Source organism: Tamaricihabitans halophyticus, assembly GCF_004340875.1.
GTDB lineage: Bacteria > Actinomycetota > Actinomycetes > Mycobacteriales > Pseudonocardiaceae > Tamaricihabitans > Tamaricihabitans halophyticus.
The window spans coordinates 113,685-229,027 of the sequence record NZ_SLXQ01000009.1; the positions used below are offsets into that span (position 1 = coordinate 113,685).

A 115,343-nucleotide genomic window follows, 5' to 3' on the forward strand; every position below is an offset into this window, starting at 1 on the left:
GGCGAAGCAAGTACCGCGGCCAAACTCGCCGAGCTGTGCGGAAATCTGCCGCTGGCGCTACGCATCGTCGCCACCCGTACGGCCATGCGACCGCATTGGCCATTGAGCACCTGGGTCGAACTGCTCGCCGATGAGCACCGCAGGCTGGACGAGCTGCGCACCTCGGATATCGACCTGCGCGCCAGCTTCCTGGTGAGCATCGAACAGCTCCGTGGCGATACGGAACCGAGCAGCCAGGATGCCGCCGAACTGTTCGCCTCGCTCGGACTGCTCGGTGTCGGCTCCTACACCGCGCCGTTCGCCGCGTCGCTGATCGGCTGGCCGGCCGAGCGCACCGCGGTCGCGCTGGAAAACCTGGTCGACGCGCAGCTGCTGTACAGCACCGCCCCTGGCACCTACCGGATGTATGACCTGATCAGCCTGCTCGCCAAGGAACAGGCGGGACGGCTGCCCGAAACGGCGCGGGTGGAGGCGCTGTATGCCGCCTGCCGGTGGTACGCGGGCGCGGCTCGGCAGACCAACCGTGCGGTGAACGGAACGCTTGCCCCACGCGGGCATCCGAGCCAGCACCACTCGGTGGACGAGCTGAACACCTTGCGGTTCGCGGACAAACAGCAGGCACGGCGCTGGCTGGATACCGAGTTCAGCAACATCATCCCGCTGTTCCGGCAGGCAACCGATGCCGATGTGCCGGGGATAGCCGAACTACTCGTCATCCTGCTGCACTCGGCAGCCTGGTACTTCAACACGCTGCGCCGATGGAGCGAACGCTATGAGTTGGCCGGCCTTGCCATCGAACTCGGCCAGCGGACCGGAAACCGGCTCGCCGAAGGACTCGGACTGGCCGCGATCGCCACGGTGCACGCGCAGCAGAACGACTTCGAGTTGGCCAACCGGTTCAGCAGGCAGGCGTTGGAACTGCTGGACGACCCCCGCAGTTTCGAGCACCAGTCGGTGCACCTGAACCTGGCCGTGATCACGGTGTTCTCCGCCTCGCTCGAGCAGGCGAGCGAGCACTGTAATCGGGTCGTCGACGCGGCCCGGCGCTACGGTTTCCCGGAAATCGAGATCAGCGCGCTGAGCAACCTTGGCCGCATCCGCACCTTGCAACAGCACCCGCATGAGGCGATCGCGATACTCAACGAGGTGCTCAGGATGAGCCGGGCGCTGGACTATCACCAGGGCACCGCGAACGCGCTGAACTCGCTGATGGAGGTGCACGCTCAACTCGGTGACCACCTCGAAGTGGTGCGCTACTCGGCCGAGGCGCTGGAAACGCACCGCAAGTTGAACAGTCCGTTCGACACGGCGGACTGCCTGGTGACACTGTCGGCCGCGCTGCACCGGCTGGGCGATACCCGGCAGGCACAGTCGGCCTTCGAGCAAGCACGGGAACACCTCGCCGAGATCACCACTCGGGAGCAAGTCCAGCTGAAGGTGTTGTTGGACCAGTTCATCGAGGTGGAACTGCCCGATTTCGGTCGGGCCTGACCGGCAACTGGTGCTCAGCCACGTCGGGAATGGCCGGACATCCTGCGCCGCAACGCGCCGGCCCTGACCCGCTTCGCGGATTCCGCCCGGTGCACCGCCTCGGGGTGGTATTTGGCGAGCAACACGACCCCGGTTACCGCGATCGCACCGGCAACTACCAGCGCGCTGACCGTAGCCCGCCCCGCGCCGGCGATCTCGCCGAGTGCCCACGCGCTGAGCCCCGTGGCCACGATCGGGTTCAGCACCGTCTGGCAGGCGACGACCACATCAGGCGGACCGCTCGCGTAGGCGAGCTGGATGAACCACGAACCAGCGAGGAACACGATGACCAGCCCCAGCGCGGACGTCAGCGGAAAGTCCTCAAAACCGCGCTGCTGCACGGCGTAGGCGACATCTCGTACCTGGATGGAGACCAGCCCGTAGGCCCCGCCAGCGCCGACCGCGAGCGCGACACAGCGAGCCAGCCCGCTGTGCAACGCACCAACCAGACCAAGCCCGAGTACCCCAACCAGCACCAGCTGGCTCAGCAGGAACACATCCGCCCTGGCGATCGCATGGGTGTCCGCGGCACCCGCGGCCAACACCACGAACACGGCCACCGCGAGGGTGCTCGCCACGATCGCACCCGCGGCCACCACACCGAGCCCACTGCCGCGCGCCCGCGCGTGCAGCACCGCAACCAACGGCAACGCGAGTACGACGAGCGGCGAGACCACCGATACGGGCGCCATCGCGAGCGCGAGGATCTGCAGCACGGCGCAGGAGGCCAGCACCAGGAACCCGAGGCGCCAGGAACGATTCTTGATCAACTTAGGTAAGCCGCGCAGACCGAGCTCACTGCCTTCGGTCTCCGTGCGGACGGCCGTGTACTGCAGCCGAGCGCCTACGGCGCTACAGACCGCGCCCAGTACCGCGCAAGCGATTGCCAGCAGCATCATTCGCGGCTCCCAGCCACCACCAGCTCCCTCCGCCCACGCCGCACACTACGGGTCGTGGCTGGCCAACGACCCGTCAGGCCCCCCACGCGCCCCTCAGCATTCCGGCAAGCGGCGGTTGACGCCATCTCAGGACCAGGTACGTATTCAGCGCAACGCGCGCCCCAGCACATTCGTTCCCCCAGTACCCGACTGTAATCGGGTCATCCGATCGAATGACATACTTGACGCGACACACCGTCCACTGTGTCCTGCCCGCGGGCTGCCCGGTGCCCGAACCGTCGGCAGCCCCGTATAGCGTGTGCCAACGTAGCGGCGACGTAGCGCGCTGGTAGCGGCGCCGGCAGGCGAACCGATACAGTGGAGGTAGCGGAACCACACGCGCGCCGGGACCGTCCCACCGGCCAGTTCCTTCGGTCCGAAGACTTGCCGACTCAGGTGAACGAGCCGCGGAGGGAGCACTGTGGATTTCCGAGTCCTCGGCCCACTCGAGGTGTGGCACGCCGGCACGGTGACGCCGGTGACCGCACCCATGCAGCGCGCGCTGCTCGCGACGCTGGTGCTGCGAGCTGGGGACATCGTCTCGGTGGACGCGATCATCGACCAGTTGTGGGGCCCGGAACCGCCCGATTCCGCGCATGTCACGGTGCGCAACTACGTCCAGCGACTACGTAAGGTCCTGCCCGAGCAAGTACTCGAAACGACCCCACCCGGCTACCGGCTACGGGTCAACCGCGACACGATTGACGCCAACCGGTTCACCGACCTGGCGAGCCAAGCACGCGAAGTCGCCGCCGCGAATCCGGTCGCCGCCGCGAAACTGTTCGGGCAGGCCCTCGCGCTCTGGCGCGGTACCCCCCTCTCCGATCTCGGTGACGCGCCGATCCAGCTGATGCAGGCTCCTCGGCTCGAGGAGCTGTACCTGAACACCTTGGAAGAAAGCATCGAGGTACGGCTGCGGCTCGGCTGGCACGCCCAACTTGTCGCCGAATTGACCGAGCTCACCGGGTTGTACCCACTGCGGGAGCGCCTGTGTAAACAGCTGATGGTCGCGCTGTACCGGTGTCGACGGTCCGCGGAGGCGCTCAACTGCTATCGCCGGATCCGCTCCCGGTTGGTCGCCGAGCTGGGCATCGAGCCGGGCAGCGAGTTGCGTCAGCTCGAACAGTCGATCCTGCGCGAAGACCTGACGCTCTCGGTTCCCTTCGTACGCATCGCCACCGACCAGCCGGGGCGAGCGCCAGCACCGGACGAGCTGCCGGCACCGATCGGCACCTTCCTCGGGCGCGGCACGGAACTCGCCGAACTGCGCGAGCGGTTCAGCACCCCGAATCCCGCCGGCCCGCCGGTCTGCATGATCTACGGACCGGGTGGCGTCGGTAAATCAACGGTCGCGGTGCAACTGGCGCACGAGCTCAAGGCGAGCTACCCGGACGGCGTGCTCTACGTCGATCTGCACGGTTCCACCACCGGCAAGGCACCCGTGGAGGCCGCGGAGGTACTGCGCACCCTGCTGAATGAGCTCGGCGCCCCCGAAACGACCGGTGACGTGCTCGCCGCGCGTGCCTACCGAGCCCGGCTGCAGGGCCGCAAGGTACTGGTGATCCTGGACAACGCGGGGACCTCATCGCAGGTGATCCCGGCTATCCCGGACGATCCTGGCTGCGCGGTGATCGTGACAAGCAGGCACCCGATCGTCGGCCCGGACGGCGCCACGCACATCCATCTGGACGTGCTGCCCCCCGAGCAAGCCGTGGCCCTGCTCGGCCGCATCGTCGGGCAGCGCAGGGTCACCGCGGAGCAACACGCGGCCAGCCGCCTCGCCGCGCTGTGCGGGCATCTGCCGCTGGCCCTGCGGATCATCGCGACAAGGGCGGCGACCCGGCCACACTGGCCGCTACAGACCTGGGTCGACCTGCTCGACGACGAGCGCGGTCGGTTGGACGAGCTCAGCACCCCTGATCTGGATATCCGCGCGAGCATCCTGGTCAGCATCGACGAGTTGACGCAGAGCACGAGGCAGGACGATCGGCGGGCGCTCGAGTTGTTCATCGCACTCGGCGAGGTGGCGGTCGATGCCTACACGCCGTCCATGGCCGCGGCGCTGACCGGCTGGTCTGAGGCGGCCGCCACCGCGGGCCTGGAACAGCTCGTGGACGCCCAGTTGCTCTACAGCCCGAGGCCGGCCAAGTACGCGATGTACGACCTGGTTGGCGTGCTCGCCAGGGAACGCGCGCAGGAACAGCCCACCGAGCACGGTCTGGGCCGCGCGCGGTTGGCCGCCGAGTGGTATCTCGCCGCCGCGCATGACGCGCACCGCACGCTCACCGGTACCGGTCTGCCGATCCGGGTGCACATCCCACCAAACCGAACGACTGGATTTCCGGATCGCAGTTCCGCGCTGCACTGGCTGGACAATGAACTCGAGGGGATCATCGCGGTCGGTACCCGGCTGGCCGCCACCCGACAACGGTGCGCGCCGCTGCTCACCGCCATGCTGCGGATGCTCGCGGTGTACTTCAACACCACCATGCAGTGGGCCCAGCGCAGCGCGCTGAGCAGGCTGGTCCTCGACACCGCGCGGCAGGAGGACGACCGGTACGGCCAAGGCGTCGCGCTGATGAATCTCGGAGTGGTCGCCAGCCAGCGCGACCAGCTCGCCGAGGCGGATCGCTATTACCAGCACTCGCTTGCCGAGCTGGCGGAATCGCGGTCGGATTACGAGTATGCCCGCCTGCTGCAGAACCTCACCGCGCTGCACTCGATCCTTGGCCAGCCGCAGCGCGGCGAGCAGTACGCCGCGGACGCGCTGCACGCGGCGCGCGAGCACGGTTACCGCGATCTCGAGTCGGGCGCGCTGAACAACCTCGCGATCATCCACTTGCGCCGCCAGGAACCGGAGCGGGCGCGCGGGTTACTCGATGAGAGTGTGCGGGTGGCCAAGGCGATCGGCTCGCATTATCAGCTTTCCACCGCGCTGAACTCGCTCACCCAGGTCTACGGCGCCGTCGGTGATCACGAGCAGGCGCTGCGGTGTGCCCAGGAAGCCCTGCGTACCAACGAAGGTGTGGGAAACACCCGGCAGGCCATCGAATGCTTGATCAACCTCGCGAACACGCTGCGCAAGCTGGGCAGGCTGGACGAGGCGCGGCAGCGCTACGAGCAGGCGCGCGAACGGCTCGCGGAGATCGGCACCAGGGAACAGATCCAGCTGAACATCATGATGGATCACCTGCTCCGCGACGACCAACCCAGCGCGGCATAGGGCTGTACACCCGCACACCGCCGCGGAACCACGTAGGCTGCTGCGCTGTGAACGGGAACATCGCAGACACCGAAGCGGCGGCAACCGAAGCCGCCGCGGTCATCGCCGAGCGCACTGGCGTCCCCAGCCACGACCTTGCCGTAGTACTCGGCTCCGGGTGGCGACCGGCCGCTGATGAGCTGGGTACGCCGGACACGGAGATCCCGGTCGGCGAACTACCTGGGTTCATCGCGCCAACCGTCGCCGGTCATGGCGGCACCGTGCGCTCGCTGACCGTCGCTGGCAACCGGGTACTCGTCCTGCTTGGCCGGACGCACTACTACGAGCGGCATGGCGTGGCCCCGGTGGTACACGGGGTGCGGACCGCGGCCGCGGCCGGCTGCCGGACAGTGCTACTCACCAACGCGGCTGGTGGGCTGCGCGAGGGCATGACCGTTGGCCAGCCGGTACTGATCAGCGATCACCTGAACCTGACGGCCACGTCCCCACTGGTCGGTGCCCGGTTCACCGACCTCACCGACCTGTACTCGGCACGGCTGCGGGCGATCGCGACGGAGATCGAGCCGGGCCTGACCGAGGGCGTCTACGCCGGCTTGCCGGGGCCGCATTTCGAAACGCCGGCGGAGATCCGGATGCTGCGCGCCATGGGAGCCGATCTGGTTGGCATGTCCACCGTGCTGGAGGCGATCGCCGCGCGCGCCGAAGGAGTCGAGGTCTTCGGGCTGTCCCTGGTTACCAATCTGGCCGCGGGGATCACCGGCGCGGCGCTCGATCATCACGAAGTGCTCGCCGCGGGTAACGCGGCGGCGAGCAAGCTCGGCTCGCTGCTGCGCTCGGTGGTGGAGCGGGCGTGACACTCTCGCCCGAGCTCAGGGATTCGGCGATGCGCTGGATCGCCGACGATGTTGACCCTGCCGACCGAACGGAGTTGCAGCGGCTGCTCGCCGAGGCGATGGCCGGGCACGCCGACCGGGCCGACGAACTCGCCGAGCGGATGTCGGGGATGCCGACGTTCGGCACGGCGGGGATTCGCGGCCCGTTGCGCGCGGGGCCGAACGGGATGAACCGCGCGGTCGTGATCCGGACGAGCGCGGGAGTGGGCGCCTGGCTGCGCGCGGAAGGCAAAGCCGGCGCCATCGTGGTGATCGGCAGGGATGCCCGGCACGGTTCGGAAGCATTCTGTGTGGACACCGCCGAGGTGCTTGCCGCGGCGGGTTTCGACGTTCGGGTGCTGCCACGCCCGCTACCGACACCCGTGGTTGGCTACGCGGTACGTGCCCTTGGCGCGGCGGCCGGCATCCAGATCACCGCATCGCACAACCCGCCGAGCGACAATGGGTACAAGCTGTTCGACGCGGCGGGCACGCAGATCGCGCCGCCGGTCGACGCTCGGATCGAGGCGGCGATCGCGGGTACCGTCGCCGCGGTTTCCGTGCCGAGATCGAATACCTACCGGGCGCTCGACGATGAGCTCGTGCGGGGTTATCTCGACCGGTTGGCCACGCTGCCCCGGAACTCGGCCCGCGAACTGCGGGTGGCCGCCACCGCGTTACATGGGGTTGGCGCCAAGCCGCTGCTGGATGCCTTGCGCGGCGCGGGTTTCACCGATGTCCGACTGGTTGCCGAGCAGTCCGAACCGGACCCGGACTTCCCCACCGTTGCCTTCCCTAATCCGGAGGAACCCGGTGCGACGGACCAGCTGCTCGCGCTCGCGGCGGAGACCGAGGCGGACCTGGCGATCGCACTGGATCCGGACGCGGATCGCTGCGCGCTTGGCATACCGGACGGCGCCGGCGGCTGGCGGATGCTGCATGGCGACGAGTCCGGCGCGCTGCTCGCCGAGTACATCTTGTCCACTTTAGATAATGATCGGCATCCCGATCCGTTGGTGGCTACCACGATCGCATCGTCGTCCCAATTGGAATCGATCGCGGCCAGGTATGACGCGCGTTGCGCGCTGACCTTCACCGGATTCAAATGGCTGGTCCGCAGTGGGGACGGCGCGGCAACGGGCTTGGTCTTCGCCTACGAGGAGGCCCTCGGCCTGTGTGTCGATCCGGACTGGGTCAGGGACAAGGACGGTATCTCCGCGGCGGTGCTCGCCTGCGACCTTGCCGCGGCGCGCAAGGCAACCGGCAGCGATCTGCGGGCCGCGCTCGATGAGCTCGCGCTCGCCGACGGGGTCTACCTGACCGGAGCGCTTTCGCCGAGGTTCGACGAGCTCGCCATGATTGGCGAGCTGATGGCGCGGTTGCGCGCCAGCCCACCGGACGCGCTCGCCGGCGTACCAGTGCGGACCGAGGACCTGCTCCCGGAAACCGACGCGCTGCGGTTGGCGGGTACCGGTGTTCGCGCGCTGCTCCGGCCGTCCGGGACAGAGCCGAAACTGAAGGCATACCTTGAGGTTGTCCAGCCGGTGGGCGCCGCGACCGAGCTGGCCGCGGCACGGGAAACGGCGGCGAGCAGGCTCACCAAGCTTCGCGCCGAGATCGCCGCCCTCCTCGACCACCGCAATCTTTGAGGATCCTGCTGTCACGGAGCGTGCTGACGGGCGACAAAACTTCACGTGGACTTCACACTTTGGTCGGGCAATGGTAGAAACTTTTCGTTGCTAACTAACCGAGGTGGGTCGCATGGCGAAGTCGTCCGTCCGCAGGTATCTCCCGGCCACCCTGTTGGCGACACTGTTGACCACGACACTGCTCGCTCCTTCCGGCACGGCGGTGGCGAACCCGGACGGCGAGTACGCCGTCACCGGACTCACCGAGCCGGTCGAGCTGCGCGTGGACAACTGGGGCGTGCCGCATATCTACGCGAACAACAACGAGGACCTGTTCCTCGCGCAGGGATTCAACGCGGCACGAGACCGGTTGTTCCAGATCGACCTCTGGCACCGGCGTGGGCTTGGCCTGCTTTCCGAAGCCTTCGGACCGAAGTACCTCGAACAGGACCGGGCAGCCCGGATGTTCCGCTATCGCGGCGATATGCAGGAAGAGTGGCGTAGCTACGGACCCGAGGCCAAGCAGATCGCCACCCAGTTCGCGAACGGCGTGAATGCCTACCTCGACTGGCTGGACGACAACCCGGAAGCGCTCCCCGAGGAATTCCGCAAGCTCGACTACCGGCCGAGTCGCTGGCAGCCCGAGGACATCGTGCAGATCCGCAGTCACGGGTTGACCAGGAACGTCAGCGATGAGGTCGACCGCGCGCGGATCGCCTGCGCCGCGGGGCTGGAGGCCGACCGGGTGCGCCAGAAACTGGAGCCGGCACACCAGACGACGATCCCGGACGGCCTGGATCCCTGCGGTATCCCGGACGACGTACTGGATACCTACGATCTGGCCACCCAGGACGTGGAGTTCTCCGAACAAGAGGGCGACATCGTCGCGGTGCCAACCGATGCGGCCGGCTTCGAAGGCAGCAACAACTGGACGATCAGCGGCGAGCGCACGGAAACCAGCCGCCCGATCCTCGCCAATGATCCGCACCGTAGTCACGCCGCGCCCTCGCTGCGCTACATCACCCATCTTTCCGCGCCAGAGATGGACCTCATCGGCGCGGGCGAGCCAGCGCTCCCGGGTGTCTCAATGGGACACAACGGCACGGTCGGCTTCGGTTTGACGATCTTCTCAACCGACCAGGACGACCTCTACGTCTACGAACTGGATCCCAACGATCCGACGCGCTACCGCTACGGCGACGGTTGGGAAACCATGCGCACGGCCGAGGAAGAAGTACCGATCGCAGGGCAGGAACCGGAAACCGTCGCCATGTCGTTCACCAGGCATGGCCCGGTGGTTCGGGTGGACGAGGAGAACAACCGCGCCTACGCCGTGCGCACGATGTGGCTCGAGCCGGGTACCGCGCCGTACTTCGGCAGCGTGCGATTCAACGATGTCAGCAATTTCGACGAGTTCGTCGAAGCGATGTACAACTGGGGGACGCCAAGCGAGAACCAGGTGTACGCCGACGTCGACGGCAATATCGGCTGGGCACCGGGTGGGGTCACGCCGAAACGCGCCAACTATGACGGGCTACTGCCAGTGCCGGGCGACGGCAGGTACGAATGGAACGGATTCTATTTCGGCGACGAGATGCCGCGCAGCTACAACCCGGACGCCGGCTACGTCGCCACGGCCAACGAGATGAACCTGCCACCCGAGTTCCAGGACAAGAACCTCGGCTTCGAATGGGCCAACCCTTACCGGTTCCAGCGGATCAGCGAGGTGTTGGACGCCAACGACAACAGCTCGGTCACCGATTCCGCCGAACTGCAGAACGATCAGCTCTCCATTCCGGCACGGCGCATCCTCGCGCTACTCGACGAGGCCGGCATTGCCGAACGGGGCGGCGATTCCCGTGCCGCCAAGGCGGCGACGATGCTGCGGGGTTGGGACGCGGTGGAATCCGCTGACTCCGCGCAGGCGGCGCTCTTCGAAGTCTGGCGGGTGCGCCAGTTGGAGCCAGCCTTCGTCAAGGCGACCGCTCCCAAGGCAGCCGAACTGATCGAACGACCGGATACCTCCTCGCTACTGGACGCGCTGGAAAACCCGGATGACTGGTTCGGCAACGGCGGCGAGGCGAAGCGCGATGCACTGTTGCGGACTACCTTGGCCGCCGGCTACGCGGAAACCGTCAAACTGCTCGGCCCGGACCCCAGCAAGTGGCAGTGGGGCGATCTGCAGTACTCCCAGTTCGAACACCCGATGACGGAAATCCTGGACGAGGACGAGCAGCAACGGTTCAACGTCGGCCCACTGCCGCGCGGTGGCTCCGAACACACCGCGAACGCGTCAAGCTTCGACACCGAAACGTTCAAGCACACCTCGGGCGCCTCGTTCCGGATGGTGCTGGACGTCGGCGAATGGGACAACTCCATCGCGGTGAACACGCCCGGCCAGTCGGGAAACCCGAACGATCCGAACTATCGCGATCTCGCCGAAACCTGGCAACGGGGTGAGTACTTCCCGCTCTCCTACAGTCGTGCGGAGGTCGAGCAGAACACCAAGCAACTGCTCATGCTGCGGCCCCGGTAAATCAGGCTGCGGTAAATCAGACTCCGGTAAATCAGGCTGCGGTAGATCAGGTTGCGCGTAGCCGATCGTATCGGCATGGTCTACAGACGTGGCCAAGTTGTTGATCGTGCACCACACGCCATCGCCAAATGTGCAGGCAATGTTCGAGGCGGTGGTCCGCGGTGCCACTACCGACGAGATCGAAGGTGTGGACGTCATCCGCCAGCCGGCGCTTGCCGCCTCCGCGGCCGATGTGCTCGCCGCGGACGGCTTCATCCTCGGCACGCCGGCGAATCTGGGCATGATGTCCGGAGCGCTGAAGATGTTCTTCGACGAGATCTACTACCCGTGCCTCGATGCGACCCAGGGCTGTCCGTACGCGCTGTACGTGCACGGGGCGAGCGATACCTCCGGCACGGTCCGCGGGGTGGAGAGCATTGTCACCGGACTCGGCTGGGACAAGGCGGCTAACGCGCTGACCGTCACCGGCGAGCCGGACAAGGCGGATCTGGACGCCTGCTGGGAACTCGGTGCCGCGGTGGCCGCCAACCTGATGCCGGATTAGTCCGCCGGCCCACCAGCGCCATACCCCGCGTGGTCAGGCGCGCCAGCCGGCGAGCTGCGCGCGTAGCGCGTGCTCGAAACTGTCCTTCGAGTTCAGTTGGGCTGGCACCACGTTGCTGAGTTCCAGCGCGACCAAGCCGTGCAACAACGCCCAGTAGGCGAGCGCGATGGCCTCCGGGCTCGGCCCGGCGAGCGCGCCGGTCCTGGTGCCCTCCCGCACGATGTCCAGTAGCGGGGTGATCGCCGCGGCCGCTTCCTGGTTGGCTTGCTCGTCCGGCTCGAACTCGGGGACCGGTTTGCCGAACATGATCGCGTACTGGTTCTGATTGGCCAGCGCCTGCTCCCGATAGGCCAGGCCGAGCTGAACCAGATCAGCCGGCGCGTCACCGCTGCGCGCTACCGCGCCGAGCTGCCTGCCGAATCGCCGGAACGCGTCTACGTAGAGCTCTCGGACGAGCTGTGCCTTGCCGCCGAACAGCGAGTAGACGGCGGTGGTCGAGGTGTTCACGTCGGTAGCGAGCTTGCGCAGGCTCAGCGCTCGCGGCCCCTGCTCGGAAAGCAACTCGCCCGCGCGGTCGAGCAGCCGCCCGCGCAGCGCGTCGTCGTGGGTCTTCGGCCGTGGCATCCGGACAGGGTAACCCGCGACGCTGTTTTCAAACGCACGGTGGCCGCCTATAGCATGGGGACCCATGCACGCACACGTCATCGTCGCGACCACGACCGACTCCGAGGAGGCCGCCGGCACGCTCGCCGCCGGCGCGATCGAAGCGCGGCTGGGGGCGTGTGCCCAGATAGTCGGGCCGATCACCAGCGTCTTCCGCTGGGAATCCGCCGTGCAGACCGAACAGGAATGGCGAGTGGAGATCAAGACCGCCGCGGACCGGCTGACCGAGCTGACCGAACACCTCCGGGCACGGCATAACTACGACGTGCCGGAAATTATCGCGACCCCCATCGTGGGCGGCAGCGCCGACTACCTGTCCTGGGTCGTCGACGAGACCCGCGCGTGATCACCGACGCGCTCGGCTGGCTCGCCGATCTGCCCTTCCCGCTGGTGCTGCTGGTCGCTGGCCTCGCCTCGACGGTGGAATCCGGTCTCGGCATCGGCATGATCTTTCCCGGCGAGACTGGTGTGCTGATCCTGGCCACCACGGCGACCGGTGTCCCGCGCTTCGTGGCCCTGGTGCTGGTCGTCGCGATCGGTGCCTGCCTCGGCGACCACGTCGGCTACGTCCTTGGCCGGCGCTATGGCCTGCGGCTGCGCGAGACCCGTCTGGTGCGCAAACTCGGCGTCGACCGCTGGGATCGCGCGATGGCCGCGCTACACCGATACGGCGCCTCCGCGGTCGTGGTAACCAGGCTGATTCCCGTGGTACGGACCTTGGCGCCCGCCGCGGCCGGTGTCTCCACACTCGCTTACCGGCGATTCCTGCCCGCATCACTGGCCGCCGGGCTGCTCTGGGCCGGCACCTACGTCGGGGTGGGCGCCTTCGCGGGGGCCTCGGTCCGCCAACTCGAAGCGTGGCTCGGCAGGGCCGGTTGGCTGGTGCTCGGTGCGCTGCTGCTCGCCGGGCTGGCCATCTGGTGGTACCGGCGGCGCAGGACTGTTCAGTCCGCGCGCTCCCGATCCGCGAACTGCTCGCCGAAATCCACCACCCGGTTGCCCAGCTGATCGCTCAACCGCGTCGCGGCCGAGCCGGCCTTGTCGCAGACCGTGCGGGCGAAATCGCCGGCAAGGTTCGCGGTCACCTCGGCGGCGTTCGCCGCATGCTCACCAGCCGTGCTGGCGAACTCGGCGATCCGCTCACCAGCCTCATCGGCTAGCCCGGCCGCCCTGCCGGTGAGCTGGGCGAGGCGGTCCTCGGTAGCCAACCGCAGCTCATCGGCCTTGCGAGCGGCGTCGGCGCGCGCTCGCGCCAATGCGTCCCACATCCCGTCGACGTTCATTCGCGCCCCACCTCAATTGGTCACCGGAGAAAAGTAACCGATACCCGCAGTACCGCGATAGTATGCGGACTCCGCGAGCTGGACGGCAATGGGGTGGTCACGATCAGGCTGGATACAGCTGCCCAGGACGGCCGGCGTACTCGCTGGGCCGCCCATCGGCAGCGGCGGATGCGGGAGCTGGTGGACGCGGGGTTGGCCGCGATCCGCGAGCGGGGCGCCGACGTCGGCGTGGCCGAGGTAGCCGCCAGGGTGGGCACCAGCAAGGCTGGGGTCTACCGGTACTTCGACAGCAAGGCAGCCCTGCACGTGGCGGTGTGTCAGCGGGTCGGCGACACCGTCGCCGACCGAGTCAGCGGCGCGATGGCGCGGGAACGCACGGCGCGCCGGAAACTGTCCGCCGCGGTCGACGAGTACCTGCGGTTGATCGAGTCCGACCCTCGGGTATACCGGTTCGTCACGCGTCAGCCGGTCCCGGACCGCGCGATCGGCGCTGACCCGCTTGCCGAGGCAAGCGCGCTACTCGGTGAGCGAATCGCGGTGCAGCTCAGCGAACTATTTCGGAGCTTGGCCCCACCGGCGGCCGCGCGGCCCTGGGGGCACGGGCTGGTCGGGATGGTGCGCGCGGCCGCGGATCAATGGCTCGCCGATGAGCCGCGCATCCCACGCGCCGAACTGGCCGAATACCTCACCGAACTCGCCTGGTCCGGCCTTCGACCAAAGGTGTCGCGAAAATAGCAGGTCAGCGCTGGCCAGTTTACTCAGCTAACACAACGGGGAGCCCAGGATAAGGGGGCTAGCCCTACCCAGGGTCGGGGGTCCCCCGGCTACTGCTGCCGCCGACGACCCCGAAGACTGGTGGTTATGACAACCGATACCGACACGGCCGAGGCACCCACGACCGATCGAGGTAGCTCTCAACCAAGCGATTTCGCCGTACTGTCCCGCCGGATCTCCGCCGCGGGGCTGCTCGGCCGCCGGCCCGGCTACTACATCCTGCGTTTTGGCCTCGTCGGCCTCGCCTATCTCGGCGGGCTGGCCGGCTTCCTCGCGCTCGGCGACTCCTGGTGGCAGCTGCTGCTCGCGGCCGGTTTCGCGGTGTTGTTCGGCCAGGTCGCGCTGCTTGCCCACGATCTCGCGCACCGCCAGGTGTTTCGCGGGCGCAAGGCGACCGAACCGGTCGGCATGCTGGTCGGCAACCTCGGGATCGGCCTGAGCTACGGCTGGTGGATGGACAAGCACACCCGCCATCACGCCAACCCGAACCACGAGGAACTCGATCCGGACGTCTCACCCGAAATACTCGTGTGGTCCACCGAGCAGGCCCACGGCGCCCGTGGCATCACGCGCTGGATCGGCCGCTGGGAAGCCTTCCTGTTCTTCCCACTGCTTACCCTCGAAGGGCTGAACCTGCACGTGTCCAGCCTGCGCGCGCTGGCCAACCCCAAGCTGAAGCGGCGGTGGCTGGAGGGCCTGCTGCTGACCGCGCATCTCGCCGGCTACGTGGCGGCGCTGTTCCTCGTGCTGTCGCCAGGAAAAGCGGTGCTGTTCCTGGTCATCCACCAAGCACTCTGGGGTGTCTACATGGGAGCGATTTTCGCACCCAACCACAAGGGCATGCCGACGCTGACCGGGAACAAGCGGCCGGACTTCCTGCGCCGCCAGGTGCTCACCTCGCGAAACGTGCGCGGTGGCTTCTGCACCGATATCGCACTGGGCGGGTTGAACTACCAGATCGAGCACCATCTGTTCCCGAGTATGCCGACGCCGAATCTCCGAAAGGCGCAACCGATCGTGCGGGACTACTGCGCCGAACTCGGCGTCTCCTACACCGAGACCTCGCTGTTCGAGTCCTACCGGCAGGCACTCAGTCATATGCATGCCGTCGGCGCTCCACTGCGCGCCGAGGCCCGCGCCAACAAGGCTTAGAACCCTGGTCTGCCAACGCAAACCGGCGTGCTGCAGAATCTCTCGCAACGAACGCAAAGGAGCGAGAAGTGGCAGCCGACCAGTACCCAACCGCGCAACCCGACGGCGAGTCCCTTGTGGACGCCCGGCATGAGCCGAGGACCTGCCTCGAGGTATGGAGCTGGTCGGCTGCCGCGCGCGCGGCCGAGGATGAGGACACCGAACTCGAGCCACATATCCTGCGCGGCAGGGAATAGCCAGAACCCACTATACCGTGCCGTACTGGCGATCCCCCGCGTCACCCAGCCCGGGGACGATGAACCCGGAGTCGTTCAGCCGCTCGTCCACGCTCGCCGTCACCAACCGCACCGGAAGGCCGAATCCTCGTAGGTACTCGATGCCTTCCGGGGCGGCGAGCGCGCAGATCGCGGTCACGTCGGTCGCACCGCGCTCGGTGAGCAACCGGATCGTGTGCGCCATCGAACCGCCGGTGGCGAGCATCGGGTCGAGTACGAACACCGGTCGCCCGCTCAGGTTGGCCGGCAACGACTCCATATACGGCGTCGGCTGCAGGGTCTGCTCATCGCGGACCATCCCGACAAAGCCCATCTGCGCGTCCGGGATGAGCTTGTGCGCCTGGTCAGCCATGCCGAGCCCAGCCCGCAACACCGGTACCAGCAACGGCGGATTCGCCAGCCAGTAGCCGTCGGTCCGGGCGACCGGGGTGTGAATCCGCTCAGTGCGCACCGGAGCTTCCCGCAGCGCCTCGTAAATGAGCATGACGGTCAGCTCGTGCAGCGCCGCCCGAAACGCCGCGCTGTCCGTGGTAGCGGCACGCATCGTGGTCAGTCTGGCCTTGGCCAGCGGGTGAGCTATGGCAAGCACGTCCATGGCGGACACGGTAGCTCGGCGAGGGCCGCCCATGGCGCCGACCCGCTCAGCCGGTACTCGGGCCGTCCAGCAGATAGTTGACGGCCTGATCCCGCGCTTGCTGGTCATTGAGCCAGGCGGTGTGCCCCGCGCCGGCCCAGCGAACCAGTTCGGCATCCGGCAACTGCCGGTAGACATTCTCCGACCAATGCCGCGGGGTAGCCACGTCATGCGCTCCGGACAGGACCAAGGTGGTGGGGAAGTTCTCGGGCACCGACCAGGAATGCGACTGCCACGACGTCGGATAGGGCCACCCGAGGCAGCCAGAAGCGATATTCCAGAACTCGGAGTACCCGCGCAGCGTCGGGGCCTGCTCGGCGGCCCGCTTGCCTTCCGCGGGCAGGTCGGTGCTCGCCGAGTCATCGAGGGGCACGCTCTGGCAAGCAATCGTCCGGTAGGAGTTGTACCGCTCGCCGAACATGAACGGTGCCGCGCTGACCAGCTTGGTGGCATCACCATCGTCGACCGCGGTGCGCAAGGCCCGCGCCAGCTCGGGATGATTACGCCCCACCCCGAGCCCGCTGTTGATGGCCAGCGCGACTTCCTCCGCGGTGACCGGCCGCGGCTCGCCAGCCGGCTCGGTCTCGCCCGCTTGCGGCCCGTCCACCACCGCGGTGAGCCGGCCGGCATCGGCAGCCGCGTACAGGTCCGTGATCACCTTGGACACCTGCCGGCCGGACAACGCACAGGTCTGCTCCCCGGCACACCAGGTGGCGAACTGGTACACGCCGTTCTCCGCTGCCGCCGCGCCATCCCGGACAAGCTGCCGCCACGGCAACGAGCGGTCCACGGCGCCATCCAGCACCAGCGCGCGCAGCCGGTTCGGGAACCGCTCGGCGTAGTCCTGCGCCAACATCGTGCCGTAGGAAATGCCAAGGAAACTGATCTGCTCCTCGCCGAGCGCGGCGCGCACCGCGTCCAGATCACGGGCCACGCTGCCGGTATCCAGGTGCCGTACCAGGTCACCGCTTTGCGCCCGGCAGGACTCCGCGTAGGCCCGGTTGTTCTCGGCGAGCTTCCTGGTCCCGGCCGCGGTATCGGGGAAACGGGACTGCCCAGGGTCGTGTGGCGGATTCGCACAGCGCACCTGCGTGCTGCCGGCCACCCCACGCGGGTCAACCCCGATGATGTCGAACCGTTCCCGCAACCGTTCGGGAAAGTACATCCCGGTAGCGTTCGGCTCGGTCAGGATCCCCGCGGCCGAACCGCCGGGGCCACCAGGGTTGAACAGCAGCGCGCCGATTCGCCGTTCCGGATCGGTCGCCGGCAGTTTCGCTACGCGCAAGTCGATCGAGCCAGCCGCCTGTGGGTTCCGCCAGTCGATCGGCACGCGCACGGTGCCGCACCGTGCGCCCTGACCAGCCGGCGCGTCCTGGCAGTCCCGCCATTCGATCCCGGCCGCCGCTGGTTCGGCTGTGTCCTGCTGCTGGAACGCGAAGGCCGATACCGCGGCCACGGTCAGCCCCAGTCCAACCACCAGTGCGATCGCGATCCTGCGCACCACTGGCCCTCCTCTGCTTCCCCACCGCGTCCGAAAGGATAAGCGGTGCGCGGGCACGCCGCGCGCGAACCTGGACAATCCGTGCCGGGCCGGATGGCCGGCGCGCTAGGCTGCCCCCGTGACTGATCAGCCCGAGTTGCCCGATCCCCAGCAGTTGCGCGCCTCCGACGCGGACCGCGAGCGGGTGGCGCAGTTCCTGCACGCCGCAATGGCCGAGGGCCGGTTGACCATGGCCGAACTGGATGAGCGTCTACAGTCCGTATACGCCGCGAAAACCCACGGCGAGCTGGTCCCCATCACGGGTGACCTGCCGGGTGGGCAGCTTGCGGTGCCGCAGCCGAAGGTCCCAGCCGTGGCCGACCCCGCGACCAACCTGCCGCAGCGCGTCGGTGGTACGCCCACCTCGAGCACCGCGATCGCGGTGATGTCCGGGGCCGATCGCCGGGGCCGCTGGGTGGTGCCCAAGACCTTCAACGCCTTCGCGCTGATGGGCGGCGTGCAGATCGACCTCACCGAGGCCATGCTGAGCGAACCGGAGGTCACCATCCAGGCCACCGCGGTGATGGGCGCGGTGGAGATCATCGTGCCCGAGGACATCACGGTGCGGGTCAACGGCTTCGGGTTCATGGGCGCCTACGAGGACAACACCTCCGCGCAGGCACCGGAGGGCAGCCCGATCGTGCGGTTCACCGGTCTCGCGCTGATGGGCGGAGTCGAGGTACGCCATATGACGAAAAAGGAAAAGCGCAAGAAGCAGAAAGAGCTGGACGAGTAGCCCCACGGCACTGGCCGGCTCCGCATAGACTCGGGCGCATGGCTGCCCCATCTACCGCCCGTTCCGGCGCCGGCTTACCCGCCGAGCTCACCGAAGCGACCAGGGATGACACCGCGCTGCGCCGGTTCCTGCACGGACTGCCCGGCGTCGACCAGGTCGGCGTCGAACAGCGCGCCAGCGGGCTCGGCACCCGCAGCATCAAGAAGGCCGCGAAACTCTGGGCCATTGACACGGCGATCAACATGGTCGATCTGACCACACTGGAGGGCGCGGACACCGAGGGCAAGGTCCGTGCGCTGTGCGCGAAGGCACGGCGGCCCGATCCGGAGCGCCCGGACACCCCACAGGTCGCCACGGTCTGCGTGTACCCGGACCTCGCCGAGGTCGCGGTCGACGCGCTTGCCGGCAGCGGCATCGGTGTGGCCAGCGTGGCCACCGCGTTTCCCGCCGGCAGGGCGAACAGGGCGGTCAAGCTCGCGGACACCGAACTTGCCGTCTCCGCTGGTGCGTCCGAAGTGGATATGGTGATCGACAGGGGCGCGTTCCTCACCGGTCAGTACATGCGGGTTTTCGAGGAGATCCAGGCGGTCAAGGCGGCCTGCGGATCGGCGCATCTGAAGGTAATCCTGGAAACCGGGGAGCTGGCCACCTATGACAACGTGCGCAGGGCCTCCTGGCTCGCGCTACTCGCCGGTGGGGATTTCATCAAGACCTCGACCGGCAAGGTGTCCCCCGCGGCCACCCTGCCGGTGACTCACGTGATGCTGCAGGCAGTCCGCGACTGGTACACGGCGACCGGCGAGTTGCGCGGGGTCAAACCCGCGGGCGGTATCCGCGTCACGAAGGACGCGATCCGTTACCTGGTCACGGTACACGAGGTCGCCGGTCCGCAGTGGCTGACCGGTGAGCTGTTCCGGTTCGGCGCGTCCAGCCTGCTCAACGATCTCGTGTTGCAACGCCGCACACAGCTCGACGGTTACTACAGCGGTCCCGACTACGTAACGGTGGATTGATGAGTTCCTCCCCTACCGAAAACCCGTGGGAGTACGCCCCGGCGCCGGAATCGCGGGATATCGCGAACCTCAAGCCCAGCTACCGGATGTTCGTTGACGGCGAGTTCGTCGAGGGCAACGGCGCGGGGCTGAAGACGATCAACCCGGCAACCGAGGAAGTGCTCGCCGAGGTGAGCACCGCGGATTCCTCCGATGTGGACACCGCGGTACGCGCGGCCCGGCGCGCGCAGGAGAAGGTCTGGCGCAAGATGCCGGGCACCGAGCGGGCGAAGTACATCTTCCGGATCGCCAGGATGATCGCCGAGCGCTCCCGCGAGCTTGCCGTACTCGAATCGCTGGACAACGGCAAACCGATCAAGGAGTCACGGGACTCCGATATCCCCACGGCCGCCGCGCATTTCTTCTACCACGCGGGCTGGGCGGACAAACTGGACTACGCCGGACTCGGCCCGGATCCTCGCCCACTCGGGGTAGCAGGGCAGATCATCCCGTGGAATTTCCCGCTGCTCATGGCCGCGTGGAAGATCGCGCCGGCGCTGGCCTGCGGGAACACCGTCGTGCTCAAGCCAGCGGAGACGACGCCGCTTACCGCGCTGGTGCTGGCGGAGATCTGCCAGCAGGCCGAACTACCCCCTGGCGTACTGAACATCCTGCCCGGCGACGGCACGGTGGGCAGCGAACTCGTCGCGCACGGCGGGCTGGACAAGGTCGCGTTCACCGGATCAACCGAGGTTGGCAAGCTCATCCAGCGCACGCTCGCTGGTACCGGGCGCCGGCTCACCCTGGAACTCGGTGGCAAGGCGGCGAACGTGGTCTTCGACGACGCGCCCATCGATCAAGCGGTAGAGGGCATCGTCAACGGGATCTTCTTCAACCAGGGGCATGTCTGCTGCGCCGGATCCAGGTTGCTGGTGCAGGAATCGGTCGCCGAGGAAGTGCTCCACAAACTGCGGGCGCGCATCGCCACCCTGCGACTCGGCGATCCGCTTGACAAGAACACCGACATCGGCGCGATCAACTCTGCCGAGCAGCTGGCCAAGATCCGCGAGCTGACCGCCGCCGGCGATACCGAAGGCGCAAGCAGGTGGACCAGCCCGTGCCCGCTGCCGGACAAGGGTTTCTTCTTCGCGCCCACGGTTTTCGCCGATGTCCAGCAGTCAATGCGGATCGCCCGCGAAGAGATCTTCGGCCCGGTGCTCTCGGTGCTGACCTTCCGTACCCCGGACGAAGCGGTGACCAAGGCGAACAACACGCCCTACGGGTTGTCAGCGGGTATCTGGACGGACAAGGGTTCCCGAATTCTGTGGCTGGCCAACCGGATGCGCGCGGGCGTGGTGTGGGCGAACACCTTCAACCGCTTCGATCCGACCGCACCGTTTGGTGGTTACCAGGAATCCGGGTTCGGCCGCGAGGGCGGCAGGGCTGGCTTGGAGGCATACCTCGATGACTGATCGCATCGCTGTGGCGAAAACGTACAAGTTGTATCTCGGCGGTGCGTTCCCGCGTTCCGAATCCGGCCGCACCTATGAGGTCACCGACGCTAGGGGCAAGTTCCTCGCGAACGCCGCGCAGGCTTCCCGCAAGGATGTCCGGGACGCGGTCGCGGCCGCCCGCAAGGCGTTCCCCGGCTGGTCCGGGGCGACCGCGTACAACCGGGGCCAGGTTCTGTACCGGGTGGCCGAAATGTTGCAGGGCCGGCGCGAGCAGTTCGTCGCCGAGGTCGCCGCGAGTGAGGGTCTGCCGGCCAAACGGGCACAGTCCACGGTAGACACCGCGATCGACAGGTGGGTCTGGTACGCGGGGTGGACCGACAAGATCGCGACCGTGCTCGGGTCGACCAACCCGGTCGCCGGACCCTACTTCTGTTTCACCGTGCCGGAACCGACCGGGGTGGTCGGTGTACTCGCGCCGCAGCAGTCCGCGCTGCTCGGCCTGGTAAGCGTGCTCGCGCCGGTACTCGCCGGCGGGAACACCGCGGTGGTACTGGCCAGCCAGGACCGCCCACTGCCGGCCGTCACGCTGTCCGAAGTGCTCGCCACCTCGGACCTGCCCGGCGGGGTGGCCAACATCCTGACCGGGCGCACCGGCGAGCTGGCACCGTGGCTGGCCACCCATGCCGATGTGAACGCGCTCGACCTGTGCGGCTCGCCCGAATCGCAACGCGCTGACCTGGAACGGGGCGCGGCGAATACGGTGAAACGGGTACTACCCGCGCCGGCGGGCGAACCCGAATGGACAAACCCGCCGGACATTCGGCGGCTACGCGGCTATCTTGAAGCCAAGACCGTGTGGCATCCGATGGGTACCTGAGCTCACCCCGCCGGGTAGCCGGTAACCGCCACCGGTCGTCGTTGGGGCACACTACACCGCGTAAGCTGCGGGCGTTTGCGAACCATGACCGGGAGGTCAGATGGCTGCCGACATCGTCCCGATCGAACTCGGCCTGCCGCAGGGTGACATGGTCACCCTCTGGGCACCGCGTTGGCGGGAGGACGGTGAGGAGTGGGAAGCATTCCTCGGTGACGAGGACGCGCTGTACGGGTTCGCCGATGCGGCGCAGCTCGCGGCGTACGTGCGGACCGCCGAGGAACACGACCTCGTCGATCACCCCTCCTGGCATGTGGTGCCCGCGTTAACCGTGCCCGAGCTGATGCCGGACTCGGACCACCAGTTCGACCTGGTTGGCGTACCCGAGCTGGTCGCCGATGAGCCGGACACCTGGACGCTCGGCGAGCTCGCCGAGATCGTCGCCATCACCCGCTCGCTCGCCGACGTCTGTGAACTGGAGACGGTGACCGAGATCCTGGACTCCGCCGAGGGTTTCGGGCTACTCGATCAGGGCAAACTGCCGTTCACCGGCCGGGAGGGACAGCGGCTGTGGACGAAGCTCGCCGAGGTCGTCGCGGAGCGCTGGGACGAACTGCTCGACGAGATCGACCAGATGGTCGCCACGCCCGATATCGACGAGACCGAGTTCGACAAGGCCAGTGAGGAACTGGCCGCCTTTACCGCCGAGGCGGCCGAAGGCGACGACGAGGACTCCGCTGACGACGACCTTGACCCGCTGGAAGACACCAAGGACGGCGCGGCCAAAGGCGATACCGACAGCGCGGAAGCTGACGCCGATGGCGCTACGGATGACTCCGGCGCAGACGCTGCCGCTGACGAGAATTCAGCTGGCGAGGATTCAGCTGACGAGGAGCCGGTCGGCTTCTGGGGCGGCGTAGGGATCGACCCGATCAAGGTGATCACCAGCGGTGAGGAGTACTACACGCTGCGCTGCTACCTGGATGATCAGCCGATCTTCCTCGGCTCCGCGGGTTCGATCGACGCCTTCCGCTCGGCGAAAGCGCTTGCCAGGTATCTCGCCGAGCCTGGCGCCGGAACCGACAACGATCTCGCCGAGCTGTCCACATGGGACGAGGTGTTGAGCAGTGCGACCGCGGGCGAGCTGAGCATCGAGGTCGACGCGGACAACACCTACGTGCTGCAGGGCATCGACGAGGACATCGCGGAGGGTCCGGATTCGATGGATCCGACTCAGCTTGACCTCGCGGTCGAGCTGCTGACCGATGCGGCGGACTGGGCGGACGAGGACGGGGTGCGCACCGCGCTGCGCAGCTCGGAGCCGCTTGGCTGGCTGGTGTCGTTCGTCGTCCGGCCGGACCCGCTGCGGCTCGCGCCGAGTGCGCCATTCACCGCGGAGCGGGACGCCTGGCGAACCCTGGTCGACGATTTCGAGCGCCGCCTCCGCACACACTGAGCCCACCCAAACCCATTCCGCCCACCCAGACCAATTCCGCGTTTAGCAGGCTCACTGTTGACCCCGGACTACGTTTAGCAGGCTCACCGTTGAGTCCTGGACGCGTTCAGCGGGCTGACCGTGGTACCGAGCGCCCGCAAGTAATTCGCGTTCAGCGGGCTAAACGTTGATCCACAAGCGCGTTCAGCGGGCTGAACGTTGAATTCTGGACGCGTTTAGCGGGCTAACCGTTGATTTGGGGAGATGGCTGTGACCAGCGAGATTTCTGATGCGCCTGCGGACGCGGCCGTCCCGAAAGTTGGCCGCGTCAGCAGGCGCACCGTGCACCCCGTACCCGCAAGCGGGTCAGGCTCTGCTCAGCGTCGCGGTCCAGCTCGGGCCCCGGGCTACCCCGATTCGGGTAAATACACCCGTTCGGCGTGACAGGCAACGCTGACTGTGTCTAAACCTAAGGCATGCCACTCAGCGGCTAGTGCGCACCCCTACGCAATAGCCGCTGACCTGCACAATTACGCAGACTCGCCAGCCTCACTCAGTATTCTGGCGTAGCCGGGCTTGATCACGTCATTGATCAGCGCCAGCCGCTCATCAAAACCAAGGAACGCGGACTTCATCGCGTTCACGGTGAACCAGCGCAGGTCCGCCCAGCCGTAGCCGAAGTCCCGAACCAGCGCGGCCAGTTCACTGGAAACCGTACAACCACTCATCAACCGGTTGTCGGTGTTCACCGTGACCCGGAAGCGCAGCCGCGCAAGTAGCCCGATCGGATGAGATTCAATGGACTTGGCCGCCCCGGTCTGCACGTTGGACGACGGGCACATCTCCAGCGGCACCCTGCGGTCGCGAACGTAGCTCGCCAGGCGACCGAGTTGCACCGAACCGTCCTCGGCGACCTTGATGTCATCGATGATCCGCACGCCATGGCCAAGCCGCTCGGCGCCACAGTGCTGAATCGCCTCCCAAATGGACGGCAGACCGAAGGCTTCGCCCGCATGGATGGTGAAATGCGCGTTGCTCTGCCGCAGGTACTCGAAGGCATCCAGGTTGCGGGTGGGCGGGAAACCAGCCTCGGGGCCAGCGATATCGAAACCAACCACGCCAACATCTCGATAACGAACCGCTAACTCTGCGATCTCCATCGAGCGCGCGTTCTGCCGCATCGCGCACAGCAACGTGCCGACCCGGATCCGCGTACCCGCCCGCGCGGCGCGTTGCGCACCCTGCTCGAAACCCCGCTGCACCGCTTGCACCACGGCATCCAGGTCCAGCCCGCGCTCGCAGAACAACTCGGGGGCATACCGCACCTCCGCGTAGACCACCCCGTCCGCGGCGAGGTCCTCGGCGCATTCGGCCGCTACCCTGGTCAACGCTTCGGCGGTCTGCATGACACCGCAGGTATGCGCGAACGTCGTCAGATAGTCCTCGAGCGAACCGGAACTGGCGGTACGCGTGAACCACTCGCCCAGCTCGGCTGGATCGGTGCTGGGAAGCTCGGTATAGCCGCAGTCCTTGGCAAGTTCGATGATCGTCGCCGGGCGCAGCCCACCGTCGAGATGGTCGTGCAGCAGGACTTTGGGCGCTCGGCGGATGCTCTCGAGCGTCGGTTCCTCGTGGGATAGCTCAAGGAGTGGTTTAGGGCTCATGGATACACGTTACCGGTAGTATCCCACCCACTCCGGTAGCGCCACGAACATCAATTTCACGCTCCGCACCAGGGGATTCGCCTACACGGCCCAATGTTGATCAGGGATGGCGCAACGTAAATCGACGGGGGCGTTACTGGCGGCAGAGCGCAACTGGTTAGGCTGCGGCAAGTCTCCTCTTCCCCAGGACGAAGGCGCTGTGTCGTGAATCAAAACAACAACCACGTGATGGGCTTCGACCGGATGCGAAATATGCTCGTTCGAGCCGCGGAAATCCGGGAGAGCGAACAGCAACAGATCTTCGACACGCTCGATGACATCCACGCGAAGCTCTCGCCGCTCGAGTCGATCGGCGCGGTACGCAAGCGGCTGTCCGAGCTGCCGGACCGCACCGAGGTCAGTGTGCTCGCCGAACGGCTGGACGAGGCCATGGCGAAGCTCGAGGCGCAGGAAAACGCGCTGACCGCCGTCTCGCACGCCGTCGAGGCGATCGTGGACAAGCTGGCCAAGCCGTTCGCTCAGCTGGATGGCCGGCTGGACGGTGTCGCGGGCAAGTTCGAGGGTGTCGCCGGCCGGATGGACGGCCTCGAAGACAAGCTGCAGAGCATCCACCGCCGGTTGGACGAGCTGGATCTGCACCTGGACAAGCAGGACGGCCGGCTGGAAACACTGCCGAGTGCGGTACACGGGCCGGTGCGCGAGCGGATCGAGGTCGCCGAGACCGGACTGCGCTCCCGGATCGACGACGTCGAGGAGAACAACCAGAACCAGCTGGACACCGCGAAGGCAGCGCTCAGCTCGGAACTGCGCGCTACCAAGGACGCGCTGGACAGCACCAGCAAGCTGGACGCGATCACCGACCGGCTGGACAAGGTCACCGCTCGGCTGGACGAGATGGGCACTCGCCTGGACACCGTCGAGTCGAACGTCGGTTCGCAGATCGGCGAGCTGTCCGGTTCGGTGGACAAGGGCCTGTCCAAGGTGGAAAGCACGGTTGCCAACCGGCCGGACACCGACGCGGTCACCTCGCTGGTACAGAAGAGCAACGAGGAGTCCGAGCGCCGGATCGGCGAGCACCTGGACGAGGCGATGGCGACCTTCGGCGAACTGATGTTCGGCAGCGTCTCGCCAGGGCCCTCGCAGCCGGCCCCACCGCCGATGCCGCGCCAGGCCGCGCGGCGCACCAGGAGCAACTCGAACAAGTCGAAGAGCGGCGCCAAGTCCCGGTCCACGAGTGACTCGGACAGCGAGGACAGCAGCTCGGACAACTCCTGAATGCCCCTCGCCCGAAAGGGTGAGAACAGCGCCTGAATTCGACGGCCGCGGGATGCTCCACACGTGGGGCGCATCCCGCGGCCGTCTACTTTTCAGACCACGGTCAGGCCGCTAAACGCGGTCTCCGGCCTGCATATCGGGCGCTGCATCGGCGACCGGCACGGAGCCTCGGACGGCTTCCAGCACCGTCATAGTGTGTGCCGCCGCGGTATCCCTGATCTCCAGCCCACCGTTCAACGCGGCGATCGCCGGCTTGATGGTGTCCTTGCTGTCGGTGTGCAGTTCCAGCAGCGGCTGGCCAGCGGCCACCCGCTCACCCGGCTTGGCCAGACAGCGGATGCCAGCCGCGTGCTGCACCGCGTCATCCTTGCGCGACCGGCCGGCACCGAGCCGCCAAGCCGCCTGACCAACCGCGTAAGCGTCCAATGTGGCGACCACGCCATCTCGATTGGCGTTGACCACATGCACATGTTTTGCCGCCGGCAAGCCACCTTCCGGATTGCCGCCCTGCGCGGAGATCATCTGGCACCAGGTTTCGTACGCCCGCCCGGAAGCGAGCACCTCTCCTGGGTCCACATCGGATATTCCGGCAAGCGCGAGCATCTCCCTGGCAAGCAGCACGGTCAGCTCGACGACATCGCGCGGACCGCCGCCGCGCAACACCTCGATCGCCTCGACGACCTCGAGCGCGTTCCCGATCGTCCGGCCGAGCGGAACGGACATATCGGTAAGCAGCGCCGTGGTGTGCATGCCATGTGCGCCACCGATTTCCACGAGGGAGTTCGCCAGCGCGCGGGCATGCTGCTGCGATTTCATGAACGCGCCGGAGCCGACCTTGACGTCGAAGACCATCGCCGGGGTGCCCTCGGCGATCTTCTTGCTCATGATCGAGCTCGCGATCAACGGGATCGACTCGACGGTTCCGGTCACATCGCGCAAGGCATACAGCTTGCGGTCCGCCGGAGCCAGCCCCTCGGTTGGCGCGCACACCACCGCGCCAACGGTGTTCAGCTGCCGCATGATCTCGTCCACGGACAGCTGAGCACGCCACCCAGGAATAGATTCCAGCTTGTCCAGGGTGCCGCCGGTGTGCCCGAGCCCTCGGCCGGACAGCTGCGGAACTGCGGCACCACAGCTTGCCACCAGCGGCGCCAGCGGGAGAGTGATCTTGTCCCCGACCCCGCCGGTGGAGTGCTTGTCGACGATTGGCCGGTCGACCTTCAGCTCGAGGCGCTGCCCGGAGGCCACCATCGCGCTGGTCCATCTGGCGATCTCGGCGGCATCCATCCCGCGCAACAACACGGCCATCGCGAGCGCCGACATCTGCTCATCGGCGACAACACCGCGCGTATAGGCATCGATTACCCAGTCGATCTGCTCTTCGTTCAGCCGATGGCCGTCTCGCTTGGCCCTGATGACGTCCACAACGGACATCGGTTCGACGGCGGCTGACCCATTCTTCACCTAGTCACTCCCGGAAGCAGGCAGGTGTGTCGGACCGAATGCGTCGGGCAACACCGCGCTCATCGGTCGCGCTCCCCCCGGTGTGTCCAGCAGACAATCCGGCCCACCCAGCTCGTACAGGATCTGCCGGCAACGGCCACAGGGCATCAGTAGCTCCCCAGCGGCACTCCGGCAGGCCACCGCGACGAACCGGCCGCCACCGGTCAGCCGCGATTGGCCGGCCATCGTGCACTCGGCGCACAACCCGAGACCGTACGAGGCATTTTCTACGTTGCACCCAACCACAACGCTGCCGTCGGCGCACAAGGCGGCTGCCCCAACGCGCAACATTGAATACGGAGCGTAAGAATACTCGGTTGCCGCCTGCGCGGCCGCACGCAGGGCAGGCCAATCGATCACCGGCTCGCTCATCCATCGACTCCGCGCTGATAGGTGGATCCGATCGACTTCGGTGGTCGCAATCGCTGTGCGGCGGCGGCAAGCACGACGAGCGTCACGGCGTGCGCGGTGTACGGCGTGAGGTCGCTGGAGAGCTCATCGACCGACCAGTACACGTAGTAGAGCAGCAGCGCCGATCCGGCACCGACGGCGGCGGCAATCCAGCGCCGGCGCACCAGCTGCACCACGACAATGACACCAAGCAGCAGCACCGCACCGTAGAGCAGCGCCAGGATCGCCGATCCGCCAGCGGAAAGCTGCAAACCGTCCGCGTAACCAAACAGCGCGGCACCGCCGAGCAACCCACCTGGACGCCAGTTCCCGAAGATCATCGCCGCGAGTCCAATGTAGCCGCGACCGCCGGTCTGGTCCTCGAGGTAGTCGGCGCCACCTGGCAGCAGCACCAGCGCGGCACCACCCATCCCCGCGAAACCGCCGGAAATCAACAGCGCCAGGTACTTGTGCAGGTACACCCGCACACCAAGGGATTCGGCCGCGGTTGGGTTCTCCCCACAGGAGCGCAGCCGCAAGCCGAATCGGGTCCGCCAGAGCGCGACGTAGCTGATCGGCACGAGCAGCAGCGCCAGCATGGCAAGTGGGGAAACCCCGGTCACCAGTCCACGCAACAGCCCCGCCACATCCGAAAGCACCACCCGCTGGGCGTTTTCCAGATCGCCGAGCCAGTCCGCGAGCCAGGTAGCCGAGTAGGTGTCGAACTTCTCCACCGGCGGCGACTGCCGCGGATTACCGGAAAGCGGTTCGAAGACCAGCTTCGCGAGGTACTTGGCGATACCGAGCCCAAGCAGGTTGATCGCCACACCGGACACGATGTGGTTCACCCCGAAGGTCACCGTGGCCACCGCGTGCAGCAGACCGCCGAGCGCGCCGAACACGGCCGCGGCGAGCAGTCCGGCCCACGGCCCGCCGTAGTAGGCGCCCCAGGCCGCGCCCCAGGTACCGAGGATCATCATGCCCTCGAGCCCAATGTTGATCACGCCGGCACGTTCGGCCCACAGCCCGCCCAACGCGGCGAGCAGGATCGGCAGTGCCAACCGTAGGCCGTTCTGCGCGGTGGTCGAGGAGGTCAGCTCGGTAACACCGGTCAGATACGAGGCGGTGGCCAGCACGCCAAGGGCCACCACGGCCCAGAGCACGCCGACCAGCCAGCCGGGTAGCCGGCGGCGTCCACCGTTGCCGTTCGGCGCCGCGCCCTTTGCCGGGCCCGCGCTTTCCAGTGTCGTACTCACAGCGTGCCCCCTTCCCGTACGCTCGCCGGCTCAGTGGCAAGCGCGCGGCCTACCCTGCGCTGTTCGGCGGCCAGCTCGGCGCGGCGTACGATCTCGTAAGCCACGACCACCGAGAGGACGATCGTGCCCTGCATGATCGTGGTGATCTCCTTCGGAATCCCGATGTTGTCCAGCGATACCGCGGATTTGTCCAGCCATGCCCAGAGCAGCGCGCCGAAGGCGATACCCGCGGGATGGTTCCGGCCGAGCAGGGCGACCGCGATCCCGGTGAAGCCATAGCCCGTGGTGGAGTTGATCCCGTAGGCGTAGTCCCTGCCGAGCAGTTCCGGCATGGCAACCAGACCGGCCACCGCGCCGGAGACCAGCAGGGTGATCACGGTCATCTTCTTGGCGCTCACGCCACCCGCGGCCGCCGCGGTCGGGGAAAGCCCGCTTGCCCGCAGCTCGAAGCCGAACCTGGTTCGGGTGAGCAGGAACCAGTAGCCGAAGCCGAGTAGCCCGGCGATCACCACGAAACCAAAGATGGTGCCAGCGGCGCCGAATGAGATACCGGGAATCTGCCCGGAAGCCGGGATCGGCTCGGTGCTCACCGAGTTTCCTTGCTGCACACCGAACTGGTCCACGCTGACCAGGTAGGCGACCAACCCACCCGCGATCGAGTTGAGCATGATCGTGGAGATCACCTCGTGCACGCCACGGGTGACCTTCAGTACGGCAGGGATCGTCGCGTACGCGGCGCCGGCGAGCGCGGCCACCACGATGATCACGAAGGCATGCAGCACCGGCGGCAGGTTCAGCGCGCCACCAACGATCGCCGCCACGATCGCGGCGAACCGGTACTGGCCCTCCACGCCGATGTTGAACAGGTTCATCTGGAACCCGATCGCGACCGCGAGCCCAACCAGGTAGTAGACGGTGGCACTGTTGATCGTGTCCACCGCGGTGGTGCCTTCGAAAAGCTGACCGGCCATCGCGCCCATCGCGGCGAACGGATTCGCCCCGGAGATCACCAGCGCGATCGAGCACAGCAAGATGGCGAAAGCAATCGCCAGCACCGGCGGCAGCAGCCTGGTGCGCAGTACGCTCATCAGCGCTTCCCCCCTTGTGTGTCATCGTCGGCCGCGTGCTCATCGGTCGCGGTGTCAGCAGCCTCGCCGGTGTCGGCCGCGTCGTCGGTGTCGTTCTCGGTCGCGGCGCCGGCTGCCGGTTCGACCGCGTCGTGGATCTCGCTCACCCCGGTCATCGCCTCGCCAAGCTCGCTCGGCGTCACCGTCGACGGGTCCGCCTCACTGACCAGCCGGCCACGCAGCATCACTCGGATGCTGTCGGAAAGCCCGATCAGCTCGTCCAGATCCGCCGAGACCAGCAGCACTGCAAGGCCTTGCCGCCGCGCCGCCCTGAGCTGTTCCCAGATCAGGGCCTGGGCGCCGACGTCCACGCCTCGGGTGGGATGCGCGGCGACCAGCAGTGCCGGATTGCCGGACAGCTCCCTGCCCACGATGAACTTCTGTTGATTGCCACCGGAAAGCGATGCCGCGGCGACGTCCACGTTCGGCGTCCGCACGTCGTAGTCCTCGACGATCTCCACGGCGCTCGACCGCGCGGCCTCCCGATCGATCAACTGTCCTTTCGCGATCGGCGGTCGGCTCTGCTGACCGAGGATCCGGTTTGTCCACAACGACTCGGTGAGCAACAGGCCATACCGGGAGCGGTCCTCGGGGATGTAGCCGATCCCCGCTTCCCTGCGCTGCCGGGTGTTCGCGTGCCCGAGGTCGACCAGTTCGCCATCCGCGCCGCTGAGCTCGATGCGGCCCGCGCTCGCCTTGCGCAGACCCATGATCGTCTCGACCAGTTCGGTCTGCCCGTTGCCTTCCACCCCGGCGATGCCAAGCACTTCACCGGCATGCACGGTAAACGAGATATCGTCGAGCACCCTGCGCTCGGAACCGTCGTCCGCGGCAAGGCTCAACCCACTCAACCGCAGGACGGCCGTGCTGGTCACGGTGGATTCCCTGGTTTCCGGGTTCGGCAGCTGGCTGCCGACCATCAGCTCGGCCAGCTCCCGCGAGCTGATCCGCTTGGGATCGGCCGTGCCCACCGTGGTCCCCCTGCGCAGCACGGTCACCGAATCTGCGATCTCCCGCACCTCGTCTAACTTGTGCGAGATGAAGATGAAGGTGTATCCCTGCGCCTGCATCCGCCGCACGGTCTCGAAGAGGTCATCGACTTCCTGGGGGACGAGTACCGCGGTTGGCTCGTCCAGGATCACGATCCGCGCGCCCCGGTAGAGCACCTTGACGATCTCCACCCGCTGCCGGTCGGCGACGCCGAGGCGCTCGAGTGGAATGTCCGGGTTGACCCGCAGTCCACTACTTTCGGCCAACTCGGCGATCCGCTTGCGGGCCGCCGACCCGATGCCGTGCAACGACTCCGCGCCGAGCAGCACGTTCTCCCGAACGGTCAAATTGTCCGCGAGCATGAAGTGCTGGTGCACCATGCCGATACCCGCGCGGATGGCGTCCTGCGGCCCCCGGAACTGCACGCGTTCGCCGGCCACCTCGATGGTTCCCTCATCCGGCGGCTGCATGCCGTACAGGATCTTCATCAGGGTGGATTTGCCCGCACCGTTTTCCCCGCAGACCGCGTGCACCTCGCCTTCGCGCACGGTCAGATTCACGTCGTCGTTCGCGACGACACCGGGAAACCGCTTGGTTATCCCGGAAAGCACCACGGCGGCAGGCGTGTCCTGCACACCGTCTGGTGTGGATTCACTCATCGAAATTGCTGCCCCTTTTGCGGACGGATCTCAGCGAGGCCGGAGACTGCTCCGGCAGCAAACGTGCACGGGCCTGGGAGTGAAGCGCCCTCCCAGGCCCGTATTGGGTTGCGGTAGCCCACCAGCACGGCGCGCCCGACCTATTCGGGCTTGTCCGATACCTTGATATCGCCCTCGATGATCGCCTGCTTGTAGCCGTCCAGCTGCTCGGTGATGTCGTCGACCTTGCCGCCCGAGGTCGAGTAGCCGACGCCGTTCACCGCGAGGTCGAAGCGTTCCGGCAGCGAATCGAGGTCATCGGCGGCCATCGCCTTGATGAAGTCGAATACCGCGACATCGACCTCCTTGATCATCGAGGTCATGATCACATCTTTGGTATCGGCCAGTGTCTTGTCCTTGTACTGGTCCGAATCCACCCCGATGGCCAAGGCGTCCTTGGACTTGGCCGCCTGGAACACGCCCTTGCCGGAAGCGCCGGCCGCGTGGAACAACACATCGGCCCCGCTGTTCAACTGCCCGGCGGCCTTCACGTTGCCCTTGTTCGGGTCGTTGAAGCCGGACAGGTCCCCCGCGGGGGTCAGGTAATCGCGCTCGATCTCGATATCCGGGGCCGCGGCCTTGGCGCCCTGGATGAAACCGGCTTCGAACTTCTGGATCAGCGGAGTGTTCACACCGCCGACGAAACCGACGTGGCAGTTCTCACTCTTGTACGCGGCGGCTACCCCGGCCAGGAAGGAGCCCTGTTCCTCGGCGAAGACAAGCGAGGTGACGTTATCGCCGTCCAGGGACTCGTCCACGATCGCGAACTGGGTGTCCGGGAATTGCGGCGCGACCTTCTTGACCGATTCGGCGTAGGCGAAGCCAACCGCGATCACCGGGTTGAAGCCGTCCGTGGCCATCTGCCGCAGCCGGCTCATCTTCGCGTCTTCCGATTCGGTCGCCGCCGCGGTGGTTTCCTTGCTGTCGGCTACCCCGAGTTCCTCTTCCGCGCGATCCACCCCGGCGGCAGCCGCGTCATTGAACGAGGCGTCGCCGCGCCCGCCGACGTCGAAGGCGAGCCCGACCTTCAGATCGCTGGCATCGACATCACCGCCGTCGTTTTCCTCAGTATTCGACTCGCTCCCCTGCGGTGCGGCCGGCGGATCGGCCAGCTCGCACGGCTGCCCCTGGCCACCGCCCGAGGCATTGTCTCCGCCATCACCGGTGTCCTTCGCGCAGCCAGCCAGTGCAAGCACTCCGACGAAGCTGATCGCGGCCAATCTGGACGCGAAGGCGCCACGACTACGACGCACAGCGTCTCTCCTCCCCGCTCATGTACAAGCAGCCAGTGCCCCGCGGTTCGCGCTTGGGCAGTATCGACTCGATCGGGGCACAGTACCTTTCAGCAGGAAGAACGACAGGTATTCGGCCAACCACGTGACCTAATTGTTGACCCGGGTACGGCAGGTGCTCCGCAATTGTCGGGATACGCCACGAACCGTACCCAGTGGCTGCCGCACCGTGACCGAGGTCACCCGTCGGATAATTCGGACACCGCTGGGCATGTCTGGTCGATCACACGAGCAGGTACGCGTTGGGTGAGCGCCGCCGGACGCGACTAGCATCCGGTAAGTCAGGCTCGACGTCCTCGCCGGTGGCTCACCTGATGGTGTCCTATGCGGACGCTCGCACCGGAGGGGCGCGGGCGATCAGTCCATCACTGACGTTGGAGGCCGTCTACCGATGTCCACTACGGCCAGTCCCGCGACCGGGACGGGTGCGGCACAGGGGGCTCGAAGGTCTCGCCGTCGCGGTACCTTTTACAAGGGTGATCCGGGCATGTGGTCCTGGGTCGCGCACCGCATCACCGGCGTGTTGACCTTCTTCTTCCTCTTCGCGCACGTTCTCGATACCGCGTTGGTTCGGGTGTCCCCGAATGCCTACGACGAAGTGATCGCGACCTACAAGACACCACTGGTGAACCTGATCGAGGTCGGGCTGGTCGGCGCGGTGCTCTACCACGCGCTGAACGGAATCCGCGTGATGCTCGTGGACTTCTGGGCAAAGGGTCCGAAGTATCAGCGCCCGATGCTCTGGGTGATCCTCGGCGTCTGGGTGCTGGTGATGATCCCGGGCACCTACTACATGCTCGAGCGCACCGTCACGGAAATGTTCGGGGGCTGACCATGGCTACTTCATCGACGACCCCGTCCGGAGCCGCGGACGCGCTTGCCCTCGACAAGCCCCGCGCGCCGAAACGGCCAGCAGCCCGCCGGAGCAACTTCGAGCTCTACAGCTGGTTGTTCATGCGGATCTCCGGCGCGCTACTGGTGGTCCTGGTACTTGGCCACCTGTTCATCATGAACATCCTGGACGGCGGCGTGCACCGGATCAACTTCGCCTTCGTCGCCGGTCGGTGGGCTTCGCCCTTCTGGCAGTTCTGGGACCTTTCCATGCTCTGGCTCGCGCAGATCCACGGCGGCAACGGCGTGCGGACGATCATCAATGACTACGCCCGCAAGGAAACCACGCGATTCTGGCTGAAGATCGTGCTCTACATCTCGATGGTGCTCATCCTCGCCGTGGGGACGTTCGTGATCTTCACCTTCGACCCGAACATTCCGGCCACCTGACGGCCGACCACCACAGACCGGGCAGGAGAAGCGGCAAATGCAGTTCCACAAGTACGACGTGGTGATCGTCGGCGCGGGCGGTGCCGGCATGCGCGCGGCGATCGAGTCCGGCCAGCGCGCCAGGACCGCCGTGCTGACCAAGCTCTACCCCACCCGCTCGCACACCGGTGCCGCGCAGGGCGGGATGTGCGCGGCACTGGCCAATGTCGAAGACGACAACTGGGAGTGGCACACCTTCGACACGGTCAAGGGCGGTGACTACCTCGTCGACCAGGACGCCGCGGAGATCATGGCGAAGGAGGCCATCGACGCGGTACTCGACCTCGAGCGGATGGGGTTGCCGTTCAACCGGACCCCAGAGGGCAAGATCGATCAGCGCCGGTTCGGCGGGCACACCAGGGACCACGGCAAGGCCGCGGTACGCAGGGCCTGCTACGCGGCCGACCGCACCGGCCACATGATCCTGCAGACGCTCTATCAGAACTGCATCAAGCACGAGGTGGAGTTCTTCAATGAGTACTACGTGCTGGATATCAACCTGAGCACCGGCCCGGACGGCAACCAGGTCGCGACCGGGGTGGTCGCCTACGAGCTGGCGACCGGCGAACTGCACGTGTTCCAGGCGAAATCCATCGTGTTCGCCACCGGTGGCGCCGGCAAGATCTTCAAGACCACCTCGAACGCGCACACCCTCACTGGGGACGGGCTCGGCATCATCTTCCGCAAGGGGCTGCCCCTCGAGGACATGGAGTTCTTCCAGTTCCACCCGACCGGCCTCGCCGGGCTCGGCATCCTCATTTCCGAGGCCGTGCGTGGGGAAGGCGGCATCCTGCGCAACGCGGACGGCGAGCGATTCATGGAACGCTACGCGCCGACCATCAAGGACCTCGCGCCACGCGATATCGTCGCCCGCTCGATGGTGCAGGAAGTGCTCCAGGGCAGGGGTGCCGGTCCGGACAAGGACTACGTGCTGCTCGATGTCACGCACCTCGGCGAGGAAGTGCTGGAGAGCAAGCTGCCGGACATTACCGAGTTCTCCCGTACCTATCTCGGCGTTGACCCGGTGCACGAACCGGTGCCGGTGTACCCGACCTGTCACTACGTGATGGGTGGGATCCCCACCAATGTGCACGGCGAAGTGCTGCGGGACAACGAGAACGTGATTCCCGGGCTGTACGCGGCAGGGGAATGCGCCTGCGTCTCGGTGCACGGCTCGAACCGGCTCGGCACCAACTCGCTGCTGGACATCAACGTGTTCGGGCGGCGAGCCGGGATCGCCGCCGCGGAGTACGCGAGCAACCACGAGTTCGTCGAGTTGCCCGATGAGCCAACCAAGCTCGTATCCGACCAGCTCGAGCTGCTGCTCTCGGAGCACGGTCAGGAGCGGGTGGCTGATATCCGCACCGAGCTGCAGCAGACCATGGACGCCAACGCTTCGGTGTACCGCACCGAGGACACCCTCAAGCAGGCGCTGACCGACGTGCAGGCGCTCAAGCAGCGCTATGAGCGGATCACCGTGCAGGACAAGGGAAAGCGGTTCAACACCGACTTGCTCGAGGCCGTCGAGCTCGGCTTCCTGCTCGAACTTGCGGAGATCCTGGTCGTCGGGGCGCTCGCGCGTAAGGAGTCGCGGGGTGGGCACGCGCGGGAGGACTACCCGAACCGCGATGACGTGAATTTCATGCGGCACACCATGGCCTACAAGCACGGCGGGGAAGGCATGCAGGCCGATATCCAGCTGGACTACAAGCCGGTGACCTTCACCAGGTACGAGCCGATGGAGCGCAAGTACTGATGACCGAGCTGGGGACGGCCAACTGGACCGCACGTGGCCGGACCGCACAGGCCTGGGCCGCCACCGTCGCCGAGGGAGCGAGATGAGTACCGCAGTTTCCGATAACGACACGTCCTCCGGTCCGCAACAGGCCGGCCCGAAGCCGCCGCCGGTGCCGGAGGGTTCGCGCACCGTCACGCTGAAGATCCAGCGGTTCAACCCGGAGTTCGACGAGGAACCGCGCTGGGAGAGCTACGACGTGCCGGCGCTGTCCACCGACCGGCTGCTGAACCTGCTGCACTACGTGAAGTGGTACCTGGACGGCACGCTGGCCTTCCGCCGCTCCTGCGCGCACGGTGTCTGCGGTTCGGACGCGATGCAGATCAACGGCGTGAACCGGCTGGCGTGCAAGGTTCTGATGAAGGACATGCTCGCGCCACAGGGCAAACCGACGGTGATCACCATCGCACCGATCAAGGGTCTGCCGGTGCAGAAGGATCTCTATGTCGATATGGAGCCCTTCTTCGAGGCGTTCAAGGCGATCAAGCCGTACCTGATCACCTACGGCAACGAGCCGTCCAAGGAGCGCATCCAGTCCCCAGCGGACCGGGAACGCTTTGACGACACGACAAAGTGCATCCTGTGCGCCTGCTGCACCACGTCCTGCCCGGTTTACTGGGCCGACGGGTCGTACTTCGGGCCCGCGGCGATCGTGAACGCGCACCGGTTCATCTTTGACTCGCGTGATCAGGGCGCGGAGGAACGGCTGGACATCCTGAACGACGCGGAAGGCGTATGGCGCTGCCGCACGACGTTCAACTGCACGGATGCCTGCCCGCGTGGGATTCAGGTCACCAAGGCGATCCAGGAGGTGAAACGCGCGCTGCTGTTCAAGCGCGTGTGAGCCACCCGGTGGACACCGGACGTGAGATGGGTAACTTCCGGCACGTGAAGTATCCCGTATCGCGGTGATGGGCGTTGTAACGTCGACCACGGTCCCGCGCGCCCAGCATCAAGGAGGATCCGTGGTCAACGCCGTCGTGTTCACCGAGCCAAACGCCGAGCCGGAAATTCACGATCTCCAACTCCCCGAGCTCGGACCGGCCGATGTGCGTATCCGTATCGCGGCCGCCGGCGTATGCCATTCCGACCTGTCGATGGTGAACGGCACGCTTGGCCCGGAGTTTCCGGTTGTTCCCGGGCATGAGGCATCCGGCACGGTCACCGAGGTCGGCTCCGCCGTGCGCCGAGTCACCGTCGGCCAGCGGGTAGTGCTCAACTGGGCACCTGCCTGCCGTTCCTGCTGGTTCTGTCTCAACCGGCAACCGTGGCTCTGCCGGACCGCGGAGGGTGTCGCCAGCGTCCAACGTGGACATTTGGCCGACGGCACCGAGGCGCACGCGGCCGTGGGGGTCGGCGCCTTCGCCGAAGAGGTGGTGCTGCCCGAGCAGTACGCGGTGCCACTGCCGGACGGGGTGCCACTTGATCTGGCCGCGTTGCTTGGCTGTGCGGTACTGACCGGGATCGGCGCCGTGCGCAATACCGCGCGGGTGCGTAGCGGTGAGTCGGTTGTGGTCATTGGGCTCGGCGGGATCGGTCTTTCCGCGGTTATCGGCGCACGGCTCGCCGGTGCGGGCCCGATTATCGCCGTGGATCTCGCACCAGAAAAGGAAGAGCCGGCCAGGTTGGCCGGCGCGACGCATTTCCTGCGCGGTGATGCCAAGGTCGCCAAGGAGATTCGCGGTTACACCGGCCGGCGCGGCGCGGATCACGCCTTCGAATGCGTTGGCGCGCCTGCCACGATCCGACAGGCGTGGGACAGCGTTCGGCGTGGCGGACAGTGCACCGTGGTCGGCGTCGGCGGCAAGGATCAGCGGGTCGAATTCAGCCCGCTGGAGCTCTTTCACTTCGCCAGGACGCTGACCAGCTCGGTGTATGGCGACTGCGATCCGGATCGGGATATCCCGATGCTGGCCGAACAGGTGGTGCTCGGCAGGTTGGATCTGGCCGGTCTGGTCAGCAGCCGGATCGGTCTGGACGGGGTGGCGGACGCCTTCACGCGGATGCGATCCGGCCAAGGCGTCCGCTCCCTGATCGAGCTGTCCGGGGCGTAACCCGGCGGTCGCTATGTCCAGAACACGGCGAGTCCGACGTTCAGCACGACAAGGGCGCCGAGCGTCGGGGTGAACCAGCGCGGCGCGGCCGGTGCGCGCACCTTGGCGACGGCGAGACCGGCGATCGCTACCACGACCAGGATCTTGATACCGAGCTTCATATGGTCGTACTCGGCGTCGGTGGCCGGCGCGAGCAACATCAGGGCCATCCCGGTAATCAGCTGTAGTCCGGCACCGTGCAGCCAGCCCTTGTTGACCGGCGCCGCCGAGCCGGCCTTGAGCTGGACGAAGACCATGCCGAAAAGCATGCCCATGCCGAGCAGGTGCAGGAATACGAGTAGCAGGCGAACGAACTCCATTGGCTGAGCCTCCTGGTAGTGGTGGGAACGCGTCAGTCAGAACCATCCTGGTGCGCCGCCGAACGCGTGCGCCTGCTTGCCGCGAAACCACGCCAGCCGAGCACACCGATGGCCGTGCCGAGAATCAGCGAGACCACCGCGAGTAGGGCATGCACCAGGAAGTAGGTCGTGGGATTGCCCGCCGCGTCCCACGACCGATCGCCGCCCCACAGATTGACCAGGAAATTCGGCCAGATCACCCATGACCACACTGCGAAAAGCAGGAGAAACACGGAGGCGCGGCGAGAAAGGATCACGCTCCGCAGTATCCCCCGACCAATCGGACGCGAGACACACGCCCCCGGGTGAGCAAAATTACCCGCAGTATCTAGTTAGTCTGCCAGCGTGCCTTCCGCCACTCGCCGCAGCGCCGCGTTGCTGGTCAGCGTGCTGACCGCGGCCCTGCTCAGCCCACTGCTCGCGACACCGGCCGGCGCCCAGCAGGGCGAAACTGGCTGCCCGAACCAGGCGCAGCCGCCGCCACCAGTGAGTACTTCGGAAAAGCCGGCGCCCGGCCAGCCGAGCCCGAAACCATTGCCGGTGCCGGACGACCCGGCCGGCGGCCCACGGATGGCCGAATGCGGAGCGGTACTGCCCGAGGGCGCGCCACCGCTGCCCGACCAGCTGACCCCGCGGTCGTGGGTGCTCACCGACCTGGACAGCGGCGAGGTGCTGGCCGCGTACAACCCGCATGCCCGGCATCGCCCGGCATCGCTGATCAAGGTACTGACCGCGCTGGTGGCCGCCGAGGAGCTCGATCCGAAGCAAGAAGTACGCGCCACCCAGGAGGACGCGAACCAGGAAGGCACCAGCGTCGGGTTGGTGCCCAACAACAAGTACACGGTCGACCAGCTGTTCAAATCGCTGCTGATGTACTCGGGCAACGATGTGGCGCATGCGCTTGCCCGCGAACTCGGCGGTATTCCCACGGCATTGCGGAAGATGAACGACCGGGCGGCCGAACTCGGCGCGCGGGACACCCGCGCGGCCACCCCATCTGGTTTGGACGGACCGGGAATGTCCACTTCGGCGTATGACATGAGCTTGCTGATGCGCGCGGCCATGGATACTCCAGAATTCGTCGAAGCGGTAGGCACACCGCGGATGGACTTCCCTGGCAAGCCGGGCGAGCCAAGCTACGAGGTGTACAACGACAACAAGCTGCTCGGCAGCTACGCGGGATTTCTCGGTGGCAAGACTGGTTTCACCGATGACGCCCGGCATACCTACACGGGAGCCGCGGAGCGCGACGGCACGCGGATCGCGGTGACGATGCTGCGCGGCGAGCAGCAGCCAGTGCGCATGTCGGATCAGGCCGCGCTACTGCTCGACTACGGATTCGGGCTGGCGAACCAGCAGGCCGAACCGGTTGGCGAGCTGGTCGACCCGAAACCAGAGCCCAGCCCGGACGTGACCCCTGCGGCCGCACAGGATGCCGAGACCAGCGCGCAATCGGCCCAGCAGGACGAATCGCCGTTCGGCAACGCCGGTGGGCCGATCATCGCGCTCGCCGTGGTGGCGGTGGCGATCTACGGCCTGTTGTGGTTGCGCCGCAAGTCCAGAAACACCGGCCAGTAGCGGCTTTCAGCGGCGCCGGCGGCGCAGGCGCACCGCGGCGATCGCACTGAGCGCGCCGGCACCGAAGAACCCGGCGGCCACCGGCGCGCTCGGTCCCCTTGGCACCCGCACCACCGGCTGGATCACCGCCGGGGGTGGCACGGGTACCGTCCTGACCAGATTCTCGCTGGCCGTCGCCGTCCACGCGGTGATGAACAGGACGAACTGCGAGACCAGGTTCGCGAATACCATCACACCGATGATCGGCCCGAACAGTGCACCAGTCGGCGAGGAGGTCACGCTCGCCAGGTAGATCGTGCCAACCTGCTTGAGCACTTCGAAGCCGATCGCCGCGGCGATCGCGCCCTTGACCGCGCTGCGCGCGCTCATCCGCTTGCGGGGCAGCCTGGCAATGACCCAGAGGAACACCAGGCAGCTCGCAACCAGCGAGAGCAGCACGGTCAGCACGCTGAGCAGGAATCGCGCGAAGGCTCCGTCCAGCCCGACGAGTCGCAGCAGCGTCCGTCCCAGCCCGCCGCCCGCGGCACTCAGTCCAAACGAGAGGACCATCGCGGCGCCAAGCCCGACCAGCGCGAGCAGGTCGTTCAACTTGGTGCGCAGGAACGGCAGCTCCTGCTTGTCCTGACCCCATTGCGCGGTCAGCGCGTCCCGCAGGTTGCCGATCCAGTTCAACCCGGAGTAGAGCGCGGTCAGCAGGCCGAGCACACCGACCGTGCCCGCGGAATCGAGCGCGGTGTCCACGACTTCGTTGATCGTGGCGCCGATATTGCCGGGCACCGCCTCGGTGATTGCTTCCTGTACCCGGACGAGTAGTTCCTCGTTGCCGGCCAGGATGAACGCGCCGACCGCGAAGGACACCATCAGTACCGGGAACAGGGAAAGCACGCTGAAGTAGGTGATCGCCGCGGCATAGTGCGTACCGTGCCGCTCGCTGAACGCCGATCCGGCGCGCACCAGGTGATCGAGCCACGGGTATCTGGTCCTTGCTCTGTCCAACTTGGACGGAGTTGGGGTTTCCTCGGCCGGCTTGGTGCCCTCGCTTGTCGCAGCCACCGCTGGACGTTAACCAGCCGCGCGGCTACCCGCAACGCGAGACACGCCGACCGCTGACCCAGCCAGCAGTTAGTGACATTTTAACTGTTCATGTAACAATCCTCTGCGAAGGGCTACTGACCGAGGACGAGGTACAAGAGCACAGCGGTTTCGGCGCAAAGCGCCTGGAGAGCGAGAACGAGTGGGACCGCGGCTTCCAAGGCGGCGGAGCGTCGATGGTGCAGTTAGTCATCGGTGCCTCCCCGCCCGGTAGGTCGCCGAGGATGGGGCGATCCCCGCATGCACGATCGGCGTCACTCTGCACGACGGTCCGCCACCCAACTTCCTGATGCTGACCGTCATGCGGTCCAAAGAGGGCAGTAAGCCGTGCGATGGAGCGAAGGCGCTGGCGGAGATCGCCTACGACCGGCTGCCGGACGCCTGAGCTAACGGCGGTTATCCAGCCGGCAGGAAACCGATCCGGTCGTAGACGGTCCGCAGCGTTTTGCTTGCCACTTCGCGGGCCCGCTCGGCGCCGGTGGCAAGGATCTTGTCCAGCTCCGCCCTGTCGTCCAGGTACCCGTCGACCTGCTGCTGGAACGGGACCACGAAATCGACAAGGACCTCGGCGAGGTCCTTCTTCAAGTCGCCATAACCCTTACCGGCGTACGCGGTGGTCAGCTCCTCGACAGCCCGCCCGGACAGCGCGGAGTAGATCACCAGCAGGTTGGACACTCCCGGCTTGCTCTCCGGGTCGTAGACGATCTCGCGGCCGGTATCGGTCACCGCCGACCTGATCTTCTTGGCCGAACGCTTCGGGTCCTCGCGCAGCTCGATGACCCCGCCAGGCACCGACTTGCTCATCTTCGCGGTTGGATCCTGCAGATCGAAGATCTTCGCGGTGTCCTTGACGATGAACGGCTCCGGCGCCCGCAATGTTTTGCCGTACCGGGAGTTGAACCGCTGCGCCAGGTTGCGGGTCAGCTCCAGGTGCTGCCGCTGGTCCTCGCCCACCGGTACCTGATCGGCCTGGTAGATCAGGATGTCCGCGGCCTGCAGTACCGGGTAGGTGAACAACCCGACGCTGACGTGATCCTCACTCTGCCTGGCGGATTTGTCCTTGAACTGGGTCATCCGCCCCGCCTCGCCGAACCCCGCGAGGCATTCCAGCACCCAGGACAGCTGGGTGTGCTCCGGCACGTGGCTCTGCACGAACAGCGCGGTGCGCGCCGGGTCGATCCCGAGCGCGAGTAGCTGCGCCGCCGAGGCCCTGGTGCGCTCGCGAAGCACCTTCGGGTCCTGCTCGATGGTGATCGCGTGCAGGTCCACGACACAGTAGAAAGTCTCGTGCGTGTCCTGCAGGCTCACCCACTGCCGCAGCGCGCCCAGATAGTTGCCGAGGTGGAACGAGTCCGCGGTCGGCTGGATTCCGGAGAGCACCCTGGGGCGGCGCGGCGGGGTTTCCTGTTCACTAGACACGCCGCTGATTCTTCCAAAGTGCACGCCACGCGCGCGTCACCAGGGTCAGGACTGCGGCACGGTTGGCGAGATCCGCTCGTAGAGCGTGCCGCGCTGCCTCGCCGGCCGACCGGCGAGCGCCGCCATCTTGGCCAGCTGCTCGACGGTGCGTTGCGAACCGTGCTCCGAACCGGCCATCCGGCTGATCGTCTCCTCCATCAGGGTGCCGCCGAGGTCGTTCGCCCCGCCCTTGAGTACGCCCGCGGTGCCGTCATCGCCGAGTTTCACCCAGGAACACTGGATATTGTCGATCCGGCCATGCAGCGCAAGCCGGGCAAACGCGTGCACCGCGCGGTTGTCCCGCCAGCTCGGCCCGGTCCGCGCCAGCCCGGCAAGGTAGATCGGCGCGCTGCGATGCACGAACGGCAGCGCCACGAACTCGGTGAATCCCGGGGCACCCGCGGCGCGCGCGGTGTCTTGCACGGCGGCCAGGGTGCGGAAATGCCCGAGCCAGTGGCCAGGGTGGTCCACATGCCCGTACATCATCGTGGAGGAGGATCGGATCCCCAGCCGGTGCGCGGTGGAGACCACGTCAACCCAGGTGGCCGCGGGCAGCTTGCCCTTGGTCAGCACCCAGCGGACATCATCGTCCAGGATCTCGGCCGCGGTACCCGGAATCGAGTCCAGCCCGGCGTCGCGTAGTTCGGTGAGCCATTCGGCCACGCTCACCCCTGCCTTGGCGGCGGCGCTGACCACTTCCATCGGAGAGAAGGCGTGTACGTGCATACCGGGCAATCTGGCCTTGATCGCCCGCACGATGTCCGCGTAGTAGGTCACCGGCAACTTGGGGTCGATGCCGCCCTGCATGCAGACCTCGGTGGCGCCGACGTCCCATGCCTCGCCGGCGCGCGTGGCCACCTCGTCGATCGAGAGCCGGAAGGCGTCGGCATCGCGCTCGCGCTGCGCGAAGGCGCAGAACCGGCAGCCGACGTAGCACACGTTGGAGAAGTTGATGTTCCGGTTGACCACGTAGGTGACGTCCGAGCCGCTGACCTCCGCGCGTAGCTGGTCGGCGAGCTCGGTCAGCTCGTCGAGCGCCGCGCCGTCCGCGGTGATCAGTGCCATGGCGGCATCGGTGTGCCGCTCGTCCAGCAACGCCGCCGGGTCCTCGGCCGCTAGGCGCAGGCCCGCATGCACGTCACCGGCCAGCCGTTCGGGGGCACCGCGCGCCGGCAGCTGGGCACGTAGCTCGACCCAGTCGCCGTACACGGTGTCGAAATCGCCGCGCCGGTCCGTGGTGCGACCGGACGAGTCGATCTCGGTGTGCAGGTCCACCCGCCCGCCGGAATCGGCCCCGCCGTCCGGTTCCTGCCAGGGCAGCCCGGCCGGCGCGGCGCCCGGTGCGGCAAGGCCGTCCGGGGCGGCCAGCGCGCGGACATGCTCGGATACCCGCGCGTCCAGCCACTGGGTTGCCGAACGCACGAAGCGCGGATACGCGGTCAACCGTTCGCGCAGTTCGAAGCCGGCTTGTTCGGTCCAGTTCCGCAGTTCCTCGATCTGCGGCCATGGCCGTTCCGGGTTCACATGATCCGGGGTGACCGGGGATACCCCGCCCCAGTCGTCGATGCCCGCGCGCAGCAGCAGCTCGTGTTCCGAGCCGACCAGGTTCGGTGGGGCCTGCACGCTCACCCCTGGCGGCAGCACCAGGCGAGCCACCGCAACCGTGGCGGCGAGATCGTGGATATCCGCGTCCGGGGTGGCGCGCATCGCGGTGTCCGGTTTCGCCCGGAAGTTCTGCACGATCACTTCCTGGATATGCCGGTACTGCTTGGCGAGCCCGCGAATCGCCAGCAGCGAGTCGGCGCGTTCGGCCAGTGTTTCGCCGATGCCGACCAGAATTCCGGTGGTGAACGGGATCCCGACGCGGCCGGCGTCGGTGATCGCCCGCAGGCGTACCGCGGGGTTCTTGTCCGGGCTGCCGTAATGCGGCCCGCCCCGTTCGGACCACAGCCGCTCGGCGGTGGTTTCTAACATCATCCCCATGCTCGGCGCGACTGGGCGGAGCCGGGTCAACTCTTCCCAGGACAGCACGCCCGGGTTGAGGTGCGGCAGCAGTCCGGTTTCCTCGAGCACGTCGATCGCGCAGGCGCGGACGTAGTCGACGGTGGTGTCGAAGCCGCGCTCGGTGAGCCATTCGCGCGCGGCCGGCCAGCGCTCCTCCGGTCGGTCGCCCAGAGTGAACAGTGCTTCCTTGCACCCCATCGCGGCGCCGGACCTGGCGATTTCCAGCACTTCGTCGCGTTCCAGGAAGGCGGCGTCGACCTTGCCCGGCACGGTGGCGAAGGTGCAGTAATGGCAGCGATCCCGACACAGCCTGGTGAGCGGGATGAACACATTGCTCGCGTAGGTGACGATGCCGTCCTGGCCTTCGGCAGCCTGGTGCGCGCCGCGTACGCGCGCCGCGATGTCGAGCAACTCGTCGAGCCACGCACCGCGCGCGTGCAGCAGTACGGCCGCCTCGGTCTGGTCGAGCGTGACACCGTCGCGGGCTCGCCGCAGCGCTCGGCGCATGGCCGAATCGGTCGGACGAGGTTCCGGCGGCGTCAGGGAAAGATCGAAAACCACGTCGTCCAGGCTATGGCGCCAACCGGTGCCCGACCAGAGGCAAATTCACCACCGCCGCCCCAGGAACCCACCAGAATCAACAGTTAGCCCGCTAAACGCGACCCGAAATCAACAGTTAGCCCGCTAAACGGACTCGGAAATCAACGGTTAGCCCGCTGAACGCGTTTTTTCAGCGCGCGGGAGGGAGCGCGGGGTGCTGGTGCGCGCCCTAGGCGGGGGTGCGGTCCTGGGGTTTACTCGCCGGTTCGGCCTGCCGGGGGATCGCGGGGATCTCCTGGGTGTGCGCGGCCGCTTCCTGCGCGCGTACGCGCTGTCGAGCCAGTGCCGTACGCCGCTGGCGAAGCAGGCCGAGCGCCAAGCCGCCGAGCCCGACGGCAACCGCGATGAGGCCAACCGGCCCGAAGACGGCGAGCGCGGAACCGCCCGTGGTTTCCGTTTCCTGCGCGCTCACCCGAATACTTGCCGAGGCGGGCGCCGCGCCGAGCACAAACAGCACCGGCACCACGGACAGCACCAGCGCGCCACGGCGCCAGACGGATCGCGCAGCTGAACGGGTACGGGCAGCTGCTCGGTAGAGCACGGAAACGCCTCCTGCGCGGATGGATCTCGTCGTCGCTCCATTCGGGCGACCTTGCTGCTACCCCGACGACCGCGAAACCTACCGAGCGTGCCAGCCGGCACTGCAACCGGGTGCCCGTACCCGCCATACTTGGCTGGTCAGCACCCTGATGAAGCAGGACAACAACGAATGGCACAGGACAAGTACGCCACCGAGGCACCATTGGCCACCGTTGCCGAGGCGTTCACCGAGATGGCCAACCGGATGGTCTACGCGACGCTGGCCACCGTGGACGGCAATGGCCGACCGCGCTCACGCATGGTGCACTCCCTCTGGCAGTGGAACGGCGAGCAGCTCACCGGCTGGGTGGGCAGCATGGTCACCCCGATGAAGCGCGCCCATCTGGCCCGCAACCCCTACGTATCCTGCAATTTCTGGGACGGCGCCGAGGTCTACGACACCTGCGTCGCGGAATGCCGCGCCGAACTACTGCTGGACGAGGAGAGTAAACGCGCGGGCTGGGAGCTGTTCAAGAACACGCCGGAGCCACTTGGCTACGACCCCGGCGCCGTGCACCCGGACTGGCAGGACGGACCGAGTTCGCCAGCCTGGGGCGTACTACGCCTCGAGCCCTGGTTCCTCCGGGTCTTTCCCGGCGAGTTCGCCCGCACCGGAAACGGCCGCATCCTGCAGTGGCGCGAACCGGCTTCCTGACCGGAGCCAACGCGGGGGACTAAGGTTGCGGCCATGCCTCGCCCGAGTGTGGAAGCCGAACGACGGGAGCAGATCCTGAGTTCGGCCTGCCGGGTGATCGCGGACAAGGGGTTTCGCGCGCTGCGCATCGCCGACGTGGCCGAGCGGACCCGGGTTTCGCCCGGCATTATCCACTACTACTTCGCGAACAAGCGAGAACTGGTCAAAGCGGCTTTCGAACACAACTTCGCGGATTCGCTACGGCGCAGGGCGGCCATCCTGGATTCCGACCAGGACGCGCTGACGAAACTGCGCGCGCTCGTGGAGGACTATCTGCCGGATGGCGCGGAAACCGTCCGGGCCTGGCATGTCTGGGCAACGCTCTGGGTGGAAGGGCTGCACGACCCCGAGTTACAGGAGCTCAACGAGCGTGCCTATGGCGAGTGGCGCAGGCTGGTGACCAGCATCGTGCGGGCGGGGCAAGCGGACGGCCAGATCGCCGATACCGATCCGGTCGAAGTGGCCAATGTGCTGGTTGGCCTGTTGGACGGGTTGGCCATGCAGGTGCTGCTCGGTTCCCGGAACATGGCGCTGGATCAGATGCGCGACACCTGCCATGCGTTCCTCGACCGCATTGTGCCGTTCACCGACCGCGTGCCGTGACCACTCAGCTCACATCGAGCAGCGTTTTGCCTACGGTCGCCCGCGATTCGATCGCCGCATGCGCATCGGCGGCCCGCTCGAGCGGGAATCGCTGACCGATCACCGGACGCAGCCGCCCCTGCGCCGCCTCGGCAAGCGCGTACTCCGTGCACGCCCGCAGGTCCTGCTGAGTTGGTTGTGCCCGCGGCATCCGCACGCCTCGTGCCTCGGCGCGCTCCTCGGGGATATCCGCCCAACTCCCGCTGGCCAGCCCGAAGCTGACCATCCGGCCGCCACTGTCAAGTAGCTCGAATGCCTCGCTGGCGAGCTGACCACCGACTCCGTCGAAGACCACGTCGACCCCGCCGACGGCCGAGCGCACCCGCCGCGACCAGTTCGGCTCCCGGTAGTCGACCACGACCTCCGCCCCCAAGTCGGCGGCCAGCTCAGCCTTGTGGGCGCCCCCGGCCGCCGCCACCACCCGAGCTCCGGTGGCGACCCCCAGTTGCACCAGCAGACTGCCCACGCCCCCCGCGGCCGCCTCGACCAGCACGCGGTCCCCCTGCCGTAGTTCGGCGAGCCGCGTCAGCATGGTCGCGGTACGGCCATCGGCGAGCAACGCGAGCGCGCTGTCCAGTGCCAACCCCGCTGGCACCGGAAACAGCGCGTCCGCCCGAACCGCCGCCCGCTCGGCGTATCCCCCTGACCCACCGGTGCTACCCACCACGGTCGCGCCGAGCAGTTCGCTCGATACCCCCGCACCGAGCGAACTGACCACCCCGGCTACCCCGTTGCCAGGAATGGTTGGCGGTGCCAGCCGCGACGGACCTTCCCCGCCCGCCCGCAACTGGGTTTCCACGAACGTGATGTTCGCGTGCGCCACCTCGACCATGACCTCGCCGGAGGCAAGTACCGGCTCGGCAGCCGCTGCTGGCACCAGTACTTCCGGTCCGCCGAAAGCCGTCAGCCAAACCGCACGCATCGCGCTCCTCCGGTCACCCGTCCTGCCGTGAGATCAGCGTGCAACCTCGAGTTTGGTCGAGGTCAACGGATGTGATCCGAAGCACCAGGAAGCGATAATTGACTGGCGCGTCAGTTATTTATTACGGTTGGCTGGCAATCGGACCGGTCCGCGCCGTCGCGGATAGCAGGAGAGGCCAGCCGCATGAACTTGCCCACCGAACTGGTGGAACTTTCCGCCGAGCAGCACAGCGTCCTCGAGCTGTGCCAGAGCTTCGCCAGCGAACAGATCCGGCCGATCGCCCGCGCCGTCGATGAAGCCGATACCGAGGTGTGCTGGGATATCTGGCATCGCGCGGCCGAGGTCGGGCTCACCTCGTTCATGCTTCCCGAGGAGCACGGTGGTGGCGGGTTCACCGATGTGTTCACCCAATGCCTGGTACAGGAAGAGCTCTGCGCGGGCGATGTGGCGATCGGCAACCTGCTGACCGCGAACGGGTTTTTCGCGCATCCGGTCCTCGAGCTCGGCACCGCCGAGCAACGCGAGCGCTACCTGCGCCCGCTCACCAGCAACAAGCCGCCGATGACCGCGCTCGCGGTGACCGAACCGGACGTCGGTTCGGATGCCGCCGGGATCACCACCCGCGCCACCAGCAACGGCGACGGCTACCTGCTTTCCGGCCGCAAGGCATGGATTTCCAACGCGGGCGCCGCCGAGCACTACATCATCTTCGCGACGGTCGATCCCGCCAAGCGCTCGCGCGGGGTCACCGCGTTCGTGGTGCACAAGGACGCGCCCGGGTTCAGCGTTTCCGCGCCGTGGCGCAAGATGGGCCAGCGCGCGCTGATCAACGCGGAACTGACGCTCGACGACGTTCCTGTGTCCACAACGGACATGCTCGGCACGGAGGGCGCCGGATTCGCTGGTCTCATGCAGACTTTCGACCGCTCGCGCACGATCCTGGCGGCCGCGGCGACCGGCCTTGCCAGGGCGGCGACCGAGTACGCGGCGGACTACGCGGCGCAGCGCACCCAGTTCGGCAAACCGATCAACCAGCACCAGGCTGTGGCCTTCCGACTTGCGGAAATGGCAACCAGGGTCGAGTCGGCGAGGTTGCTTACCTGGCGCGCAGCGCGCCGGATCGACGCCGGTCTACCAGCAAGCAGGGAGTCCGCGATGGCCAAACTGGTGGCTTCGGAGACGGCGATGTTCGCGACCTGGGCGGCGGTGCAAACACTTGGCGGCTGGGGCTACTCACGGGAGTTCCTTGCGGAGAAGTGGATGCGCGATGCCAAGCTCGAGGAAATCGAGGAAGGCACCTCGGATATGCAGCGCTTGATCATCTCCCGCGATCTCGTCAACGGGCGCTGAACTGGTTCGGGCCAGCCGGATCAGTCGACAGGCCCCTCGAACGCGAGGAAGATCTCCGCACACCGATCCACGAGATGGCTACGGTCCACGTCGAGTTCGCCGCGCAGCCAGGCGGTTAGCGTCTGCGCGAGGCCGCCGACCAGGAACTGCGCGTTCACCCGGAGCGCCGTGCTGTCGCCGATCCCATAGAAATCCCGCGCGTGCCCGCGCAGTAGGGCGGCGAACCAGTCAGCCGATTCGATCCGCCGCGCGGCGAGCACGGCGCTCCCCGGCGCGACCGCGAACAGCAGCTGACCGCGGCGCGGATCCTCAGCGATCGTGCGGATCAACACGTCCAGTCCAGCGCGCACCCGCGCGTGCGCCTCGGCGGGGGCGGCGGCCACCGCGCGCTGGGTCCGGGCCGCGAGGTCAGTGACCACCTCGTCGTATACCGCACTGGCCAGCACCGTCCGGTCGGCGAAGCTCTCGTAGAAGTACCGGGCGGCCAGTCCGGCGCGTTTGCAGACGCCCCGGACGGTCAGATTTGCCTCACCACCCTCGGCCGCGAGCAGGTCGAGCCCCGCTTCGAGTAGTTGCGCGCGCCGCCGTGCCTGCCGCTGATCACCCGCGAGGCCGTGGTAGGCGCGCAATGGCGGGTCGGCCGGTGCCGAGCTGTTCATCCGCCCATCTTGACATCACCGTGTCGCGCGCGGTTCCATATCTGCGAACGCTCGTTAGCAGATATCGTGGAAGGGGCGCCCGGATGTCGACCGCCACAGATTCCAATGACGAGCTGGCCCGATCCAACGACAAACCGGCCCAGCCCAACGACAAACCGGCCCGGCTCAACGACAAACCGGCAGGGTCCAGGCGCGAGCTGGAACGCGCGATAGTCGGAGCGAGCCTCGCGGCTGGCACGGCGAACGTGATCATGCAGCTGGCCCTACCCGGCGTTGGGTACGGCGTGGTGGAAAGCACCGTGGAAAGCGGCCAGCTGTTCCGCCACCCGAAGAAGCGCACGCGCACCACGTTGACCTACCTCGCGGTCGCGAGCATGGGCACCGACGCGGAGCGCACCGCCTACCGCAAGGCGGTGAACACCTCGCACGCCCAGGTGCGCTCCGGCGAGCACAGTCCGGTGCGCTACAACGCGTTCGACCCGAAGCTCCAGCTGTGGGTGGCCGCCTGTCTTTACCGCGGTGTGGAGGACACCTACCGAGCGTTCATCGGCCCCCTTGACCCGGAGACCACCGAGCGGCTGTACCAGGAAAGCGCCAAACTGGGCACCACGCTTCAAGTGCCCGCCGATATGTGGCCGGCCAACCGGGCCGAGTTCGAGCGGTACTGGCAGTCCGCATTGGACGAAGTGCATATCGATGACACGGTCCGCGCGTACCTCATCGACGTGATGAAACTGCGGTTCATGCCCCGCCACCGGCAGCTGGCCTTCGGCAGGCTGAGCACGTTCCTCACCACGGGCTTTCTCCCGCAACGATTCCGCGAGGAAATGCGCCTGCCATGGCGCGAGCGCGACCAGCGGCTGTTCGACGCCTTCACCACGGTCGTCCGGGTAATTGTCCGCCTACTGCCCACGCCGCTTCGCCAGTACCCCTACAACGCGTACCTCAACGATCTGCGTAAGCGCATCAAGCAGGGTCGGCGGCTGGTCTGAACCGCCGGAAGGCGCGGTCAGCCGTGCGCCCGATAATCCGCCGCATACCAGTCGTCACCCACTGGCTCCCCTGCCATGTTCCAGCTCCACGATTCGGTGGGCGTGATCCGCAGATACGTGCCCGGCCCGACCATCCCCACCCGCTCGAACGGCTGCTCGGCACGGCCGTAGATACGCAGACCGCGAACGATGAACGGGTCGAAGGAGACCATATCGTCGAACAGCAGCGCGACCTTTTCGTTGCCCGCGGCAATATTGCGGAACTTTCGAGTGCGCACCACGGTGGTTCCACCGCCCACCCAGAAGTAGGTGCCGTCGAATTCCGCGGCTACCGGCACCACGTCCGGCTGCCCTGTCGCCGCAACCGTCGCCAGCCTCGCCAACGGTTGCGAGCGCAGGTAGGTCAATTCCGCTTCGGTGAACGCCATGGGCACCGCCCTTTCCGGTCAAGTGGCCCCGAATGCCACAAACTCGACGTCGATACCGACTTGACCTCGACATTGGTTGAGGTATGAGCATAGCCACATGACATCGCTACACACCGCGACACGCGCCTACGCGACCAGCCGTGCCTCGGCGGGGTTGTCTCGACTGATGCGAGAATCGCCCTTTGTGTCACTCACCCCACGGATACCCGAAGAGCCCGCCGAGCAACTGCTCGCGGAGCTGAACCCATTGCCAACCGAGATCTCCGCCCGGCTGGGCGCGCAGCTGACCTTCCTGATCGAGGTCGACAAGCTGAAGTCGGTACTGCGCCAGTCTCCACTCGCGACCGCCGCGCGCAGAGAAAACGACGCCGAGCATTCCTGGCACCTCGCCATGATGGTGCCGCTGCTCGCCGAGTACGCCGACGAGCCGATCGACGTCGGCCACACCACGCTACTCGTTGTCGTGCACGACCTGATCGAGATCTATGCCGGCGATACACCGCTGTATGACGATGCCAGCCGAGGCAGCCAGCAGGAACGCGAACTCGCGGCTGCGGAGCGGCTGTTCGCATTGCTGCCAACCGATCAAGCGACATGGTTGCGGCGCTCGTGGGACGAGTTCGAGGCACAGCGCACGCCGGAGGCACGGTTTGCCAAGGCGTTGGATCGCCTCCAGCCGCTGTTGCTGAACTGGCTGGCCAAGGGCGGCACCTGGCATACCCCCGGGGTGACGGCGGATACCGTGCGGACGCGTACCGCCGGCATTGGCGCCGCGTCGGCGCCGCTGGGTGAGCTGGCCGAAACACTGATCACCGCGGCCGAGGAAGCTGGATGGGTTCGGCGCGGCAAGCCCTGATCATCGGCGGTACGGGCATGCTCGCCGGGTGCACCGAGCGGCTGGCCGAGCAGGGTTGGCGGGTGGCGTTGCCGAGTAGGCGGCCACGCGAACGGCAGTCGCCTGGCGTGGTCGCGGTACGGGCGGAATGGTCGGCGCCGGAACTGTTCGCCGAGCGGGTAGCCGACGCGCTCAGCGGGCCGGTCGAGTTGTTGGTCTCCTGGGTGCACACCCCGTGGCGGGAACCCGTACTACGCGCCTGCGAGCGGTTGCTCACCGAGGCGGCACCGACGGTTGAGGTGTGGGCAAGCGCGTCGGCCGACCCGGTACGGAACCGACCAGAGCCGGTGCTGGCGCGGCGAGGATGCCATCAGGTGCTGCTCGGCTTCCACCGCATGAACGGGCGAAGCCGGTGGTTGACCAACGCGGAGATCAGCGAAGGCGTGTACCTGGCGTGCCTGGCCGCCATCGCCGGCGAGGAACCGCGAGTGCACGCAGTGGGGCAACTGCGCCCGTGGAGCGCGCGGCCCTGACCGCCCGCGGGACAGTTTCCGTACGGTGTGCTGTCATCACACCGTACGGTCGGCCGCTCGCGATGGAGGTGGAATGTCCGGCAGCACGCTGCTCGCCTGGACGCTGGTCGCGCTACTCGGCGTGATAACGCCCGGCATCGACACCTTCCTGGTGTTGCGGCACACCCTGCTCAGCGGCCGCAGGGCGGGGATGGCCACCGTTGGCGGCATCGGGCTCGGCTGCGCGGTGTGGGCGACCGCGAGCCTCGCCGGGCTAACCGCGCTACTGGTCGCCTCGCGGACGGCATACGACGTCGTCCGGATCGCCGGCGCCGCCTACCTGGTTTGGCTCGGCGGCATCGCGATCTGGAAGTCGCTGCCGCGCAACCAGGCTCCCGCGAGCGGTGACGCTGAACTCACGGTCCTCACCCCGATGCGGCCGATGGTCGCCTTTCGCACCGGCATGGTGACCAACCTGCTGAACCCGAAGGTTGGCGTGTTCTACATCAGCATCCTGCCCCAGTTCATGCCGACCGGAGCCGGAGCAACCCTGTGGGGCATGCTGCTCGTCACCATCCACATCACCGCGACCTTCGCGTGGCTCCCGCTGGTGATCTGGACAGCCAGCAAAGCCAAGCGGTGGTTCCTGCGCCAACGAGTGCGCGCGTGGCTCGATCGGACCACGGCCGCCGTGCTCATCGGCGTCGGCGTCAAACTGGCGGCCAACACCCGGTGAATCGCACCCTTCGGCCGACAACCGACATCCGTTGAACCGCATTTCTTAGGGATCTTGCGGTCGGGCCGCTTCGCCACTACCAGCGCGTGCACGCAACCACCTCCTGTGCCGACTCTGCGCTGATGCGGGCTGCGATCTCACGGCCAGTCGAAGGTCGCCGTCACTGGCGCGTGGTCGGACCAGCGCTTGTCATAGCTTTCCGCCCGCTCCACGACCACCGAGGTGCACTGCTCCGCGATGCCCTGCGTCGCGCAAACCAGATCGATCCGCCAGCCCGTGTCGTTGTCGAAGGCCTTCCCGCGGTAGGACCACCAGGAGTACGGCCCAGGACCTTCCGGATCGAGGCTGCGCTGCACATCGACATAACCAGCCTCGTCGAACACCCTGCCGAGCCAGGCCCGCTCCTCCGGCAGAAACCCTGCGCTCTTCCGGTTGCCGCGCCAGTTCTTCAGATCGATCTCCTGGTGCGCGATGTTCCAGTCACCGCACACCAGCACCTCACGCCCATCGGCCGCGGCTTTGCCGCGCAGTTCACCGAGATAGGGCAGAAAAGCGGCCATGAACCGCTCCTTTTCCTCCTGCCGCTCCGTACCAACCTCGCCACTCGGCAGGTACAGACTCGCCACGGTCAAGCCAGCAAGGTCAATCTGCACGTAGCGCCCGGAGTCCGCGAACTCCGGCGTATTGAAGCCAATCTGCACCGACTCGGGCTGCTGCCTGCTCAGCACCGCCACGCCATTGCGTCCCTTGTCCGCGCAGGGCACCCAGGTCGCGTGCCAATCACCGGGTTCACGCACCTCGGCGGGTAGCTGTCCGGGCTCGGCCCGAACCTCCTGCAGGCACACCACATCGGCCGAGGTTTCGGCGAGCCACTCCAGGTAACCCTTCTTGGCGGCGGCACGCAGGCCATTCACGTTCACGGTAGACACGGTCAGCACGGTGGCCGAGGGTACTTGGCAGCACCGACGATCTTGGCGGCGCAGCCTCGAACCGCACATACCGCACGTATTCGGGGCACACTGATAGACCATGCGGCGACTCACCGTCCTCGGCAGCGGCGCGGCCTGGCCCGAAGCCGGCGGCGCGACCAGTGGATACCTGTTGGAGTACGACGGGTTCCGCGCGGTACTCGACCTCGGTTACGGCACGCTGAGCCGGCTACTGCAACGCTGCCCGGACGGTCACCTGGACGCGGTCTTCCTCACCCACGAGCACCCCGATCACTGCGCGGACATCAGCGGTTTACTGCGGCTGCGGCACTACCGAGGTATCACCGAGGAGCTGCCCGTCTATGGCACCGCGGGAACGTTCGAGCAGATCCGGCACGCGGATCCGGCGACCGCGCGCGCGGCGAACTGGGTGCCCCATGAACTACCGCAGTACAGCCGGATCGGCCCGTTCGAGTTGGAGTCCATGTCGCTGCCGCACCATGTGCCGAACGCGGGAATTCGCCTGATCGCGCCCGGGCTCGTTGTCGCCTACACGGGTGATACCGGGCCCGACCCCGCGCTGGAGATCCTTGGCGCGCACGCCGATCTGTACCTGATGGACGCCACACACGAGCAGCCTCACCCTGCCGATGGCCCGCAGCTGGTGCTCACCGCCCGGCAGGCAGCGATCTGGGCGGCAAGGGCACGAGCACACCGGCTGCTGCTCACCCACTTCTGGCCCGGTACCGATCGAGGCAGGGCCATCCGGCAAGCCCAGGAACACTTTCCCGGCGACGTTCGCGCCGCCACCGACGGGCTGGTCATCGACCTTGACCAGCGCAGATATCGCGTTTAGCGGGCTAATCGCGAATTTCAGCCGCGCGGCAAACCAGGGGCGGACCGAGCACGGCTGATCAGCGGCAGTTGCTGCCGGAGACCGCGTCCAGGAACTCCTCGGAAGCCCAGCGCTCATCGTCGAGCTTGCGGAAGCCGCCCTGCGTCTCGCCGCTCGCGGCCACTTCCTCGCCCTCCGGCAGCTGATCCACCACCGGCGCGGCGAGCTCGGGCCCGGAACGCACATTCAGCATGTCCGCCGTCACCGTGAACCGGCATTCCGCGCTGGATGCCTGCTCACTGTCGCCACCGAAGCGATCACCTCCGAACGCGGTGAGCAATACGACTCCGATCAACAAGCCAAGAACGATCAACGCTCGTTTCGGTATGCCAGCCAACTCGCACGCTCCCGGTAACGGATACAACGCACTCGGTAGGATTCTGCCGCATTTTGTCGAGCTTGCGAAGCGCCCGTCCCCAACTGCCGGCCGGGCTAGCCTTCCCGGGTGACGGCCATCGCGGCTCAGTCCAGACCAGCACCGGCCCGGAGCACCGCGGAAAGCCGCTCCGCGTTCGGATCACTGATCACGTAAGTCTTACCCGACTGGGTGGCGACCTCGACCGAGGGCCCCGCCTCGTGTACGAAGGCGCGCTTCGCGCCGCCCGTACCGTACACCCGCCGATACCCGGTACCACCGACCTCGGCCACCGAGTTGATCTCACCGAGCCGCACGTCAACGATCTCGCTCAACGCAATCACCTTCCGGAACACCGGAGGCACCGCGATAACCAGTCTGTCCGCATCCACCGTGAGCCGACCGCGGAGCAACAACGCGATCAGCGCGAACGCGATCAGCCCGCCGGCCATGATGAGCCCGAACCTGAGATCCCCCGCCACCAGCCAGATCAGCCCGCCGAACAGCACGCCGTGCCCCATGGTGCCGTACAGCGCGGCCCGGCTGCTTCGCTGCACGGGTAGCCCGGATCGGACATACCGAACGTCGCACATCAGCCTGCTCCCACCGGCCGAACCGCCACACGCCGCCAACCTCGGCGATACGATCAGCCTAAGCCAGCCCCGTCCTTGAGCACGGCGGCCAGCCGCTCGGCCGCTGGATCACTGATCGTATAGGTCTTGCCAGCCTCGGTGGTCACCTCGACCGACGGACCCGCTTCATGCACGAACCCAATTCGGCCACCGCCACGGACCCGGTAGCCGGAACCGCCAAAATCGCGGAGCGGGTGCACTTCACCAACCCGCACCGCGACCACCTCGCGCAGCGGGATCGTCTTGCGGAACACCGGCCGTACCGCGAGGACCAGCGCGTCCTCGTCCACCGTGATCCGCCCGCGCACCGCAAGGCAACCGAGTGGAACCACCAGCAACACCACGGTCGCGATGACCGCGTCGACGGTGTCCTCGCCACCGGCGACCCATACCGCCACGGTTATCGCCACACAGAGCGCCAGCATGCCGTACATCGCGATCCGGATGCCCTTCGGCATTCGCAGACCAGCCCGTTCGTACCGGAGGTGAGCAGCCATCGATCCTCCAAAATAAGTCTGGCCGCCAAAACAGATCGGGGCGCCCGTGGCAAACCACGAGCGCCCCGATAAGCCGAAAACTCAGCCGGCCATCTTCTTTTGCAGGTTCTCGTCCAACGTCGCGAGGAAGTCCTCGGTCGTCTGGTACGGCTGGTCCTTGCCGATCAGCAGCGCGAGGTCCTTGGTCATCTTGCCGCTTTCCACGGTCTCGATAACCACCTGCTCCAGATCCTGCGCGAACTGGATCACCGCTGGCGTGTTGTCCTGCTTGCCACGCGCGTCCAGCCCACGAGTCCAAGCGAAAATGGACGCGATCGGGTTGGTCGAGGTCGGCTTGCCCTGCTGGTGCTGCCGGTAGTGCCGGGTGACCGTGCCGTGCGCGGCCTCGGCTTCGACCTTGCCGTCCGGCGTACGCAGCACCGAGGTCATCAGCCCAAGCGAACCGAAGCCCTGCGCCACCGTGTCGGACTGCACGTCACCGTCGTAGTTCTTGCAGGCCCAGACGTAGCCGCCTTCCCACTTCAGCGCGGCGGCAACCATGTCATCGATCAGCCGGTGCTCGTAGCTGATGCCCTGCTTCTCGAAGTCCGCCTTGAACTCCGCGTCGTAGATCTCCTGGAACACGTCCTTGAACATGCCGTCGTAGGCCTTGAGGATCGTGTTCTTGGTGGACATGTACACCGGGAAGCCGCGGTCAAGACCGTAGGAAAGCGAAGCACGCGCGAAGTCCTCAATGGACTTGCGGTAGTTGTACATGGACAGTGCGACGCCGCCACCCTCCGGGTAACGGGCGACCTCCATCTCCATCGGCTGCGAACCGTCCTCCGGCGTGTAGGTCACGGTCAGCGTGCCTGGGCCGGGGACCTTGAAGTCGGTGGCCTTGTACTGGTCACCATGCGCGTGCCGGCCGACGATGATCGGCTTGGTCCAGTGCGGAACGTAGCGCGGGATGTTCGAGATGACGATCGGCTCGCGGAAGATCACGCCACCGAGGATGTTCCGGATGGTCCCGTTCGGGCTCCGCCACATCTTCTTCAGGCCGAACTCCTCGACCCTGTCCTCGTCCGGGGTGATCGTCGCGCACTTCACGCCAACACCGTGCTTGGCGATCGCGTTCGCCGAGTCCACGGTGATCTGGTCGTCGGTGCGGTCCCGCTCCTCGATGCCCAGGTCGTAGTACTCGAGGTTGATGTCCAGGTACGGGTGGATCAACTTGTCTTTGATGAACTGCCAGATGATGCGGGTCATCTCGTCGCCGTCGAGTTCGACAACGGTGCCCTCGACCTTGATTTTGGCCATCTTCGCAGGACGCTCCTCTCGCGGATGCTCGCGTCGATTCGGACCGTATACGCTAACGGTACAAGCGTACTGGTAGACCCGGTAGGCGGGTCGGGGTTACGTCGTCGCGAACATACCCAACGTGTCCGCCACCTGGATTCCGGCGAGCTCCTTGCGCCACAACGAGTAGTACAGCGACTCGGACTCATCGCGCAGCCGAACGTCCGGCGAGCTGGCGATCGGTTCGTGGATCCTGGTCAGCAACTCCTTGGCCGCGGCGTTGAGCACATCGGCCGCGCCGGAACCGTCCCCGAACTGCTCCTTCGGCCGCCACAGGATCTCCTCCGGAAGCCAGCCCGCGAAGGCCTCCCTGAGCAGCTGCTTTTCCCGCGCACCCGGCCGCACCAGCTTGTCCTCTGGCGCGATGGACAGCGCCGTTTCGACCACCGCGCGGTCCAGGAACGGCACTCGCGCCTCAAGACCGAAGGCCATCGTGGTGCGGTCACAGCGCTGCAAATTCAAGTGATGTAACTCACTCACCGAGCGGACGAGCTCGGCGTGTAGCGCGGTCGGTTCGGTGAACGGCGGCTCGTGCAGGTAGGAGTAGCCGGCGAACAACTCGTCCGCGCCCTCTCCGGTGAGCACCGCGTGGACATGACCGACGGTGTAGCGGGCGAGCAGCAGGTTCGGCACCGAGCTGCGGACCAGTGAGGGGTCGTAGTGCTCGATCACGCGCACCGCCTCGGGCAATGCTTCGAGCACATTGGCCTCGGTCAGTTCGATCTCGTGATGCTCGGTACCCAGCCACTCCGCGATCAGCCGAGCGGCGACCAGATCCGAGCTGCCCGCGCTGCCCACCGCGAAGGTCGGCAGCTTGCGGCCGTTGGCGCGCATCCAGCGCGCGGCGATGGCCGCGATGATCGCCGAGTCCAACCCGCCGGAGAGGAAAACGCCGATGCCCGCTTCGCTCATCATGCGCTGTTCCACGCTGGCCACCAGCGTTTCCCGCACCTGGCGGGTGACCCGCTGCCACGGGATGGGGCGCGCGGGCGGTTCCCGCAGCGAAGCCGGCACCGCATCGGCGAATCGCACCAGGCCGGTTTCCGGCGTCCAGTACATCCCCGGCGGGAAACTGCGCACCGCGGGCCGGTCGGCGGGCTCGAACGCGCGCAGCTCGCTCGCGAACAGCACGCCATCGGGCCTTCGCGCCCAGTAAAGCGGCTTTACCCCCAGCCGATCCCGCGCGGCGAGAAAACCACCGTCGGGCAACGCGAATGCCAGCGCGAACATCCCGCGTAGCCGCGGTAGCGCCGCCGGGCCATGCAACCGCAGCAGATGCAGCGCGGCCTCGGTGTCCGAGCCCGTACCAAACTCCACATCGGACAATTGAGCACGCAACTCGGTATGGTTATAGATCTCTCCGTTAGCAACGACAAACGCGGATTCCGCTTGGTCCGCGAGCGGCTGGCGGCCGCCTTCTACATCCATAATGGATAGACGTTGATGCCCCAGCCAGATATTGGAAATCCCCAGCTCACCCGTATCATCAGGACCTCGATGCGCAATACGCGCGAGCATTTTCCGACAGATTTCCGGGTCAATGTTTCCGACAGCGGCGACGATTCCACACACGCGCCGTGTCACCTCCTTATTCCGGAAGCGACATTAGTCGTTCAGTGAATTAACTGAAACGTACGGGTAACCAAGGCAACAAAATCAATTGATCATTTCATCGGTCGTCGGCGACGATCCCATGCCGAACGGCGAGCACCGCGAGCCGCACCCGGTTATCGCAGCCGGTCTTCGTCATCAGGCTCGCCACGTGCGTTTTCACCGTGGTCACCCCCATGTGCAGGTGCGCGCCGATCGCCGCGTTGGACCACCCGGCGGCGAGCAGTTCCCATACCGCCTGCTCCCGATCGGTTACCGAAGGCAGCTCGCCGGGCGCGGCTGCCTTCCGCGCACCCAGGGCCCGTTCGACCACTCGGCGTAACACCGGTGGTGAGAACGGTGACTCACCCCGCGCGGCCCTGTGCAGCGCGTCCAACAGCTCGGCGGGGGCCGCGTCCTTGGCGAGGAAGCCGCAGGCGCCGGCTGCCAGCGCGGCGTAAAGATGGTCGTCGTCATCGAAGGTCGTCAGCACCAGCACCCGGATCGCCGGCTGGTCGGCGCGGATGCGACTGGTCGCGCTGATCCCGTCCAACCTGGGCATCCGTAGGTCCATCACCACGACGTCCGGGGTCGTGCTGGCGGCGAGCTCGATCGCCTCGATCCCGTCCGCCGCCTCGCCGACCACCTCGATATCCGGGGCGGAGTCACACAACATCCGCAGACCGGCCCGCACGAGTTGCTGATCATCGACGAGCAGGACGTTAAGACTCACTGGCCGCGCTCCTGCCGGTTGGTGCCTCGAGCCGCGCGCTCGGCCGGGGCAGCACCGCGAGCAGGCGGAACCCGTGCCCGGTCGGACCTGCCGTCAGGTGTCCACCAATCCGCTCGATCCGCTCGGCCAGCCCGAGCAGCCCATGGCCGCCGGTCACCGGTCCCCCTACCCGAGAGCCGAGCCCGTCATCGCGTACCTCGATGCGCACCTCGCCATTGTCGAACAGGCCGACGTCCAGCTCAGCTCGCGTCACCCCGTCGGCATGTTTGAGGGAGTTGGTCAGCCCCTCCTGGACCACCCGCAGTACGGCGAGCCGGCGCATCGCGTCCAGCCGGTCCAGCTCACCATCGATCGATGCGCGCACCGCCAGCCCTGCCTGCTCGATTCGCCCTACCACCGCGTGTAGCGCGCTCGGCAGATCGCCAGGCTCCAGCAGCGGCGCATCCGGATCTGGATCCACGCTCGCCGGATCCCTGAGCACCGCGACCAGCTCGCGCAGATCGCCAAGTGCCGCGTTGCCCGTTTCGTAGACGTCATCGAGCACCTTGGTCATGGCCTGGTCGGTGCGCCCCACATGCCGGGCGACACCTACCCGCAGCACGATCGAGGCGATGTGATGGGCGACAATATCGTGCAGCTCCCTGGCGATCGCCGTGCGTTCGGCGCCCCGCGCCGCTCGCATCTCGGATTCCCGCAGCCGCTCGATTTCCCTGCGCTGCTCGTCGTACATCCGCATGAGCTTACGAATCGAACGCAAATACACCCCGAGCAACAGCGCGATAACCACCGGGACCAGCCCAGCGAAGAGAAGGTACAGCAGGTTCGGCGCCACATTTTCGAGTATTTCGCCGTTATTGCCGCTTGTGTCCTTTTCGGAGCCGGAGCTGGCCAGTCGGGTAACCGCGCTGAGCCTGGCAACGAGCAGCACGGCCACGCCAACGACCACCTGCCACCCCTTGCGCCGCATAGCCAGTTCGAGCAGCGCGAACATCGCCACGAGCGGCATCGCCGGTTCCACGCTGAGCTGCAGCTGGATGGACAGCGCGAGGATGCCGGCCTGCGCGCAGGTCACCAGCAGTGGCAGTGTTCCGCCGGCAAGGACAAGCAGGCCGGCCGCCGACCCGACCGCCCAGTCCGCGGGGGCCGGTGCGGGACCTGGCCCATAGGCCATCGCCACGGTGCCGAGCGTGTAACCAAGCCCGAGGAACCGCACGGGGACAACGTGAATCCGGCGTTGAAAAACGCGAAAACTCGGCATATCAGAAAGATAAGACATACCAGCCGTCCATTGTGGCATCACCAATCAAGCCGGCCCCAAGTAGGAGGCCATTTTGGACCACTGGCCGGTGACATGGTCCTCGAAACTGAGGCGCATTCAGTGAGTTTCTGAGATCGTAGGGCGTATGGCGACCACCTCCCGGGACATGCTTCGGTTCGTCTCCACAGCCGCACGCCGTCCGACCACTGTCGGCGCGATCGCGCCCAGTTCCGCTGGCCTTTGCGCGCGACTTGCCGCCGTGCTGCCACGAGGTGGCCAGCCAACGGTGGTCGAACTCGGCCCAGGGACCGGCGCCACCAGCGCGGCAATCGAGCAGCAGCTGCCGGCTGGCGGACGGCACCTCGGCGTGGAGTGCGACCCCGGCCTCGCCGCCTACCTACGCCGCTCGCAGCACCGGATGGAGGTCGTGCAGGGCGACGCCGCGGAACTGGGCCAACTGCTCGCCGAGCAGGGCGTGGACAAGGTGGACGTGATCATCAGCGGTCTACCCTGGGCGCTGTTCCCGCTTGAACAGCAGAACCAGATCCTGACACAGATCACCGAGGTACTCCGGCCGGATGGCGTGTTCACCTCGTTCGCCTATCTGCACGCACTGCCCACCGCGCGCGCCAAGCAGTTCCGCGCCAGCCTGCAGGCGCGCTTCGAAGAGGTACTGATCACCTCGCCGGTCTGGCGAAATGCCCCACCGGCACTGACCTACGTCTGCCGGCGCCCCATCACCGACTGAACACAGCCGGCTGGCCGGTCAGCCATCGACCAGTTTGAGCCCGATGACGCCGGTCAGGATCAACCCGAGAAACGCGAGCCTGGCCGGCGAGACGGCCTCGCCGAACCACACCATGCCGGTCAGCGCCACCCCGCCCGCGCCGATGCCGACCCACACCGCGTAAGCCGTGCCCATCGGCAGGATGCGCAGGACCACGGCGAGCAACACCAGGCTACTCGCCGCGACCAGCAAACCGACCGCGCTCGGTAACAACCGGCTGAACCCGTCGCCGAGCTTCAGCGCGGCCGCCCACACCAACTCGAGCAGCGCGGCGACCAGTAACAGCGCCCAAGCCAGCGACGTACTCAAGCGTTTGCCCCACCATCCACGAGCACCGCGGTTCCCGTGATGGTGCGCCCGCCGGGACCGGCCAGATGCGCGACGGTCGCGGCGACATCGTCCGGGTGGCCGTACCTGCCAAGGGCGGTGATCGCCCGCTGCCCCTCGGCAGCCGGACCATTCGCCGGGTTCATGTCGGTATCGGTGGACCCGGGATGCACCACGTTCGCGGTGATCCCGCGGGGCCCGAGGTCTCGCGCCAACCCCTTGGTCATGCCGAGCAAGGCAGCCTTGCTCGTGGCATACAGCGTGATGCCCGGTCCGGTCACCCGCTCCGCGAGGTTGCTGCCGATCGAGATGATCCGTCCGCCCTCGCCTAGGTACTCGGCGGTGGTTTGCGCGGCGAGCAGCGCGGCCCGCACATGGATGGCCAGCATCCGGTCGATCTCGGCGACAGTGAGTTCGCCGAGTGGGCGCTCACCGAAGATGCCCGCGTTGTTCACCAGGATGTCCAGCCGGCCGAACTCGCTCGCCGCCCGGCGCACCGCGGCGACGATCGCCTCGGGTTCCGCACTGTCCGCCTTGATCGCCAGCGCCCGCCGGCCGAGTTCGCCGATCGCCGTAGCCACCTGCCGCGCTGACTGCTCGTCGTTGACGTAGGTGAGCACCACGTCCGCGCCGTCACTTGCCAGTCGGTGCGCGATCGCCGCGCCCATCCCCCTGCTACCGCCGGTTACCAGCGCCACCTTGCCCGAAAGCATTCCGCCTCCTTTTTGTGTTGATCGATACATAATTACTATCGGGACTAGAATGCGTGGTCAAGATGTTTATATATCGAGTGACACAGAATACGGTGAAACGGAGCGAACGATGACCGCACGCGGCCGACCACGCGCCTTCGATCGAGACGAGGTGCTGGACAAGGCCATGCGACTGTTCTGGGAGCGCGGCTACGAGGCCGTCGCGCTCGCGGATATCACCGCGGTCACCGGGATCAACTCACCCAGCCTCTACGCGGCGTACGGCGCAAAGGAGGAGTTGTTCCGCGCCGCGGTGCGGCGCTACAACGAGCAGGGCAGCCCGGTCCAGAACGCGCTCGCCACCCAACCGACCGCCCGGCTAACCATCGAGGTGATGCTGCGAGACAGCGCGCGAACGTACACCGACCCGGCCAATCCGCGTGGCTGCATGGTGGTGCTCGCCGCGACGAACTGCACCCAGGACAATGCCGCGATCCAGGACTTTCTCGCCGATTGCCGGCGCACCGACCGCGATCAGCTGCGCGATCGACTGGCTCGCGGGGTCACCGAAGGCGAGCTCCCGAAGGGCACCGATCCGACCGCGCTCGCGGACTTCTTCCACACCGTGCTCTACGGGCTGTCCATCCGGGCCCGGGATGGCGCGAGCACCGCGGAACTATTGGCCATCGTCGATACCGCACTGGCCGCATGGCCACCGGAAACCGGCTAGCCGGCAGCCCCTGCGCCCAACGATGCGGCCTCCCCCGCGCAAAGGTTGCCAATGGCAGGCATACTCACGGCCAATATGATCCTTCGCCAACCGGGAGGCATCCTTGGCATCGGCCGGCTCAAGGCCGCACCGTCGTCCAAAAGCGACGGATGTAGCAGCGCGGGCGGGAGTGTCTACCGCGACGGTATCCCTGGTGATCAACGGGAAGACCGGCGGAAGGGTGTCCAAGGAGACCGAGCAGCGGGTCCGCGCGGCCGTGGCGGAACTCGGCTACGTGGTCGACCCCGCGGCCCGCAGCCTGGTCACCGGGCGCAGGCACTGTGTCGCGCTGGTTGCCCCCGATGTGGCCAACCCGTTCTTTTCCCAGGTCGCTTCCGGTGTCGCCAGTGCGCTCGGCACCGACTACCGGCTGCTGCTCGCGGTGTCCGGCCCGGAGCGGGACAGCCCCGATCTCGAACAGCTGGTCGCCTTCGGCGTGGACGGCATCCTGCTCGACTTTCCCGGCACCGCGTTTGACACCGAAGGACTGGACTGCCCGCTGGTGCTACTCGACGAGCCGACTGGACCAACGGATCGTTCCCGGGTCTACTTCGACACCCGGCCAGGAAGCCAGCAGTTGGTCGACCGGTTGGTCGACCTTGGACACCGGCAGATCGTCTATATGGACGCCAGCCGCCCGGGCAAATCCTTCGACACCCGGCGCAAGCAGGTGCTCGGCCGCTTGCGCCGCACCCAGGACGGTGTGCTGCATCGGGCCCGTTCGGACCTCGACCTGCGCGCGGCACGGGAATTGGTCACCGAGTCGTGGCCGGACTGGTCCGCGCGCGGGGTGACCGCGATCATCACCGCTACCGATGTACTCGCCTACGGCACCCTCAGCGCCCTGCATGACCTCAACGTTGCGGTTCCCACACAGGTATCCGTAGCCGCCTTCGACGATCTCCCGTTCGCGGAGATCACCGCGCCGGCGCTGAGCACCGTACGGCTTTCCGCCTTCGATCTGGGCGTCGAGTCCGCGCAGATCCTGCGCGAACACGTGGAGGACCGGACACTTCCGCCGCGTACCAGGTCACTGGACACGCGGCTGGTAGAACGTTCCTCGATCGGCCCCGCCGCCGGATGAGTGTAGTTGCAAACTAATGCGTTAAACGTTTAACTTGTTCAGGTGGCCGAACCTCCGCAACCAACCGATGCCACCCTCGGCGTCCTTGGTGACCTGCTCGAAGACATCGTGGTCTGGTTAGATCAGCCACTCCGCACGGGAACCGACAACCCCGTCAGCATCCATCGCAGCCGTGGCGGCAGCGCGGCGAACGTGGCATCCTTCGCGGCCGAGCTGCTGCCGACCTCGTTCATCGGCAGGGTCGGCGCGGACCAGCTTGGCGACAGCCTCGTCGCCCACCTACGCGCGGCCAATGTGGACGTTCGAGCGCAGCGCGGCGGTCGCACCGGGAGCATCGTGGTACTCGTCGACGAACACGGGGAGCGCACCATGTTGCCGGACCGGGGCGCGGCGGCCGAGCTCGCCGAGGTGCCGACCAGCTGGCTGGACGGGATCGCGCTACTGCACGTACCCGCATACGCGTTCGCCGTCGAACCGAGCGCGCGGCACACCAGGCAGCTACTGCACACGGCTGCCGCCAGAGGCATCACGCTGACCATGGACGCTTCATCCACTGGCCTACTCGAGGATCTCGGCACCCGGCGATTCCTCGAGCTGGTTGCCGAGTTGCGCCCAGCCGTGTTGTTCGCCAACGCTTCGGAAGCCGAACTGCTCGGCCTCACCGAGGCCACCCCGCCGCCGGAAACCAGCTACGTGATCAAGAACGGGGCCGCACCAACTACCATTGTGGACAGCAGCGGCAGCCGGCAGATCCCGGTACCACCCGCGCCAATCGCACGCGATACAACCGGCGCTGGCGATGCCTTCGCGGCCGCCTATCTGAGCACCCTGCTGCACGGCGGGAAGCCCGACGAAGCCGCCGAAGCCGGCCATCACCTCGCCGCCCAGGTGTTGCGCACCCCGGGGGCTGGCCGCTCCCGACACGCAGACCATTCGCCATCCCAGGAGGACACGGACCTATGAGCACCGCACCGATCCGGCTCGGCACCGAGGTCGCGGACGCGCTGCGCGACCGAACCCCCGTAGTAGCGCTCGAATCCACCATATTCTCCACCCTTGGCCTGCCAAGCCCGCACAACGAGGAAGCGCTACGGCGCTGCACCGCGACGATCCGCGCGGCCGGTGCCGTGCCGGCGCTCACCGCCGTGCTCGACGGGCAATGGCGGGTCGGCATCGAAGCAGCGGAAACCGAGCGAATTCTCAGTGGTACCGCGAAAATCGCCGAACGCGACCTCGCCGTCGCCGCCGCGCGAGAATGGCCGGTTGGCGTCACCACCGTCTCGGCGACCGTGGCGCTGTGCCGGCTGGCGGGCGTGCAGGTGTTCAGTACCGGCGGGATCGGCGGGGTGCACCGTGGAGTGGAGCTCAGCGCGGACATCTCGGCCGACCTGGACGCGCTGGCCAACAACCCGGTCGTCACCGTCTCCGCGGGCGCCAAGGCGTTCCTCGATCTGCCACGCACGCTGGAATACCTGGAAACCGCGGGAGTTCCGGTACTCGGCTGGCGGCACGACGACTTCCCCGCCTTCTACACCCGCTCGAGCGGGCTACGCGTGCCGCACCGGGTGTCCACAGCCGACGAAGTCGCGCGGGTACTGCGCATGCGCGCAAGGCCGAATACCGGCGTGCTGCTCACCGTCCCGATCCCCGCGGACAACGAGCTGGATCCAGCCGAACTACAGGAAAAGATCGACGCCGCGCTACGTTCCTGCGCCGAGGAAGGCATCCGCGGCGCGGCGATTACCCCCTACGTGCTTGGCAAGCTGGAAGCCGAGACCGACGGCGCGAGCGTACCTGCCAACCTGGCACTCGCCGAGCACAACGCGAGCGTCGCGACCGAGGTGGCCACCTCGCTGGTGAAGCTTGCGGGCGAAGACGGGGATTCGTAGTATGCCAAGGACGTTAAAGGTTTAACTTTCCTGGTGCTCGCGGCTGTGCCGCAGCCACACAGATTGGTCAGGGTATGACCAACATGTTCGACCATCACACCGCCGAGTTCGCGGCCGACCCGTGGGGCGTCTATCGGGACTTGCGCGAGCGGTGCCCAGTAGCGCACTCCACCGCCTACGAGGACGGCTTCTGGGTGCTGTCCCGGTACGCGGATATCCGCCGCTGCGCACTGGATACCGAGACGTTCTCATCCGAGGGCGGCGATCTGCTGATCCCAGCGGAGAATCCGGACAGGCTGCTGCCGGTCCAGGCCGATCCGCCGCTCGCCACGGCGTATCGCAAGGTCATCATGCCGCTGTTCACCGCATCCGCGGTCCGCGCGATGCGCCCGGATATCGAGCGCTATACCGACGAGACGATCGATGAGTTCATCGAACGCGGGGAATGCGATCTGGTCGCCGACCTCGCGCTGGCTGTTCCCGGCAAGGTCACGATGCGACTGGTTGGCTGGCCGGAGACGGACTGGCCGGATGTGGTGCTGCCGATCAGGGACTTCTCCACCTATCCGGCCGACGCGCCGGAGCGCTTGGCCGCGGCCGAGCAACTGGCCGGGATCCGGCAGCGGGCAAGGGACAACATCCGGCAGCGGGCAACCGAACCGGACACCGACGTGGCGAGCATGCTGGTACGCGGCACGGTGCCGCACGGTACCGGCAGTAGAGCACTGACCGAAGACGAAGCCGTGGACATCATGATGATGGTGCTCTTCGGCGGAGTGGACACCACGGTTGCCGCGATCGGCAATATGCTGCTGTACCTGGAAACCGATCCGCGACTGCGGGCAAGGCTGGGCGCCGAACCCGAGCTGATCCCCGGCGCGGTGGACGAACTGCTGCGCTACGAGGCCCCGGTACAGGGTTTTGCCCGATTCGTCCGGGCGGATACGGAAATCGGCGAGCGGGTAGTCGCGACGGGCGACAAGGTCTTCCTCGCCTGGGCCGCGGCAAACCGCGATCCCGCGGTCTTCGACGAACCGGATACGGTGCGCCCGGAACGCTCCCCCAATCCGCATCTCGCCTTTGGTATCGGTGCGCACCGCTGCATCGGCGCCACGCTGGCCAAGGTCGAGCTGGAGGTGGTCCTGCGCAAGGCGCTCGCCAGGCTCGGCGAGTACACCGTGCGACATACCGCGGTGCGGCCGACGCCGAGCTGCGGCACCACCTTCGGCCGGCAGCGGATACCCGCGCGGTTCGTGCCGGGGCCGCGTTCCCGGGCAACTGACAACGTGCGTTAGTAAGGAATCGGGATGTCTGATAACAGCCTGCGCGGGCGTGTCGGCGCGGAAGTGGAGACGGTCGGCATCCGACCGATCCCCGACGAGCAACGCACCATGCGGCCATACCGGATGTTCATCGTCTGGTTGATGGCGGCAAGCTCGGCGACGACGCCACTTGTCGGCGATCTGCTCTACGACTACGGCATGACGAACTTCGTCATCGCGGCGCTGATCGCCTGGCTGATCGCGCTCATCCCCGCTGGGCTCTTCTCCGAGATGGGCCGGCAGACACCGCTGACGGCACTGGTTGTCGCCCGCAGAACCTTCGGCTGGTCCGGCGCTTTCGGCTTCTCCGCGCTGTTCACCGTGGTGAACCTCGGCTGGTTCGGGCTGAACACCGCGGTCGGCGCCTCGATCCTGGCCGCCATCACGGACACCTCGTTCGTACTCTGGTGCATCGTCGTCGGCGGAGTACAGATCGTGCTGGTGGTCTTCGGCATGAAATGGCTGGAACGCTTTTACCGGTACACCACGGCGTTGATGATCATCTGTTACGGCGCACTGGTTGTCTACCTCGCACTGAACTACGAGCTGACTTGGCCGGAGCAACAGGTTCCGATGAACTGGGGCAGCGCGCTCACCATCATCCTCTCGTTCTCCATCCTTTCCTGGACCTACAAACTGTCCACTGTGTCCCGTTTCGCGGTGCCGGTCGAGCGCACCGGCGGCAGCAGGGCAAGCTACTTCCTGTCCCCCGCGGCCGGCGTGATGGTGGCACTGATCGGGATGGGCGTTGTCGGGATCTACTCGAAGGCGGCGACCGGCGAGTGGAACATCGCGCTGCTCGGCCAGGAGATCGAGGGCTGGGGCATCGTGGCGGCGATCGGCGTAGCTGTCGCAGTGGTACAGACCAATGCGATGAACCTCTACCCGGCGATGATCGACCTGCTTGTCGCGCTGAACACCGTGCGGCGGCCGTGGAAATGGGAGCAACCGATCGCCAGCGTGCTGCTCGGCGTCGTCGGCATCACGCTCGCCGTGATCGGCATCCTGGACAACGCGGCCGACTTTCTCGAAGCGTCCGGCAAGGTGATCATTCCGTTCACGTTCATCATGCTTGTCGACTGGATCGCGGTGCAGCGCAGGAAGACACCGAGCGAGGAGTTCTTCCGTGCGCCGCGCGGCTTCGCCGAGCGCTGGCGGCTGGACGCGGTTGGTGCCTGCGCGGTCGGCGTGCTGATCGGTTTCTTCGGCGAACGTTTCCTGCCCGCCTTCAGCTACGAGGTGCTGCCGCTGCCAGTCGTCGCCGGGGTGGTCGCCGCGGCGCTGTTCTGGCTGTTCGCCCTGCCACGCATTCGCGCGGCGCGGGACAACGACAAGGAGCAGGTGGGTGCCAACTAGACCAGTACTGCTGGACTGCGATCCAGGACACGACGACGCGCTGGCGATCATCCTCGCCGCCGCGCACCCCGCGCTGGACCTACGCGCGATCAGTACCGTGGCTGGCAACCAGACGCTGCCGAAAACCACCTTGAACGCCAGGCGTATCTGCACCGTGGCCGGTATCGAGGACGTCCCCATCGTCTCGGGCAGAGCTGCCCCGCTACGCGGGCCGGCGCTGGTGGCCGAGGACGTACACGGTGAGTCCGGCTTGGACGGACCGGCGTTCGGCCCGCCGCAGGTACCACTCACCAGCACGGACGGCATCGGCTATCTGCGGGACATGCTGCGGGCAAGCCAGGCACCGATGACCGTGGTCGCCACCGGACCGCTGACCAATATCGCGGCACTGTTGCTCAGCGCCCCCGATGTGGTCGAGCGGATCGAGGAGATCGTGTTCATGGGCGGGAGCACCGCGGAGGGGAACACCACGCCCTATGCGGAGTTCAACATGATCGCCGACCCGGAAGCCGCGGATATCGTCGTGCACAGCGGCGTTCCGGTGACCATGTGCGGTTTGAACGTCACGCACCAAGCACTTGCCGATGACCGGGTGTGCGCCGAGATCGCCGCGCTGAACAGTCCACTTGCCGGGATCTGCGTGGAACTGCTCGGCTTTTTCGCGAGCACCTACCGGCAGCTGTGGGGTTTTCCGGCACCGCCGGTGCACGATCCGGTCGCGGTTGCCCGCGTCGCCGAACCCGAGCTGGTCAGTTGCGAGCTCAGCAGGGTGGATATCGAACTCACCGGGAGCTACACGCGGGGCGCGACCGTGGTTGATCGGTTCGCGCGTACCGGACGCGAGCCGAACGCGCGGGTGGCCACCCACCTTGATCACGAGCGGTTCTTCGCCGCACTGCTCGACGCGATCCGCGAATTGTCCACACGCGACCCGAACCGGGAAGATCCGCGATAGGAGGCCTAGCAGCGATGACGGCGGTACCGATCATCAACTTGGACCAGCGGCCGGCAACGGTGGCCGCCGAGCTGGACGCGGTGTGCAGGGAGATTGGCTTCTTCCAGATCACCGGGCATGGCGTGGACGCTGAGGTGGCCGATGCCGCCTGGTACACCGCGCGGGCGTTTTTCGACCTGCCCATTGCCGAGCGGATGACCGTCGTGATGCCGGAGCCCGGCTATCCGTTCGGCTACAGCCCCGTTGCCGGCGAATCGCTGAACCAGTCGATGGGCGGCGGCGCGCCCGCGGACCTGAAGGAATCGTTCAACGCGGGGCCGCCGGCCGCCGAGCACGAGTTCGCCGACCCGGAGGAAGCAAGCGCGTACCTACCGACGCCATGGCCGGATGTCGCGCTGCCCGAGCTCCGGCAAACCTGGCAGCGCTACTACACCGAGATGCTGACCCTGGGCGCCCGGCTGATGTCCCTGTTCGCCAGGGGGCTTGGCCTTTCGCCGGACTTCTTCGCGGACAAGATCGACACCTCGCCGAGTTCGCTGCGCGCGCTGAACTATCCGGAACAGGACGCTCCGCCGGCACCGGGGCAGCTGCGTGCCGGCGCGCATACCGACTACGGCACGCTGACCATCCTGCGCCAGGACGACGCTCCCGGCGGTCTGCAGGTGCATACCCGCGATGGCGAATGGGCGGCCGTACCGAGCGTGCCCGGCGCCTTCGTGGTCAACATCGGCGATCTGCTCGCCCGCTGGACGAACGACCGGTGGCGCTCGACGCTGCATCGAGTGGTCAACCCCGAGGTCGAGCCTGGCCGGCCGACCCGGCGGCAGAGCATGCCCTTCTTCCACAACGCGAACTGGTCGGCCACGGTCGAATGCCTGCCTACCTGTCTCGGCCCGGGCGAGGCACCGAACTATCCGCCGGTGCTCGCCGGCCCACACCTGATGAACAAGTTCCGCGCCACGGTCACCTGATTTCGGACGGGCCGCAAGGCACGGCGGAACGGATGGAGGATTCCTGCCGGCGAAGCGGTCCGGTAACCTCTTGCGCGTGAGTTGGGACGCACTGAAGTCACAGGCCTCGGAAACGACCGAAGCGGGGCTGTCATCCGCGCGGGTCGATACGACAACGGCCAGCGTCGCCAGAGTCTACGACCGGTTCCTTAGCGGCAAGGACAACTACGAGGTCGACCGCGCGGTCTACGAGCAGGTCCTGCAGATCGCCCCGCAGGCGCCGCAGATCGCCAGGGACAACCGCGCATGGCTGATCCGGGTGGTTCGGTTTCTCACCAACAACGCCGGGATCAACCAGTTCCTCGACTGCGGCGCGGGCTTGCCGACGGCGGAGAACACCCATGAGGCGGCCCAGCGACTGAACCGCGAGGCGCGGGTGATCTATATGGACAACGATCCCGTTGTCGCCGCGCACGGCAGGGCCCTGCTCGAGGAGAACGATCGCACCCATCTGGTGATGGGCGACCTGACCAAACCGGACGAGATCCTGAGTAACCCGACCGTGCGCAAGCATCTCGATTTCGACCAGCCACTGGCCCTGATGCACTGCGCCACGATGCACCACGTGCCGGACTCGGACGGTCCTCGGGACATCATGAAGACCTATGTCGACGCGCTACCGTCCGGTTCGTATCTCGCGCTCACCCATTTCCATGACCCGGGCGAAGCGGACCCGGAAGGGCACGAGCTCGCCCGCTTCATCGAAGGGGTGTTCGCGAACAGCTCGATGGGCTCCGGTTTCTTCCGCAGCCGGGAGGAGATCGAATCGCTGTTCTGCGGGCTACCCCTGGTGGAGCCCGGCCTGACGAACCTGAACGACTGGTGGCCCGATGGGCCACGGCTTGGCGACGTTCCGCCGGTCGACCGGGTACTGCTCGGCGCTCTCGCCCGCAAGCCCTGACCACGGGGTATCGCCAGCCCTGTCCAATCGGGCGTAGGCTAATCTGTGAACGGTCCTTGAGTTGCGCTCAGCGCGAGCTATGCTGTCGTGTTGACCAGTTTGTTCGTACCGCTGGAGGCCTGAGATGACTGCCAACGAGCCTGCGGGTTGGGGCCCGACAGCGCGTCGTATGGTGCTCGGCGGCCAGCTGCGACGGCTCCGCGAACGCGCGAATATCGGCAGGGCCGAGGCCGGTTTCGAGATCCGCTCGTCCGAATCGAAGATCAGCCGGATCGAGCTCGGCAGGGTGAGCTTCAAGGAACGCGATATCCGCGACCTGCTCACCATGTACGGCGTCGCCGATGAAACCGAGCGCCAGCAGTTCCTCGACCTGATCCGGCAGTCCAACCAGCCCGGCTGGTGGAACGGTTACAGCGACCTGATTCCGACGTGGTTCAACGACTACGTCGGCCTTGAAGAGGCCGCTGCGCGTATCCAGACCTATGAGGTGTTGTTCGTACCTGGCCTGCTGCAGACGGAAGAGTATGCGCGGGCGATCACCGGCTACGGGCTGGTTGGCGCGAGCAACGACGAGCTCGACCGCAGGGTGGCGCTGCGCATCGCGCGGCAGAAACTGCTCGCCGGGCCGAATGCACCGCGGTTGTGGGCGGTGCTGGACGAATCGGTGCTCTATCGGCCGATCGGCGGTCGGAACGTTCTGCGCAACCAGCTCGAGCGGTTGCTGGAGATCACCGACCTGCCACATGTGACGCTACAGATCGTCCCGTTCAAATTCGGTGGTTACACCGCGGAGAGCGCGTTCACCTTGCTGCGCTTTGCCGAAGAGGACCTGCCGGACATCGTGTACATCGAACACCTCAGCGGCAGCCTCTACGTGGACAAGGCGGAAGAGGTCGAGCTGTACAGCCAGACGGCGCACCGCCTCGCGGTGGACGCGGAGACGCCGGATCACAGCCGGCAGTTGCTCCGCAAGACCATCTCCGAACTCTGAACCTTCACCCGCGCTGAACCTCTACCCGCGCTGAGTCCCCACCCCACTCGGAACCACGCAGTTCGCGCGTCCCGCCACACTCCCTAGGACACCCACACGTGTCCTCGCCCGCACCCAATATTCGCGTTCAGCGGGCTGACTGTCGATATTTGCCGGCATTCACGGCCAGACAGAACACCCACAGTTATCACCATTGGAACTTGATCCCACTAATGGATGAGATTTCAATACGCAGAATTACCGTTGGTATCACCCGGATATAGATAACCCGGATGAGTGTGATGTAAGTCATCAACGAGTCCAGTAACGGTGCAGAATTCTCCGTTTATGCCAGGGGTTTGTGTCTTTTCGCAGGTCATCGCTTCCTCGTTAGTAGGCCCGCCGCGCGCCATACGAACAAGCGGATGCGGGTGCGCATGCACGTGCATTTACCGTTGAAGCCACGAGTGTTAGCGTGACGGCACGGTCAAATGCACGTGCAGATGCATGGGGATGACACGGCAAGTGCATCCCACACCGCATCCGGAAGGAGGGCCGTCCGATGGACGAGGTCCGTAACGGAATTCCCGCTCCCCGGCTCCGCGACGCCGTATGGCGCAAGAGCAGTCGCAGTGGCGCCCGCGGCAACTGCGTGGAGATCGCAAACCTGCCCGGCGGAGTCGCAGCCATCCGCAACTCGAGAAACCCGAGCGGCCCGGCACTCGTGTACACCCGCGACCAGCTAGATGGCTTTCTTACCGGCACGAAGCACGGTGAGTCGGAGGAACTTCAGTCGTAAAGCCGTGGTGGAGCCGGTCGACGCCGGCCGGCTCCACGCAATGCGTTTCCCGGGGGAACCGATGCCAAACATGGATATCACCGGCAAGCTCACCGCATTGATCGATGCGGGCTTCCAGTTCGTCCACCCGCGCAATGCGGAGGGCGAGGTCGTCGCGATCGTCGGCATGCGGGTACACCAGGGGGTTGTCGACCTCGTCCGACTACATGGCGCGGACGACGCGATCGCCACTCGAGCACCGGTCGACGAAGAAGACGTGCTCGCCCCGAAGGCGGTGCTCTGGGAGCGCAGCGGCGAGTCCGAGGCTGTTATTGACGCGCTGCTTGAACTGGCCGATCCGGAACCAGAGCCCCCGGCACGTGGCGGCGGGACTCGATACGCGCGTGGCTGCTGGGTCGCCGATGGACGCGGCCGAACGCAGTGGCTGACCGCCACCGCGTAACCCACTGACTGCCCCCGCGCGCCGCGACTACGTGGCGCGCGGGGCGCTCCCATCTCGGGCCTGCTGGCCCGGTCAGCCGGTCCAACCGACGCCGAGGAAAACCAGATCTGGTTGACCACGGGGCACCGGCACCGATAGCACGGTCACCTCGGCGAAATGCCGTTCCAATCGTCGCGTGAAGGCTGTCGCGGCACCGGCGCTCCACACGGCAAGTACCCCGCCGGGGGTGAGCAGCGCACCGAGCCGGCCGAGCCCCCATTCGCCGTACAACTCCGCGTTTCCTTCGTCGACAATCCACTCTGGACCGTTGTCGATGTCGAGGCAGATGGCGTCGAATCGCTTGGTGGTCGTGGCGATCCAGCCAAGCAGATCCGCGACAACAAGCGTGGTACGTGCGTCGGCAAGGGCGTCCCCGTGATACGCACGGAGCGGTCCCCTGTTCCAGCTGACCACCGTTGGCTCCCGTTCCACCACGATGACCTCGCCGACCCGCGCATGGTCGAGCGCGCGTCGCAGGGAGTACCCGACCCCGAGGCCGCCGAGCAACATCGCGCCGCCGGCCGGCATCCGGTCGGCGGCGGCGTCCACAAGCAGACGTTCCGACTCACCGTTGCGGGTATCCATCAGGAAAGTACCGTTCGCGATCACCTCGTGGTGCCCGGCAACCTTGCGCAGCACCAGTTCGCCAGCATGGCCGGCGACGCGTTCGATGACTTCGGGGGAATCCACCGGATCACGGTAGCAATCGGATGCGCACCTGGTGCGTGGCAGCCAGTGGCCCTACCGTGGAGCGTGCACAGCCTTTCGCCCGACGAACGCTCCTTGATTCGGGAGGTGGTCGCGATGCGAGCCGCGGTGGGAAATCACCTGCGCATCCACGGACGCCATGTCGCCGATGGCGAACAACTCGGCGAGATCATCGAAGTGCGTGGCGACGACGGCAGGCCGCCGTATGTCGTGCGGTTCGGGGACGGTCACGAGAGTTTGATCTTCCCCGGTCCGGACTGCGTCGTTGAAGACGGCAGCACCACGGATACTTAACACAACTGAATCGCTGGTCCACAACGGACACTTTTCCGATCCAAGCCACCAACCGCCAAGCGTGCGTGAGATCACGGAAACATCGGGATAATCTCGGCCGACACTCTGGTTGGTGTTCATCGGCGAGCGCACACAACGTCGTGGGGCGAACACCGCCCACCGCGACGCCTACTTGTCACAAGCCGCAAGCCGACCGGAGAGGGAACAGTCGTGCCTGTCGCGCTCATCGCGCTGGCCATCGGTGCATTTGGCATCGGAACCACCGAATTCGTCATGATGGGGGTGTTACCCGAGACCGCCGACGCGTTTGGGGTTTCGATCCCCACCGCTGGCAATTTGATCTCGGCCTACGCCCTGGGGGTGGTGGTCGGCGCGCCAACCCTGACCGTGTTGGCCGCCCGCCTGCCGCGCAAGACCATGTTGCTGGCGATGATGGCGGTGTTCACCGTCGCGAACCTCGGGTTCGCCGCGGTGCCAAACGCTGAGCTGGGGGTCGCGCTGCGATTTCTGGCCGGGCTACCGCATGGCGCGTTCTTCGGCGCGGGTGCGGTGGTGGCCGCCAGCCTGGTCGGCAAGGGCGACCGGGCCAAGGCCGTGTCCATGATGTTCGTCGGGCTGACCCTGGCCAATGTGATTGGCGTACCGCTCGGCACCCTGCTTGCGCAGCAGGTTGGCTGGCGGGCGACCTTCATCGCGGTCGCCGCGATCGGGCTGCTCGCGATGCTCAGCGTCTACCGGCTGATTCCGGACCAGGGAAAACCCGCACCGGGCTCACTGCGGGAGGAGTTCGCTGCCTTCCGCAGGCCACAGGTCTTGCTTGCGCTGGCGATCGTGATGTTCGGCTTCGGCGGCACCTTCGCGTGCCTGAGTTACATCTCCCCGATGCTGACCGATGTCACAGGCTACTCGCCTGGCTCGGTGACCTTGCTACTCGCGCTGGTCGGCGTCGGCATGACGGTGGGCAATCTGCTCGGCGGCTGGCTCGCCGATCGCGCGCTGATGCCGTCGTTGTGCATCGGCATTCTGAGCCTGGCCGCGCTACTCGCCCTGTTCACGGTGACCGGTCAGCATCGGGCGAGCGCTGCCGTGACGATCTTCTGCATCGGTATCGCCGGGTTCATGATCGGCCCGATGATGCAGACCCGGATCATGGACAAGGCCGGCGGCTCGGCCTCCCTGGTGTCCGCCGCGGTGCAGTCCGCGTTCAATATCGCGAACTCGATCGGCGCCTACCTGGGCGGCGTGGTGATCGCCGGTGGCCTCGGTCTCATGTCGCCGAACGTGGTCGGCGCACTGCTCGCCCTGCTCGGTTTGGGTCTAGCCGGCCTGTCCGTGCTACTCGACGTGCGAACCTCCCGCGCCCAACCCGCAGCGGCACACTAACCAGCCCTGCCCCGCCCGAATCAACAGTTAGCCCGCGAAACGCGCCCCAAAATCAACGTTCAGCCCGCTAAACTCAATTACTTGCAGACGCTAAGTTATCAACGGTTAGCCCGCTGAACGCGAGTCGGACCGACAGTGAGCCCGCGAAACGCGGTCCGAAATCAACGTTCAGGGTGCTAAACGCGGTCCGAAATCAACGGTGAGGGTGCTAAACGCGAATTTGGGCGGGGTGGTGGGGGCTAGCCTGGTGGCGCTTTGCTTCGTTGCAGCACCCTGGTCTGGAACTGGTCGAAGGAGATCGCCAGGATGATCAGCACGCCAATCGCGATCCGCAGGTAAAACGAGTTCACCTCGAGCAGGTTGCCGCCGTTGTTCAAGGTGCTGGTGATCATGGCGCCGATCGCCGCGCCAATCGCGCTGCCCTTCGCGCCGAACAAGCTCGCGCCGCCGATCACACAGGCGGCGATCGCGTCCAGCTCGTACGTCTCACCCGCGGTTGGCACCCCGGCATCCAACCTGGATGCCAGCAACATGCCAGCCACCCCGGCAAGCAAACCGGACAACGCGAACACGCTCAGCTGCACCTTGCGCACTGGCACGCCGGAAAGCCGCGCGGACTCCAAATTGGACCCGGTCGCGTAGATATACCTACCCCACACCGTCCGCCGCAGCATCAATCCGATCGCCGCGGTCAACAGCACGGCGATCCAGAACATATTCGGCAGGCCGAGGAAAGTGGCATTCGCGATCGACGAGAACCCCTCGGGAAGCGGCTGGATAGTCTTCGCGTCGGTAATCAGCAACACCAGACCACGGGCGGCACCGAGCATGCCGAGCGTCACGATGAACGCCGGCAGCTTCGCGTACGCGACCAGCGCACCGTTGATCAGGCCCACGGCCAACCCAGTGCCGAGCGCGCCAAGCACCGCGACGGGTATCGGTAGACCGCTGACCATCAGTTCAGCCGCGATCGCGCCGCTCAGCCCGACCACCGAACCGACCGAAAGGTCGATCCCCCTGGTCAGAATTACCAGCAGTTCACCGATCGCGATGATCCCGTACACGGTGAACTGCCGCGACAGATTGCCCATGTTGCCGACGGTCAGAAAGGCCTCGCTGGCCAGCGCGAGCGCGCCGAACAGCACGACGAGTACGACGATCCCGCCACCCTCGCGCCCGACCAGATCACCCCAGCCAACAATCCTCGGCCTACCGAGTCGACTATCGGCACCCGCGGTCACCGGCCGCAGCTTGTCCTCCCGAACGACCAGCCGCGACCAGAATCCACCTTGCTCACTCATGCCCGCTCCCCGCGCCGACAGGAGTTCCGGTACTACTCATCCGCACCAATTGCTCCTCACTGGCTTCGGCAGCGGTGATCGTGCCAACCACCCCAGAGTCGCGCAGCACCACGATCCGGTCGACCAGACCGAGCAACTCAGGCAGATATGACGACACCACGCAGATGGCCATTCCTTGCTTGGCCAGTTCGCCGATCAGCGTGTACATCTCCGCTTTCGCGCCTACGTCGATCCCCTTGGTCGGCTCGTCGAAAAGCAGCACCCGTACATCGCTGACCAACCAGCGGGCCAGCAGTACCTTCTGCTGATTTCCACCAGACAATGTGGACACTTCCTGGTCGAAGGACGCGGCGCGCAGTCGCATCCGGTCCAGTGCCGCGTCCACCACGGCCGCTTCCCTACGGTTACTCAGCCAACCGCCGGTAGCAAAGCTGGACAAGCTGGCCATCGCCGCGTTCTCGCGGATACTCAGATCAGGGAGTAGGCCGAGTTCCTTGCGATCCTCGGAAAGCAACCCGATCCCGGCCCGCACACTCGCGCTCGGATCACCCCTTGGCACCCGCTTTCCCGCGACGGAGACGGTACCCGCGACGGGCCGGTCCGCACCAAAGATCGCGCGCAGCAGCTCACTGCGGCCAGCACCGAGCAAGCCCGCGATTCCCACGATCTCGCCCGCCCGCACGTCGAGGTCGATCGGATAGCGACCCTCGGGCGGACGCAGCCCGCGCACCTCGAGCAGGGGGTGACCGGCGTGCTCGGGTTCCCGCTGGCCGTCCGGGTACAGGTTATGCACGTCCCTGCCGACCATCGCCGCGATCAGCGAGTCCTCAGTGAACTCACGAGCATCGTCGACCTTGCTCAGCTGCCCATCGCGAAGCACCGCGATGCGATCCCCGATCTCGAACATTTCCTCGAGCCGATGGGTCACGTAGAGGATCGCCACACCTTCCGCACGCAGCTGGCCAATCCGCGCCAGCAGCGCGGCGGATTCCTCAGCGGACAGAGCCGTTGTCGGTTCGTCAAAGATCACCACGCGCGCCCTACCGCCGAGCACCTTCGCGATCTCGACCAGCTGACGGTTCGCCGCGCCCAGCTCGGCTACCGGGGTGTCGGTAGGCAGCTCGGCCAACCCGACCCGCTCGAGCATCCGCGAGGCTTCGGCGCGCAGCCGGCCACGTCGAAGCAGCCCGTAGGCGGCGGGCAGCGCGCCCATCAACAGGTTCTCCGCCACGGACAGATCCGGCAGCAGACTCAGCTCCTGATAGACCACGCCGATCCCGGCCTGTCGCGACCGCGCGGGATGCCAACCGTCGCCAACCGGCTCACCGTCCATCAGATACTCGCCGGAATCCCGCCGTACGGCCCCGGTGAGTACCCGGATCAGCGTGGACTTACCGGCACCGTTCTCGCCGGCGAGACAGCAGACCTCGCCAGCCCGGAGATCGAGGTCCACCCCGTCCAGTGCGAGCGTGGCACCGTATCGTTTGGACACCCCACGCAAGCGCACGAGGTCCGCGGTCGCCGGCACGATCAGTTCCCGCCCTCGTCCGCGGTCACCGTCGGCGGATTGAGCAACACCTTGATATCGGGCCTGCGCATGTTCTGCCGATCAGCGAGTACGGCGCCGGGATCCAGTTCGGCCTCGACCTGGCTACCGGACACCGCCTTCGCCGCCTCGACCACACCCTGATAGCCAAAGAAGTAGGGCTTCTGCACAACCAGCGCGTCGATCGGGCCCTGCGCGAGTGCCGCGTTCTCCTGCGGGTCCGAATCGAACGCGACCACCGGCAACTCGTCGGCAAGGCCGTTCTCCTTCACTGCCTGCGCGACCCCGTTGCCAGACATGTTGTTCGCCGCGAACACGCCCACGAGATCATCGACCGCACTGATCTCATCGTTGAGCTGCCCAACGGCGGTCGGAATATCGTTGTTGTTGAACCGTTCCTGGGATATCTGGAAGCTCGGGCAGTTCGCCGCCAGCCCGTTGCGGAACCCGCGTGCCCTGTCCTGGAGCGCCTGCACGCCAGCCACCGCGTTCGCCAGGAACACCTTGCCGTCGCGATGCCCAGCATCGCGCATCAGCCGGCAGAGCCGCTCGGCCGCCTGCTCACCCGCGCGCAGGTTGTCCGTGCCGATGAACCCCTCGGTTTCCGTGGCGACCTTGCCGTCCACGGTGATCACCTTGATCCCCGCGTCCCTGGCTCTGTTGATCACCTCGTCCAGCGCGGTTTGTGAATTGGCCGCGAGCACAATCGCATCTACCCCGCGGGAGATGGAGTTCTCCACCATCCGGACCTGCTCGTCCACATCGGTCTCGGTGGTCGGCCCGAACTTGCCCACCGTGATCCCGAGATCCTGCTCGGCCCGCTGCGCTCCGGCAAGCATGCTCTGCCAGAACGACGAGTCGGTGGCTTTGATGATCACGTCGATCTCGGTCCCGGTGAAAGCCGACGGACCAGCCCGTTCCGGACCGCCAGGACCGCCAAGAGCTCGGCCGATCACCAGGCCAACGACCATCGTCAGCACCACGGCGGCCAGCACGAACGAGGTAGAGAACAGCACTCGCCTGCGCCCAACGGCTCCGCCCGCCGCGACCGGGGCTTCGCTCGACTCCGGTGCGGAAGTATCCGGTTTGCCCGAATTCCGCCCGGCTGACTCGGTTGGTTCCTTCGGTGACATCGACACCTCACTGTGCGGTCCAACTCACTGAAGTGTCGGGAGGCTAGCACCGCAAGCAAGGCTGTGTAAACGATTACTCGGGTCGTCGATACAACGACGGAACCGGACTGGCTGGCGAACTGCCGAGCCAGCCCGGTTCGCCGGGTCGGGGCCCTGTGGTCAGGCGGTATGGTCAGGCAGCGGCGGCGAGCGGCATGGCCATATCCGCGAACGCGCGCAGTTCCCTCGGGATGTCCGGACCAGCCGGCTGGTACATCACCTCGGTCACGCCGGCAGCCCGCATCTCGGCCAACTTCGGCCGCAGCTCTTCCGCGGTACCGGTCAGAGTGAACTCGGGTACGTTCTCCCGTGGCATCACGGCACGTTCAATGTCGTTGACGTACATCGCGTGGCCTTCGTGCGCGACCAGATGCCGCACCCGCTCGTCGGCCCGCATAACGTGTTCCCGCCACTGCGCTCCGCCGGGGATCTGATCCAACGCATCCGGTCCCTGCCACTCGTAGTACAGGTGATACACCATGGACGCGCCGAATCCGGCCGCTTCGTACGCCCGATCACTGATCGGCGACTCGCCCTCATCGAGCACCGTGCCAAAGGTCAACTTGGTCACCCAGTCGAAACCTTCGGGTGGCGCGGCGAGCGCCGAGGCGATCCCGTCGCCGTACTTACGCGCCACGGCAAGCCCCTTCGGCCCCTCGGCCGCGACCACCCACGGCACGGCGATGGGTCGATCGGAGAGCACGTAGTTCGGGTGGCACATCCGGATCACCGAATCGTCCCAGGCTACGTCCTCGCCGCGGAGTAGTGCCTGCACCGCACCGACGTAACTGTCCACATCGGCCCAGCGCATCGGCTTCTTGCCAAGCAGGCAGCTGCCGGTGAATCCCGAGCCAATCCCGACGCCGAAGCGCCCTGGAATCAGATCGACCAGCTGCGCGATGGCGCTCGCGGTGACCAGCGGGTGCCGGATCCGCGGTACGAGCATTCCGGTCGCTAGGTTGATCCGCTCGGTGCGCACCGCGGAAAGTGCCGCGGTGGCCCATACGTCGGCGGTGATCGCTGGCGAATCGTAGAGCCATGCCCGGTGATAACCGAGCTGCTCCGCGAGTTCCACGTGCGCTGGGGTGCTCGGCGCACTGGCGAACGCACAAGAAATGTTGAATGTCATGGACTCGCGCTCCTGTCTTGTGTCGCTAAGCGCCGTGCAGTGCGGAAGCGTCCGGGGCACACTGCTCACGCACTACGCGGCGAAGAATCTTGCCAATCGCCGACCTCGGCAGCGATTCAACGAAACTGACGCCGGTTACCTTTTTCACCGAACCGACGCGCTGTTTCGTCCATTCGATCAGTTCTTCCTCCGTTGCCGCACAGTCCGCGCGCAGTACCACCGCGGCATGCGGCGTCTCACCCCACTTCGGGTGTGGGACTCCGACCACGGCGGACTCCTGGACGGCGGGATGCTCGGCAAGCGCTCGCTCCAGCTCGATCGGCCAGATGTTGAAACCGCCGGAGATTATGGTGTCTTCCTTGCGGTCAGTGAGGTAGAGGAAACCGTCCTCGGCGAGGTAGCCCATATCCCTGGTGCGGTGCCAGCCATCTTCGGTGATCCGCTCCGCGGTGGCAGCCGGATTGCCCCAGATCTCGGACATCTGCCCTGGGGTCCGTCCTGCCACCTCACCGATCTCGCCAACCGGTAGCTGATTACCGGCATCGTCGAGAATCGCGATCTCCGAGTTCGGCGTGGGCCGCCCTGCCGAGCGCAACCACTTCCGTTGTTCCTCGGTGCCATCCACCACATGGTGAACCGGGGCCAGGATGGTTAACGGGAGCGCCTCACTCTGCCCGTAGATCTGGTACATGACGTTGCCCCACAACGCGATCGCCGCACGTAACGTCCCTTCCGAAGCCGGCGCCGTGCCATAAAGGACGGTGTGCAGACTGGACAGATCGCGCGTCGCCGCGTCCGGATGCTGGGTGATCATCTGGATCATCGTGGGTACCACGAGCACGATCGAGGCTCGCTCTCGCTCGATCAGTTCGAGGAAGTGCGCTGGTTCGAACGCGGGCATCACGATGGTTCCCGCACCGGCCGCGACCAGTGGCCAGATGAACAGCCCGGCCGCGTGACTCAACGGTGCGGGGACCAGGTACCTGTCCTGCTCGCCGAACCGCGTCACGATAAGAGCCATCTCGTTGCCCATATCCATCCAGCCACGCACCGTGTGCAGGATTCCCTTGGGCTTACCAGTAGTTCCCGCGGAAAACCGGATGATATGTGGATCATCTTCGCGCAGCGGAACCTGTGGGTCTACAGTAGATGCTCCAGCGAGCGCCTGGTAATAGTCCACCGTGCCCGCCGGCGCATCACCGACGACCAGCACCAACCGCAGCCCTGGAACATCGGAAAGCACCGGCTGCACAGCGGCGAAATGCTTGTCCTGCACGATAAGCGCAGCAGATCCGGTCAGCTCGAGAAGGTACTGGTGCTTGTCCGGAGTGTCGTGCGTGTACAGCGCGCAACGCACATAGTTGCCCAGCGCGAGACCAGCGATCTGCTCCAGACTCTCGAACGCGTTGTCACTCAGTACCGCGACCCGATCGCCCGGCGAGATCCCAGCATCGCGCAAGGTGTTGGTCAACCGGACGGCACGGTCGAACAACTCGCGATACGTCTGAGTTCGCTCACCACTGGCGAACGCGGTGTTCTCGCCATAGAGCCTTACTGCCTTACGCAGCAAAGTTGCCGGGTCCATTGCCGTGGCCCCCGCTCAGGGTCGTCCGCCATGCGGCACGTCAACCGTGGTGGTCTTCAGTACCGCCTTGTCGGTGTCGATGCCCTGCGCCGCGGCGAAGAAGTCCGGCACCGTGCACAGCAGCAGGGTCCGGTTATCAGGGCCGCCGAGTGCGCAGGCGTAGATCCCGTTGCCGGCCGGATCGGTGAGTTCCTCGACAATCTCGCCCTGCGGGGACAGTCGCACGATGCGCTTCTTCGCCCCGTCAGCAATCCAGATGTGGTCCTCGACATCGATCGCGCAGCCGTCCGGAAGCAGGTCCACGCCGGCCATCATCTCCGCGGTTGGACCAACCGGCGGTGGCGTGCCGAACTGCGCGAGCACCCTGCGCTCGGTGAGTTCACCGTTGTCGCCGAAGGTGAACGCGGTCATCCGGCCAGCAAAGGACTCGGCGACAACCAACGTGCTGTCGTCGTTGGTGATCACCATTCCGTTCGGGCACCACATGCCGTCGGCGACGACCGAGACGGTGCCGTCCGGGTCCACTCGGTACACCGAACCGGCACGCGGGTCCTCGCCCTGCGCGATGGCGAATCCGATCGTGCCGATATAGGCGCGGCCGTCCTTGTCCACCACCATGTCATTGATCTCGTAGTCGCAGACACCGGACAGGTCGGCGTGCACGCTCACCGCACCATTCGCCGCACGCTTGAGTAGCTTGCGGTCATGCATCGAAACGACAAGGAGCGAACCATCCGGCAGCCAGCCAAGGCCCGATGGGTTCCCTTCCACCTCCATGATCACCGTGCGGGTACCCGAGGAGTCGTAGGTGCACACCTTGCCCGCGTAGATATCGGAAACCCACCACAAGCCATCCCGCCAGCGGGCACCTTCGAAGTAGTGCCCGCCGCTGGCGAGGGTTTCAACCGTCCTAGTTGTCATCACTGCCGTTCCTTTCGTTGCCGTTACTACGGTGTGCCGAATTCCGAATAACATCTCTGCCGGATGGATCGACGATGCTGCCGTGCAGTTGGCGGTTATGTGCATGCCCCGCGTGATGCAGCCCGAAAGCGACGTCGATCGCGCTCCGCTGACCTTGAATATCCAGACCGCTGTTGATCGCCCGCTTGGCCAACCGGATACCAAAGGTTGGGCGGCGGGCGATCCGCTCAGCAAGGTCAAGCGTTGCCGCCGCCAACTCATCCGGCGGTACAACCTGATTGACCATGCCAATTTCCCTCGCGAGCTGAGCGCTGATCGGCTCACCGGTGAAGAGCATTTCTTTTGCTCGGCGGGCGCCGAGCTCCCAGAGATGGGTGAAGTACTCCGCGCCGTTCATATCGAATGCGCATACCGGGTCCACAAAGGAGGCATCGGAGCTGGCCACGATCAGATCACATGGCCATACCAGCATCAGCCCGCCGGCGATCACCCTGCCCTGTACCTGCGCGATCGTCGGCCGGGGAATATCCCGCCAGCGCAGACACAACCCGGTAAACAGTTCTTCTTCAGTAGCAAGCCAGGATTCGGCTCCTGGCGAGTCGAATCCACCGGACAGCGTGTGGGTATCCACGCCGTCCATCGACCAGTCCGAGTCAAGATCGTGCCCCGCGGAAAAGTCCGGTCCGTCCGCGGCGAGCACGATGACCCGGACGTCGGAATCCCGGAGTGCGCGCTGGTAAGCGTCATCGAGTTCGTGCAGCAGCGCGCGATCCTGCGCATTGCGCTTGTCCGGGCGGGCGAGCACGATCCTCGCCACCGCGGGCGCTGGCCGCTCGTACCTGATGCGCTCGTCGGTCACAGCCGGTACCCCTTCGCGATGATCTCCCGCTGCACCTCACTGGTCCCCGCGTACACTGTGGACACAATGTTGTTGCGCAGATAGCGCTCCATGTTGTACTCGGTGGTATAGCCAGCCGCACCCATCATCTGCATGCCTTCCAGCGTGATGCGTTTGGCCGTTTCGGTGACCTTCAGTTTCGCCATCGAAGCCAGGCTGGGAAGCTGACGTTCCGGGTCGGCGTCTACCCGGCCCGCCACGTCATAGACGAGCAGGCGACAGCACTCCAGCTCGGTCGCCAGATCCGCGATCCGGTGTTTCAACGCCTGAAACGATCCGACCGGCCTGCCGAACTGCTCCCGCTGCCGCACATAGTCCAATGTGTCGTCGAAGGCCCGACGGGCGTTGCCAAGGAACTGCGCCGCGCACGCCAACCGTTCGAAGTTCAGCCCGGCCATCAACTGTTTCCACGCCGCGCCGGCTACGCCGATGACATGGTCGGCCGGCACGAAGGCGTCCGTGAAGTACACCTCGTTGATCTCGCGCCCACCAAGTGTGTCGATGGGGCGGATATCGATTCCCGGCGTGTCGCACGGTACCTCGAGCATGGTGATGCCGTCGTGTTTCACGCCGGAGCTGTCCGTGCGGCACACCAGCAGAATCCGCTCCGCATAGTGCGCGCAGGAAATCCAGGTCTTCTGCCCGTTGATCCGGTAGCCACCGGATTCGGCATGGGCGCGGCAGGCCAGCGAGCCGACGTCCGACCCAGCGTCCGGTTCGGACATCGCAACCGAGGAAACCTCACCCCGGCAGACACTGCCGATGATCTCCCTTCGCTGCCGTTCGGAACCGAACCGCTCGGCCGCCTTGCCCACGATCATCGAGATGGCCAGGCCAAACACCGGAACCTGACCATAAGCGAGCTCTTCGAGCAGTACGCAGGCGTCCGTTACCGAGCCACCCCCGCCGCCGTACTCCTCGGGCAGCGCGACACCACACCACCCGAGCCTGCCCAGCTTCTCGCTGATCTCCTTGCTGTGCGCATGTTTTCCGTCGTCGGTCAGGGCACTCCACTGCTCCCGCGTACCGCATTCCCGCGCCACGAAATCGCGGATCGCCGCGGCGAAATCCTGGCGGTCATCGGCGTCAAGAGCCGTCATCGACATCGCGTTCCTTGTGTCCGCCGCTGGGGCATTACCTGGGACGAGTACTTGGTGTAGTTCGGTCAGCTGACGCTGTAGGCATGATCGATGGTGTAGAGCAACCCTGAGGTGAACGAGGACTCGGCGCTGACCAGATGCAGCGCCACCCTGGCCGCCTCATCCGGTTCGCCCCACCGCCCCTGCTTGGCAACGACATGCGCGTCGAGGTTCATCGCCACACCGTCGGTAAGAGTCTCCTCATGGAAATCGGCGCCCGCTGTCTTGATGAATCCCGGCACCAGCGCGTTCACCCGGATACCCGCCGGCCGCAGTTCGAGTGCCGCCGCGCGGGTAAGCGCCTCCACGCCGGCTTTGCTTGCGCTGTAGGCGCCAAGTCCGGCGATCGCTCGACTCGCGGCAACCGACGAGGTGTTCAGGATCGCCCCGCCACCGCGGGCTTTGATCGCCGGCGCCGCGTACTTGATACCGGCGAACACCCCGCCGAGATTCACGGCCACGGTGCGCTGCCAGGCTTCCTCGCTGAGCTCGGTCAGCGGCGCGCCTCGATCCACACCGGCGTTGTTCACCATGATGTCCAGCCCGCCGTAGGCCTCCTCGGCGAGCTCGACCGCGGCACGCACCTGCGTCGGTTCCCCGACGTCACAGCGCATGGCCGTTGCCGCCGACCCCAGCTCCGTTGCGGTGGCCGTGGCGCGTTTGGTCGAGATATCCGCGACCACGACCTTGGCCCCTGCCGCGACAAAGCAGTGTGCGATCGCCTTACCGATACCGCTTGCGGCACCTGTCACCACAGCGACCTTGCCGTTGAGCTGCTGCGTGTCCACGAACGGAACCTCCGAGAGACCTAGGCCACATCACCGAGACCAGTAAAGAGAACTTAAATCCATCCCGGGATGTATGTCAATGATTCGAACGAGGGACAGACACGATGAAGATCCGTCACGTTGCGCGGTGACACCTCATTGCCGTGGCACCTTTTGAAGGCACCCTGCTATTGGGGGGCACGTCGCGCCACCCCACGGCACGGCAATACCGGTCGGACCTGCCGCGTATCGAAACGGCAGGTCAGCGAAATGAAGACACCTAGGCGGGGGCTTCGAGCAGGGCGCACACCGCTTCATGCAGTACGCGCAGCTGACGCTGTTCCCGGTCCGGATTCGGGTACAACGCACTCTGCGACGCCATCCCACGCATCACATTGACGATGTGATCGCCAATCGCGCGCAACCGCTCGGGCGAGTGCTGCCCATCGTCGAGAGTCTCCATCATCAGCACGCGAATCCGGCGACCAATCTGTTGCTCCGCGGCGACCAGCCGGGTCTTGAGCTCAACATCGATTCGCGCCGCAACCCTCAACTCGGCAGCCGCGGTGAACACATCGTCCTGAAAGGACGCCCACAAGGCTTCGAGTACCGCGAAGAGACCGTCCTCGGCAGACTTCTCGAACGCGGCCAACGTTGACTGCATGAGGTTCTCGTGCAGATGCACCAGAGCCTCAGCGACCATCTCCGCCTTGTTCTTGAAATGGTACTTCTGCGCGCCGCGGGTAAAGCCGGACAACTCGGCGATCCGCGCCGAGGTCGCGCCCTGGTAGCCATAGGAGACGATCGCCTTGACCGTCGCATCCAACACCGCGGACCGGGACGCCGCCCGACGTTCCGCATTTGTTCGGCGCTGGGTGGATTGCACGGTCATTCCAACAAGCCTAGAGCATCCACCGGGGACACAACGGTCATCCCGCCGCCAGGTCTACCCCAACGGGCCACCCTCGATTGTCAACGCCACCACCACGATCAGCAGACCCAGCCCGGCATAGGTCAACGCGTCCACTGGTCGGCTGCGAATCGCCAGCAGCCAAACCCGATCGTCCGAAAGCGCCAACCGGATGACGGCGGCCACCAGCAACGCGATGCCCACCATGCCGGTGCCCTGGCGCCAGTAATAGAGCGCGATCTGCACCAGCCCGATCGCCACCAGGCCCACAACTACCAGGAACGGAGCGTACGGAGCGCTACCCCGTACCCCCCGCTCCCGCCACGACATGGTCACTCAACCTCGCTACGCCGAACTTCGTTCGGAGTGCTGCTCACTCCGCCAAGCTCCGTTCAGGAACAACGCTCACTCCGCCAAGCTCCGTTCAGGAACAATGCTCACTCCGCAAAGCTCCGTTCGGGAACAACGCTCACTCCGCAAAGCTCCGTTCGGGAACAACGCTCACTCCGCCAAGCTCCGTTCGGAAGCCTCAACGACATTGGCCAGCAGCATCGCCCGCGTCATCGGCCCCACCCCGCCAGGCATTGGCGCCAGGAACCCGGCAACTTCGCGCACATCCGGGTGCACATCGCCGACCAAGCCCTGCTCGGTTCGGGTGACCCCGACATCCAACACCGCCGCGCCCGGGCGCACGTCATCCGGCGTCACCAGTCCGGTCTTACCTGCGGCGGCGACCACGATATCGGCGCGCCGCAGCTCCTCGCGCAACTCCCGCGTCCCCGTGTGGCACAACGTCACCGTCGCGTTCTCACTCCGCCTCGTCAACAACAGACCCAGCGGCCGACCCACGGTGACGCCACGGCCAACCACCGCGACCCGCGCGCCCGACAGCGGAACCTCGTACCGGCGCAGCAACTCCACGATCCCGCGCGGTGTGCACGGCAACGGGCCAGGCTCCTGCAAAACCAACCGGCCAAGGCTCACCGGGTGCAACCCGTCGGCGTCCTTGGCCGGTGCGATCCGCTCGAGTACCGCGCCCGAATCGAGGTGATCCGGCAACGGCAACTGAACGATATAGCCCGTGCAGGCCGGATCGGCGTTCAGCTCGTCGATCACCCCGAACAGGTCGTCCTGAGAAATGTCGGCCGGTAGATCCCGGCGAATAGAAGTGATACCGACCTTTGCGCAATCCGCATGCTTACCCTTCACATACGAATGCGAGCCGGGGTCATCCCCGACCAGCACGGTGCCCAGCCCAGGCTGGATACCCCGCGCCACCAACGCCTCCACCCGAGCCCGCAGATCTTCGAAGATCACGTCGCGGGTCTGCTTGCCATCCAGGATCGTCGCCGTCACGCCGCAATTCTGGCAGAAACTGTCCAGCTGGCGCCCACCTGCCGAGAATCCGCAGCAAGCAGAGGTCGAGGCGGGTTTTCACGCGGCAGGAAGGCCAGCTGAACAGGGTGACCGTCACCGTTCGACTACCCACCGAATCACCCCGCTACGGCGGTTGTGCGAACCGGCCACCAGGACGCACCATGCTCTCGCGGGGTCCCCCACACGCTGGGGTAACCCATCGACCGAATGGCGGTGTCAGCTCACTCGGGCGGGACCACGTGTACACCGCGATAGCCGAGAGGGGAAGATGGCGGCGTGGCTCCGACGCAGCTGAATCCGACCGAGCAGGATGCACTGGTCAAGCAGATCGGCCTGACCTTGCTACGCGCCGCCCCGGCCGACTGGCAACAGCTGGTCACGCGCTACCGCGCGGTCGGCCGGTACCAGGAGATGACCGGCGAGATCACCATGACGGACGGCACCGTCCAGGAGTGGGAGGTCTCCCAGGATGTAGCCGGACTGTTCGCGCGACTACGCGCGGGCATGCACCGGGACGGGCGCGGCACCTGGTTCAACGCCCGTTACCAGCTAGACCGGCCATCCAGCTACAACCTGGACTACGACCGCGATGAACCGCAGTGGGCGGCGGAACCACCCGCCCAGGCCTACGCGGACGAGTTGCGCACGTTCCCGCGCACCGAGGAGAACGTGCCGGACTGGCTGATGCGCCGGCTCGCCGGGCTCACTCCCGAGCAGCCCGGCCCGCGCTTCCGAATTGCCCGGATCTTCGACGGAATGGGCGCCGACGGCCGTCCCGTGATCAATCGTGGCGAGCTGGACCAGGAAACCGCGCAAGCGGTGCTGCGTTATTTGGATTCCGCGCCGGTCGTGCTACCCGGCCGCGGGCACGATATCGACCGGCTGGCTCCGGATGCGCCGAACACCGTGCCGGTCGCCTTCCACAGCGACGGCACCTGGATCTGGCCGGCCGCGGTGAACTTCTATCTACGGGAATACGGCGTACCGCCCGAACCGGAACTGCTGCAACACATCAGCGCCGCGCAGTTCACCGTTCCCGAAGTGGCAGAGCAAGCGCAGGCGGCGGCAGCCAGCTACCTCACCCGCAATGCGCCTCCGGCCCAGGCTCCTGCTCCGGCCCAGAATCCGACACCGAGCCCGATGTCCCAGGAACCGCCGCCGCGTGCCGTCGACGAGCCTGGCGACCCCGACGAGCCCGCGCTCGGCTACGCCGATGAACCGGAGCCCACCGACGCACTGCGCGAACCAGCGCCACCAGCGGTCGAGGCGCCCGATCCAGTTCCCGAGCCCGCCGATATCGACCCGCACACCGTGGTCACGCCGGAGATGCCGCCGGAGGCCCCTGGCGTCGGCGTGCCGATGGTCGCCGCGCTGGCAAGTGGCTTTGACACGCACTCCGAGCAGGTGAACGGTTCGCATTCGGGCCAGCAAGAACACCCGGAGGACGACCCGCTGCTGCCACCCCGGCCCCCGGACGCTGAGCTACCGGAGGCCGAAGCGACCTCCGTGGTGCCGATCATCGACGCGCCGATCCCGGACGACGATGCCCCACTGGCAAGCCAGGAACTGGGCAACCAAGAACCGGGCAACCAAGAACTGGGCAACCAGGAGCTGGGCAACCAGGAGCCGCCGGAAGACGACGCCGAGGTCACCCGGATCGATGCGCCGCTGCCGGCGCTGGACGGACCCTCCTATCGAGACGAGCCCCAATATCGGGAGGAGCCCCAATATCGGGACGAACTCCAGTACCGGGACGAACTCCAATTCCGGGACGAGCCCCAGTTCGGCGAGCAAGCCCAGTTCGGCGAGCAGCCCGAAGCCGCGTCCTTCGAGCACGGGCCGCCCCCCGGGTTCGAAACCGGCCCCGCTTTCCAACCGGTGGACAAGTCCCAGCCAGCAGGTCCGGTTCAGCCAGCCGAGACGTTCCAGGCACCAGATCCGTTAGCGGCGCCGCCGGACACGGCGGCCAAGTTGACGCCGCAAGGCTCGCCGGCCGGCGAACCGGCGGATACCCGTGCCCCGCGCTCGCTCGGCGTGGACGAATGCCTTGAGCTGTTGCACGCGACGCTGACCGAACTGGACGTACCACAACAGGCATACCGGATCGGCGAAGCCGGCGAGCAGGCCTGGTGCCTTGAACGAACTGACAGCGGCTGGCGCGTCGGTTGGTACGCCCAGGAACTGGTCAATCCGGCGATGTTCGGGGATGTCCAGGATGCCGCCGCCTTCATGCTCGGCAAGTTGCTGCTGAACGTGTCACAGGCGGACGTGCCCCAGCCGGAGCAGGTTCCACACCAGGATCAGCCGGCCCCCGCGTTCCAGGCACCGGATCCGCCAGCGACACCAGTGCCGCCCGCGCCGGTTCCACCAGACGCAGTTCCACCGGGCCCGGTTCCGCCAGCGCCGTCGCAACCGACACCGGGAGCTGGTTTCACGCCTCCGCCGCCGGCACGGCCCGAGCCCGACGAGGTCCCGCTGTTCACGCATGCGGAGGAACCGCAGCCGCGCCAAGCGCCACCGGCACGACCGGAGCCATCGCCCGTTGCGGCCCAGCCGCCGGCGCAACCGGCACCCCAAGCTCCGGCACCCCAGGCTCCTACCCCTCAACCCCAGGGAATGGGCACCAGGGACCGGATTCGCACCGAGATTCCGCCGGAGATCTCGGCGGCCGCGCTGAACTCGGCAGGTGGTTTCGCGGCAGCGGAGGACTTCGCGGGCGCCACCAGTCAGGCACCAGCGGCCACCCGCACCACCGTGGACGAGCGGGAGGCCCAGCAACCGGCGGTCCCGAAGGCCGCCGCGCCGAGGACGGCGGCCGCCAGCAAGGCCGAGCCGCAGCAAAGCGAGCAGCGTGGTGGCGCGCAGGGCGGCTCCAGCCGCTGGCCGATTCAGCCGATGCCTGGCGAGCCGCCGCTGACCCTGTTCCGTGGCAAGCAGATGATCAATCTGCCGGCCGGCGCGGAGGTTGACCGGTTCGGCGAGCCGGACGGCAATCTGACCTATGCGGACGGGACTCCGTTCGAGCAGCGATCATTGGTACCGGAGTGGGTGAACCGGCGGTATCACGTCTATCGGCTCCGCCGGCCGATGCAGGTGCTCACGGGTACCGCGATCCCATGGTTCGAGCAACCGGGGGGCGGCACCGCGTATCTGCTTCCGCAGTCGGTCGACGAACTGATCGAGGACGGCGCGCTGGTGGAAATCGAACCTGGACCACCGCCGGTAAACAGCTACTAGCCGCGGCTACCCCACCCGCAAGCCGTGGGCAGCGGCGAACGATACGGCCATATCGATGTCGATTCGGGCGCCGGTCAGCACGGCCTGCCGCAAGGCGGTCGCGTCCAGCCGCGCGCCACGGAGGTCGGCGTCGTCCAACCGTGTAGCGGTCAACCGCGCCCCGGTCAGGTCGGTCTGGCGCAGATCCGCTTCCCGCAGGTCGGCCTCGACCAGGTTCGCTTCCCTGAGGCGCAGGCTGGACAGGTCGGCTTTACGCAGCTCGCATCGGCTGAGGCTGACCAGGGTGAGGTCGCAGTCGCGTACCGTCCACGGTCGCATCCGCCGGCCAGTGAACGTGGACCCGAGCAGGCTGCACCCTTCGAAGTGGCTGTTGCCGAGGACCGCGTAATCAAAGGTGCAGGACCGAAACGCGCTCGCGCGATGCCGGGATTCGCCAAGGTCCGCCTTGGTGAAATCGCAGTCTTGGAAGATGACCTGGTTGGTGTGCAGCCCGCGCAGGTCCGCGTCGGTGAAATCGCACTGCTCGAACTGCCAGTGTGCCCAGTGCTCGCCGGTGAATACCGCGTCCCGGTAAGACTCTCCGCGTACCGTCCGCACCTGGGGCTGTTCGTCGACGTCCTCGTTCACCCAACCAAGGCTACGCAGCGCACCGACAGATCAGAGCAGCCAACCCCCACCCCAAAAAACGCGATTAGCAGGCTAACCGTTGATTACTGAGCATTCGCAAGTAACGCGATCAGCCCGCGGAACGCGGTTTTGTGGATTACGGGACGACGACCACCGGGCGACGAGCCTGTCCGGCGAGCGCCTTGGGCACGGTGCCGAGCGAACCGCCGATATGCCGTGACCTGCCAACCACGATGCAGTCCGCCCACTGCTGCGCGGCGACGCTTTCCAGCCCGCTTGCCGGGTCGCCGCGATGGTGCACGAACTCCCATGGCACCGTGCAGTCGGCAAGCAGCTCGGCCGCCGTCTCGCGTAGCTCATCGACGAACGAGGTCGCCGCTTCGGTCGCGGTGATCATGCCCATCGGCGTCCAGTAGGCGGGGTTGGCCAGCGGCTCGATGTACACCAGGATCAGCTTGGCCCGCTCCCGCCGTGCCAACCCGGCCGCCCAGGCGCAGGCGTGTTCGGCGGCCGTGCTCCCATCCATCGCCACCACGATGCTGGACAGCCCGTCCTTGCCGATCTCGTATTCGGTCGGGTCGTCGTTCGCTCCCGGCATCCGTGCATGGTAAGCGCCAAGGTCGGACGAATCGTCGATCCCGCCGAGTTGTAATGCAAGGCTTACCTGGTAGCGGCGAAGCTCAGCGGAAATCGCGGGACCGGGAAGGGATGCGCAACTCAAGGTGTTGCAACCGCTCCGCGTACACGTTGATCACCCCGTCCACCCGCTCAACCGTGCCCCTGATCAGCATCGCGGGGCTGGCCCGCGCCACCCGGTGGTAGCGGGCCCACAGCCCTGGCGAGCACACCACGTTGACCATCCCGGTCTCGTCCTCGATGTTCAGGAAAGTCACCCCGCCCGCGGTCGCCGGCCGCTGCCGATGCGTGACCGCGCCGCCGACCAGCACCTTCTCGCCGTGCTCCACGCCGCCCAGCTCACGCGCGGTACACACCCCGAGCGAAGCCAACCGCGAACGGACGAACTGGGTCGGGAAGCTGTCCGGGGAAAGCCCGGTCGCCCACACATCCGCGACCGCCAGCTCGACGTCGTCCATTCCCGGCAGCGCGGGTGCCACCGCCGCCACCGTGGTGCCCGGCAACCGGTCCGGTCGCTCCCCTGCCACCGCGCCGGCCGACCACAATGCTTCACGGCGGGGTAACCCGAAACAGCCAAAGGCACCCGCGGTCGACAGGGCCTCGAACTGCGCGGTGCTCAGCCGCACTCGGCGGGCGAGATCGGCCATCCCGGCAAACGGTCCACCGGATTCCCGCGCCGCCACGATCTCCCTGGCGAGTTCCGTACCGATGGTGCGCACCTCATCGAGCCCGATGCGCACCGCGAGACTGGAATTGCGCGGCGAGGCGCGTTCCAGGTCAGCCTCCGCCGCACTGGCATTGATATCCGGGCCACGAACCACCACCCCATGCCGGCGCGCATCGGCGACCAGTGACTGCGGGGAATAGAAACCCATCGGCTGGGCACGAAGAAGCCCGGCGCAGAAGGCAGCCGGATAGTGGTACTTGAACCACGCGCTGCAGAAGACCAGATGCGCGAAGCTCAGCGCATGGCTTTCCGGGAATCCGAAGTTGGCGAAGGCGAGCAGTTTGCGGTAGATCGTCTCGGCGAGCTCACCGTCGATGCCTTTCGCCCGCATCCCGGAAAAGAGCCGATCCTTCAACCGCGCCATCTTCGCGGTCGAGCGTTTGGCCCCCATCGCCCGCCGTAGCTCATCGGCCTCCGCCGGGGTGAACTCGGCGATATCCACCGCGATCTGCATCATCTGTTCCTGAAACAGCGGCACCCCGTAGGTTTTTCCCAGTGCGGGTACCAGCAGTTCGTGCTCGACCTCCCAGGTCTCTTCCCCGTTGTGCCGGCGGATATAGGGATGTACCGAGTCACCCTGGATCGGCCCCGGCCGGATCAACGCCACCTCAACGGCAAGGTCATAGAACTTCCGCGGTTTCAACCGGGGCAGCGTGGCCAGCTGCGCCCTGCTTTCCACCTGGAAAACCCCGATCGCGTCGGCGGCGCAGAGCATGTCGTAGATCCGCTTGTCCGCAAGGTTCAGCTTCGCCAGATCCACGACTTCACCGGTGTGCTCGCGTACCAGGTCGATCATGTAGTGCAGGGCGGAAAGCATGCCGAGACCGAGCAGATCGAACTTCACCAGACCTATTTCGGCGCAGTCATCCTTGTCCCACTGCAATACCGTGCGGTCTACCATCCGCGCCTGCTCGACCGGGCACACCTCGCTCACCGGTCGATCACAGATCACCATGCCGCCCGAGTGAATACCCAGATGTCGAGGAAAGTCCTGTAGCTGGCAGGCCAACGCCAGCACATCGTCCGGGATATCGTGATCGTGATCTTCCGTTGTGGACTCGAGCGGGCCCCAGCGGTCAATCTGCTTCCCCCATGCATCCCGCTGGCCAGGCGCGTAGCCGAGGGCGCTGGCGGTATCCCGCACCGCCGAACGGGACCGGTAGGTGATCACGTTGGCTACCTGCGCGGCCCGCAACCTGCCGTGCTTGCGGTAGACGTACTGGATGACTTCTTCCCGCCGGTCCGACTCGATATCCAGGTCGATATCCGGATACCCATCCCGTTCGGGCGCGAGGAACCGTTCAAACAGCAGCTCCCAGTACACCGGGTCCACTTTGGTGATTCCCAACGCGTAGCAGACCGCGGAGTTCGCCGCCGAACCACGGCCCTGGCAAAGAATGTCGTGATCGACGCAGAACTGCACGATGTCATGCACGATCAGGAAATAGCCGGGAAAACCAAGCTCCTCGATGATCCGCAGCTCATGTTCGATCTGCACATACGCCTTCGAGTAGTCCTTCCTTGAGCCATAGCGCTTCGCCGCGCCCTGATAGACGCAGGAACGTAGCCAGCTTGCCTCGGTATGCCCCTGGCCCAGCTCGAACGGCGGCAGCCGCGGCGCGGTGAGCAGTAGTTCGAAAGCGCATTCGGTGCCGAGTACCGCCGCCCGCTGCACGGCTCCCGGATAGCGGGCGAACCTTGTCGCCATCTCAGCTCCCGAACGCAGATGCGCCGTCCCCGCGCCGGGTAGCCATCCGGCCATCTCGTCCAGACTGCGCCGGGCCCTGATCGCGGCCATCATCGCGGCCAGCCGGCCACGACTTGGCCGTGCGTAGTGCACCGCGCCGGTAGCCACGGTGGGCAGGCCAAGTTCGGTCGCCATCCCGGCGAGCAGATCGTTCTGCGTGCTATCCAGTGGGAGGCCGTTGTCGATCAGCTCGACGAAGACGCGCTCCGTGCCATACCAGGAAACCAGCTGACGTAGCCGCGCGAAGGCGGTTTCCGGGCCCTGCTCGGTGAGTGCTCGACGCACCGCGGACTTACGGCAACCGGTCAGCACCACGCAGTGTTCCGCGGTATCGGCCACCACCTGCTCGAGGTCGTAGACCGGCCTGCCCTTCGCGCCGTCCTTGTGCAACTGCCCCGTGGTGATCGTGCGGCATAACCGGTGGTAGCCCTCCTTGCCCGTGGCGAGCAGTAGCAGGTGCTCGCCCTCCGGATCAGCGATCCCGTTCTGTGGGGCGGAAAGCCCGATGCTCAACTCGGTGCCGAACACCGTGCGGATACCCAGTTCCCGCGCCGCTTCGGCGAACCGGACAACCCCGTACATCCCGTCGTGATCGGTAATCGCGACCGCGTCCAGGCCAAGCCGGAAAGCTTCCTCGGCCAGTTCCTCGGGGTGACTGGCACCATCAAGGAAGCTGAAGTTGCTGTGGCAGTGCAACTCGGCGTAGGGGACACGGCTATCGCCGTCGGCATGGTCGGTGAGGCCAAGCGGTCCCAGATCTTCCGGGCGCGCGTAGGCTTCCCGGTGATATGTCCATGCTGGACTATCGTTGCCGTCTCCCCGCTCAGGGTCGTAGTCACCACGCATCGCCCGGTGCAATTCGGACCAGCGAACGGGTGGGTTATGCCAACCCACTACCCCGCTCCCGTGCCTGGCGAGAAACCGCGCTCGCGGGGCTCATCCCAGCCGTCCCGAACCGGGTCGAATACCGCGCGCACGCCATCCGGGAAGCCAACTTCGGGGCGCACACTCCCTTCCGGGGATACCCTCGGCACCGGAATCATCGGTATCTCGTGCGGAGTAGCCGAACCCATCAGTCGTACACCCCTTCAACCATCCATTGCGGACTATCGTGTTCCGCGCGCAGCAGCAACAACGCGGTTTGCGTGCCGGTCTCCTCCTCGGTCAGCACTACCTGAACCCTGGCGAGCAACGCGGCGCGCTCCGGGGCCCACCATCGCTGATCCACCAGCCAGGGGCCGGCCCAGTCAGAAACCAGACCGGTTACCCAGCCGCTGCGCACGACATGCGGCGCGGCACTGAGTTCACCTCGCGCGGTCAGCTCGATCTCCGCACCACCGGTATCGCGCAGCACGGCCGGCTCGGGAGTTACCAGCACGGTCGCCGGCGAAGGGCTGGGGAGTCGCCCCGGCCATGGCAGCTCCGGATCATCGCGTACCGATCGTTCGGTCCCCCATGGCACCAGCCGTACCCGCTCCGTGGGTCCTCGACCGCCCTGCACGACCGGCGTGCCGGCGCTCTGTTCCCCGAGTAATCCCTGCACCCTGACCAAGGCCCTGCCGGCTCGCTCCGCCGCGGCTGCCTGCTCCGCGCCATGCCACAGACCAAGCTGCAGCTCACTGCCCAGCACGACTTCGGCTGGCTCAAGATGCAGCGTCTGGATACCAGAGCTGGGGCGATCCCCCTTGCCGATCCGCAACCAGCCGTCGAGCTGCCAGCGCACCCGGTCGGCGATCCCAGCGGGGGTGAGCGGTTCAGCGCACCGCCACATCCTGCTGAACTGCTCACCGTGCTCGGTGCTCGCGGTGATGTTCAACCGAGTACACGCGAATCCTCGGCTGGCCAGCCCGGCATGCAACCGCTCTGCCAAACCCCGCGCGACGAACGCGGCGGCATCTACCCGCTCCACCGGCGGGTCTAGGTGTTGTGTGATGGACAGGTCCGGCGGCGGACGACGCCGGTCCAGCGGCCGCTCCTGCGTCGCATTGGCCAGCCGATGTGCCCTGACCCCTTCGGTGCCGAAACGCGCGGCCACCTCCCGTTCGGGAATTTCCGCGAACTCGCCGAGAGTGCTTAGCCCAAGCCGGTTCAGTAGGTCGATCAGCTCCGCGCAGCCCTGCCCAGCAATCCCTGGTTGGTCCAGTTCGGACACGCTGAGTGGCGCGAGGAATTCCGCGCTTGCGCCCTCGGCGACCACGACGGAGCGGTGCGCGGCAAGCAGTGCGGCGAACAATCCATCGGCGATCCCAATCTGACACTCCACCCCGGTGCTACTGGCAAGCTGGTCGATCAGCCGCTCGGCGAGATCGCGCTCCCCGCCGAAGTACCTGGCCGAACCGCGCGCGGGCACCGCGACCACGCCGGAGCGAATCACCTCGACGCCGACCGCGAGTTCCTCTACCGCAGCGGCTACTGGTTCGAAAAGGGCGGCATCGCGCGCCGGATCATCGTCGAACACGACCAGTTCCGGGCAGCGGCCCTGCGCCTGCCTGCGGCGCATCCCTCGCCGGATCCCGTTGCCGCGTGCCTGTGCGGAGCAGGCGAGCACCCGATTCGCGGACAGCACCGCGGCGGGGATATGCACGGGCACCCCGGTTGCCTGTCCCGCCGCGACCACCGGCCAGTCCGGACACCACACCACGAGCAGTCGAGGCGCGCTCATCCCGCCAGCTCCCTCGGCCTGGCTGGATTGGCTTCGGTGGCACCCTCGGCGGCAGCGATCCCGCCGGCGCTGTCGGGGAGCAGCAGCGTTCGACGCACCGGTCGAGCAGCCGCGCCGCGCCCTACCGCTTCCACGACCAACCGCCTGGTCCGCAGATAACCCGAACCAGCTTCGACACCGGACCACCGCGCCGTGCTGCCGTGCAATTCGACCTCGGCGCCGGGCCAGGCGCCGAACGACAACAGCACCGACTTGTGGTGCCTGGCCCGCGCGGACAACCGGCGGGCGTGTTCTGGCCGGATCCCCGCCGCGGCGCGTACCGCGACCAGATCCATGCCTTCCAGCAGCGCCGCCACCACCGGGGCGAATTCCGCACCCGGGTTGGGAACCAGTGCGAGCCGTTGCGGTACGACACCGAATTCGGTGGCGGCGAGCACGCCAATACCGGGCATACCAACCACCCCAGCCCAGGAACCGGCCGAGGTCGCCGGCCCTAGCAGAGCGAGCAACAAACTGGTGGCGCCCCGAACGGCCACCGTGCCGCCACGCCGCAGCCCCCGCCACGGCAACAGCTCCGCGAGTGCCTCGGGTACCGGAAGTACCCGACCAACCTCGGCCGATTCCACGGGTTCACCCCGGTTGTCCTTACCGTGGACAACCAACTCGCTCGCCGTGCGCACCCCGATATGCGACATCAGCGGCGCGAGCGCACCCCGACTCGGCAACAGACACACCTCTCCCCACGACCGTGCGGTCCGTGCAACGGTCGAGCCAAGCCCGATACCGCTACGAACCTCGCCGTGGGGAAGCCGGCGACTACGTTACTCGAACACCGTTATTCGAACACTAGTTCGATACCCCTAGTAAACACCGGCCACCCAACCACGTCAAGTCGGGGTCTTTAGTGCGCGAAGTGCCGGGTTCCGGTCAGGTACAGCGTGATCCCCGCAGCCTCGGCGGCGGCGGTTACCTCGGCATCCCGGACGGATCCGCCCGGCTGCACGACCGCGCGCACCCCGGCGTCCAACAACACCTGCAACCCATCGGGGAACGGGAAGAAGGCGTCCGATGCGGCCACCGAGCCGGCCGCCCGATCACCCGCGCGCGAGACGGCGAGGCGCGCCGCGTCCACCCGGTTCACCTGCCCCATACCGGCGCCGACGGTCGCCCCGTCCTTGGCGAGCAGGATCGCGTTCGACTTCACCGCACGGCAGGAGCGCCAGACGAAGGCAAGATCGGCAAGGGTTTCCGCGTCCGCGGGCGCGCCGACGGCGAGCGTCCACTTTGCTGGATCATCGCCTTCGGCGTCGATGATGTCGGATTCCTGCACCAGCAGCCCGCCGGAGATCGCCCGCTGTTCGAACCCGCCGCGCTCGGGCGAGTCGGCGCGGAGCACGCGGACGTTCTTCTTCCGTGCCAGCACATCCACCGCACCATCCGCATAGGACGGAGCAATGATTACCTCGGTGAAGATATCCGCGATCTGTTCCGCGGCCGCCACGGTGATCTCCCGGTTGGCGGCGATCACACCGCCAAAAGCACTCACCGGATCGCAGGCGTGCGCCTTGCGGTGCGCTTCGGCGATCGCTTCCGGCTCGGGCGCCCTGGACACCGCGATCCCGCACGGGTTCGCGTGCTTGATGATGGCCACGCACGGCTCGGTGTGGTCATGCGCGGCACGCCAGGCGGCATCCGAGTCCACATAGTTGTTGTAGGACATTTCCTTGCCATGCAACTGATCCGCGCCGGCAAGTCCGGAAACCCGGTGCCCGACGTAGAGCGCGGCCCGCTGGTGCGGGTTCTCGCCGTAGCGCAACACCTGGTCGCGCTGCCAGCTCGCGCCGAGCCATTCGGCGAAGCCGGCGTCGTCTGGCTCCGCGAACTCCGCGCCGAGCCAGGTGGCGACGGCGACATCGTAGGAGGCGGTGTGGCGGAACGCGGCCACCGCCAGTTCCCTGCGCTCAGCTAGTGAGAAACCGCCCTGGCGCACCCGGTCGAGCACCCAGTCATAGCGTTCCGGCCGCACCACAACGGCTACCGAGCCGTGGTTTTTCGCCGCCGCGCGGACCATCGCCGGACCGCCGATGTCGATCTGCTCGACGCACTCCTGCGCGCTGGCACCGGAGTCGACGGTCTGGCTGAACGGGTAGAGATTCACTACGAGCAGATCAAACGGCAGGATGCCCAACTGGGCCAGCTGACTCACGTGCTCGGGGTTGTGCTGGTCGGCGAGCAGCCCGGCGTGCACCCTCGGGTGCAGCGTTTTCACCCGGCCGTCCAGCGACTCGGGGAAGCCGGTGACTTCCTCGACGGGGGTGACTGGAACTCCGGCGTCGGCGATCACTCGTGCCGTACCGCCAGTGGAGACAATCTCCACGCCAGCGGCGTGCAGCCCGGTGGCCAGCTCGAGCAGGCCCCTCTTGTCCGATACGCCGATCAGCGCACGCCGAACGGGTTGACTGTCTTGCACCTGCGTTCCTCCGGTCACGGGATACTCACCTTTCGTCCGGTCACCGTGCAGCCCCGCACGGCCAACCGTGCAAGCACATCCACGAGCAAACCGCGTTCCGCGTCCTTGATCCGCTCGTGCAGGCTGTCCGCGCCATCGGCGGGGTCGATCCGCACCGCCTGCTGCGCGAGGATCGGGCCGGTGTCCACACCTTCGTCCACCAGGTGCACCGTGCAGCCGGTGACCTTGACCCCGTGCCGCAACGCGTCATCGACGGCGTGCGCACCGGGAAAAGCGGGCAGCAACGCCGGATGCGTGTTGATCACCCTGCCGCCGAAGGCGGCGAGGAAGGCAGGGCCGAGGATCTTCATGAATCCCGCGGACAGCACCAGGTCCGGCTGATAGGCGGCCACTTCCTCGGTCAGCGCCTTGTCCCAGGCCGCACGGTCCGGATGCGCACCGAGCCGGGTCACGAAGGTCGGCAGGCCAGCCGCGCTGGCCCGGTCGAGGCCGGCGATGCCGTCCCGGTCGGCGCCAACGGCGAGGATTCGGACCGGGTACTCGGGATCCGCGGCGGCATCCAGCACTGCCTGCAGCAAGGTACCCGAACCGGAAAGGAGGACGACGACCTTTGCCGGGGCGGCGATCGACAGTCGAGTCGACGCGGGCTCTGGTGCGGACGCGGGCGGGGTCAGGGCGCGCTCCTCGATAACCGGTTGGGTCGCGACCCGTCCAGCTTAATCGGTGCGATTCCCCGGCTTCGGCTGGCCACCGGGGGTGCGTTCGGTGTCCTCCTGGACACCCTCGGTGTCTCCGTCGTCGGACGGGTCGAGGCCACCGTCGTCGGACGGGTCGAGGTACGCCTCCCACTCGGCGTCATCCCAGGCGTCCTCGTCCCATTCGGTTTCCAGCCGAGCCGAGGCAATGGGCTCCTCGTGCTCTTCGGGTTCGTCGTGCTCTTCGGGTTCTTCGAGTTCGTCGTGGTCTTCGAGCTCGTCGCCCTCGTCCACTTCACCGGTTTCATCGAGCTCGCCTGGCTCATCTGAGGCATCTAGCTCGTCGGACTCGGCAAGATCTTCCTGCTCTTCTTGCTCTTCTTGTTCGTCCGTCATTTCCTGGGCTGGCGCGCCGGAACGCGCCGGGCGTTCGCCCGCGAACCAGGCGAGCAGGCCGCCAGGCAGGACAATGCTCAGGAACGCGGCCACCGACACCAGATCAGCCGGCACCCGAACCGGATCGAATGGTCCACCGGCCAACGAACCGCCGGCAAGCGAGCCAAGCAGAACCCAGCCGAGGGCGGTCACCGCACCAGCCACGATCACCATGCGCAGCCGATCGAAGGGACGCGGCGCGGCCTTCCGGCACATCCAGCCGACCAGCGCGCCCACCGCGGCCGGCGCGAGCAGGAATACCGGCCACCACTGCGCCTGTTGCTCGGGCAACGCGGCGAGGATCGGCAGCGCGGGCACCGGGCCGCCGGAGAACTCGAACATCCCGATATGCGCCGAACCGAGCGTTATCCCGGGCCCCAACGCAAACGACGTGGCCCCAAGCACGGCATTCGGCACATACGCCACGGAAAGCAGCAACATGCCCAAGCCGCTGCCGAACCCGTCGGCCTGCTCGGTGAACAACTGACGCACGGTCGGAAACGCCAACGCGATGCCGAGCAGATAGGTCAGCGTGCCGACCGCGACGAGCCCGGAAATCCCGACCAGCCCGGCTCGCAGCCCACGGGGCGCCGTCTCGTCGAGCCACACCCGCAGCCTGGCGAAAATCCCACAACGTCGGGCAAGCGGGACGGTCGCGGCGACCGCGGCTATCCCGCCCGGCACCAACATCCCGAGCAGTGGCGAGGAATCCAGATCGCTGCCGGAAACCAACATCGCGAGCAGAAAGCCACACCCGGCATGCGCGCCGGCAAAAGTCGCGACCAACGGGATCGCCTGACGCGGGGTACGCAATCCCAACCGGTCCGCCGCGGCACCAGCTGCCCGCGCGATGAACATCGCCAACAGGATCGTCGGCAACAGTGGGAGCACGCTCAGCGGATGCCCAAGTATCGATATCGGCACCTGATGTACGGCCAGCCAGCCGGGTACGGCGGCGAGCAACACTCCCGAAGTGGCGAAATGCGAGTTCGACGCGATCGCGGTGACCAGCGCGAGTAGCGCGGCCACGGCGGCATAACCGGTGACAAGGGGCAGCACCGCGGCCATCGCGAATACTCGGACGCGCGAGGACGCCGGCACCGCCGGAGTGTCTTCCGGCGCGTCGAGATCGACGGGCTGAGCGAGCGGCACGCTGCCAACCATCGCATTCGGGCTGGGCCGTCCGGGTGAGCCACGCCGTGCTCGACAGTGTGATCAATCAGGGCCGACCGAACACTGCGTATTCAACTCGCTCGACCAGCAAACCCTCGCAACGACTACTGGCCTCCGCTGGACCAGCCCTGTTGTACATAGGGCTGCTGGTTCGGCTGCATTCCGGGCACCGGCGCCACCCCGACAGCGGGACGTCGACTAACGCTGAGTAGTTCCCCGTCCCAGACGTACGCCACACAGGCGATGATCAGCTGCACCAGCGCGAGCACGAGAACCACCACCCCGCCCACGGCCAGCTCCACCCCCACGAACAGGGTGAACAGGTACTCGATCACGATGCCGAGAATCAGCGCCGGCACCACCAGACCGGGTTTGCGGCCGCTGCGCGAGAAGGCGCCGCCCACGGCCACCAAGCCAGCCACGAACAGGAACGCCGGGGTGAGGCCGAGCCCGCCCTCGTAGAACGACAGCCCGTCGCCAAAGTCGTAACCCTGGTCGGCGAGCGTGGCGACCTGAGCGGAGTCGAGTCCCAGCTCGACAGCGGGCGCGAAGCCGAGCAGCAAGACCGCGAAGCCGAGCACCCCGGTAGCCAGATGCAACCAGCGTGGTCCGGTCAACTGGACCAGCGATACGGTCGGCTGACTCGGCGGCTGCTGGGCTGCGTATGCCTGCCGGGGATTCGGCTGACCCTGGGCTAGTTGACCCTGGGTCAGTTGACCGGGCCCCAGTTGACCGGGCCCCAGTTGACCGGGATACGGGCCGAACGGATCGGTCATCGCGCCTTCGCTCCTCAGATTTTGGGCATGTTCGATTACGAGGCGCGAAGTTCGGACGTGCGGAGTCAGACCAGACCGACCAGACCCCAGACCCAGGTCAGGCCGGACGTTGCTTACTGCGTTGGCTTCTTGGGCGGTTCGGTGCCCTCCTGCGGTGCACCGGGCGGTGGCTGCTGGCTGAACTGCCCCTGGTGGGAGGCGTAGAGCGTCTGCTGCCCCTGCTGCATACCCGGGCTCGCGGGCGGCACGGAAAGCTGCCCCTGCTGACTGCCCTGCTGCGGCGACTGGCCGTGCAGGTCATCGGCGTTGCCAACCACGAACTGTCCCTGGCCCTGTTGAGCCTGATTCTGTTGAGCTGGCGCACTGTGCTGCTGTGTGCGCTCCTGGCTGGCGGCCTGCTCCGGCGAACCGAACTGCTCCACCGGCGGGAAAACGCCGGTAGCCGGGTAGCCCTGGGCGCCCATCGGCTGGCCCGCTGGACCCGCACTACCGGACTGACCAGCGGCGACCGACGGCTTGGGGCCCGATGTCTTCACAACACCCATATCGAAAAGCAGCGCGACGACCGCCACGCCCGCCTGCAGCAGACCGAGCACCAGCATCACGACCAGCATGGCCGAGGCGCCGGTGGTCTGCACGACCGTCCGCAGCAGGCCGAGTCCACCCACCACGCTGAGCACCACGGCGACCGGGAGCACCTTCGGCGCGTTCGGCACCAGGTACAACGCCGCGAGCAGACCGCCAGTCAGCAACAGCGACGAATCCAGCGACCCAGGCGCGGCGCCCGCGGTGAACCCGCAGAAGTAGGTGATCAGGCTCAGCACTCCCACGACCGCGGCGAGCAACGCGGATAGCGGAAGCTTTGCTAGCGGGTTCGGTGCAGCCTGGGCGCCCTGCGGCGCCTGCGGTCCAGGCTGGAATCCTGCCGGCTGCTGGCCATAGCCACCCTGCTGCATGTGGCCAGCGAAGCCACCCTGGCCGCCGGACGAGTAGGTCATCGCGCGTTTCTCCTCAAAGTTCCCAAAATGCCCCGGCGAAGCCGCCGCTCCCGTGTTTCGACGTACGGCGCCGCGATTAGGTTGCGTATTGCTTCACCCGCATGAGCTACGCCATGAATTATGCAGCGCGGACGCCACGCACAGCAGTGCGCACCCGCCGAACGCGTCCGACGGGTGCGCACAGGGCCCTAAACGGTGCTCAGCTGAAGAGTTCCCTCGCCAGCTGCGCGGTCTCACTCGGGGTCTTGCCGACCTTCACGCCAACCGCCTCCAGCGCGTCCTTCTTGGCCTGGGCGGTGCCCGCGGAACCGGAGACGATCGCCCCCGCGTGCCCCATGGTCTTACCTTCGGGCGCGGTGAACCCTGCCACGTAGCCGACGACCGGCTTGGTGACGTTGGCCTTGATGAACTCGGCCGCACGCTCCTCCGCGTCCCCACCGATCTCACCGATCATCACGATCGCCTCGGTCTCCGGGTCTGCCTCGAAAGCGGCGAGCGCGTCAATATGCGTGGTGCCAATGACCGGGTCACCGCCGATCCCGACGGCGGTGGAGAAACCGATATCCCGCAGCTCGTACATCAACTGGTAGGTCAAGGTGCCGGACTTGGAAACCAGCCCGATCTTGCCCTGCCCGGTGATGTCCGCCGGGATGATGCCCGCGTTGGACTTGCCTGGGGAAATGACCCCCGGGCAGTTCGGGCCGATGATCCGCGTCTTGTTCCCGGTCGCGCAGGCGTGCGCCCAGAACCCGGCCGAGTCGTGCACCGGAATCCCCTCGGTGATCACCACGGCGAGTTCGATCTGCGCGTCGATCGCCTCGATCACCGCGTCCTTGGCGAACTTCGGCGGCACGAAGATCACCGAGGTGTTCGCCCCGGTCTCCTTCATCGCCTCCTCGACGGTGCCGAACACGGTCAGCTCGGAGCCGCCGATGGTGACCTGCTGACCAGCCTTACGGGCGTTGACGCCGCCGACGATGTTCGCGCCGGAGGCGAGCATCCGGGTGGTGTGCTTGGTGCCCTCCGCCCCGGTCATGCCCTGCACAATGATCTTGGAATCGGAGTTCAGGAAGATTGCCATCGGTTACGCCCCCGCAGCTGCGAGCTCGGCGGCCTTGTCGGCCGCGTTATCCATCGTGTCGACCAGGGTCACCAGCGGGTGGTTCGCCTCAGCCAGAATGCGCCGGCCCTCATCGACGTTGTTGCCGTCCAACCGCACGACCAGCGGTTTGGTAGCACCGTCGCCGAGCATGCCCAGAGCGGACACGATTCCATCGGCGACCGCGTCGCAGGCGGTGATCCCGCCGAACACGTTCACGAATACGGCCTTGACGTCCGGGTCACCCAGGACGACATCCAGCCCGGCAGCCATCACTTCCGCCGAGGCACCGCCACCGATGTCCAGGAAGTTGGCCGGCTTCACGCCGGAGTGCCGCTCCCCCGCGTAGGCCACGACGTCCAGTGTGGACATCACCAGACCCGCGCCGTTACCGATGATGCCGACCTGCCCGTCCAGCTTGACGTAGTTCAGGTCGTGCTGCTTGGCCTTGGCCTCGAGCGGGTCCTCGGTTTTGGTGTCCACCAGCGCCGCGTGCCCCGGCTGCCGGAAGGCCGCGTTCTCGTCCAGCGTGACCTTGCCGTCCAACGCGATGATCTTGTCCTGCGGGTCCCGCACCAGCGGGTTGACCTCGACGAGCGTGGCGTCCTCGGCCACGAAGGTCTCCCACAGCTTGACGATTACCTCGGCCGCGGATTCACGCACCGCCTCCGGGTAGTTGGCCTTGGCCGCGATGTCCCGCGCCTTCGCCAGGTCCACCCCGGCGATCGGATCGATGGCGATCTTGGCGACCGCGTCCGGGTTGGTCCGCGCGACTTCCTCGATCTCCACGCCGCCCTCGGCGGAGGCGATGCACAGGAAAGTGCGGTTCGCCCGATCGAGCAGGAACGAGAAGTAGTACTCCTCCGCGATGTCCGAAGCCTCGGCCACCAGCACGCGGTGCACCACGTGCCCCTTGATGTCCAGCCCCAGAATCGCCTCGGCCTTCTCCGCGGCCTCCGCCGGCGAGTCGGCCAGCTTCACGCCGCCGGCCTTACCGCGACCACCGGTTTTCACCTGGGCCTTGATTACCACCTTGCCGCCGATACCCTCGGCGACCACACGTGCCTCATTCGCATCATTCGCCACGGAGCCGGGCAACGTAGGCACTCCGTGCGAGGCGAACAGATCCTTCGCCTGGTACTCGTACAGGTCCACTCGAGAAGTCTCCTGACTGCAGCGACGACGTGGCCGTTGAACTTCGAAAACCCTAGCGACGTGCGATCCGGGCCGGGACGGCGCCTCGGGTGTTCTCAGTCACCGCGCACCACCTGTCAAGCGCCTCCCACCGGGCATAACGGGGTAAATCCCCCGCTCGGCGCGGTCATTGGCCGGGTTCCCTGTGCCACCAGAGTGGCGATTGCCACGGCACGCCCGCCGGATGGGTGAGCCCTTACCCGGGTCACCGCACCCCGGCACGTCGGCTCGCCCACCCCAGGATCGCGGCGAGCAGCAGTACCCCCGCGCAGGCGAGCGAGAGCCACATCCCCGGCCCCGGCGCCGCGCCGGTCGCCCGCTCACCGGTGAGTGGCAGTTCCAGTAGCCGCAATGCGGGCAGGCTGGCCGCGCCGACAAGCAGCGCGGCACCGCGTGCCGGCCGGCTGCGACTGGCCAGGACGATGGCGAGCAACACCGCGAGCAGTCCGGCGAACAACCCGACCGAGGAGATCCGGAAGTTCCCGAGCAAATCGGCACCGAGGTAGTCGTCGGCCCGCATCGCGGGAACACCGAACGCGCCGAAGGCCAGCAGTCCACCCGCGAAGAGCGCCGCCAGCAGCGCGACGCTCGCGGGCCCCGCCCGGTCGGTGCCATCCTCCTCCCGCTCGACGCTGCCGGCTACCGCACAGGCCACCCCAACGACGGCAGCGAGAAACATCGCCGCACAGGTCCAGAACACCCCGGCACCCGCCCGTGCGGTACCGAGCTCCGTCGCCGCCACGGCGGTGTCCAGCGCGCCGGCGCCGACCAGCGGTATTCCCACCCAAGCCACGGATAGGGCAGGACGCACCGCAACCCCGAACCCGCCGCCCACGGCGACCAGCACGCCGAGTAGCGCGACAACGGCGCCTGCCGGCAGCAGCATGAGTTTGGTGTAGCTGTCCACGGTCTCGGTGGGGGTGACACTCAGCCCGGCAGGACCGAAACCAGGAGACGAGCTCGCCAGCACATGGGCGGTATAACCCGCGACGATCGCGCTCGCACCGGCGAGTACCGCGAGCACGCCGGTGATCCGGTGCAACGTGCTCTCGCCGGGCAACCGGGGGTCCCGATCGACCGGACGCCGCGCGCCAACGTCGCCGGAGACCAGCGGGCGGTCCCTGCCCGCCGCGGACAGCGCCACCAGCACGAACGCAAGCGCGGCCGCGAGCACCAGGAACGGTCCAGGCTTCGGGCCGAGGTCGGCTACGGTCAGCCCGGCGATCAGCGGCGGCAGTTGCAACGTGCCCAGCCCGATCGCCACACCGAGCAGCACACCTCGGGTGGTCCCCCTGGATGCCGCGCTGACCGCGAGCCCAGCGGCGAGCGGAACGCTGAGCGCGAGCAGCACGCCGCCCGCGAGGGTGAAGGCCGCGCTTTCCACCACGGGCAGCGCGAGCAGGTACGGATCCGCCGAGCTGAACGGGGCCATCAGCAGGCCGATGGCCGCGAGCGCCGCGATCAGCAGCACCCACATGAACCCCCGCTGATTGGCGTTCAGCCGAGCGCCCGCCGCTCCCTCCGGCGCAACCACTCCCGAGCCGGACACCGCTGGGGCTTCGCTTCCTGGGGCATCACTCCCTGCGCCATCGACCCCTGGGCCACCGAAGCCATCGATCGAATCGGCACCGCCCTCGGTATCGCCGCGGCGGATCGCGAGCACTCCGGCGACCAGCCACAGCGCGTGCCCGGCAAGCATCGCCCAGAAGCCAGTCGCCGCGGCCGGGGAAGCCAGACTGTCCGGCAGATACAGCTCCGGTCGGGATACCACCGAGGCGTCGTCGAGGAACTGCAGATCCGCCAACACCCTGCCCGGCACCAATGCCGCGGCACCGATGATCACGCCACGGGCCACCACCGGCTTACCACTCGCCGCGAACAGCAGCGCGATGGCCAGCGGCAGCACGGCCAGCGCGATCAACCAACCACCACTGCCAAAGGCCGGTTCGGCGCCGCGCACCACGGGCTGCACCGCCGCCACGATCAACAGCACGGTGGCCACCGCGGCCGCCAGCAGCACACCAGGCAGACCACGCCGCGCTCGGTCGCCGTCCTCGGACGTATCAGCCGTATCAACCACGAGCGATTCGTCGTCGGAGGATTGCGCCGCCGAGGCACGCCCTGGACGCGGTTTGCCGGTCACCGCGTGCTCTCCTCGATCATCGCCGCGACGCTAGCAAGCAGCCGCCCACACTGGGTGACCGACACTTCGGCACGCCGGTTGAAACCTGCGGGGAACCCCGTCAGGTGCCCGGGCGAACTACCTACCGGCCGCGGCCGGCACCGGACTTCACCCGATCGCCGGCTTGTATTGCGCAGATCACATTTCTCTCGCTAGTTGGGCTCTGCGCTCGGTCATCCGTGCAGATCCCAGCCCAATGTCTAGACCCCATTCGGCCGACACTCCGGGGGCGGAGTTGCCAAGGCGCGCTTCGTTTCGTTACTGTTCCGCGGTCCCTATCACGGTCCGGTCACGCTAAAGACGAACGAGCGGCACCCCCGAGCCACTCGCCAGGAATCCCCCGCCTGGGTCTTGGACTGGACTTCCCCGACTGGAAGGGCAGGCCTTGGCACGACACCGCTCCCCCGGCGGCCAAGACTCCTCCCCGGCGCTTGATAAGGCACTTGATGGTGCCGTCGTTCGCGTCAGGGGCGCTCATCGCATCCCGGTACCGTCCTCCGCATTGCGCGGCAAGGTCGTCGTCGCGGCCGTTGCTGCCGGCGCGTTCGCCGCTGCCGCGGCAGGCCAGACGCTCACCTCCGATTCCGATGCCAAGCCTGGTTCGCATGCCGATGTGACGCCGCTGGCCAACAGCAATGACGCGAATGCGGCGATCGGTGTTGGCGGCGATACCGCGGCGCTGGCACAGCCACAGGTACTTTCCGCCGTGGACTCGACTAGCGACGCCTCCGCCGAGGTCAAGAAGCTCACCGAGACCACCCGCGTGACCGCCGAGCGCCAGGCCCGCGAGGCCGAGGCCGCCCGCAAGGCCGCCGAGGAGGCTGCCCGGCCGAAGTTCGTCGCGCCCGCCGTCGGCACCTTCACCTCAGGCTTTGGCGCCAGGTGGGGCACGTCCCATCTGGGTATCGATATCGCGAACTCGATTGGCACGCCGATCGTGTCCGTCACGGACGGCACCGTGATCGAGGCCGGGCCGGCGTCCGGTTTCGGCAACTGGGTGCGTATCCAGATGGATGACGGCACGGTGCTGGTCTACGGGCATATGGCGACCTACAACGTCACCGAAGGTCAGCGCGTCAAGGCCGGCGACCAGATCGCGGAGATCGGCAACGAGGGCCAGTCCACCGGGCCGCACGTACATGTCGAGGTGTGGCTGCCGGGCGGAGAGAAGATCAACCCGCAGCCGTGGCTCGCCGAGCGCGGCGTGACCCTCTGAACCCGTAACCGACGCGCACTCATCCCCTGGGACGCTGGGCGGCATCCCGTTGTTCGTCGGCCCGTAGCCGGCGGGTGAAGTAGGCGTGCGCCACCCACCAGACCGAACACGAGCCAGGCTTGCCCGCGAGCCAGATCCGCGTGGCTCGACCCCGGCCGGCACAGAGTCCGCACCGTCGCCGTCCGACGTAGCCGTGCAGCCGCAGAAGCGCGCGCCACGCGGCGGTAAGCCGCCGTAACTCGAGCCCCCGGGCATCCGGCCCGGCGAAGGCATCCACCCGCGCCAGGTACTCGTAGACCCGGGTGGCCAGAATGCGATACCACAGTTCATTCACCAGTCCCCCTTACCACGGCCAGCTGTTCGCGCCGACCCTATAACCAATATTCGAACTCATGTTCGATACCGTTATAGCGGTAGGGGCTGACAGTTTCGTGGCCGCGCGCGGCCGGACCGTCCCGAGCGAGCTAGAGCTTCACCATCGGAACACTGCCGATCAACATCAGCCGCAGGGTTCCCGAGCTGCCGAAATCGATCGTGGCGGTAGCCCGCGCGCCTGTCCCCTCGGTGGTCACCACCGTGCCGAGGCCGTACTTGTCGTGGTTCACCCGATCGCCTGGCTGCAATGCCATCGCCGGTGTTTCTTGCCAGCCCTTGAACGGCGTGCTGCGCATACCACGCGCGGCCAGGCCAGCCTGCGCCGAATCGCCACCGGTACGCCGCCCCCACGTGCTCGCCACGCTCGGACCGGACGAGCCAGCACCTCGAGGGCTCGGCTCCTCCCTTCGCCACTGCACGACGGCATCCGGAATCTCATCCAGGAAGCGGGAAGCTGGGTTGGCCATCGGCTGTCCCCACGCCGACCGCATCAGCGCGCGGGACAGATAGAGGCGCTGCCGCGCGCGGGTAATCGCCACATAGGCCAGCCGGCGTTCCTCGGCCAGTTCGGCTGGCTCACTGAGCGCACGCATATGCGGGAAGACCCCGTCTTCCCATCCCGTGCCGAATACGACCGGGTACTCCAAGCCTTTCGCGGTATGCACGGTCATCAGCGTGACCATGCCGGTGCCCTCGGCCTGCTCCGCCTCGTCGGCGTCCTCGCCATCATCGGCATCCGGCAGCGAATCGGCGTCGGCGACCAGCGAAACCCGCTCGAGGAAGGCCTCGAGCGAACCGGGCTCCGGTGCCCCTTCGTCCTCCTCGAGGGTCTGCAATGTGGCCGCGTCCTCGGTGAACTCCCGCGCGACCGTCACCAGTTCGGTCAGGTTGTCCAGCCGCGAGGCATCCTGCGGATCATCATGCGCCTTTGCTTCGAGTTCGGCCCGATACCCGGTGCGGTCGAGTACCGCTTCGAGTATTTCGGCGATCTCATCGCCGCGCTCGACCAGCTCGTGCAGCGAATCAAGCAGCTCGACGAAGGCGGCGAGGCATTTCACCGAGCGCGAGTTGAGCAAGTCGACCTCGCCCCGCGCGCCCGCGCGCAGCGCCTCGGCGAAGGTGATCCGCTCGCGCTCCGCGTAGGTCGCCACGCATGCCTCGGCGCGATCCCCGATCCCGCGTTTGGGCACGTTCAGGATCCGCCGCAGGCTGACGGTGTCCTCCGGGTTCGCCAGCACTCTCAGGTAGGCGAGCGCGTCGCGCACCTCGCGGCGCTCGTAGAACCGCATGCCGCCGATCACGCGATAGGGCAGGCCAAGGCGGATGAAGATCTCCTCGAACACCCTGGACTGGTTGTTCGTGCGGTAGAACACCGCGAAGTCCGAATAGCCGTACTGCCCACTGTCACACAGCGCGTCGATCTCGCCGGCGACGAAGGCCGCCTCGTCGTGTTCGTTGTCGGCGACGTACCCGACGATCGGCTCGCCCTCACCCGATTCGGTCCACAGCCGCTTGTCCCTGCGATCCGCGTTCCGCGAGATCACGGCGTTCGCAGCGCTGAGAATGGTCTGCGTCGACCGGTAGTTCTGTTCCAGCAGGATCGTCTTGGCCTGCGGATAGTCCCGCTCGAACTCGACGATGTTGCGGATGGTGGCGCCGCGGAACGCGTAGATGGACTGGTCAGCATCGCCAACCACGCAGAGTTCGGCCGGGCCGGGTCCGGCGTTCGCTTCCGGCGCGGCCTCGGCCGTGGCCGCACCGCCCACCAGCTCACGCACCAGCGTGTACTGCGCGTGGTTGGTGTCCTGGTACTCGTCGACCAGCACGTGCCGGAATCGCCTGCGGTAGTACTCCGCCACGTCTGGATAGGTCTGCAGCATCTCGACGGTGCGCATGATCAGGTCGTCGAAGTCGAGCGCGTTCGCCTGTTCGAGCCTGCGCTGGTAGGCCGTGTACACCTCGGCGACCCTGCGTTCGAGATCGTTTCCCGCCCGCTCGGTCGCCTCGACCGGCGTACTGAGCTCGTTCTTCAGGTTCGACATATGCATGGCCAACGTGCGCGCGGGATAGCGCTTCGGATCCAGGTCCAAGTCGCGGGCGACGATGGTGACCAGGCGCCGGGTGTCATCGGCGTCGTAGATCGAGAAGTTGGAGCCGAGGCCAACCGTCTTCGCCTCGCGGCGCAGCACCCGCACGCACATCGAGTGGAAGGTGGACACCCACATCGCGCGGGCCCGTGCCCCAACCAGCTCGGCCACCCGGTCCTTCATCTCGGCGGCGGCCTTGTTGGTGAAGGTGATCGCCATGATCTGGCCGGGTGCGACCCCGCGCTCGCCGAGCAGGTAGGCGATTCGCCTGGTGAGCACCCTGGTCTTACCCGAACCGGCGCCCGCGACCACCAGCAGCGGACCGCCCGCGTGGGTAACCGCAGCGCGCTGCTCCCTGTTCAGGTCGTCAAGCAGGGCCGCC

At 66.7% G+C, this 115,343-nt stretch carries 108 protein-coding genes (2 of these 108 cut by a window edge); 48 read left to right on the top strand and 60 right to left on the bottom strand.

What is annotated here, in order from left to right; all coding sequences use genetic code 11:
- Positions 1–1,491 carry the 3' portion of an AfsR/SARP family transcriptional regulator gene (locus EV191_RS19675; RefSeq protein WP_132878588.1) on the top strand. 1,332 nt of this gene lie to the left of the window's left edge, so the window shows 1,491 of its 2,823 coding nt (coding positions 1,333–2,823); the start codon falls outside the window, past its left edge; the stop codon is at positions 1,489–1,491.
- 14 nt (positions 1,492–1,505) lie between these two features.
- Here EV191_RS19675 and EV191_RS19680 read toward each other — a convergent pair whose 3' ends face one another.
- Positions 1,506–2,429 (bottom strand): DMT family transporter, encoded by a 924-nt coding sequence (locus EV191_RS19680; RefSeq protein ID WP_132878589.1) that lies wholly within the window; start codon positions 2,427–2,429, stop codon positions 1,506–1,508.
- A gap of 460 nt (positions 2,430–2,889) precedes the next feature.
- Here EV191_RS19680 and EV191_RS19685 point away from each other — a divergent pair, with 460 nt between their 5' ends.
- From EV191_RS19685 to EV191_RS19705, 5 genes are all read left to right on the top strand, one after another.
- Positions 2,890–5,691, top strand: coding sequence for an AfsR/SARP family transcriptional regulator (locus EV191_RS19685; protein ID WP_132878590.1), 2,802 nt, complete (start codon positions 2,890–2,892; stop codon positions 5,689–5,691).
- 47 nt (positions 5,692–5,738) lie between these two features.
- Positions 5,739–6,545 (top strand): purine-nucleoside phosphorylase, encoded by an 807-nt coding sequence (locus EV191_RS19690; RefSeq protein ID WP_165913012.1) that lies wholly within the window; start codon positions 5,739–5,741, stop codon positions 6,543–6,545.
- 29 nt (positions 6,546–6,574) lie between these two features.
- On the top strand, positions 6,575–8,212 hold the full coding sequence (locus tag EV191_RS19695) for a phospho-sugar mutase (protein WP_132878717.1): 1,638 nt from the start codon (positions 6,575–6,577) through the stop codon (positions 8,210–8,212).
- A gap of 112 nt (positions 8,213–8,324) precedes the next feature.
- Positions 8,325–10,727, top strand: coding sequence for a penicillin acylase family protein (locus tag EV191_RS19700; protein ID WP_132878592.1), 2,403 nt, complete (start codon positions 8,325–8,327; stop codon positions 10,725–10,727).
- Between the two features lie 88 nt (positions 10,728–10,815).
- Positions 10,816–11,271, top strand: coding sequence for a flavodoxin family protein (locus EV191_RS19705; RefSeq protein ID WP_132878593.1), 456 nt, complete (start codon positions 10,816–10,818; stop codon positions 11,269–11,271).
- Positions 11,272–11,304: 33 nt separating this feature from the next.
- Here the strand turns inward: EV191_RS19705 and EV191_RS19710 are convergent, their stop codons facing one another.
- Positions 11,305–11,895, bottom strand: a complete 591-nt coding sequence (locus EV191_RS19710) for a TetR/AcrR family transcriptional regulator (protein ID WP_132878594.1) — start codon at positions 11,893–11,895, stop codon at positions 11,305–11,307.
- Positions 11,896–11,959: 64 nt separating this feature from the next.
- Between EV191_RS19710 and cutA the strand changes: the two genes are divergently transcribed.
- Positions 11,960–12,280: a divalent-cation tolerance protein CutA gene (gene cutA, locus EV191_RS19715; RefSeq protein WP_132878595.1), complete on the top strand. Its 321-nt coding sequence runs from the start codon at positions 11,960–11,962 to the stop codon at positions 12,278–12,280.
- Positions 12,277–12,942 carry a DedA family protein gene (locus EV191_RS19720; protein ID WP_165913016.1) on the top strand — a complete coding sequence of 222 codons (666 nt, stop codon included), beginning with the start codon at positions 12,277–12,279 and terminating at the stop codon, positions 12,940–12,942. Before cutA ends, EV191_RS19720 begins: the two co-directional genes overlap by 4 nt.
- On the opposite strand, the gene EV191_RS19725 is transcribed toward EV191_RS19720, so the two are convergent.
- Positions 12,879–13,217, bottom strand: a complete 339-nt coding sequence (locus EV191_RS19725; RefSeq protein WP_132878597.1) for a hypothetical protein — start codon at positions 13,215–13,217, stop codon at positions 12,879–12,881. The genes EV191_RS19720 and EV191_RS19725 overlap by 64 nt on opposite strands.
- A 93-nt stretch (positions 13,218–13,310) precedes the next feature.
- On the opposite strand from EV191_RS19725, the gene EV191_RS19730 reads away from it, so the two are divergent.
- The 3 genes from EV191_RS19730 (at position 13,311) to EV191_RS30140 (ending at position 15,379) form a co-directional block, all read left to right on the top strand.
- Positions 13,311–13,952 carry a TetR family transcriptional regulator gene (locus EV191_RS19730; protein WP_132878598.1) on the top strand — a complete coding sequence of 214 codons (642 nt, stop codon included), beginning with the start codon at positions 13,311–13,313 and terminating at the stop codon, positions 13,950–13,952.
- Positions 13,953–14,078: 126 nt separating this feature from the next.
- Positions 14,079–15,143, top strand: coding sequence for a fatty acid desaturase family protein (locus EV191_RS19735; RefSeq protein ID WP_132878599.1), 1,065 nt, complete (start codon positions 14,079–14,081; stop codon positions 15,141–15,143).
- A 68-nt stretch (positions 15,144–15,211) separates the two neighbouring features.
- Positions 15,212–15,379: a hypothetical protein gene (locus EV191_RS30140; RefSeq protein ID WP_165913017.1), complete on the top strand. Its 168-nt coding sequence runs from the start codon at positions 15,212–15,214 to the stop codon at positions 15,377–15,379.
- A gap of 10 nt (positions 15,380–15,389) precedes the next feature.
- Here EV191_RS30140 and upp read toward each other — a convergent pair whose 3' ends face one another.
- Together upp and EV191_RS19745 are read right to left on the bottom strand one after the other, a co-directional pair.
- A complete protein-coding gene (upp, locus tag EV191_RS19740) occupies positions 15,390–16,013 on the bottom strand; it encodes a uracil phosphoribosyltransferase (protein WP_132878600.1) in 624 nt (207 codons plus the stop codon).
- 46 nt (positions 16,014–16,059) lie between these two features.
- Entirely contained in the window at positions 16,060–17,556 is a 1,497-nt protein-coding gene (locus EV191_RS19745; RefSeq protein ID WP_165913018.1) for an alpha/beta fold hydrolase, read from the bottom strand.
- Positions 17,557–17,671: 115 nt separating this feature from the next.
- Between EV191_RS19745 and EV191_RS19750 the strand changes: the two genes are divergently transcribed.
- The 5 genes from EV191_RS19750 (at position 17,672) to EV191_RS19770 (ending at position 23,104) form a co-directional block, all read left to right on the top strand.
- Entirely contained in the window at positions 17,672–18,328 is a 657-nt protein-coding gene (locus tag EV191_RS19750) for a DUF1707 SHOCT-like domain-containing protein (protein ID WP_132878602.1), read from the top strand.
- A 38-nt stretch (positions 18,329–18,366) separates the two neighbouring features.
- Positions 18,367–19,341, top strand: coding sequence for a deoxyribose-phosphate aldolase (gene deoC / locus EV191_RS19755; protein WP_132878603.1), 975 nt, complete (start codon positions 18,367–18,369; stop codon positions 19,339–19,341).
- Entirely contained in the window at positions 19,341–20,792 is a 1,452-nt protein-coding gene (locus tag EV191_RS19760; RefSeq protein WP_132878604.1) for an aldehyde dehydrogenase family protein, read from the top strand. The genes deoC and EV191_RS19760 overlap by 1 nt, the downstream gene beginning before the upstream one ends.
- Entirely contained in the window at positions 20,785–21,651 is an 867-nt protein-coding gene (locus tag EV191_RS19765) for an aldehyde dehydrogenase family protein (RefSeq protein WP_132878605.1), read from the top strand. The genes EV191_RS19760 and EV191_RS19765 overlap by 8 nt, the downstream gene beginning before the upstream one ends.
- Positions 21,652–21,751: 100 nt before the next feature.
- Positions 21,752–23,104 (top strand): primosomal protein, encoded by a 1,353-nt coding sequence (locus EV191_RS19770; RefSeq protein ID WP_132878606.1) that lies wholly within the window; start codon positions 21,752–21,754, stop codon positions 23,102–23,104.
- A gap of 509 nt (positions 23,105–23,613) precedes the next feature.
- On the opposite strand, the gene EV191_RS19775 is transcribed toward EV191_RS19770, so the two are convergent.
- A complete protein-coding gene (locus EV191_RS19775) occupies positions 23,614–24,747 on the bottom strand; it encodes an adenosine deaminase (protein WP_132878607.1) in 1,134 nt (377 codons plus the stop codon).
- 228 nt (positions 24,748–24,975) lie between these two features.
- On the opposite strand from EV191_RS19775, the gene EV191_RS19780 reads away from it, so the two are divergent.
- Positions 24,976–26,022, top strand: coding sequence for a coiled-coil domain-containing protein (locus EV191_RS19780; RefSeq protein WP_132878718.1), 1,047 nt, complete (start codon positions 24,976–24,978; stop codon positions 26,020–26,022).
- A gap of 111 nt (positions 26,023–26,133) precedes the next feature.
- On the opposite strand, the gene EV191_RS19785 is transcribed toward EV191_RS19780, so the two are convergent.
- From EV191_RS19785 to EV191_RS19810, 6 genes are all read right to left on the bottom strand, one after another.
- Positions 26,134–27,456 (bottom strand): thymidine phosphorylase, encoded by a 1,323-nt coding sequence (locus tag EV191_RS19785; protein ID WP_132878719.1) that lies wholly within the window; start codon positions 27,454–27,456, stop codon positions 26,134–26,136.
- A 30-nt stretch (positions 27,457–27,486) separates the two neighbouring features.
- On the bottom strand, positions 27,487–27,897 hold the full coding sequence (locus EV191_RS19790; RefSeq protein WP_132878608.1) for a cytidine deaminase: 411 nt from the start codon (positions 27,895–27,897) through the stop codon (positions 27,487–27,489).
- Positions 27,894–29,159 carry an ABC transporter permease gene (locus EV191_RS19795; protein ID WP_243659085.1) on the bottom strand — a complete coding sequence of 422 codons (1,266 nt, stop codon included), beginning with the start codon at positions 29,157–29,159 and terminating at the stop codon, positions 27,894–27,896. Before EV191_RS19795 ends, EV191_RS19790 begins: the two co-directional genes overlap by 4 nt.
- A gap of 8 nt (positions 29,160–29,167) precedes the next feature.
- Complete coding sequence (locus EV191_RS19800) at positions 29,168–30,259, bottom strand: ABC transporter permease (protein WP_132878610.1); 1,092 nt, start codon at positions 30,257–30,259, stop codon at positions 29,168–29,170.
- Positions 30,259–31,947 (bottom strand): ABC transporter ATP-binding protein, encoded by a 1,689-nt coding sequence (locus tag EV191_RS19805; RefSeq protein ID WP_132878611.1) that lies wholly within the window; start codon positions 31,945–31,947, stop codon positions 30,259–30,261. The genes EV191_RS19800 and EV191_RS19805 overlap by 1 nt, the downstream gene beginning before the upstream one ends.
- A 140-nt stretch (positions 31,948–32,087) precedes the next feature.
- Positions 32,088–33,239: a BMP family lipoprotein gene (locus EV191_RS19810; RefSeq protein ID WP_132878612.1), complete on the bottom strand. Its 1,152-nt coding sequence runs from the start codon at positions 33,237–33,239 to the stop codon at positions 32,088–32,090.
- 430 nt (positions 33,240–33,669) lie between these two features.
- Between EV191_RS19810 and sdhC the strand changes: the two genes are divergently transcribed.
- The 5 genes from sdhC (at position 33,670) to EV191_RS19835 (ending at position 38,447) form a co-directional block, all read left to right on the top strand.
- Positions 33,670–34,110 (top strand): succinate dehydrogenase, cytochrome b556 subunit, encoded by a 441-nt coding sequence (sdhC, locus tag EV191_RS19815; protein WP_132878613.1) that lies wholly within the window; start codon positions 33,670–33,672, stop codon positions 34,108–34,110.
- Between the two features lie 2 nt (positions 34,111–34,112).
- The gene (locus EV191_RS19820; protein WP_132878614.1) at positions 34,113–34,559 is read left to right on the top strand and encodes a succinate dehydrogenase hydrophobic membrane anchor subunit; all 447 of its coding nucleotides are present in this window, start codon (positions 34,113–34,115) and stop codon (positions 34,557–34,559) included.
- 37 nt (positions 34,560–34,596) lie between these two features.
- Complete coding sequence (gene sdhA / locus EV191_RS19825; protein WP_132878615.1) at positions 34,597–36,354, top strand: succinate dehydrogenase flavoprotein subunit; 1,758 nt, start codon at positions 34,597–34,599, stop codon at positions 36,352–36,354.
- Between the two features lie 82 nt (positions 36,355–36,436).
- On the top strand, positions 36,437–37,237 hold the full coding sequence (locus EV191_RS19830; RefSeq protein ID WP_132878616.1) for a succinate dehydrogenase iron-sulfur subunit: 801 nt from the start codon (positions 36,437–36,439) through the stop codon (positions 37,235–37,237).
- A 121-nt stretch (positions 37,238–37,358) separates the two neighbouring features.
- Positions 37,359–38,447, top strand: coding sequence for a Zn-dependent alcohol dehydrogenase (locus EV191_RS19835; RefSeq protein WP_243659072.1), 1,089 nt, complete (start codon positions 37,359–37,361; stop codon positions 38,445–38,447).
- 11 nt (positions 38,448–38,458) lie between these two features.
- Here EV191_RS19835 and EV191_RS19840 read toward each other — a convergent pair whose 3' ends face one another.
- Both EV191_RS19840 and EV191_RS19845 read right to left on the bottom strand, forming a co-directional pair.
- On the bottom strand, positions 38,459–38,806 hold the full coding sequence (locus tag EV191_RS19840; RefSeq protein WP_132878617.1) for a hypothetical protein: 348 nt from the start codon (positions 38,804–38,806) through the stop codon (positions 38,459–38,461).
- A 32-nt stretch (positions 38,807–38,838) separates the two neighbouring features.
- Positions 38,839–39,102 carry an SCO4848 family membrane protein gene (locus EV191_RS19845; protein WP_132878618.1) on the bottom strand — a complete coding sequence of 88 codons (264 nt, stop codon included), beginning with the start codon at positions 39,100–39,102 and terminating at the stop codon, positions 38,839–38,841.
- Positions 39,103–39,190: 88 nt separating this feature from the next.
- Here EV191_RS19845 and EV191_RS19850 point away from each other — a divergent pair, with 88 nt between their 5' ends.
- Complete coding sequence (locus EV191_RS19850) at positions 39,191–40,423, top strand: D-alanyl-D-alanine carboxypeptidase family protein (RefSeq protein WP_132878619.1); 1,233 nt, start codon at positions 39,191–39,193, stop codon at positions 40,421–40,423.
- A 6-nt stretch (positions 40,424–40,429) separates the two neighbouring features.
- Here the strand turns inward: EV191_RS19850 and yhjD are convergent, their stop codons facing one another.
- From yhjD to EV191_RS19870, 4 genes are all read right to left on the bottom strand, one after another.
- Positions 40,430–41,476, bottom strand: coding sequence for an inner membrane protein YhjD (gene yhjD, locus EV191_RS19855; RefSeq protein WP_132878620.1), 1,047 nt, complete (start codon positions 41,474–41,476; stop codon positions 40,430–40,432).
- A 435-nt stretch (positions 41,477–41,911) separates the two neighbouring features.
- Positions 41,912–42,934, bottom strand: coding sequence for a tryptophan--tRNA ligase (gene trpS / locus EV191_RS19860; protein ID WP_132878621.1), 1,023 nt, complete (start codon positions 42,932–42,934; stop codon positions 41,912–41,914).
- A gap of 45 nt (positions 42,935–42,979) precedes the next feature.
- Positions 42,980–45,538: a bifunctional FO biosynthesis protein CofGH gene (locus EV191_RS19865; RefSeq protein WP_132878622.1), complete on the bottom strand. Its 2,559-nt coding sequence runs from the start codon at positions 45,536–45,538 to the stop codon at positions 42,980–42,982.
- 208 nt (positions 45,539–45,746) lie between these two features.
- Positions 45,747–46,118: a hypothetical protein gene (locus EV191_RS19870; protein WP_132878623.1), complete on the bottom strand. Its 372-nt coding sequence runs from the start codon at positions 46,116–46,118 to the stop codon at positions 45,747–45,749.
- A 168-nt stretch (positions 46,119–46,286) separates the two neighbouring features.
- Between EV191_RS19870 and EV191_RS19875 the strand changes: the two genes are divergently transcribed.
- Both EV191_RS19875 and EV191_RS19880 read left to right on the top strand, forming a co-directional pair.
- Positions 46,287–46,811, top strand: a complete 525-nt coding sequence (locus EV191_RS19875) for a pyridoxamine 5'-phosphate oxidase family protein (RefSeq protein ID WP_132878624.1) — start codon at positions 46,287–46,289, stop codon at positions 46,809–46,811.
- Between the two features lie 33 nt (positions 46,812–46,844).
- Positions 46,845–47,453 (top strand): TetR/AcrR family transcriptional regulator, encoded by a 609-nt coding sequence (locus EV191_RS19880; RefSeq protein WP_132878625.1) that lies wholly within the window; start codon positions 46,845–46,847, stop codon positions 47,451–47,453.
- Between the two features lie 4 nt (positions 47,454–47,457).
- On the opposite strand, the gene EV191_RS19885 is transcribed toward EV191_RS19880, so the two are convergent.
- Positions 47,458–48,414, bottom strand: coding sequence for a zinc-binding dehydrogenase (locus tag EV191_RS19885; RefSeq protein ID WP_132878626.1), 957 nt, complete (start codon positions 48,412–48,414; stop codon positions 47,458–47,460).
- 183 nt (positions 48,415–48,597) lie between these two features.
- Between EV191_RS19885 and EV191_RS19890 the strand changes: the two genes are divergently transcribed.
- On the top strand, positions 48,598–49,764 hold the full coding sequence (locus EV191_RS19890) for an acyl-CoA dehydrogenase family protein (protein WP_132878627.1): 1,167 nt from the start codon (positions 48,598–48,600) through the stop codon (positions 49,762–49,764).
- Between the two features lie 20 nt (positions 49,765–49,784).
- Here the strand turns inward: EV191_RS19890 and EV191_RS19895 are convergent, their stop codons facing one another.
- Entirely contained in the window at positions 49,785–50,423 is a 639-nt protein-coding gene (locus EV191_RS19895) for a TetR/AcrR family transcriptional regulator (protein ID WP_132878628.1), read from the bottom strand.
- Between the two features lie 83 nt (positions 50,424–50,506).
- Between EV191_RS19895 and EV191_RS19900 the strand changes: the two genes are divergently transcribed.
- Complete coding sequence (locus EV191_RS19900; RefSeq protein ID WP_132878629.1) at positions 50,507–51,415, top strand: oxygenase MpaB family protein; 909 nt, start codon at positions 50,507–50,509, stop codon at positions 51,413–51,415.
- Between the two features lie 17 nt (positions 51,416–51,432).
- On the opposite strand, the gene EV191_RS19905 is transcribed toward EV191_RS19900, so the two are convergent.
- Complete coding sequence (locus EV191_RS19905) at positions 51,433–51,843, bottom strand: PPOX class F420-dependent oxidoreductase (protein ID WP_132878630.1); 411 nt, start codon at positions 51,841–51,843, stop codon at positions 51,433–51,435.
- A 97-nt stretch (positions 51,844–51,940) separates the two neighbouring features.
- Between EV191_RS19905 and EV191_RS19910 the strand changes: the two genes are divergently transcribed.
- The 3 genes from EV191_RS19910 to EV191_RS19920 all read left to right on the top strand — a co-directional run bounded on the left by EV191_RS19910 (position 51,941) and on the right by EV191_RS19920 (position 53,926).
- Entirely contained in the window at positions 51,941–52,699 is a 759-nt protein-coding gene (locus EV191_RS19910) for an HD domain-containing protein (protein ID WP_243659073.1), read from the top strand.
- Positions 52,675–53,211 (top strand): Rossmann-fold NAD(P)-binding domain-containing protein, encoded by a 537-nt coding sequence (locus tag EV191_RS19915; protein WP_132878631.1) that lies wholly within the window; start codon positions 52,675–52,677, stop codon positions 53,209–53,211. Before EV191_RS19910 ends, EV191_RS19915 begins: the two co-directional genes overlap by 25 nt.
- A 73-nt stretch (positions 53,212–53,284) precedes the next feature.
- Complete coding sequence (locus tag EV191_RS19920; protein ID WP_132878632.1) at positions 53,285–53,926, top strand: LysE family translocator; 642 nt, start codon at positions 53,285–53,287, stop codon at positions 53,924–53,926.
- A 137-nt stretch (positions 53,927–54,063) separates the two neighbouring features.
- Here EV191_RS19920 and EV191_RS19925 read toward each other — a convergent pair whose 3' ends face one another.
- Positions 54,064–54,864 (bottom strand): exodeoxyribonuclease III, encoded by an 801-nt coding sequence (locus EV191_RS19925; RefSeq protein ID WP_132878633.1) that lies wholly within the window; start codon positions 54,862–54,864, stop codon positions 54,064–54,066.
- 91 nt (positions 54,865–54,955) lie between these two features.
- Between EV191_RS19925 and EV191_RS19930 the strand changes: the two genes are divergently transcribed.
- Positions 54,956–55,711 carry an MBL fold metallo-hydrolase gene (locus EV191_RS19930; protein WP_132878634.1) on the top strand — a complete coding sequence of 252 codons (756 nt, stop codon included), beginning with the start codon at positions 54,956–54,958 and terminating at the stop codon, positions 55,709–55,711.
- A 58-nt stretch (positions 55,712–55,769) separates the two neighbouring features.
- Here the strand turns inward: EV191_RS19930 and EV191_RS19935 are convergent, their stop codons facing one another.
- The 7 genes from EV191_RS19935 to EV191_RS19965 form a co-directional block, all read right to left on the bottom strand.
- Positions 55,770–56,087 (bottom strand): SH3 domain-containing protein, encoded by a 318-nt coding sequence (locus EV191_RS19935; protein WP_132878635.1) that lies wholly within the window; start codon positions 56,085–56,087, stop codon positions 55,770–55,772.
- Positions 56,088–56,212: 125 nt separating this feature from the next.
- The gene (locus EV191_RS19940; RefSeq protein ID WP_132878636.1) at positions 56,213–56,698 is read right to left on the bottom strand and encodes a hypothetical protein; all 486 of its coding nucleotides are present in this window, start codon (positions 56,696–56,698) and stop codon (positions 56,213–56,215) included.
- A 53-nt stretch (positions 56,699–56,751) separates the two neighbouring features.
- The gene (locus tag EV191_RS19945) at positions 56,752–57,234 is read right to left on the bottom strand and encodes a hypothetical protein (protein ID WP_132878637.1); all 483 of its coding nucleotides are present in this window, start codon (positions 57,232–57,234) and stop codon (positions 56,752–56,754) included.
- 81 nt (positions 57,235–57,315) lie between these two features.
- Positions 57,316–58,533, bottom strand: coding sequence for an NADP-dependent isocitrate dehydrogenase (locus tag EV191_RS19950; protein WP_132878638.1), 1,218 nt, complete (start codon positions 58,531–58,533; stop codon positions 57,316–57,318).
- A 96-nt stretch (positions 58,534–58,629) separates the two neighbouring features.
- Positions 58,630–60,156, bottom strand: a complete 1,527-nt coding sequence (gene asnB, locus EV191_RS19955) for an asparagine synthase (glutamine-hydrolyzing) (protein ID WP_341539627.1) — start codon at positions 60,154–60,156, stop codon at positions 58,630–58,632.
- Positions 60,157–60,241: 85 nt separating this feature from the next.
- A complete protein-coding gene (locus EV191_RS19960) occupies positions 60,242–60,895 on the bottom strand; it encodes a response regulator transcription factor (protein WP_207894591.1) in 654 nt (217 codons plus the stop codon).
- Positions 60,885–62,153: a sensor histidine kinase gene (locus tag EV191_RS19965; protein ID WP_165913019.1), complete on the bottom strand. Its 1,269-nt coding sequence runs from the start codon at positions 62,151–62,153 to the stop codon at positions 60,885–60,887. The genes EV191_RS19960 and EV191_RS19965 overlap by 11 nt, the downstream gene beginning before the upstream one ends.
- Before the next feature lie 145 nt (positions 62,154–62,298).
- Here EV191_RS19965 and EV191_RS19970 point away from each other — a divergent pair, with 145 nt between their 5' ends.
- Entirely contained in the window at positions 62,299–62,901 is a 603-nt protein-coding gene (locus tag EV191_RS19970) for a class I SAM-dependent methyltransferase (protein ID WP_243659075.1), read from the top strand.
- Positions 62,902–62,919: 18 nt separating this feature from the next.
- Here the strand turns inward: EV191_RS19970 and EV191_RS19975 are convergent, their stop codons facing one another.
- Positions 62,920–63,249 carry a DMT family transporter gene (locus EV191_RS19975; RefSeq protein ID WP_341539628.1) on the bottom strand — a complete coding sequence of 110 codons (330 nt, stop codon included), beginning with the start codon at positions 63,247–63,249 and terminating at the stop codon, positions 62,920–62,922.
- A complete protein-coding gene (locus tag EV191_RS19980) occupies positions 63,246–63,980 on the bottom strand; it encodes an SDR family NAD(P)-dependent oxidoreductase (protein WP_132878641.1) in 735 nt (244 codons plus the stop codon). Before EV191_RS19980 ends, EV191_RS19975 begins: the two co-directional genes overlap by 4 nt.
- Positions 63,981–64,089: 109 nt before the next feature.
- Here EV191_RS19980 and EV191_RS19985 point away from each other — a divergent pair, with 109 nt between their 5' ends.
- The 12 genes from EV191_RS19985 to EV191_RS20040 all read left to right on the top strand — a co-directional run bounded on the left by EV191_RS19985 (position 64,090) and on the right by EV191_RS20040 (position 75,456).
- Positions 64,090–64,689: a TetR/AcrR family transcriptional regulator gene (locus EV191_RS19985; protein ID WP_132878642.1), complete on the top strand. Its 600-nt coding sequence runs from the start codon at positions 64,090–64,092 to the stop codon at positions 64,687–64,689.
- A 103-nt stretch (positions 64,690–64,792) separates the two neighbouring features.
- Positions 64,793–65,812 carry a LacI family DNA-binding transcriptional regulator gene (locus EV191_RS19990; protein ID WP_132878643.1) on the top strand — a complete coding sequence of 340 codons (1,020 nt, stop codon included), beginning with the start codon at positions 64,793–64,795 and terminating at the stop codon, positions 65,810–65,812.
- A 42-nt stretch (positions 65,813–65,854) separates the two neighbouring features.
- Positions 65,855–66,775 carry a carbohydrate kinase family protein gene (locus EV191_RS19995; RefSeq protein ID WP_132878644.1) on the top strand — a complete coding sequence of 307 codons (921 nt, stop codon included), beginning with the start codon at positions 65,855–65,857 and terminating at the stop codon, positions 66,773–66,775.
- A complete protein-coding gene (locus tag EV191_RS20000; RefSeq protein ID WP_132878645.1) occupies positions 66,772–67,701 on the top strand; it encodes a pseudouridine-5'-phosphate glycosidase in 930 nt (309 codons plus the stop codon). Before EV191_RS19995 ends, EV191_RS20000 begins: the two co-directional genes overlap by 4 nt.
- A 74-nt stretch (positions 67,702–67,775) precedes the next feature.
- Positions 67,776–68,996 (top strand): cytochrome P450, encoded by a 1,221-nt coding sequence (locus EV191_RS20005; protein WP_132878646.1) that lies wholly within the window; start codon positions 67,776–67,778, stop codon positions 68,994–68,996.
- A gap of 12 nt (positions 68,997–69,008) precedes the next feature.
- The gene (locus EV191_RS20010; RefSeq protein WP_132878647.1) at positions 69,009–70,379 is read left to right on the top strand and encodes a purine-cytosine permease family protein; all 1,371 of its coding nucleotides are present in this window, start codon (positions 69,009–69,011) and stop codon (positions 70,377–70,379) included.
- Positions 70,369–71,334, top strand: a complete 966-nt coding sequence (locus tag EV191_RS20015) for a nucleoside hydrolase (RefSeq protein WP_132878648.1) — start codon at positions 70,369–70,371, stop codon at positions 71,332–71,334. Before EV191_RS20010 ends, EV191_RS20015 begins: the two co-directional genes overlap by 11 nt.
- Before the next feature lie 14 nt (positions 71,335–71,348).
- A complete protein-coding gene (locus tag EV191_RS20020) occupies positions 71,349–72,305 on the top strand; it encodes an isopenicillin N synthase family dioxygenase (RefSeq protein WP_132878649.1) in 957 nt (318 codons plus the stop codon).
- Positions 72,306–72,381: 76 nt separating this feature from the next.
- Positions 72,382–73,245 carry an SAM-dependent methyltransferase gene (locus EV191_RS20025; protein ID WP_341539629.1) on the top strand — a complete coding sequence of 288 codons (864 nt, stop codon included), beginning with the start codon at positions 72,382–72,384 and terminating at the stop codon, positions 73,243–73,245.
- Between the two features lie 124 nt (positions 73,246–73,369).
- The gene (locus EV191_RS20030) at positions 73,370–74,236 is read left to right on the top strand and encodes a helix-turn-helix domain-containing protein (protein ID WP_132878650.1); all 867 of its coding nucleotides are present in this window, start codon (positions 73,370–73,372) and stop codon (positions 74,234–74,236) included.
- Positions 74,237–74,777: 541 nt separating this feature from the next.
- The gene (locus EV191_RS20035; protein ID WP_132878651.1) at positions 74,778–75,014 is read left to right on the top strand and encodes a DUF397 domain-containing protein; all 237 of its coding nucleotides are present in this window, start codon (positions 74,778–74,780) and stop codon (positions 75,012–75,014) included.
- A gap of 61 nt (positions 75,015–75,075) precedes the next feature.
- Positions 75,076–75,456 (top strand): hypothetical protein, encoded by a 381-nt coding sequence (locus tag EV191_RS20040; RefSeq protein WP_132878652.1) that lies wholly within the window; start codon positions 75,076–75,078, stop codon positions 75,454–75,456.
- Between the two features lie 72 nt (positions 75,457–75,528).
- Here EV191_RS20040 and EV191_RS20045 read toward each other — a convergent pair whose 3' ends face one another.
- Positions 75,529–76,185: a spermine/spermidine synthase domain-containing protein gene (locus tag EV191_RS20045; protein ID WP_132878653.1), complete on the bottom strand. Its 657-nt coding sequence runs from the start codon at positions 76,183–76,185 to the stop codon at positions 75,529–75,531.
- Positions 76,186–76,299: 114 nt separating this feature from the next.
- Between EV191_RS20045 and EV191_RS20050 the strand changes: the two genes are divergently transcribed.
- Positions 76,300–76,497, top strand: a complete 198-nt coding sequence (locus tag EV191_RS20050; RefSeq protein ID WP_132878654.1) for a DUF1918 domain-containing protein — start codon at positions 76,300–76,302, stop codon at positions 76,495–76,497.
- Between the two features lie 210 nt (positions 76,498–76,707).
- A complete protein-coding gene (locus EV191_RS20055) occupies positions 76,708–77,880 on the top strand; it encodes an MFS transporter (protein ID WP_132878655.1) in 1,173 nt (390 codons plus the stop codon).
- A 239-nt stretch (positions 77,881–78,119) separates the two neighbouring features.
- On the opposite strand, the gene EV191_RS20060 is transcribed toward EV191_RS20055, so the two are convergent.
- The 12 genes from EV191_RS20060 to EV191_RS20115 form a co-directional block, all read right to left on the bottom strand.
- Positions 78,120–79,181: an ABC transporter permease gene (locus EV191_RS20060; RefSeq protein WP_132878656.1), complete on the bottom strand. Its 1,062-nt coding sequence runs from the start codon at positions 79,179–79,181 to the stop codon at positions 78,120–78,122.
- Positions 79,174–80,709, bottom strand: a complete 1,536-nt coding sequence (locus tag EV191_RS20065; protein ID WP_132878657.1) for a sugar ABC transporter ATP-binding protein — start codon at positions 80,707–80,709, stop codon at positions 79,174–79,176. The genes EV191_RS20060 and EV191_RS20065 overlap by 8 nt, the downstream gene beginning before the upstream one ends.
- A 2-nt stretch (positions 80,710–80,711) precedes the next feature.
- Complete coding sequence (locus EV191_RS20070) at positions 80,712–81,860, bottom strand: ABC transporter substrate-binding protein (protein ID WP_132878658.1); 1,149 nt, start codon at positions 81,858–81,860, stop codon at positions 80,712–80,714.
- A gap of 172 nt (positions 81,861–82,032) precedes the next feature.
- The gene (locus tag EV191_RS20075) at positions 82,033–83,028 is read right to left on the bottom strand and encodes an LLM class flavin-dependent oxidoreductase (protein WP_132878659.1); all 996 of its coding nucleotides are present in this window, start codon (positions 83,026–83,028) and stop codon (positions 82,033–82,035) included.
- Positions 83,029–83,053: 25 nt separating this feature from the next.
- Positions 83,054–84,613, bottom strand: coding sequence for a class I adenylate-forming enzyme family protein (locus EV191_RS20080; protein WP_132878660.1), 1,560 nt, complete (start codon positions 84,611–84,613; stop codon positions 83,054–83,056).
- A 15-nt stretch (positions 84,614–84,628) separates the two neighbouring features.
- On the bottom strand, positions 84,629–85,534 hold the full coding sequence (locus EV191_RS20085) for an SMP-30/gluconolactonase/LRE family protein (RefSeq protein ID WP_132878661.1): 906 nt from the start codon (positions 85,532–85,534) through the stop codon (positions 84,629–84,631).
- Positions 85,524–86,393, bottom strand: a complete 870-nt coding sequence (locus EV191_RS20090; RefSeq protein ID WP_132878662.1) for an enoyl-CoA hydratase — start codon at positions 86,391–86,393, stop codon at positions 85,524–85,526. Before EV191_RS20090 ends, EV191_RS20085 begins: the two co-directional genes overlap by 11 nt.
- Positions 86,390–87,532 (bottom strand): acyl-CoA dehydrogenase family protein, encoded by a 1,143-nt coding sequence (locus EV191_RS20095; RefSeq protein WP_132878663.1) that lies wholly within the window; start codon positions 87,530–87,532, stop codon positions 86,390–86,392. Before EV191_RS20095 ends, EV191_RS20090 begins: the two co-directional genes overlap by 4 nt.
- A gap of 65 nt (positions 87,533–87,597) precedes the next feature.
- The gene (locus EV191_RS20100) at positions 87,598–88,359 is read right to left on the bottom strand and encodes an SDR family NAD(P)-dependent oxidoreductase (RefSeq protein WP_132878664.1); all 762 of its coding nucleotides are present in this window, start codon (positions 88,357–88,359) and stop codon (positions 87,598–87,600) included.
- A gap of 259 nt (positions 88,360–88,618) precedes the next feature.
- On the bottom strand, positions 88,619–89,230 hold the full coding sequence (locus EV191_RS20105) for a TetR/AcrR family transcriptional regulator (protein ID WP_132878665.1): 612 nt from the start codon (positions 89,228–89,230) through the stop codon (positions 88,619–88,621).
- A 54-nt stretch (positions 89,231–89,284) separates the two neighbouring features.
- Positions 89,285–89,578, bottom strand: a complete 294-nt coding sequence (locus tag EV191_RS20110) for a DUF3017 domain-containing protein (protein ID WP_132878726.1) — start codon at positions 89,576–89,578, stop codon at positions 89,285–89,287.
- A gap of 171 nt (positions 89,579–89,749) precedes the next feature.
- Complete coding sequence (locus EV191_RS20115; protein WP_132878666.1) at positions 89,750–90,604, bottom strand: bifunctional methylenetetrahydrofolate dehydrogenase/methenyltetrahydrofolate cyclohydrolase; 855 nt, start codon at positions 90,602–90,604, stop codon at positions 89,750–89,752.
- A 297-nt stretch (positions 90,605–90,901) separates the two neighbouring features.
- Between EV191_RS20115 and EV191_RS20120 the strand changes: the two genes are divergently transcribed.
- Positions 90,902–93,862, top strand: a complete 2,961-nt coding sequence (locus EV191_RS20120; protein ID WP_165913020.1) for a TNT domain-containing protein — start codon at positions 90,902–90,904, stop codon at positions 93,860–93,862.
- Between the two features lie 6 nt (positions 93,863–93,868).
- Here EV191_RS20120 and EV191_RS20125 read toward each other — a convergent pair whose 3' ends face one another.
- The 14 genes from EV191_RS20125 to EV191_RS20190 form a co-directional block, all read right to left on the bottom strand.
- Positions 93,869–94,489, bottom strand: coding sequence for a pentapeptide repeat-containing protein (locus EV191_RS20125; protein ID WP_243659076.1), 621 nt, complete (start codon positions 94,487–94,489; stop codon positions 93,869–93,871).
- Positions 94,490–94,625: 136 nt separating this feature from the next.
- Complete coding sequence (locus tag EV191_RS20130) at positions 94,626–95,087, bottom strand: universal stress protein (RefSeq protein ID WP_132878667.1); 462 nt, start codon at positions 95,085–95,087, stop codon at positions 94,626–94,628.
- Positions 95,088–95,169: 82 nt separating this feature from the next.
- A complete protein-coding gene (locus EV191_RS20135; protein WP_132878668.1) occupies positions 95,170–98,493 on the bottom strand; it encodes an error-prone DNA polymerase in 3,324 nt (1,107 codons plus the stop codon).
- Complete coding sequence (locus EV191_RS20140) at positions 98,493–98,672, bottom strand: hypothetical protein (RefSeq protein ID WP_132878669.1); 180 nt, start codon at positions 98,670–98,672, stop codon at positions 98,493–98,495. Before EV191_RS20140 ends, EV191_RS20135 begins: the two co-directional genes overlap by 1 nt.
- Positions 98,672–100,261, bottom strand: coding sequence for a DNA polymerase Y family protein (locus EV191_RS20145; RefSeq protein WP_132878670.1), 1,590 nt, complete (start codon positions 100,259–100,261; stop codon positions 98,672–98,674). The genes EV191_RS20140 and EV191_RS20145 overlap by 1 nt, the downstream gene beginning before the upstream one ends.
- Positions 100,258–100,995 carry a hypothetical protein gene (locus tag EV191_RS20150; RefSeq protein WP_424565485.1) on the bottom strand — a complete coding sequence of 246 codons (738 nt, stop codon included), beginning with the start codon at positions 100,993–100,995 and terminating at the stop codon, positions 100,258–100,260. The genes EV191_RS20145 and EV191_RS20150 overlap by 4 nt, the downstream gene beginning before the upstream one ends.
- A gap of 167 nt (positions 100,996–101,162) precedes the next feature.
- Positions 101,163–102,749 (bottom strand): bifunctional phosphoribosylaminoimidazolecarboxamide formyltransferase/IMP cyclohydrolase, encoded by a 1,587-nt coding sequence (gene purH, locus EV191_RS20155; RefSeq protein ID WP_243659077.1) that lies wholly within the window; start codon positions 102,747–102,749, stop codon positions 101,163–101,165.
- Positions 102,746–103,363 (bottom strand): phosphoribosylglycinamide formyltransferase, encoded by a 618-nt coding sequence (gene purN / locus EV191_RS20160; RefSeq protein ID WP_132878671.1) that lies wholly within the window; start codon positions 103,361–103,363, stop codon positions 102,746–102,748. The genes purH and purN overlap by 4 nt, the downstream gene beginning before the upstream one ends.
- Before the next feature lie 84 nt (positions 103,364–103,447).
- Positions 103,448–105,013, bottom strand: coding sequence for a cell division protein PerM (locus EV191_RS20165; protein ID WP_132878672.1), 1,566 nt, complete (start codon positions 105,011–105,013; stop codon positions 103,448–103,450).
- Between the two features lie 125 nt (positions 105,014–105,138).
- Entirely contained in the window at positions 105,139–105,810 is a 672-nt protein-coding gene (locus EV191_RS30145) for a DUF5336 domain-containing protein (protein ID WP_165913021.1), read from the bottom strand.
- Positions 105,811–105,923: 113 nt separating this feature from the next.
- Positions 105,924–106,808 (bottom strand): DUF5336 domain-containing protein, encoded by an 885-nt coding sequence (locus EV191_RS20175; RefSeq protein ID WP_132878673.1) that lies wholly within the window; start codon positions 106,806–106,808, stop codon positions 105,924–105,926.
- Between the two features lie 199 nt (positions 106,809–107,007).
- Positions 107,008–107,889, bottom strand: a complete 882-nt coding sequence (gene sucD, locus EV191_RS20180; RefSeq protein ID WP_132878674.1) for a succinate--CoA ligase subunit alpha — start codon at positions 107,887–107,889, stop codon at positions 107,008–107,010.
- A 3-nt stretch (positions 107,890–107,892) separates the two neighbouring features.
- Entirely contained in the window at positions 107,893–109,062 is a 1,170-nt protein-coding gene (gene sucC / locus EV191_RS20185) for an ADP-forming succinate--CoA ligase subunit beta (RefSeq protein ID WP_132878675.1), read from the bottom strand.
- Positions 109,063–109,306: 244 nt separating this feature from the next.
- A complete protein-coding gene (locus EV191_RS20190; RefSeq protein WP_132878676.1) occupies positions 109,307–111,244 on the bottom strand; it encodes a hypothetical protein in 1,938 nt (645 codons plus the stop codon).
- A 541-nt stretch (positions 111,245–111,785) separates the two neighbouring features.
- On the opposite strand from EV191_RS20190, the gene EV191_RS20195 reads away from it, so the two are divergent.
- Positions 111,786–112,499 carry a M23 family metallopeptidase gene (locus EV191_RS20195; protein ID WP_243659078.1) on the top strand — a complete coding sequence of 238 codons (714 nt, stop codon included), beginning with the start codon at positions 111,786–111,788 and terminating at the stop codon, positions 112,497–112,499.
- Between the two features lie 19 nt (positions 112,500–112,518).
- On the opposite strand, the gene EV191_RS20200 is transcribed toward EV191_RS20195, so the two are convergent.
- Both EV191_RS20200 and pcrA read right to left on the bottom strand, forming a co-directional pair.
- Complete coding sequence (locus EV191_RS20200; RefSeq protein ID WP_132878678.1) at positions 112,519–112,833, bottom strand: hypothetical protein; 315 nt, start codon at positions 112,831–112,833, stop codon at positions 112,519–112,521.
- 130 nt (positions 112,834–112,963) lie between these two features.
- Positions 112,964–115,343, bottom strand: the 3' portion of a protein-coding gene (gene pcrA / locus EV191_RS20205; protein ID WP_132878679.1) for a DNA helicase PcrA. 74 nt of this gene lie beyond the right edge of the window; the window shows 2,380 of its 2,454 coding nt (coding positions 75–2,454); its start codon lies beyond the right edge, outside the window — the gene reads right to left on this strand; it ends in the stop codon at positions 112,964–112,966.

Excerpts from the sequence above, each read along its gene's own strand:
- EV191_RS19680 (WP_132878589.1), bottom strand. The coding sequence starts at position 2,429 with ATGATGCTGCTGGCAATCGCTTGCGCGGTACTGGGCGCGGTCTGTAGC.
- EV191_RS19695 (WP_132878717.1), top strand. The coding sequence starts at position 6,575 with ATGCGCTGGATCGCCGACGATGTTGACCCTGCCGACCGAACGGAGTTG.
- EV191_RS19700 (WP_132878592.1), top strand. The coding sequence starts at position 8,325 with ATGGCGAAGTCGTCCGTCCGCAGGTATCTCCCGGCCACCCTGTTGGCG.
- EV191_RS19710 (WP_132878594.1), bottom strand. The coding sequence starts at position 11,895 with ATGCCACGGCCGAAGACCCACGACGACGCGCTGCGCGGGCGGCTGCTC.
- cutA (WP_132878595.1), top strand. The coding sequence starts at position 11,960 with ATGCACGCACACGTCATCGTCGCGACCACGACCGACTCCGAGGAGGCC.
- EV191_RS19725 (WP_132878597.1), bottom strand. The coding sequence starts at position 13,217 with ATGAACGTCGACGGGATGTGGGACGCATTGGCGCGAGCGCGCGCCGAC.
- EV191_RS19735 (WP_132878599.1), top strand. The coding sequence starts at position 14,079 with ATGACAACCGATACCGACACGGCCGAGGCACCCACGACCGATCGAGGT.
- upp (WP_132878600.1), bottom strand. The coding sequence starts at position 16,013 with ATGGACGTGCTTGCCATAGCTCACCCGCTGGCCAAGGCCAGACTGACC.
- deoC (WP_132878603.1), top strand. The coding sequence starts at position 18,367 with ATGGCTGCCCCATCTACCGCCCGTTCCGGCGCCGGCTTACCCGCCGAG.
- EV191_RS19760 (WP_132878604.1), top strand. The coding sequence starts at position 19,341 with ATGAGTTCCTCCCCTACCGAAAACCCGTGGGAGTACGCCCCGGCGCCG.
- EV191_RS19765 (WP_132878605.1), top strand. The coding sequence starts at position 20,785 with ATGACTGATCGCATCGCTGTGGCGAAAACGTACAAGTTGTATCTCGGC.
- EV191_RS19770 (WP_132878606.1), top strand. The coding sequence starts at position 21,752 with ATGGCTGCCGACATCGTCCCGATCGAACTCGGCCTGCCGCAGGGTGAC.
- EV191_RS19775 (WP_132878607.1), bottom strand. The coding sequence starts at position 24,747 with ATGAGCCCTAAACCACTCCTTGAGCTATCCCACGAGGAACCGACGCTC.
- EV191_RS19780 (WP_132878718.1), top strand. The coding sequence starts at position 24,976 with ATGGGCTTCGACCGGATGCGAAATATGCTCGTTCGAGCCGCGGAAATC.
- EV191_RS19785 (WP_132878719.1), bottom strand. The coding sequence starts at position 27,456 with ATGTCCGTTGTGGACGTCATCAGGGCCAAGCGAGACGGCCATCGGCTG.
- EV191_RS19790 (WP_132878608.1), bottom strand. The coding sequence starts at position 27,897 with ATGAGCGAGCCGGTGATCGATTGGCCTGCCCTGCGTGCGGCCGCGCAG.
- EV191_RS19800 (WP_132878610.1), bottom strand. The coding sequence starts at position 30,259 with ATGAGCGTACTGCGCACCAGGCTGCTGCCGCCGGTGCTGGCGATTGCT.
- EV191_RS19805 (WP_132878611.1), bottom strand. The coding sequence starts at position 31,947 with ATGAGTGAATCCACACCAGACGGTGTGCAGGACACGCCTGCCGCCGTG.
- sdhC (WP_132878613.1), top strand. The coding sequence starts at position 33,670 with ATGTCCACTACGGCCAGTCCCGCGACCGGGACGGGTGCGGCACAGGGG.
- EV191_RS19820 (WP_132878614.1), top strand. The coding sequence starts at position 34,113 with ATGGCTACTTCATCGACGACCCCGTCCGGAGCCGCGGACGCGCTTGCC.
- sdhA (WP_132878615.1), top strand. The coding sequence starts at position 34,597 with ATGCAGTTCCACAAGTACGACGTGGTGATCGTCGGCGCGGGCGGTGCC.
- EV191_RS19830 (WP_132878616.1), top strand. The coding sequence starts at position 36,437 with ATGAGTACCGCAGTTTCCGATAACGACACGTCCTCCGGTCCGCAACAG.
- EV191_RS19840 (WP_132878617.1), bottom strand. The coding sequence starts at position 38,806 with ATGGAGTTCGTTCGCCTGCTACTCGTATTCCTGCACCTGCTCGGCATG.
- EV191_RS19875 (WP_132878624.1), top strand. The coding sequence starts at position 46,287 with ATGGCACAGGACAAGTACGCCACCGAGGCACCATTGGCCACCGTTGCC.
- EV191_RS19880 (WP_132878625.1), top strand. The coding sequence starts at position 46,845 with ATGCCTCGCCCGAGTGTGGAAGCCGAACGACGGGAGCAGATCCTGAGT.
- EV191_RS19885 (WP_132878626.1), bottom strand. The coding sequence starts at position 48,414 with ATGCGTGCGGTTTGGCTGACGGCTTTCGGCGGACCGGAAGTACTGGTG.
- EV191_RS19890 (WP_132878627.1), top strand. The coding sequence starts at position 48,598 with ATGAACTTGCCCACCGAACTGGTGGAACTTTCCGCCGAGCAGCACAGC.
- EV191_RS19895 (WP_132878628.1), bottom strand. The coding sequence starts at position 50,423 with ATGAACAGCTCGGCACCGGCCGACCCGCCATTGCGCGCCTACCACGGC.
- EV191_RS19900 (WP_132878629.1), top strand. The coding sequence starts at position 50,507 with ATGTCGACCGCCACAGATTCCAATGACGAGCTGGCCCGATCCAACGAC.
- EV191_RS19905 (WP_132878630.1), bottom strand. The coding sequence starts at position 51,843 with ATGGCGTTCACCGAAGCGGAATTGACCTACCTGCGCTCGCAACCGTTG.
- EV191_RS19910 (WP_243659073.1), top strand. The coding sequence starts at position 51,941 with ATGACATCGCTACACACCGCGACACGCGCCTACGCGACCAGCCGTGCC.
- EV191_RS19915 (WP_132878631.1), top strand. The coding sequence starts at position 52,675 with ATGGGTTCGGCGCGGCAAGCCCTGATCATCGGCGGTACGGGCATGCTC.
- EV191_RS19920 (WP_132878632.1), top strand. The coding sequence starts at position 53,285 with ATGTCCGGCAGCACGCTGCTCGCCTGGACGCTGGTCGCGCTACTCGGC.
- EV191_RS19930 (WP_132878634.1), top strand. The coding sequence starts at position 54,956 with ATGCGGCGACTCACCGTCCTCGGCAGCGGCGCGGCCTGGCCCGAAGCC.
- EV191_RS19940 (WP_132878636.1), bottom strand. The coding sequence starts at position 56,698 with ATGTGCGACGTTCGGTATGTCCGATCCGGGCTACCCGTGCAGCGAAGC.
- EV191_RS19945 (WP_132878637.1), bottom strand. The coding sequence starts at position 57,234 with ATGGCTGCTCACCTCCGGTACGAACGGGCTGGTCTGCGAATGCCGAAG.
- EV191_RS19950 (WP_132878638.1), bottom strand. The coding sequence starts at position 58,533 with ATGGCCAAAATCAAGGTCGAGGGCACCGTTGTCGAACTCGACGGCGAC.
- EV191_RS19965 (WP_165913019.1), bottom strand. The coding sequence starts at position 62,153 with ATGCCGAGTTTTCGCGTTTTTCAACGCCGGATTCACGTTGTCCCCGTG.
- EV191_RS19970 (WP_243659075.1), top strand. The coding sequence starts at position 62,299 with ATGGCGACCACCTCCCGGGACATGCTTCGGTTCGTCTCCACAGCCGCA.
- EV191_RS19980 (WP_132878641.1), bottom strand. The coding sequence starts at position 63,980 with ATGCTTTCGGGCAAGGTGGCGCTGGTAACCGGCGGTAGCAGGGGGATG.
- EV191_RS19985 (WP_132878642.1), top strand. The coding sequence starts at position 64,090 with ATGACCGCACGCGGCCGACCACGCGCCTTCGATCGAGACGAGGTGCTG.
- EV191_RS20000 (WP_132878645.1), top strand. The coding sequence starts at position 66,772 with ATGAGCACCGCACCGATCCGGCTCGGCACCGAGGTCGCGGACGCGCTG.
- EV191_RS20005 (WP_132878646.1), top strand. The coding sequence starts at position 67,776 with ATGACCAACATGTTCGACCATCACACCGCCGAGTTCGCGGCCGACCCG.
- EV191_RS20010 (WP_132878647.1), top strand. The coding sequence starts at position 69,009 with ATGTCTGATAACAGCCTGCGCGGGCGTGTCGGCGCGGAAGTGGAGACG.
- EV191_RS20020 (WP_132878649.1), top strand. The coding sequence starts at position 71,349 with ATGACGGCGGTACCGATCATCAACTTGGACCAGCGGCCGGCAACGGTG.
- EV191_RS20030 (WP_132878650.1), top strand. The coding sequence starts at position 73,370 with ATGACTGCCAACGAGCCTGCGGGTTGGGGCCCGACAGCGCGTCGTATG.
- EV191_RS20035 (WP_132878651.1), top strand. The coding sequence starts at position 74,778 with ATGGACGAGGTCCGTAACGGAATTCCCGCTCCCCGGCTCCGCGACGCC.
- EV191_RS20040 (WP_132878652.1), top strand. The coding sequence starts at position 75,076 with ATGCCAAACATGGATATCACCGGCAAGCTCACCGCATTGATCGATGCG.
- EV191_RS20050 (WP_132878654.1), top strand. The coding sequence starts at position 76,300 with ATGCGAGCCGCGGTGGGAAATCACCTGCGCATCCACGGACGCCATGTC.
- EV191_RS20060 (WP_132878656.1), bottom strand. The coding sequence starts at position 79,181 with ATGAGTGAGCAAGGTGGATTCTGGTCGCGGCTGGTCGTTCGGGAGGAC.
- EV191_RS20070 (WP_132878658.1), bottom strand. The coding sequence starts at position 81,860 with ATGTCACCGAAGGAACCAACCGAGTCAGCCGGGCGGAATTCGGGCAAA.
- EV191_RS20075 (WP_132878659.1), bottom strand. The coding sequence starts at position 83,028 with ATGACATTCAACATTTCTTGTGCGTTCGCCAGTGCGCCGAGCACCCCA.
- EV191_RS20080 (WP_132878660.1), bottom strand. The coding sequence starts at position 84,613 with ATGGACCCGGCAACTTTGCTGCGTAAGGCAGTAAGGCTCTATGGCGAG.
- EV191_RS20085 (WP_132878661.1), bottom strand. The coding sequence starts at position 85,534 with ATGACAACTAGGACGGTTGAAACCCTCGCCAGCGGCGGGCACTACTTC.
- EV191_RS20095 (WP_132878663.1), bottom strand. The coding sequence starts at position 87,532 with ATGACGGCTCTTGACGCCGATGACCGCCAGGATTTCGCCGCGGCGATC.
- EV191_RS20105 (WP_132878665.1), bottom strand. The coding sequence starts at position 89,230 with ATGACCGTGCAATCCACCCAGCGCCGAACAAATGCGGAACGTCGGGCG.
- EV191_RS20110 (WP_132878726.1), bottom strand. The coding sequence starts at position 89,578 with ATGTCGTGGCGGGAGCGGGGGGTACGGGGTAGCGCTCCGTACGCTCCG.
- EV191_RS20130 (WP_132878667.1), bottom strand. The coding sequence starts at position 95,087 with ATGCCGGGAGCGAACGACGACCCGACCGAATACGAGATCGGCAAGGAC.
- EV191_RS20140 (WP_132878669.1), bottom strand. The coding sequence starts at position 98,672 with ATGGGTTCGGCTACTCCGCACGAGATACCGATGATTCCGGTGCCGAGG.
- EV191_RS20145 (WP_132878670.1), bottom strand. The coding sequence starts at position 100,261 with ATGAGCGCGCCTCGACTGCTCGTGGTGTGGTGTCCGGACTGGCCGGTG.
- EV191_RS30145 (WP_165913021.1), bottom strand. The coding sequence starts at position 105,810 with ATGACCGATCCGTTCGGCCCGTATCCCGGTCAACTGGGGCCCGGTCAA.
- EV191_RS20175 (WP_132878673.1), bottom strand. The coding sequence starts at position 106,808 with ATGACCTACTCGTCCGGCGGCCAGGGTGGCTTCGCTGGCCACATGCAG.
- sucD (WP_132878674.1), bottom strand. The coding sequence starts at position 107,889 with ATGGCAATCTTCCTGAACTCCGATTCCAAGATCATTGTGCAGGGCATG.